Here is a 102,120-nt window from a genome sequence, read left to right on the forward strand (position 1 = left end):
CGCCGCGGGCAGCTACTACGACGCCTCGGCCAGGAATCTCGTCGTCAACGTGGTCGACCAGGGTGCCGCGAAGGCCGTCGAGGCGGCCGGGGCCAAGGTGAGACTCGTCGCCAACTCGCTGGCCGCACTCGACGGCGCGCGGACGACGCTGAAGAAGGACGCGACCATCCCGGGGACGTCGTGGGCGATCGACCCGGTCAGCAACAAGGTCGTCGTCACCGCCGACAGGACGGTCTCCGGCGCGCAGTGGGCCAAGCTGGGCAAGGTGGTCGACGGGCTCGGCGGCAAGGCCGACCTGAAGCGGTCGAAGGGGCGGTTCAAGCCCTTCATCGCCGGTGGTGACGCGATCAACGGGTCGGGCGGGCGGTGCTCGCTCGGCTTCAACGTGGTCAAGGACGGGCAGCCGTACTTCCTGACCGCCGGGCACTGCACCGCGGAGATCTCCAGCTGGTCGGACTCCGGCGGCAAGGAGATCGGGCAGAACGCGGAGTCCCACTTCCCCGGGACCGACTTCGGGCTCGTGAAGTACACGGCGCAGGCGGACCACCCGAGCGAGGTCGACCTGTACGACGGGTCCACCCGGAAGATCACCGGCGCCGCCGAGGCGACGGTCGGGATGAAGGTGACGCGCAGCGGGTCGACGACCCATGTGCACGACGGTACGGTCACCGGCCTGAACGCCACGGTGAACTACCAGGAGGGCAGCGTCAGCGGTCTCATCCAGACCGATGTGTGCGCCGAGCCCGGTGACAGCGGGGGCTCGCTGTTCTCGGGGAGCAACGCGATCGGGCTGACCTCCGGGGGCAGCGGTGACTGCACCTCCGGCGGGGAGACGTTCTTCCAGCCGGTCACCGCTGCGCTGTCCGCCACGGGGGCGAAGATCGGCTGACACGCTCGACTGCGCCGCGTGCCGCGGAGCCCCGTCCCCGGGTGTGCGGGGGGCGGGGCTCCGCGGTCTGTTTGTGCAGGTGAGGGGCAGGCCCCGGGATGTCGTACACACGTTCGAGAATGGGGGTATGGTGGAGGTGGAAGTAGGGAACTGATGTTCGAGAGCTGTTCGGGGCTCGCTAGTGCGGGAGGTGGGTGTGCCGGGCTTCGCGCATCTGCACACCGTCTCCGGGTTCTCCCTGAGATATGGGGCATCCCATCCGGAGCGGCTGGCCGAGCGCGCCTCGGAGCGGGGGATGGACACCCTCGCCCTGACCGACCGGGACACCGTCGCCGGTGCGGTGCGCTTCGCCAAGGCCTGTGCCGGGGTGGGGGTGCGTCCGGTCTTCGGGGTGAACCTGGCCGTGGCCGAGGCGGAGGCCGTACGGCGCGAGCGGCGGAAGGTGCCGGTGCGGGGTGGCGCCTTTGTCGACGAGTCGGCTCCTCGGGTGACCTTTCTGGCCCGGGACGGTGCCCGGGGCTGGGCTGATCTGTGCCGGATCGTCTCCGCGGCGCACACGGGTGCGGGTGCGCCCGAGCTGCCCTGGCCGGACAACCACGGTGACGGCCTGGCCGTGCTGCTCGGGCCAGGCTCGGACGTGGGGCGGGCCCTCGCCGCGGGACGTCCCGATCGGGCCGGGAGGCTTCTCGGGGCGTGGCGTGAGGTCTACGGTGACGCGCTGCGCCTGGAGGCCGTGTGGCAGGGGCGTACGGGTACGGGGCCCGGGTCCCTGCGGCTGGCGGCCCGTACCGTCGGGTTCGCCGCCGAGCAGGGGGTGCGGCCGGTGCTCAGCAATGCCGTCCGGTATGCCGACCCCGGGGCGGGACCGGTCGCCGATGTGCTGGATGCCGCCCGCCGGCTGGTTCCGGTCGACCCGCGCGGGGAGCTGGACTCCGGGGAGGCGTGGCTGAAGGACGCGCGGGCGATGGCGGGGATCGCCGAGCGGGTGGTGGAGGCCGCCGGGTACCGGCGGGAGGCCGCCCTGCGGCTGCTGGAGCAGACCCTGGCCACCGCCGAGGGGTGCCGGGTCGATCCCGAGGGGGACCTCGGTATCGGGACCGTGCACTTTCCCGAGGCGCATCTGGTGGGCGCCGGGCGGCGTACCGCCCAGCGGGCCCTCACGTCGCGGGCGGTGGCGGGGATGCTGCGGCTCGGGTACGGCGAAAGGCGTGCGTACTGGGAGCGGATGCACCACGAGCTGGACATCATCGCCCATCACGGCTTTGCCTCCTACTTCCTGACGGTCGCCCAAGTGGTCGACGACGTACGGAAGATGGGGATCCGGGTGGCCGCTCGCGGTTCCGGCGCGGGCTCCCTCGTCAATCATCTCCTGGGTGTCGCGCACGCCGATCCGGTCGAGCACGGGTTGCTGATGGAGCGCTTCCTGTCCAAGGAGCGTGTGGTGCTGCCCGACATCGACATCGATGTGGAGTCCGCTCGGCGGCTGGAGGTCTACCGGGCGATCATCGGCCGGTTCGGCACCGAGCGGGTCGCGACCGTGTCCATGCCGGAGACCTACCGGGTGCGGCATGCCATCCGGGATGTGGGTGCCGCCCTGTCCATGGACCCGGCTGAGATCGACCGGGTGGCCAAGTCCTTTCCGCACATCCGGGCCCGGGACGCGCGGGCCGCGCTGGAGGAGCTGCCCGAGCTGAGGCAGCTCGCGAGGGAGCTGCAGCGGGAAGGGGAGCGGTACGGCAGGCTGTGGGAGCTGGTCGAGGCGCTCGACGCCCTGCCGCGCGGAGTCGCCATGCATCCGTGCGGGGTGCTGCTGTCCGACGCCTCGCTCCTTGCCCGTACGCCGGTGGTGCCGACCAGCGGTGAGGGGCTGCCGATGTCGCAGTTCGACAAGGAGGACGTGGAGGATCTCGGGCTGCTCAAGCTCGATGTGCTGGGCGTGCGGATGCAGTCGGCCATGGCGCACGCGGTCGCCGAGGTGGAGCGGGTGACCGGGGAGCGGGTCGATCTGGACGCGGTGCCGCAGGGGGATCCGGAGACGTACCGGCTGATCCGGTCCACCGAGACCCTGGGGTGCTTCCAGATCGAGTCGCCGGGGCAGCGGGATCTGGTGGGACGGCTGCAGCCGAGTACCTTTCACGACCTCGTCGTGGACATCTCGCTGTTCCGGCCCGGGCCCGTCGCCGCCGACATGGTGCGGCCGTTCATCGAGGCGCGGCACGGCCGGGCGCCGGTGCGTTACCCGCACCCGGACCTGGAGGAGGCGCTGAAGGGGACGTACGGGGTCGTCGTCTTCCACGAGCAGGTCATCGACATCGTCGCCGTCATGACCGGCTGCGGGCGGGGCGAGGCCGACCGGGTGCGGCGCGGCTTGTCCGACCCGGAGGCGCAGGGGCGGATCAGGGTGTGGTTCGCGCAGGCCGCGGCGGCTCGGGGGTACAGCGCGGAAACGATCCGGCGGACCTGGGAGATCGTGGCGGCGTTCGGGTCCTACGGGTTCTGCAAGGCGCACGCGGTCGCCTTCGCCGTGCCGACGTACCAGTCGGCCTGGCTGAAGGCCCATCACCCGGCCGCCTTCTACGCCGGGCTGCTCACGCACGATCCCGGGATGTACCCGAAGCGGCTGCTGCTGGCCGACGCGCGCCGGCGCGGGGTGCCGATCCTGCCGTTGGACGTGAACGTGTCCGGGGTCGCCCATCGGATCGAACTGGTGTCCGAGTATGGGAAGTGGGGACTGCGGCTCGCCCTCTCCGACGTGCACGGCATCAGCGAGGCCGAGGCCGAACGGATCGCGGACGGGCAGCCGTACTCGTCGCTGGTGGACTTCTGGGAGCGGGCACGGCCCAGCCGTCCGCTGGCCCAGAGGCTCGCCCAGGTGGGGGCGCTGGACGCCTTCGGTGCCAACCGGCGGGATCTGCAGCTGCACCTGACCGAGCTGCACCGGGGTGCCCGGGGCGGTGGCGGCGGGCAGCTCCCCTTGGCGGGCGGACGGAGGACCGCCCCGGCCGGGCTGCCGGACCTGACGTCGGCGGAGCGGCTCAGCGCCGAGCTGGGTGTGCTGTCCATGGACGCCTCGCGCAATCTGATGGACGACCACCGGGAGTTCCTCAAGGAGCTGGGCGTGGTCTCCGCGCGCCGGCTGCGCGAGCTGCGGCACGGTGAGACCGTGCTGGTCGCGGGCGCCAAGGCGGCCACCCAGACCCCGCCGATCCGCTCCGGCAAGCGGGTCATCTTCTCCACGCTGGACGACGGCACGGGCCTGGTCGATCTGGCGTTCTTCGACGACTCGCACGACGCCTGCGCGCACACCGTCTTCCACTCGTGGCTGCTGCTGGTGCGCGGAGTGGTGCAGCGGCGTGGTCCGCGCAGCCTGAGCGTGGTGGGTTCCGCCGCCTGGAACCTCGCCGAGCTGGTGGAACTGCGTGCCGAGGGCGGCCTCGACGAGGTGGCGGCGCGGCTCGCCGTGCCGGTGGCCGAGGGTGCGGGCGCGGATCCGACCGGTGGGCGGCGGATCCAGCTGCCGACCGGATACGAGATGCATCCGTGGGCCGATCTGCGGCCCGCGGGGCAGGAGGCCTCACAAGGGCCCGCTGCCGTACGGAAGTTGTGGCACCAGAGTCCGGGGAGTGCGGGATGACCATTCTCTGCGTACGTTTCCAGCTGCCGCCGATGTACGAGGCGGCCCTGCCGGGGCTGCTCGGGCTGCTGGAGGACTTCACCCCGGTCGTCGAGGCGCTGCCCCCGGACGGGGCACTGGCCGATCTGCGCGGGGCCGAGCGGTACTTCGGACGCGACGCGGTGGAGCTGGCCTCGGTGATCCGGGTGCGGGCCCTCGCGCGGTACGGCGTCGACTGTGCGATCGGCGCCGGTCCGGGCCCGATGCTGGCCCGCGTGGCGCTGTGCGACGCCCGGCCCGGGGTGACGTGTGCCGTACCCGAGGACCCGGCCGGCATCGCCGCCTTCCTCGCCGAGCGGCCGGTGTCCGCGCTGCCCGGCGTCGGCACGGCGACCGCCCGCACCCTGGGCGAGTACGGCCTGGACACCCTGGGCCTGGTCGCCGCCGCGCCGCTGTCCACGCTCCAGCGGCTGATCGGCGCCAAGGCCGGCCGCGAGCTGCGCGAGAAGGCGAGTGGCGTCGACCGGGGCCGGGTCGTGCCGAACGCCGTCTCGCGGTCGCTGACGACGGAACGCGCCTTCGGCATCGACGAGCTGGACCCCGGCCGGCACCGCGGGGCGCTGCTGTCCGCCGCCGGGGAACTCGGCGTCCGGCTGCGCGCGGTGCAGAAGATCTGCCGCACCCTGACCCTCACCGTGCGCTACGCCGACCGCTCCTCCACCACCCGCAGCCGCACCCTGAAGGAGCCGACCGCGCACTCGGCGGCCCTGACGAAGGCGGCCTACGGCATGTACGAGGCGCTCGGCCTGCAGCGCGCCCGGGTCCGCGCGCTCACCCTGCGCGCCGAGGGCCTGGCCCCCGCCGACCAGGCCTCCTACCAGCTCACCTTCGACCCCGTGGACGAGAAGGTCCGCCGTATCGAGGAGGTCGCGGACCGCGTGCGGGCGAAGTTCGGGCCCAGGGCGGTGATGCCCGGGGCGCTGGGAGGTGACAGCGGCTCGACGGCCGTCAGTTGGCCCAGGGTGGCGTGATCCGGGTGCCGTCGGCCAGCTCCGCCTCCAGGCCGATGGAGGTGGTGACCCAGGACAGCGCGGTGTGATCGGTCGGGTTCTCCACGGCGAGGGTCGCACCGGGGTTGACGATCACCGTGTCGCCCGCACCGATGCGGTCGGTGCGGCCGTCGAGGGTGATCAGCAGTTCGCCCACGAGCAGATGGAAGATCTCCTCACGGCTGACGGTGTGGGCGGGCGCCTTGGTGCCCGCCGGGATCTCCCCGCGCCAGGCGCACAGTTCCTTGCTGCCGGCGAGCGGGGTGGCGTACGAGACGAAGCGGGCGCCGTGGATCTCATGGGTCGTGGCCTGCGCTGCACGGACGACGGGCATGGCGGTGATCTCCGTTCGAAGTGGTCAACTGGCTTGACTATATGGTCAAGCCGCTTGACCAACATGTCAAGGGTGTTTCAATGCCCTCGTGCAGAACTCCGAAGCCATGGCCCTGTCCGCCGCCCTGCTCGCCGTCGCGGGCGACCTCACCCAGCGCATCCACGACGGGGTGGTGGCGCGCGGGTTCACCGATCTGCGGCCGGCGCACGGCTTCGCCTTCGCGCGGCTCGCCCCGGACGGGGCCACCGTCACCGAGCTCGCGGCGCACCTCGGGGTGACCAAGCAGGCCGCGAGCCAGCTGGTGGACGAGGTGGTGCGCAAGGGGTACGTCGAGCGGCGGCCGCATCCGCAGGACGCGCGGGCCCGGCTGGTCGTGCTGACCGAGCGCGGGTGGGCTTGCACCCGGGCGGCGGAGGGGGCGGCGGCCGAGGTCGTGGGGGTGTGGGCCGAGCTGCTGGGCGAGGGTGAAGTACGCGCGCTGGGGCAGCGTTTGGCGCGGATCGCTCCCTGTGGTCCGATCAAACCCGCCTGGTGACGGTCCGTCGGCGTTCGGCGGCGCTCTGATTACCACTGCAAGTTTTTACTGACGCGTAACTTCACACCAGTGCTACTCGCCCGTAACTTGACGAGTGAACAGCATCCTCGTGATCCGGATCACACGGTAAGGCCCCCACCTGCCTTGAGCCGCAAGGAGATCACACGATGCTGCCCTGGAAGCGCATGCTCAGACCCCTCGCCGCACTGCTCCTCACCACCGCCGTCGCCGCCGTTCCGGCCGCCACCGCCCACGCCGCCGACGCTCCCAGCAGCGGCTGGAACGACTTCTCCTGCAAGCCCTCCACCGCCCATCCCCGTCCGGTCGTCCTGGTGCACGGCACTCTGGGCAACTCGGTCGACAACTGGCTGTCCCTCGCCCCGTACCTGAAGGACCGCGGATACTGCGTCTTCTCCCTCGACTACGGCCAGCTGACCGGAGTCCCCTTCTTCTACGGCCTCGGCCCCATCGACAAGTCGGCAGCGCAACTGTCCGCCTTCGTCGACAAGGTGCTCGCCGCGACCAGCGCCCCCAGGGCCGACCTCGTCGGCCACTCCCAGGGCGGCATGATGCCGCGCTACTACCTGAAGTTCCTCGGCGGAGCCGCCAAGGTCAACGCCCTCGTCGGCCTGGCCCCGGACAACCACGGCGCCACCCTGAGCGGCCTCACCAACCTGCTGCCGTACTTCCCCGGTGCCGGGGACCTGATCAAGGCCACCACCCCCGGCCTCGCCGACCAGATGCCCGGGTCCGACTTCCTCACCAAGCTCAACGCGGACGGCGACACCGTCCCCGGAGTGCACTACACGGTCATCGCCACCAAGTACGACGAGGTGGCCACGCCCTGGCGGAGCGACTACCTGAGCGGTTCCGACGTCCACAACGTCCTGCTGCAGGACCTGTGCCCGCTCGACCTCTCCGAGCACGTGGCGATCGGCCTGTTCGACCGCATCGCCTTCCACGAGGTGTCCAACGCGCTCGATCCGGCCCACGCCACCCCCACCACCTGCGCGTCGGCCTTCAGCTGACGTGCCGCCGGGGCCTGTCCGACCTGAGCCGCCGGACAGGCCCCGGAACCCTCACCGGCGGTGGGCGCCGCCCGCCGCGCGCCGCCGCACCGACAGGAACAGCGCCGCCGAACCGAGCGCCAGCGCCGCCGCGCCGCCGATCGCGACGTACGAGGTGCCGGCGGAGGTGCCGGTCTCCGCGAGGTTCTTCGGCGCACCGGCCGCCACAGGGGCGTTGGGGGCGCTGGAAGCGGCGGTGGGCCGCTGCGCGGGCCGCCGGGCCGGGACGGCCGTGTCGTCGCCGCCGTGCCCGTGGTGCCGCATCGTCGACTTGTCGGCACCGTCTGCGATCTGCCGGTCGGAGGGCGCCGAAGCCGTCGGAGCGGGACCGGTGCCCGTGCCCTGCGTGCTGCCGCCGAAGTCCACGTCCGAGCAGGAGTAGAACGCCTCCGGACTGTCCGAGCGCTGCCAGATCGCGTACAGCAGCTGCCGGCCGGACCGCTCGGGAAGCGTGCCGGAGAACGTGTAGAAACCACCCGAGGCGACCGGGTCGGTGACCGTGGCCACCGGGCGCCGCAGATCCAGCTCCGACCAGGACAGCGGCTTCGCGGGGTCGTAACCCGGCTTGGTCAGGTACACCGTGAACGTGCCCTTGTGCGGAGCGGTCACCCGGTACTTGAAGGTATACGAGCCGCCGTGCACACCGGTGGCGGGCCAGTCGGCGCGGGCCAGATCCAGCCCCTTGAACTCCGCGTTGTCCGCGCTGCACAGCTTGCCGTCCGGGATCAGCTTCCGGTGCTGCCCCGCGGCGTCGCCGATCCGGATGCCGTTCCAGTCGTACAGCGCCTGCGTGCCGCCGGCCGCCACCGCCGCCCTGCACGCGGCCGACTTCGGGCTCTCCGGTCCCTCCGCGTAGCACTGCGAGACACGGCTGACCGGGTCGCCCATCGAACCGTGTGCGGAAGCCGGGGCGGCGGCGAGCACGGTCAGGGCGATCGGCGGCACACCGAGCACGGCGACGGCGGCGGTCGCGCGGCGGGCACGAGCGGGCATGCGGAACTCCTCGAAAAACGGTCCTGCGGGGGCTGGATCCCGTGGGGGCGATCCGAAGCTAGCCCCAAGAAACCGCGAAATCGCCTGCTGGAGACGGGTCGAGGGGATCCTTATGGTGCCGTTAAGGCCGGACTAACCGGGGGCTGAGGAAGGGGAGGAGGAAAACCGGGCTACCTGTTCGGGGTTGCCGGGGTGCGGGTGGATTTCCCGCGTCCACAGCACTGAGAGTCGCACGCCGCTGTCGCGCGGCGCGCAGGCAGTGGCGGACGACCTCGGCGGCACCGTGCACGTCCTCGCGGTGCGCGGTGCCGCCGCGGGCTTACCGGATCACGGCGTCCCAGCCCGGTCCCAGCAGCCGTGCAGCACGCTCTCCAGATGGTGCCTGCCCGCCGCGTCGATGTCGAAGACCTGGAGGGCCCGCAGTACGCCGAGCGCCTCCGCCGCGTCGACCGGGCCACCGTCCGCGGCGGCTTCCACCGCCGCGAGGAGGTCGCCGGCGCTCATGCCGTCAGCCGTCATGAACTCGGTGACCGCGCGGTAGGCGAACCACTGCGGTGTGCGCGGCATCAGTCCGGCCAGCGCCAGGAACCTCTTCGCCCCCTCGGGATCCTCCAGACCGGCCGCCGCCCGGCGCAGGGCCTCGTCCTCGGGAAGTCTCGCGAACAACCCGGCGGAGAGCCGGTCGATGAGCAGGGGCCAGCCCCCCGTGGTGTCCCGCAACTGCTCCATCTGGGCGTCGGAGGTGAACGCCTCGTTGTCCTGGGCCCAGGCGCGCAGTCCGTCCGGGCTGAACCGCCGCAGGGTGAGCACCTCGATCCCGGCGGCGTCCTCGAGCCCGCCCCCCGTGGCCTTCGACCACAGGGAACTCTGGTCGGGGCCTGCGATGATCACCGCCGAGCGGGTGACACCGGCCCCCTCGGGGATGCGGCCGACCGCGTTCTCCAGCGTTTCCAGACAGGCGTCGTCACGGGGCGACTTCTCCGTCAGATCCGACACCACGACCCGCTTGCGGCCGGGCACGCCCTCCACGAGGTGCCGGTCGAAGTCGAACCGCTTGGCCACGTGCGGCATCTCCCACCCGGTTGCCTCGGCCACGTCCCGCAGGGCCGCGGCGACCCGGTCGACGCCGGTCGCGGGTGTTCCGATGATCAGTCGGGCCTGGTTGCCGTGACCAGGCAGCAGGTCCGCGATCTGGTCGGCGGTGAGCGGTGAGTGCGAATGGCCGTTGCTCGACCGGTGGCGCGCCTCGAACCGGCTGAAGTGTTCGGGCACCTTCCGGTTGGACGCCTGCGCCAGTTCGGCCTCCACCGTTCCCAGATTCCCGATCATGCTGAGGGCGTTGGCGCTGCGCAGATGCCAGCCACGGTGGTCCGGATCGGGAGCGAGCACCCCGAGCCCCTCCATCTCCGACAGGTAGGCCCGGAACCGGTCCGTGTCCAGGTTCTCGAAACCCTCCTGCCACCAGTACGTGCACTCCTCGCGCAACTGCACCTGGCTGAGCCGGGCGTCCAGACCGTAGTGGTGCGCATGGTGGGCGACCACGTTTGCGATCACGTTGTACCGAGGATCGAGCCGCAGCGTGTCGTGGAACGCCTCGGTGATGCTGAACCGGAGGTCCTTGTCCGACTGGACCGTCTCCACGTCGGCCCGGGTGATGGTGTACGGCGGGCCGGACGCGGTACCGGTCCGCTTCCCGTGCATGGTCTGCACCAGACGGTGCCCGAACATCTGCAGCAGGAACGGCTGGTACGAGCAGTGGCCGAGGATGCGGTGCACCAGTGCGGGCTCCTCGAACCGGTACCCCAGCGCCGCGAGCGGCTTGGTGAGGAGGTCGACCGCGTCCTGCGCGGGCAGCGGGCGGATCACCGTGGGGTTCTGGGAGAGATGCCCGAACGGGCTGTTCTCGGCGATCTTCGCGTAGCGCTGCACGGAGTGGAGGCCCGCGAAGACCACTTTCACCCGGTCGTCCGTGTCTCCGCCCAGATCGCGCAGGAGCCTGGTCTCGGTGAACTGCGGGGAGTCGGACTCGAAGAAGCCGTCCGCCTCGTCGAGCATGATCAGCAGTCTCCGCTTCGGGTCGTTGCGCAGCCACACCTGGATGTCCGCCAGGACGTGCTCACGGGTGAGGACGGAGCCTGCCTTGACCTTGCGGGACGGAATGAACTCCTCACGCTCCAGCAGCCGGCGCCCGATCCGGTCCCAGACCACGGACGGCGGAGCGTTGGTGCCGGTGAACGTCGAGTCCAGGGAGATGAGCAGGCTGAGCCGCGCACCCTGCAGCTGTGCCTCGTACTTGCGTCCGGCGGCCTTCAGCAGGGCGGACTTGCCGAGGCCGCGCCCACCGAACACCACCTGTTCCCCCGTGGTGCTGAGCACCTCGCCGAGTTCCTTGTCACGGCCGTAGAACATCTCCTCGGCCACCGGAGCACGCTTGCCCATCACATACGGATTGACCGCCGAGAAGGGCAGCAGCACCCGCATGGCGGAGTCCAGCCGCTGGTTGCCGCAGGCGGCCAGATGCGCCAGGGCGGCGTCGTCGAGCACCACGAGGGCACGCCGTCCGCCCGCGCACTGGGCGGCGAAGACCTCGCGATCACGCACCGGCAGCGTGCCGAAGTACGCGACCAGCAGACCGTCGTCGTTCGGATCCTGCTGGATCCAGGACATCAGCCGCTCCGACGACGGCCGGTCCCACACCAGCATCACACGCAGGCTGCCGCGCAGCCCGGACCCGAAGACCGGCACCAGGGCCGACCCGGTGTACTCGATCGCGGGTACGTCGATGAAGCGGTAACTGAGGGAGCGCGGCGTGTCGATCCGCTGGGGGAGCTTCTTGCTGCCGTAGCCGATCAGCCGGAGCGCGGGCATCAGCAGCTCGCTCTCCCGGGCCCCGTGGGTGCGCTCCCGGCCTTTGCGCGCGGCGAGGTTCGCCCAGCCGGCGAGCGCCTGCGCGGTCTGCTCGGCGATCTCGGGAGACAGCGAGGAGTAGTCGAGGGCCGACAGCCCCAGGTAGCGCTTGCGCTGCCGGACGGCATCGACCAGCTCGCCGCAGACCCCCGTGTCGGCCATCGCCAGCGGGACGTCCGGGAAGAAGGCGGCGAGGCTCCGGTCGGACGCCTGGATGTCGGGAATGCCCTCGCCGTTCACCAGGTGGGAGATCAGCTCGTCCGCGGTGAGGAGATCACCGGCATCGATCAACTGCTCGACCCGCTCCTGGTCTTCGCGGGGCAGGCCGTCGATGTCGCCGAGCCGGGTGCGCAACTTGGCGGCATGGCCCGCCCGGGCCCGGTTCAGCTCCTCGGAGAGAGCCACCAGGGTCCGGCGGACCACGGCGAGATCACCGTCGGGCCGGGGCTCGGCGTCCCGCAGCCGCCGTTCGAACTGGCGCTCCTGATCCTCGTTGAGCGCGCCGTCGACACGTGCGTGCCGCAGTGTCTCCTCCAGACGCTCGCGCCTGTCGCTCAGCTCCTGCGAGACCCGCCGGCCGGCCTCCGCGACGTGGGTGAACAGCTCCTCCGACGGCACGCTCTGCGGCGGCAGGAGCGGAAGCTGCCGATTGCCCCACAGGTCGAGGATCTGGCGCGCGGTCGCGAACATCTCGCCGGACACCTGGGCCCGCACGGCCTCCTCCCAGGAACGGCCCCCCGCCTCCACCAACTCGTGGACGGACACCTCGGCGGGCGGCTGAATGGCGCCGGCTTCGCCGACCACGGTGCCGGGGAGCCTGAGGAGCTCAGCCCGCAGGGCGAGTTCGGTGGACAACTCCGTCTCGTCGAGCTGCGTCTCCCCCGCCAGGAGGGCGAAGGTCGCGGAGAGGGAGGAGACCGTGGCGCCCAGCGCGGCAGCCGTGAGCAGGTCGGCCGCCACCGCCTGCTCCCGGACATCACGCAGGACGTCCTCACGGAGCCCGAGGACCACGGCGCGCATCTCATGCACCTGGTCGGCGCTCCAGTCCGTGTCGCGTGCGCTCAGCTGCTGCATCTGCCGCACCCAACGGTCGACGAGGGTGAGGCTCTTCGCGGAGTGGCGCAGCAGATCCTGGCGGGACGGTCCCTCGAGCCGCATCCGGGCGCCGGGGGACATGAACTCCCGGTCCGCCTTGTCCAGCGTCGACTGCAGGACCGACGGCTCACGCAGCTCCCGCACCCTGAGCGCGAGCGAGTCAAGACCCTGCCTGTCGTTGTCCGCCGCCTGCCGCAGCAGCGAACCGATCAGCCCCTTCTCGGCATCCCACCAGCTGCGGGCGATCTTCTGCCCGCGCGGGAACCGGATGGTGGGCACCTGTTCGAGGTGCTGCCGGCACTCGTCCCGGGCATCCTCCAGGCCCCGTTCGAGTTCCGCCCGGTCGCGGGCCAGGGCCAGGGGCGGGGAGTGCAGGAGCAAGGACTTCAGGGCACGCTGGGCCACCTCGTCGGCCACCCGGGCCAGGCTCGGTGGTACGCCGCCGGCCACCCGGCTCAGCGAGGCCCCGACTTCCGGGTCACCCGTCACCAGGACGGTACGCAGCAGCGACGCGGTGGTCAGCGCCGCGGCGGGGCGATCGTCCGCCAACGCGTCGATGGTGGCGCCCGCCAGCAGGTCGCGCATCTCGGAGAGGCTTTCGCTGCTCGCGGAGTGCACGGCATCCGCGCAGGCGGCGAGCTGCAGCGCGGTGATCCGATGCGGTGGTTCGCCCAGGCGGACGGCGAGTTCGGTGGCAAGGCCGAAGCGCTCGGCCGAGACGAGTCCGGCGAGGGCGTTGCGGGCCTCCGACCGCCCGGCCTGGGGCTTGGAAGCCGTGGACGTGTTCGGCGGCGGGACAGGAGCCGTGTCCCTCTCCGGGGCACCCGTGGTGGCGGAGGAGAGGCGCGCCGGGGCCGATCCGGTGGTCCGGGGCTCGGGCGTCGACGTCCGGGGGACGACCTCGGCGGCGGGCGTCCCCGCGGGGCCGGTCCCGCGTCTTGTGGCTTCCGGCTGTCCGCCGTCGTCCGGGTCCGTGTGCTGCTGCGCCCCGCCGTGCGGCGCCGGCGAAGCCGCCGCGGTGTCCCGTGCGGCCGACGGGGCCGGGCGGGGGGACGGCAGGGGCGCGGACGGTGCGGACGCGGCCGGAGGGGGCGTGTGCGATGCGGTGTCCGACACGGTGGCCCCCAGCCTGAGTTCGCTGTAGCGCCCGGCCGGATACGCCGCGCAACGGCCTTTCGCAGCCGTGGCCAGCAGCGCGAGGACGTCGTGCGGATCGTGGCCCTCCGCATGGCTTTCCACCATCGTCAGCAGCGCGTCGAGGGCCTCGGCGTCCACCCGGTCCGTCGCGTCCCAGTCGTCGGTCCGGGCCAAGGCGTCCGCCCGGTCCCGTGCCGTGGCCAGGTCCTGGGCGAGCGCGGGATCGTGCGCCACGCACTCCAGCTGTGCCGTTCTGACGAGTCGTCGGCGCAGGCGGTGGGTGGACAACCGGTTCAGTGCCGCGTCGGTCGCCTGCTGGATGTGCGGCAGGTCGGCCACGGCGGGTGCCGCCCCGTGCGCCTCCAGGCTCCGGCCGGCGGCGTCGAAGGCCTCGGCCACCTCCCACAGCGCGTTCAGATCGTCGGTGGACGGCCGGGCCCCGGCGGCGACGGCCTGCGCGGTACGGCGGGCCGGTTCCGCCGCGGCGTTCAGCGCGTCGGTGACGTGTGCCAATGCGGATTTCAGCTGGTCCGCGTCGGGCGGTTCGGCAGGCAGCGGATCCGGCGCGTCCTTGTCGGCGGCGGCGGCGTCGTCGGCGGCCGTGCCGGGGCCGGCGCCCGCGTCCTGATCGGGTGCCGCGGACGTCTGCTGAGCCAGCTCCACGATCCGGTGCGCCGCTTCCCGCACGGCCTGGACCGGGACGTCCGCCTCCGCCAGCCACGGCTGCTCCAGGGCCCAGGCCCACAGGGGCGCGTCCTCGGCGCTCGCCCTGAGCTGCGACCAGACCGTCAGCTGCAACAGAGCCGGGCTCCAGCGGTGGGTCAGCGGCCCATGGAGGTCCTCCGACGGCCCGGCGGCGGAGCGCCGGCCGGCCCGGACCAGGTCGTCCAGGACGGACTGGCTCAGATGCCAGGCCGCCTGGCGGGCGCGGGGCGCTTCCGGATCGCGCCGGATGCGGGTCAGGACGTCATGGCACAGGGCACGGTTGACCTTGGTCCCGTCCACGGGAATACGAAGGGCGCGGAACAGACGGCGCCGCCACGGTATGCGCGTCGAGTTCAGCGCGTATTCGACGTCCGACTCGCTCAGACGCAGCAGCGCGAGGGCCATCGGGGACGGGCGTGCGTCCAGGCAGCCGGTGAGCGCGGCGGACAGTTCCTCCAGGGCCGCGAGCAGTTCCGGAGGCACCTCCCGTCCGTCGCGCGAGCCGAGGTCGACAGGGTAAGGCGTGTCGCTCTGCCCGCCGGACACGGCGCGGGACGGGCGAGGATGGCTCATAGGGGCTCCAACCGGTGGTGCGGGTCGTGCGGGTGTGTCGGGGGTCGCCGAGTCAGCGGCTCCGTCTGTGCGGGCGTACATAGGTGAATCCGTCCGGCAACTCGGCGGGGCCGCTCAGCCGGAACCTTCGGTGGTCCTCGCGGTACAGGGCGCGTTGCTCCCCGGTGGCCTCTCGACCGAGGTGGCCGATGCGCCGCAGGAATCCGGCCACCCTGTGCTCGCGCACGGAACGGTCCACCGGTGTCGGCGGGACGGGGAACGCCCCGGGGGCCCCACCGCCCGGCGCATCGGCGCGGTGCGGCCGGTAGCGGACGAGTTCCACGACCGGCTCGCCCGGCCGGGGCGGATGGTGCGTGCCGCCCTCGGCATCCCGGCTGCCCCAGGAGACGGTGAGCCGTTCGGTGCCGAGCAGCTCGGTGAGGGCTCTCTCGATCCCCTCGGCCTCGACGCCGTCCTCGCCGGTGACGGCGCCGACGGCCGCAGGCACCTCCGACCTGGCCAGCAGGGCGCAGCCGAACCGGTCCAGCAGCCCCAGCCTGCGGATCGCGGTCAGGACCTGCACGGTGGTCAGGGACCGGTGCTCCGCGACGACGGCACCGGCCGGGTCCGTCTCGGCGTGCAGGCCGTTGGACCCGTCACGGGTGAGCACTCTCGGGTCGTAACGGTGCTCGATCAGTTCGCCGTCGACGGTCACCGGCTGCGGCAGGAGGGTGGTCCGTGTGTGCATCACCCTGCTCCCGCGCTGCCAGGCGAACGTCAGCCAGATACCGGGGAACAGGTCCAGCGGCCACGCCAGGCCCTCCAGCCGTGTGCCCCCTCCGCCCACCGTGACGCGCGTGTCATGGCACGACTGCTCGGCCGGCAACTCCCGCCCGTCGTGGTGGAGGAGGACCCTCACCGGACCCTGCGGAGCACCCGGCGCGAGGAGCTCGCCCGTGACATGGGCGGGCAGGGGCAGGCATTCCTCCAGGACGTGGAACAGCCGCAGCGGTTGGGCCCACTCGACCTGGCTGTCGTTCGCCACGAGGTCGATGGGGGAGCCGAGTCCGTTGTCGTCGGCCCACAGCGGGGGGCGTGCCGCTTCCGCCGTGTCGACCAGCGGCTCCCCCGCGCCCGGGGGCAGCCCGGGGCCCGGGTCCGGAGGAGCTTCGGCACCGGGGTCCGGGAAGGGCCCGGTGCCGGTGCCGCGGTCCCGCTCGCCGGCCGGGGTCCCGGGGTACGGCGGTGCCGTGGGCGTGAGGGACGGCCGCGCCCGATGCCCGGGCCCGGCCGGGAGGCTCTCCGCCCAGCCCCGCCCGGCGGGCTGGTCCACAGCGCCGTGCGGGGGTTCGGCGCCCGCGCCGCGCTCCACGAACTCGGCCCGCCATATGCCCCCTCCCTGCCAGCGGTCGTCCAGGCTCACGCGGACTCCGGACGCAAGCAGCCCCGTCGTCTCGTCCTGCTCACGACGCGCGCAGTCGGACACCACGGAGTTGGCGTGGCAGACAGCCAGCGGATACGCCGTGCCGTGAAGCTGGTCCTGCCACTCGCGATGGGACAGCAGCGCGGCGCCCAGCGCGGTATAGGCGGGTCTGGGGCGCGGGGCACCGGTACGGCGCCCTGCCCGCGGCAGCGCGGCGCGCGCCGTGGAATCGGCCAGCCGGGCCAGGTCGTCGCGGCCCAGGGGGCCGGGGTCCGCCAGCCGCCGGGCCAGCGAGGCCCGGGTGAAGGTGTAGTCCCCCCACATCCTCGCCCCGTGCAGCTCCGCCAGAGCCTGACGTACGGTGCCCATCAGCCCTTGGACGGCCGCCAGCAGCTCCGCGTCCCCGGCTCCCGGCGCGAGCAGCAACGGCAACGGTGTGGGCACCAGAGCGCTGGTGAGCTGGTCCCGGCCGCGTGTGACCAGGTAGCGGGCATAGTGGTCGGCATCGCTCAGGTCCGCGTCCGCCCACGCGTAGCGCGCCTCCACGACGAGGTGCCCCAGGTCGTCGGTCTGTCGCCGGCGGCGCAGCCGCTGGAGGCGTTCCCTCGTGGGTGCCAGGTCCTGCCCGAAGGCAGAGGTGTCGAAGACCAGCCGCTCACGCAGGACGGGCGTCTCGTCGGGGGCCAGCAGACCGGGGCCCTGGGCACCGGCCGGCGCTCCGGACAGCCAACCCGGCGCCTCACCGTAGGGGCCGAGGGCGGCGTGGGCGCCCTCCTTGTAGACGACCTCCGCCGGGAGCAGGTCACCGCCCGTCCGGATGTTGATCATCGCGCCGACCGGCAGCGCCTCCACGCTGTCACCGAGGGCCACCGACGGGAAGTCCTCGAAGTCCAGGGGGCCGCCCACATAGCCGCCGGCCTCCATGTCGTACCCGAAGTAGACGGCGTTGAAGGCCACGGCCGTGTGCACCGGGACCGTACGGTGAGCGACGAGCGCGGCCAGATGGGCCAGCAGCCCGTCACGCGCCGCCGGTTCGCAGGCGTCCAGACCGGCGAGCATGTCCCGAGTGATCAGCGGATCGTCGTCGTACGGCCGCCACACGGCATCGGTGACCCGCGGCAACGCACTTGTCATGCGGTTCCCTCCTTCCCCGCCGAGAAAGCCCCCGTACCGACCGGCGGGACCACGCGCCACCATCCCCGCGAGGACGTCACACGCCCGGCCCGCGCCAGCCGCTCCACGCTCTCCTCCACCGCACGCAGCGGAACGTCCGCGTGTGCTCCGAAGTACCGGCTGCCCACGAGCGCCTGGGGCAGCCGCACCCGCCGGCCCATCCTGGGCGAGTACGAGCTGTCCTCGCCGCGCAGCGCCCGCCAGACGCTTCGCGCGTGCACTCCGCGCGGTACCGCCCAGATCAGCCGGTGGACCTGTTCGTCCAGGCGCCGCAGCCGCGCCTCCGGCCGGGCGTCGCTGTCGATCGGCCGGGGCCTCGGCGTGAGCAGGGCCCTCGCCGGCGCCGGCATGACCTCGCCCGCCGGCCAGTCCGGCCGGCCCCAGCAGGCACCGCAGCGGTTCGCCTCGGTCGTGCAGCAGCCCTCGGGCAGCTCGGTCACGCCGAAGTAGTCGGCGAACTTCCGGTGCGCGCAGGTCGCCGAGTCCTCGAAGAAGTCGCGCAGCCGGGCGATCTCCGCCGCCGCGCGCCTGGCCCTCCCGGACACGGCGGCCAGGAAGCCCTCCGGCAGACCGGTCTCGTGGACGTGGATCCCGGTGACCCAGTGACGGCTGGGCGCCGCCGACACGTCCAGCAGCCCGCGGTCGTGCAGGTCACTGAGCAACTGCCAGGTGCTCGCGGGACCTTCCGCCAGCTCCCGGTAGCCGGGGACCCGACCGGGCAGCAGACCGTCCAGTGACGCCACATCGAGCCGCGCCCTGCCCAGGCCGTGCCCGGCCGACGGCGACTCCGGGAGGCCGTTCACCACCTCCAGGACCGCCAGGACGACCGCGTCCTCGTCGTGCCCGGGGAGCAGCTCACCCCGTCGTACCCGGCACACGGGGGGAAAATCGCCGTCGTCGGTCACCGCGCCCAGCCGGGAGAGCTGACCGAACGCCCGCATCACCCCCGCCACATAGGTGTCCGTCACGCGGGCCGACCGCGCGTCCCGCTCGCTGATCCGTCCCGCTCGCACGTCCTCGCCGATCAGCCGGTCGACGACGGCGCGGGCGTCCAGCACCCCGTCACAGGCCAGCACCGCGCGCCCCATGCGCCGCAGGAGCCCGGGGTGCAGATCCTGCCCGGTCATGAAGGCGGCCGTGCGCAGTCCCCTGGAGGTCAGCAACGCGAGAGCGGTGTTGGCGGGAGCCGCGGGCCCGGCAGCGGTACCGCTCCCCGCGACATCACGGCCTGCCCGCCCCACCTGCTGGTAGAGCGACGCCAGGTCGGTAGGGACCGACACACAGAACACGGTGCGCACGTCGTCGCGGTCGATGCCCAGGCCGAAGGCGGAGGTCGCCACCACCACCAAGGGGGCGAAACCCTCCTCGCCCAGCCGCGGGGCCTCCCGGAACTCCGTCATGACCGCCGACTTCTCGGCCTGCGTCAGCCTGCCGTGGAAGCGGCGTACCCGCACCCCCAGGTCACCGACGTACTCCTGGAGATGGGCATGGAGGGCGACCACCTCCTTGACCGTGAGGCAGTAGAACACCGCATGCCCCGTCAACGCCTCCAGGACCTGCCGGGCGAGTCCGGCCACCACGGCGGGACCCGACCGGTCGAGGGAACGGCGGAACACCGCGAGTTCCGGGCGGACGGGGTTCTCCCGCACGGTCACCAGGCCGCCGTCGTCCACCGGCCGCGTGGCCTCCCGGCGAGCGGCCTCGCTCCCCGGTGGCGGGGGCTCCTCGGGCACGTCGAACACCCCGCTGCGCAGACCGGTGTGCACGGCGTGGTTGGCGGTGGCGGTCAGAGCGGTCACCGGAACCGCGTACCCGTGCCGCAGCTGCCGGAGGAACTGTTCGACCCGCTGCATGCTGGGCCGGAAGTCGTCCCACTGGACCATCGTGTGTGCTTCGTCCAGTACGACGCGGCTGAGCGTGCCTGTCGTTGCGGCGGCGCGTATCAGTTCTCGGAAACGGCGCTGGCAGAGCCGTTCCGGACTGACGTAAATGATCTTGATGTGGTGATCGGCCCGCCCCAGCAGGTGGTCCGCGACCTCCGTCTTGCCCGCTCTGCTGCTCGACTCCCGCAGCGGTGCGATCAGTGCCCGGACGGCACCGCCGATCGACCGGTTGAGCTCCAGCGCCTGGTCCTGCATCAACGCCACGAGCGGGCTGACGACGAGGGTGACACCGGGCAGCACCAGGGCGGGGAGCTGGAAGGTGAAACTCTTGCCGTATCCGGTCGGGAGCAGGCCGAGGACGTTGAGCCGCCGGGCGACCGCCGTGATGACGTCGCTCTGGGCGGGCTTGAGCCGGAACCGGCTCGGATCGTCCATGAGGCGGAGCAACCCGGCCACTTCCGAGGCGCGTCGGAGCACCTCCTCCTCGAGCCGACCATCGGCCGCGAGCTTGTGGGCGTCGTCAGCCGACAGCTCCAGCTGCCTGATCCGAAGGGTCTGCGGCAGCAGAGTGTGCCGCAGAAGGGCGTCGGGCTCGGACAGCTCCCGCACCCGCTGAGGCGACAGCAGTCCGTGCCGGGCGTAGAACGCCCAGATGCGCGCCCAGCCCTCGGCCATGGTGACGACGTTGCCGGCGCCCTGCTCCCCGGTGAGCGGGTCGGTGCGCAACAGCCCCTCGTCGAGGCTGCCCAGGAACGCCCGGCGATAGGCACGACGCAAGGCCGTGTGCCCGGCCAGCTTCCGGTCGCTGATGACGACCACACCCCGGTGGCGCTCCGACCGGATCAGACGGCCCACGGCCTGGCGCAGCTGAAGGGCCGCGAGCGGAATGTAGTAGTGCTCGGTCGCGTGGGCGTCCGGGTCTTCCCGGCCCATGGCTTCCGCCCGCGCGCGAACGGCGGCGCGCCGGGCCTCCACCAGCGGTGCCGCGAAGGGCGCGAAAGGCAGCTTGTTGATCCAGACGAGCCGTAGCCGGTGCTCGTCCGACACGTCCACGCCTTGCCACAGTCCCTTGGTGCCCACCAGGATCCCGCCCCCGTCGGCGGGTTCGGTGAACCCTTCGACCGCGCGGGAGTTGCCCAGCGCCAGCGCATCGACCACGTGTGCCGGGTCATCTCGCCGGCGCAGCTCGGCCGTCAGGAACTCCACGATTCCCGCCGCCGTCGACCGTGCCGTGGTCAGAACCAGCGCACCGCCGTCCGTCCCCCCGCCGCCCGGGGCGGGCCGCACCAGTTCCGCGGCATAACCGCCCAGTTGGTGAGCCACCGTCCGCATGGCGCCCTCCTGCTGCTCCGCCCAGGAGGGGAAGTCCGAGAAGCAGACCAGTTCGGCCTGGCGGCGCAGGTCGAAAGGGGTGTCCACGCACAGGGTCGCGAGGCCGGTCAGACCCAGCCGGCTCATGACGAAGTCCCAGCTGCCGGCGACGCGCAGGGTCGCGGACACGTAGTAGGTGCGGGGGAACGAGCCCAGGAACCGTCTCCACCGGGCGTCCGCCGGCAGTTCCACGGGGCTGGTGGACACCCGGAACCGGTAGTGGCGCAGCCCGGCCAGGGGGATGGCCAGCTCTTCGGCGTGCACGATCCGAGGGGGCAGCGGTGGAGGAAGCAGGGCGGCCTGGACGGCGGGAACGTCGTCGGACAAAGGCACGTCGTCGGCCGCGTCACCCATGTCGGCGTCGCCGTCCGGTTCCTCCTCTTCGGCACCGGCGACCACGGCCTCGACTTCCACGGCCTCGACTTCGGCCCCGGCGACCGCGGCCCCCGCGGACACCTGGGGGCGGGCCGCGGCGGAGTCCTCCGGGGGGAGCGCGCCGAGCACGTCCTGTGCGTCCGCCAGCAGCACGTCGGCCGTGTCACGCACCTCCGCCACCCGGATCTCAAGAGCCGACAGCGCCTCCGCCGAGAAGAAGTCGGATGTGGCTGCGTGCGCTTGACCGTAGGCGGCCAGTGCCCGCTGCAGCCGTGCGGCCAACGAGGCCAGCCGGCGGATCAGCGCCAGCAGGACCCGGACCTGTCCAAGTCCGGTTCCCCCGCCGTAGGGGCTGGCCAGGGTCACCGCCCGCGAGCCGACGACGGACGCGTCCAGCCCGCCCAGTGCGTCGAACGCACGGGCTGCTGCCTGCGGGAGCAACTCATGGTCGAGCAGCGTTTCCAGCTCCGCCGCGGCGTACGCCACCCGGTCCCGGGCCGGCCCGGAAGCCGCGTCCTTCAGCCAGGTCCGGCAGGACGCGGCGAGCTGCTCCACGGCACCGTAGTCCAGGGAGACGGTCAGGGCCGAGGTGGCGGCGTCCTCCAGCAGGTGCGCTTCGTCGACGATCAGCATCGTCTCGCCGGGCAGGGACCGCAGCTCCTCCAGATGGGCCAGGAGTACCGCGTGATTGGCCAGGATCAGCCGATGCGAGGCGATGGCCTCGCGCACGCTGCTGGTATGAGCCGCCAGCGGTGTGGCCGCGGTGGCCGCGTAGTCCCCGCCGGTCTGGGAGAGCGACTGAAGCCAGAGGGACAGCTGTGCCCCGCAGTACGTGTCGAGAAAGGCGGGGACGTCAACGGGGTCCACCGAACGCGCTGTCCAGGCTTCGGGCGGACACGGTGTCGCGATCAGCCGCAGCAGAAGGAGTACCGCCAGTTCCCGGAACCTTTGGCGTACCACGAACCCCGCGTGGCCGCGAGCGCCCGTGCCGGCACCGAGGGCGGTCGCGTCGGACAGGGCGGTGGTCAGCGCGCGCAGGGAGAGCCGGTTCGCCTTGCCCTTCACCAGGTCGGCGGCCTGTAGCAGGCCTGGCACGGCACGGCTGAGGACGTCGACGTCCCGAGCGATCTGGCGCTGGAGCTGCTTGGTGTACGTGGCGATGACGACGCTGCGGCTCTCGTCACCGCCGAGCCAGTCCATCGCGGCGGCCAGCACGGCGAAGCTCTTGCCCGTCCCGGTCGGCGCCTCCACGAGAGCGGGGATGCCGGCGTCGGCCCAGGCGTGCAGGCCCGCGGTCATCCGCTGCTGCGCGGGTCGCGGTCGAGCCGCCGCACCATGGACGATTCCGGCCAGGCGTCCGGGGTCGACCCTCCCGTCGGAGCACAGCCGCTCGGGGACGGCGAGGGGCTGGCGTCCGGGGGCGTCGGCGGGCGGGCCGCCGCGACGTGGCGCGTGGTCACCGAGCCAGCCGGTGAGTGCGGCGGATACGGCGGGACGGTCCCACGCGCGAGGGACCCCGACGGCCTGTGCGGGGACTTCGCGGCCCGCGGTCTCGCGGGCCAGGGCACCGAGCAGGTTCCACGCGGGGGAGTCGGGGCACACGGCCGTGACGAGAGCGCGCAGATCCGCGGGTAACGAGGCGAGCTCTCCCGCGCAACGGGACAGAAGCCGAACCAGCAACTCCGCGTCGTCGGCCGCGTCGTGCCACCGGAGGTCCGCACGGTCGACGCCGTGGGCATCGCAGAGCGGGGCGAGCCGATGGCTCCGGGCGAGAGGCCACAGACAGTGCGCCAGGTACAGCGAGTCGACACGATCGCCCGGGAGCGGGGGCAGCTCCTCGCGTGCGCAGGCCTCGTCGAGGAGGGGGAAGTCCGCGGCGATGCCGTTGTGAGCGACCAGTACGTCCGCATGAGCGCAGAAATCCCGTACCTCTTCCAGTGCCACGCCCGGATCCGAGGCCAGGAGCCGCTGTCGTTCCCTGAGCCTCGGGTCGCGGACCACCCAGTCCTCACCGGGCAGGGACACGAACACCTGCAACCGCGGCTGCTCGGCGGTCCAGGCCGCATCCGTGCCCGTCCGTACGGCACCGATCTGAAAGATGCGGCGGTCCAGGTACGGGGCCGCGGCCGTGGTGCGCACCACGCTCTCGACATCGATGGCGACGGCACGGACGGGGCGGCGGACGAAGGTGTCCGCTGCGCCCGGGAGTTCCGGCCGCGGGAGGTCTTGGCGCTCTGCGGCGAACAGGAGACCGTCTCGCTCGTGCAACTGCCCCGCGGACAGTGCCTGGTCGAGAAGCATCGCCAGGCGCTGGTGCGGCACCCGCTTGAAGCGGTCGCGGGCCGCGGCCATGAGGGCGTCGGCGGTGATGCCCTCAGGGGATGCGGCAACGAGTCGGATCAGGGGCGCGGCAGCGGTCGACACCGGTGTGCTGCTGGACTCGCCCATGAATCACCCTCAGTACTGCCGGCATGCCGACAGGAGGTCCGCGACCCCCTCGGCATAGGCCTTCGGAACGTGACCCATTGTGCTGCCGTAACCACGTGTTGTGGGCGTGTTACGTGAAAATATGGGTAGGCGGACCGTTCCTTCTGGGCGACCGGCTGTCCGCGCTCGACACCTGAGGCCGGACGCCTGCCGACGACCTCGGTCGATCGCATAACGTGCGCCCATGATCGAGAAGAACCCGGAGCGCGTCCGGCCGGCCGTCGCCGGGGATGTGCCGGCCGTCAAGGCGGTGACGGACGCGGCCTACCGCCCCTACATCGAGCGCATCGGGGTCGTGCCGCAGCCCATGGAGGCGGACCACGCGGCGAACGTGGCCGACGGCAAGGTGTTCGTCACCGGGGAGCCCGTGGGCGGGCTGGTCGTGATCGAGGCGTGCGCCGGGCATCTCTTCCTGGACAGCATCGCCGTCCGCCCCGACCGCCACGGCACGGGCGTCGGACGGCGCCTGCTGCACTTCGTCGACGCACGCGCGCGTGAGCTGGGGCTCGGTGAGATCAGGCTCTACACGAACGCGTTGATGTGGGAGAACCAGAAGATCTATCCGAAGTACGGATACGAGATCGTGGAACGCCGCGTGGACGGGCCCTACGACCGGATTCACTACCGCAAGCGGCTGGACTGACGGCCCCGGCGGGTTCAGCCGTCGGGCCACCAGGTGCGTGCGATGTCCTTGCGCACCTCGGGACGCCCGGCGGGGCGCTCCTCCGCCTCTTCGCGGATCCGGCGGCTGTCCGTCTTCTTCAGGGGCTTGTGCACGGTTGCGCGGCGCATGGCTGCCTCCTTCAGTGCCTACCGTGTTTCGCGCTGTCGCGGAGGTAGACGCCTTTGGGGAGAGTTCCTCATCGGAGCCGGGTTGTCAGTGGCGGGTGTCACTCTTGGCGCATGACGAAGGAGACGGGGCACATGGTTGCGGCGGGTGCCCGTGAGGGGGGCCGCGATGTGGACTGGGACACCGAGGCGGCCGGGTTCGACGACGAGCCGGACCACGGTCTGCGCGACCCCCGGGTGCGTGCGGCCTGGGCGGACCGGCTCCGCTCCTGGCTGCCCGAGCACCCCGCCGACGTCCTCGACCTCGGCTGCGGCACCGGCAGTCTGTCGCTCCTCGCCGCCGAACAGGGACACCGGGTGACGGGTGTCGACTCCTCCCCGGCTATGGCCGAGCGGGCCCGCGCCAAGCTCGCCGGACGCGACGCGGTGGTCCTGCGCGGGGAGGCGGCGGCTCCGCCGGTGGGGGAGCAGCGCTTCGACGTCGTCCTCGTACGGCATGTGCTCTGGACGCTGCCGGACCCCGGCCGGGTGCTGCGGCACTGGCGGGACCTGCTGCGCCCCGCAGGCCGCTTCGTGCTGGTCGAGGGCGTCTGGGGCACCCTCCACCCGGTCGGGATCCCCGCAGAGCGGCTCATCGCACTCCTGGCACCGCTGAGCCCCGACGTGCGCGTGGAGCGGCTGTCCGACGACCCTCTGCTGTGGGGGAGGGCCGTGGACGACGAGCGGTACGCGGTGGTGGCCGGCATGGGACAGCGGGCGGGCGGCGGTTGAGGGGTCAGGCCAGCAACTCCCCGAAGCCGCCGGTGCGGGCCAGCCTCTCCAGTTCCCCGAGGGCGGCCACGGCGGCGGACGCGGCCCCGGGGTCCGTCTCCGTGAGCCCGCTCTCGGCGAACTCGTCCTCGTCCAGGCGCCGTACGTCCCTCCCGTCGCCGGAGCGCCACAGGTCCAGGTCGAGGTCCTCCACGACCAGTTCACCGTCGTCGCGGACCGCCGGACGGGTGATGTCGCAGTACCAGCCCTTCACCGTGCCGTCGGCGGCGCGGACCTCCTTCACCGAGTACCAGCGGTCGCGCCAGTAGTACTCGGTGAAGACGTCCCCGGGTTCGAAGCGGACGAAGCCGAAGTCGCGGACACCGGAGCCCGCCCAGGGCGCGCGGACGGCGATGCGGGTGCCGTCGTCCTGGAGCAGCTCGGCCGGATAGCGGATCTTCGTCCGGCCGGCCTTGACCAGGACGACCTCCAACCGGTTCGTCGGCTCAGACCACTTCACGGGCATGGCGCACCTCCGTCGCGCAGATCTCGTACCCGAGCCACTTGTTGATCGCGAGCATCGGGGAGTTCCCGGTGTCGTTGCCCGTGAACGCCTCGGTGACACCGGTCGCCCGGGCCCGGTACAAGGAGTGGATCTTGGCGAGCTTGGCCAGGCCGCGTCCACGATGGGACCGCGCCGTGCCGGTCATCGCGGTGGTGTACCTGGTGCCGCCGTCGGTGTAGGCCACGCTGAAGGCGACAGGACGGCCCTCGGCACACGCGACCACCGTCAGGTCGCGGTCCAGCAGCGGATGCCTCCAGTGCTGTGCGATCCAGGCCTCGTAGTCGGATAACGCGGAGTCGACGTCACCCGGTTCGTCCAGCACCGTCTCCGCGTCCAGCTCGAACAGCGGGCGGGGGTCGTCCGCGAAGTCCGCGGCCGTACGCAGGTCGACGCCCGGCGGGGTGTCCGGGAGGGGCGGGAGGGCGGAGCCCGCCAGGTCGAGGCGCAGGAAGTGCGCGGACCGGCTGCCGCGGTAGCCGTGTCGTTCGGCGAAGGCACGGCTGGCCGGTTCGTCGAGGACCCAGCTGAGCAGCCGGGTGGCTCCCTGGGCGGTGAGGTGCTCCTCGGCCGCCCGCAGCAGGAGCCGGCCGGCACCGCGACCGGTGCGGTCCGGCCGGACGTAGACGTTCACCAGGCCCTGGCCCGGCTCGGTGCTGTCGTGGGCCAGGTGCACCTGAGCCGTGCCGATCACCTCTCCGTCCTCTTCCGCGACCAGCGGACGGTAGCGGGCCTCGGGCGGCATGTGGAGGGCGTCGTGGCGGATCGAGTCCGGGGTGAACAGGATGTACGGAAGGGCCAGCCGGCGGACCCGGGCGAAGCCCTCGGTGTCGGCCCGCACGTCGGGGCGCAGGTCGCGGACGATCACGGTCATGGGCAGGCACGGTAGACGGAGGCGGACCGGGGATGCCTCTGATTTTCCGGCGGGTACGGGACAATCACCGTGTGAGCCTGAAGATCCGCATCGACGACAGCGCGCCCCCGTACGAGCAGGTGCGGGCGCAGATTTCCGAGCAGGCAAGATCCGGGGCGCTGCCGGTGGGGTACCGGCTGCCGACCGTACGGGGGCTGGCCGAGTCCCTGGGCCTCGCCGTGAACACCGTGGCCAAGGCGTACCGGGCGCTGGAGAACGACGGGGTGATCGAGACGCGCGGGCGCAACGGCACGTTCGTGGCCGCCGCCGGCTCGGCCGCGGAACGTGAGGCTTCGCTGGCCGCTCAGGCGTACGTGGAGCGGGTGCGCAGGCTGGGGTTGGGGGAGCCGGAGGCGTTGGCCGCCGTGCGGGACGCCCTGCGGGCGGCTTACGGGGAGGGCTGAGCAGGGTCCGGCACCGCCACGCCGCCCCGTCGTGGCCGGGACTGTCGTGGCCGGGCGCCGTTGCGGAGGAAGGGAAGACCGGCCGAGGGGTCACCGGTGCTTCGCGGGCTCCGGAAGCCGTGTCACCGTCAGCCCCGCCCGCCCCGCGGCCCTCCCGAACGTCACCGCATCGCGCACCGCCGCCCCGCCCGGATCGTTGTTGAAGTACGCGTACACGTCCTCCCCGTCCGACCACGTCGTCGCGACGCGGTCCACCCAGGTCTCCAGGGAGCGGCGGCCGTAGCGGGGCCAGGGCTGGGCCCGGCCCTGGTGGAAGCGGACGTAGCCCCAGCCGGCGGTGCGCCACAGCGGGGTGACCGGGCGGGCCAGGACGTCCGCCCAGCACAGGGCCGCGCCCCGCGCCGACAGCACCTCGCGCACCTCGGGCGTCCACCAGGAGTCGTGGCGGGGTTCGACCGCGACCCTCGTACCGGGTGGGAAGCAGGCCAGGCAGGTGTCCAGGAGGGAGGGGTCCACGCGCAGGGTCGGCGGGAGCTGGAGGAGGACCGGGCCCAGCCGGTCGCCGAGGCCCGCCGCGTGGCTCATCAGACGGTGGACCGGTTCCTCGGGGTCCTTCAGGCGTTTGATGTGGGTGAGGTAGCGGCTGGCCTTGACCGCCACCACGAAGTCGTCGGGGACACGGTCACGCCAGGTGGTGAAGGTGTCGTACGACGGCAGTCGGTAGAACGCGTTGTTGATCTCCACCGTGGCGAACAGCCGTGTGTACTCCTCCAGCCACAGCCGCGCCGGGACCCCGGCCGGATAGACGAGGTCCCGCCAGTCCTTGTACTGCCACCCGGAGGTGCCGACGAACAAGGTCACAGCACCATCAAAGCACTACAGGTACAGGCCCGCGTCCGCGCCGTCCCGCGCCCCCGGCACCGAGGTCGGGGCCGTTCCCCGGCGCAGTGCGTACAGCTCGGCCAGGGTCGCCCCCTCCCGGCCGACGCCCTCCTCGGTCCCCAGCCAGTCCACCGCCTCCTTGCGGGTCAGCGGGCCGACCTCGATGCGGGCCAGGCAGCGGCCGGGGCGGACCACGGCCGGGTGCAGGCGCTCCAGGTCCTCGTTGGTGGTGACGCCGACCAGGACGTTGCGGCCCTGGCCGAGCAGGCCGTCGGTGAGGTTCAGCAGCCGGGACAGGGCCTGGCCGGCCGTGTGCTTGGCCTCGCCGCGGATCAGTTCGTCGCAGTCCTCCAGGAGGAGCAGGCGCCAGCGGCCCTTGCCCGCCGAGTCCTCCTCGCCGATCGCGATGTCCATCAGATAGCCGACGTCGGAGAACAGCCGCTCCGGGTCGAGCACGCAGTCCACCTGGCACCAGTCCCGCCAGGAGCGGGCCAGGGTGCGCAGGGCGGAGGTCTTGCCGGTGCCGGGCGGGCCGTGCAGCAGGAGCAGCCGGCCGGCGATGTCCTGCGGGGTCGTCCTCATCAGGCGGTCCATCGCGTCCGCCACCGGTGCCGTGTAGTTGGGCCGCACCTCGTCCCAGGTGCCCGCCGAGATCTGGCGGGTGGTGCGGTGCGGGCCGCGCCTGGGGGAGACGTACCAGAAGCCCATCGTCACGTTCTCGGGCTGGGGTTCCGGCTCGTCGGCGGCGCCGTCCGTGGCCTGGTCGAGGACCCGCTCGGCCAGTTCGGCGCTGGTCGCGGTCACCGTGACGTCCGCGCCGCGGTTCCAGCGGGAGACCAGCAGGGTCCAGCCGTCGCCCTCGGCGAGGGTGGCGCTGCGGTCGTCGTCGCGGGCGACCCGCAGCACCCGGGCGCCGTCGGGCAGCAGGGTCGCACCGGAGCGGACCCGGTCGATGTTCGCCGCGTGCGAGTACGGCTGCTCGCCCGTCGCGAAGCGGCCGAGGAACAGCGCGTCGACGACGTCGGACGGCGAGTCGGAGTCGTCGACGTGGAGCCGGATCGGCAGAGCGTCGTGTGGGTTAGCAGACATGCGGCCATGATCCGGCACGGATGTGCTGTGCGCACGGCATTTCGCAGGGGTGGCCCTGCCGGTTCGGAATCTGCCGGCCGTCGGTGGCCGGCCGCGCCCACGCGGCGGAGCCGCACTCCGGCACCGTCTCGCGCCCCGGGGGGCGCGTGTTCCCAAGGCCCGCCCGAGGCGCGCGTTCCGCCGTTACTGTTGTCCTTGATGGCACGTCATGGGTGGGATTCGGATGCTCGGCGGTGGCGGCTCACCGCTCTCCTCGGTGTCGGCGCGGCCGTGCTGGCCCTGGCGGTGACCCTGTTCGGCACGCTGTCCGGCGGGGCCAGTACGGCGGGCACCACACGCGACGGCGACAAGGTGCACGGCACCCCCGCCCTGCCCGGCGCGAAACCCGAACCGTATGTCGGCTGGGGTTTCACCCACACCCAGTACAGCGCCGACGAAGGTGCCACGGCCGCCACCTCGCGCGTGCGGCAACTGCTCCGGCACAACGTCGGACTGGCGCAGAACCAGCACATCATGGGCTGGGGCGCCGACAACCCCGAACCGGTTGAAGGGCACTACGACTTCGGCGCGCTGGACCGCCGTGTCGACTTCATGCGGGCCTCCGGCGGCACCCCGGTGATCACCCTGTGCTGCTCCCCGGACTGGATGAAGGGCGGCAAGGCCGGGGCCGACCGCACGAACTGGAGCCGGGCCGCCCTGGAGACCGCCCCCACCCCCGGCCACTACCAGGACTTCGCCGACCTCGCCGCCACCGTCGCCCGGCGCTACCCGGACGTGAAGCACTTCATCGTCTGGAACGAGTTCAAGGGCTTCTGGAACGACGCCAAGTCCCGCTGGGACTACGAGGGATACACCAGGCTGTACAACCTCGTGTACAAGGCTTTGAAGAAGGTCGACCAGGACATCATGGTCGGCGGCCCCTACCTGGTCATGGACAGCGTCGATCCCCGGGACCAGAACGCCTCCACCGCGCTGAAGGGGCCCTGGGGGGCCCTGGACCGGCGGGTGCTCGACGCCTTCGCCTACTGGAACGTCCACAGGGCCGGCGCAGACTTCACCGTGGTCGACGGCTCCAGCTACACCCGCGACGACGAGCTGCTGCCGGACGAGTTCGCGGCCACCGGCAAACTGACGGCCGTCAGCGTATGGGTACGGCAGCGCACGCACGGCCTGCCGCTGTGGTGGGCCGAGTACTACGTGGAACCCGGTGACGGCAACGACGACCGCGAGGGCTGGTCCGAGCCGCACCGCGTCGCCGTCCAGGCCACCGGGATGATCGCCATGGTCGAGGGCGGCGCCGAGTCCGGCTTCTACTGGAACCCTGAGGACAGGACGGGCACCGGCTGCGCGGGCTGCCTGTGGACCCCCACGGACAGCGCCGGCGGGGGCAGGGCCCTGCCCGTGTACGACCTGGTGTCCCGGTTCGCCCGGGCGTTCCCGCCGGGCACACGGTACGAGAACGTGTCCGTCGCCCAGGACGACGTGCCCCATGTCCGTGTCCTCGCGAGCGGCAGGACGGCTCTGGTGGTCAACACGCTGAATCGGACGATCAGCGCCCAGGTCGACGGCAAGCGGTTCGACATGGGGCCGTACGAGGTGAAGTGGCTCGACCGCTGAACGGCCGAGCCACCCCTCACTTCATGGTCAGGAACCGCTGCACCAGCGAGGCCAGCACCACCGCCAGCAGCGGCAGCGAGAACCAGAACGTGCCCTGCAACAGCCGTAGTCGGCGTACGCCCGGCCGGACCGCGACCCGTACGACCTCGCGCGCGGCCAGCAGCAGGACGAGAACGACCGCGGTCAGCGCACCGACCACCGACCACGGGGTCCAGGTCACCCGCGGCCCGATCGGGCCCGGGTGCGGCTGCGGCACCGCCCCCGCCGGCTGCCTGCGCAGCGCGAACACGGTGACGTCGTCGTTGACCAGGACCTTCGTCAGCTCCTGGCGGTCGTCCAGGTTCTCGACCAGCCGGGGTTCCCAGGTCGCCGAGTAGCCCGCGTCCAGCTGCAGATAGGTCACCTGACTGCGGTTGATCACCAGATACGAGTTCGGGCCGGCGTCCTTGAGTGCCTTGACCAGGCCCGACACCAGTACCGGGTCGGTCGGTGCGAGCGTCGGTACATAGTTCACCCGCTCCATGTCCCGCGCGCCCCACGGCATCGCCGGGGTCACGTCGTTGACCGTGTCCTGGGTCAGCCACAGCAGCCGTACCGTCGGCTTGTCATGGGCGTACACCCAGTTCATGGCCGCGACCTCGCCGGGCCGGACCCGCTCGAACGGCTCGTTGCCCCAGCGGGCCACCAGGAAGCCGCCCATCAGCAGCAGCCCGGCCAGCAGCGCGGCCAGCGGGGCGAGGCTGACGTGGTCCATCTCGCGCTCCTTCGCGGTGACGCCGGTGCGCGGGAAGAGGGCGAGGGCCCCGAGCAGGGCCGCGCCCGGTACCGCGAACATGAAGACCCGCAGCGCCATCTCACCGCCGTACGACTGCATGCCGAAGCCCAGGAACGGCACGAACGTCAGCACCAGCAGGGAGCGTTCGCGGTAGCGGTGGAAGCGGCGGCGCCACCAGCCCCAGCAGGCGAACGCCAGCACCGAGCCCGCCAGCAGCACCCGGGTGTACAGCACCAGCTTGTGGGTCGAACTGCCGCCCTGGATCCGGCCGGAGACGGAGGTCGAGACATTGCCGCCGACCCCGCCGATCCCGCCGAACAGGTCGTTGAAGTGCCCCGACCAGTACGGCTCGGCCATGAAACCGACCCAGACCGCGACCAGCACCGCGCACAGCAGCGGCAGGCCGCGCAGTTCGCAGCGGCCGAGGAGGACGAGGGCCGCGAGCACACCGAGCATGACGAACGGGGTGAGCTGGTGCGCGGGGACACTCGCCGCGTACAGGCCGATCAGCACCAGGAGCAGGACCGCCCGCCCGCGCCGGTCCACCGGCTCCACCTCCGCCTCGCCCGGACGGAACCTCGTCCAGATCACGTGTGGCGGGCGGAACCAGACCAGCAGGACCGCCACGAACATCAGGTACAGCAGATAGGTGAAGCCCTGCGGCGAGAAGTAGTCCTGGCCGACCCAGCCGCACAGCACGAACAGCCAGACGCCGGTCCACTTCGCCCGCCAGCTCGCCCGCAGCGACCGGGTGAGCAGGAACAACGGTGCCAGGTAGGCGAGTTGGACGGCGGTCGGCCACCAGCGGATGACCTCGGTGAAGTCGGTGACCCCGCAGGTCCTCCCGACGAACGCGGCCACCGCGAAGAAGCCCGGCCAGCTCCAGCGGGCGTCCAGGTCCGGTACGGCGGACCCGGTGCGGTCGATGTAGTCGATGAATCCGAGGTGCTGCCAGGCCGTCGGGAACCGCGGCTCGGTCTCGATCACGGCGGGCAGCGCGTGCAGTGACACCACCGTCGCCACCAGCGTGACCAGCAGCAGCGCCCGGTGCTCGCGGCGCAGCCAGAGCAGCGCGGCGAAGACGGTGATCAGCAGGGCCGCTCCGACGAGGGTCGGCAGCGGCAGCACCGAGACCAGGCCGAGGCCGCCCATCCGGTCCAGATCGGCGTCGCCGAGGCGCAGCGCGGGCACCCAGTACAGCAGCAGCGCGGCGACCAGCAGACAGCCGAGGACGACACCGGAGCGGGTGGGCAGCAGCCGCCGCGGCGAGACCGCTGCCGGAGGCTCTTCGGGTACGGGTTCGTCCGGCACGACGGTACGCATGGCGGTCCGGGCGGGCCTGTCGAAGGACGCCTCCCTCTCCTCCCGCGTGAACGGCGCGTCCACCTCCGCGGCCTCCGCGTCCCGCAGCAGCCCGGCCTCGGCCGGCCCCAGTGACGCCTCGCTGCCGGGCTCCCTCTCCTCCACCGGAAGCCCGACCCCGGCCGGAGGCACCGGAGTACCGGCGGGCGGTGTGCCGGGCCCCGGGCGGACGTCCGGCCGGCGTTCCACATGGTCGAAGTCGACGTGGATGCCGAGGGCCAGGGTGTCGGAGTCCAGCGCCCAGCCCGGGCTGTGCCGGCGCACCGGCGAGGAGGCCGGGACCTCGGGCGTGCCCAGGTCGGCGAGGTCCCCGTCGGGTGCCGTCGTGTCGGGCAGGGCGGCGGACGCGGTCCGGATCGTCTTCCAGAGCCTGGGTGCGGCGACCGCCGCGATCACCGCGAGGCTGGCGGCTTCGGCGACGCCCGCACCGGTCAGCCCCATACGGGGCAGGAGCAGCAGGGTCAGGCCCAGCACCAGCACGCACAACAGGCCCTGCAGCCAGACGAGTCCGGCGGTACGGCTGCGGGCGCGCAGCACCGCGAAGTACGTCTCGATCACGACCCGCAGCACCGAGCCGACCGCGAGCCAGCGCAGCAGCGGCGTCGCCGCACCCGCGTAGCCCTCGCCGAACACACCGAGGATCCACGGCGCCCCGACGATCCACAGACCCGCGATCGGCAGCATGATCCGGGCCATCCGCTTCAACGCGGCCCGGGTGTGGGCGGCCAGCCGCCCCGGGTCGTGCGACCCCTCGACCGTGAGGGACGCGCCCATGTTGATGGCGAGCAGGTCGGTCGTACCGCCGATGGTGGTGGCGATGTAGAAGTAGGCGTTCTCCGCCGAGCTGACCCGCGCGGCGACGATCACCGGGACGAGGTAGATCACGGCGAGCGAGAACAGCGAACCGGTGTAGTCCCCGGCCAGGAACCGTCCGACCTGCTTGAGCGTCGGCGGCTCGGTGCGGCCCTCGGTCGTCCTGATGTGCCGGGGCACCAGCCGCCGGAACACCAGCCAGCCCAGCGGCACCACCGAGGTGGCGATCGCCGCCACCCAGGAGACGAAGACACCCGTGGTCGTGAGGGCGACGGCGAACGCGACGAGCAGGGCCAGCTTCACCGCAGAGAACACGGTGTTCCCCACCGGCACCCAGGTCGCGCTGCGCAGTCCGGTCAGCACGCCGTCCTGCAGGGTGAGCACGTTCCAGGCGACGACGGCCAGGATGAACCCGAGTCCGTTGACCGTCCCGTGCAGGAACCGGTACGACGGCCCCCAGGTGTCCAGGGTCAGCAGGAAGACGCCCCCGGCGAGCGCCACCAGCAGGGAACTGGCCGCGTACGTGCGGAAGATGACCTTTCCGGTGTGCTTCCCGGCGACCGGGATGAAGCGGGCCAGGGCACCGGTGAGGGTGACCGCGGTCAGTCCGGCGAGGAACTTCATCGCGGCGATGGCGGCCGAGCCCTGCCCGACCGCGTCCTCGGAGTAGTAGCGGGCCGCGGCCAGCCAGAAGCCGAGGCCGAGGACGGCGGAGATGCCGGTGTTGAGCATCAGCGCGTAGGCGTTGCGGAACAGCGGGCTGCCGCCGGCGGACCGGCCCGTCCCGGGCAGCCGAAGGCGGCGCCCGGACTTCCCGGGCGCCTCGGCGTCGGTCGTCGCGGCCTCGGTCGTGGTGGTCGTGTCAGACACGGGAACGGATGGCCTTCCGGCGGACCTGGCGGGCTCTGCGGACGAGGGCGTACCCCTTGGTGAGGGCGCGGTCCCTGGCGAAGGTGCGGGCGACGGCACGGCCGTGGAGCAGCCGCTCGAACTCCTCCACACCGGTACCGCGCCGCACGGTGACCCGCTGCAGCGCGTACGGCCCCTGGCGGCGGCGGGCGAGGGCGTTGCCGACGGCGAGTGCCTGGGCGTACCCGTCCGCGCGCACGGCCTCGCGGACCCGGCGGCTGGAGTAGCCGTACGGGTAGGCGAACGACACGGGCCGGGTGCCGAGTTCACCGGTGACGAGCTCCGTGCAGAGGCCCAGCTCGGTGCGCAGCCCGGTGTCGTCGAGCTGGTCGAGCTGCGGGTGGGTGTGGCTGTGCCCGCCGATCTCGACGCCGGCGTCCGCGAGCTCCCGCACCTGCGGCCAGTCCAGCATGGTGTCCAGGCCGCGCCCGGTGTCGTACGCGCCCCTGATCCAGCCGGTGGACACGAACAGGGTGGCCGGGAAGCCGTGCTTGGCGAGGACGGGCAGCGCGTGCCGGTGCACGCCCTCGTAGCCGTCGTCGAAGGTGATCAGCACCGGCCGCGCGGGCAGCGGGCCGCCTGTGCGCCAGCGGGCCGCGAGGCCGGCAGTGGTGAGCGGGGTCAGGCCCAGGTCACCGATGAGCGCCATCTGCTCGGCGAACGCCTCGGGCGCGACCGAGAGGGCGCGGGTGGCGTCGTTGGGCGCGGTGGCGACGGAGTGGTACATGAGGATCGGTACGGGAGTCTCACCCATCTGTGCCCCCTTCGATCGGTGCCACCGAGAACCTCGTACCGCCGCGCCGCGCCCGCACGCTGCCCACCACATAGCCGCCCGCCGCGGCGAACACGCCCGCGACGATCGCGCCCGCGCGGCCGGCGCCGCCGGGCCGGGCCAGCAGGGCGTCCCGCAGGCCGCGGGCGACCCCGGCGGGCAGGACCCGGGTGGTGTACCGGCGTTCGGACTCCAGGCCCTTGTCCGCGCCGACGCTCTTCGCCACCAGGGCCTTGGACAGGCCCTCGGCGTAGGTGCGGGTGCGGAAGTAGGCGAAGTGCTCGCGGGGTGCGGGCACCCGGTGGTGGATCACCGCGCGGTCGTCGATGAGCAGGACGGCGTCGGGGCGGGCCCGGGTGAGGCGGATGCACAGCTCCGTCTCCTCGCAGCCCAGCGGGCGGCGGTCGCCGTCGCGGCCGATGCCGGTGGCGAAGCCGCCCGCCGCCTCGAACGCCGTACGCCGGAAGGAAGCGTTTCCTCCGAGGACGTTACGGACCCGGACCCGGCCCGGTGGCAGCCCCTTGTAGGTGCAGCCGACCACCCAGTCGAACTCCCGCGGGAACCAGGCCGGCCGCCGGCCCGACGCCCAGACCGGCTCGGTACGGCCGCCGACCGCCATCACACGCGGGTCGGCGTACCCCTCGGCGAAGCGGCGCAGCCAGTCCCGTTCGGCCACGGCGTCGTCGTCCAGGAAGGCGATGACCTCGCCGTGGGAGGCGGCGATGCCGGTGTTGCGGCCGGCGGACAGACCGCGCGGGCCCGCGTTGGGCAGGACCCGGACGGCGTCGGCCTCCTTGTACTCGCGCTCCAGCCGGTCCTCCAGGGCCGGGTTGTGGTCGACGACCAGGAGCGTCTCCAGCGCCGGGTACGACTGTGCGCGCACCGAGGAGACCGCCGCGAGGATGTCCTCCCAGCGGTCCTCGGTGTACACGCAGATCACGACGGAGATGCCGGGATCTCTCAAGACGCCTCTCCCCGTACCGTGTCGAGCATCGGCGAGTGGCGTTCCTGGCGGCGCAGCTCACGCCGGTTGGAGCGCTCCTTGAGGATGACCTTCAGCACCCGGATGCCGTCGCGCACGGCCCGCAGATTGCTGGTGCCGTGGATGCGGAGGTATTCGTGGCTCGGGATCTCCTGCACCTTCAGGCCGGCCTTGACCACTCTGATGTTCATCAGTGTCTCGACCTCGAAGCCGGTGCAGTCGAGGTCGATCTTGTCGAGGCAGTGCCGCCAGAACGCGTTGTAGCCGTAGCACAGGTCGGTGTAGCGGGCGCCGAACTTGCGGTTGACGACCGTGCACAGCGCCCAGTTGCCGAGTTTGCGGATGAGGGTCATGTCGTCGGTGCCGCCGCCGTTGGCGAACCGCGAGCCCTTGGCGAAGTCGGCGCCGGAGACCAGCGCGGAGACGTAACTGACGATCTCGCCGCCGTCGGCCGAGCCGTCCGCGTCGACCATCACGACGATGTCGCCGCTGCACGCCTCGAACCCGGTGATCAGGGCATCCCCCTTGCCCTTGCCGCGCTGTCCGACGACCTTGACGTCCGGCCACAGGGACCGGGCCACCTCGACGGTGTCGTCCGTGGAATTGCCGTCCACGAGAACGACTTCGTGTATCCATTCGGGGAGCGTCTTGAAGACGTAGGGGAGATTCTCCGCCTCGTTCATGGCGGGGATCACCACGCTCACCGGCGGGGTTATCGCCAGGTGAGAGGAGATGGGCCGGTAGTGGGCCGCAATCGAGGGATCTTGGCCCGAACCAGGCGGGCGCAGCACGGAACTCACGAGTCTTTTCCCTCTCGTCCGGTGGACCGCCCGCCCCTGGGCGGTCCGGTTCTGTGTCCGGTTCGAAAGGGGGGTTCTCGTCTTCGGCACGGCGAAATGATCTCCGTACCGCAAGGCGAGCTGGCAAAGCTGGCCGGTCTGCCCGGGAATGACGGCAGCCGGTCGCGCGGCACGGCCCGGTCACCGTTGCGGTCACCGAGCACGGCACCCCCCTACCGCGCCCCGCTCCGGTGACGCCGCGGCCCTGAGCCCTCCCCTGGAGCCGTATGCCGACGTGCCGGTGCGGGTGAGATGTACGACGGTATTGACGATTGAACCCGAAAGGCAACCCCTGCGGGGATCCCTCACGTTTTTGTTGGTTTGGCCGTTACACAACTTTGGCCGGTGTTGGTCGGCCTTGTGTACGTTTTCCGGAAATTCGTCCCCGAAGCAGGACCGTGAGCAGCAGCAGCGCGCTCAGCGCGGTCACGGCGAGCACCCCGCCGCGGGCCGACCAGCGGTGAACCGCGAGCATGCCCTGGGCGACCAGCATGGTGACGACGACGGAGCCGGCGAGCGCGCAGAGCGCCCGGCCGAACGGATCCAGCCCGCGCAGTGCCACGGCGAGCGCCGTGGCCGGCGCGGCCAGCAGGAAGAACAGCGCGCACGGGCCGCGCAGTACGGATGTGGCGTCGACGAGCGCGAGCAGCGCGCCGACACCGCCGATGGCGGTCGCCGCCCCCGCGAGCAGCGGTGACAGGGCCCTCCCCGGCCCGGTCCGCGCTGCGCCGGGGTCCTCGGCGCCGCCGTCTGATGAAGGTGACTTGATACCTAAGGTCTGCATGGGCGACTTTGCCCCCCGACGCGCCGGATGCCGGACTTCACTGTGGCGCGGACCGAGGGGGGTCGTCAAGAAGGCGATTGTCGAACCGTCAACAGACATGACATGGACACGCAATAGCTGAGCCGTGAATGTTTCGGGTTGTTCCTGTTGAGACCCGAATAGTCTTGGCATGAACACTTCCCGTCAACACGCGTAGTTGCTACGACAGTTGTGGCAGAGATCCTGCTAAAGGGAGGTTCCATGAGACGTTCCCGACTTACCGGATTCGTTACCTCGCTCCTCCTCGCCGCCGGCCTCGGTCTCACCGGGGCCGCCTCGGCGCAGGCGTCCTCGACGGCCGCGACCGGCGGCTATGTGGCCCTCGGCGACTCCTACTCCTCCGGAGTCGGCGCCGGCAGCTACATCAGCTCCAGCGGCAACTGCGACCGCAGCACCAAGGCGTACCCCTACCTGTGGAACGCCGCCCACAGCCCGTCCTCGTTCGCCTTCAACGCCTGCTCGGGCGCCACGACGGACGACGTCCTCGCGAACCAGCTCGGCTCGCTGAACTCCTCCACCTCGCTGGTGTCCCTCACCATCGGCGGCAACGACGCCGGGTTCTCCGACGTCATGACGACCTGTGTGATCCAGTCCGACAGCGCCTGCCTCGACCGGATCAACACCGCCAAGGCGTACGTCGACTCCACCCTCCCCGGCAAGCTGGACACCGTCTACAACGCGATCAGCGCCAAGGCCCCGAACGCCCGGGTGGTCGTGCTCAGTTACCCCCGCTTCTACCTGCTCGGCCAGACCTGCCTGGGGCTCTCCGACACCAAACGGTCCGCGATCAACGGCGCGGCCGACTACATCGACGCCGCCATCCAGAAGCGCGCCCAGGCCCACGCCTTCGTCTTCGGTGACATCCGTACCGCGTTCTCCAGCCACGAGATCTGCTCCGGTGACTCCTGGCTGCACAGCGTCAACTGGCTCGACATCGGCGAGTCGTACCACCCCACCGCGGCCGGCCACTCCGGCGGCTATCTGCCGGTGCTCACGAACAACGCGTGATCCGAACGGGCTCGCCCCTCAGGGTGAACTCCCCGGTGAGCCCGACGGCGAAGCGGAGGCCCCGCCCGACGGGGTCTCCGTCGCCGTGGCCGTCGTACAGCCCACCGCGAACGGGACGGTGTTCGACGCGGTCTGCACGGGACCGCGCACCTTCACCAAGACCTGGTCCCCGGTCCCCCCGGCACCGGAGTACACCGTCAGCGTCACCCGCACCTGCCGACTCTTGCCGCCACCGCCCGGGAAGGACAGGGTCCGCCACCCGGGATCCGAGACCGACCCGCGCGTCGTCACCCACCGGTACTCCACCTGCGCGGGCACCCGCCCCACCGTGAACGTCGCCGTGAAGACGGGCGTCTGCGCGGCCGGCGGCGGACAGCTCCCGGAGTACGTCGTCCGTGCGCCTGCCACGGTGACGCGCACGGACTGCGCCGGCCGGGCGCTCGACGACGTGCTGCCGCTCGTGGCCGGCGGCGTCCGGGTGTCCGAGCCGGTGCTGCCGCGGGCGGTCGGCACGTGCGCGCTCCCGCTCGCCCGGCCGCCGTCCTCCTTCGCCTGACGGCCGCCGTGGTCGTGGTCCAGCAGCGCGTACGCCAGTCCCGCCAGCGCGAGCACGACCGCGAGGACCCCCGCCACCAGCACCGCACCGGTCCGCCGGGAGCGCTCCGGTTCCTCGGACGCCGTGCCGCCGGGCCGGGGCGTCGGCGGAGCGGGAGAGGGCCGCGGGGAGGGGTCCTGGTACCGCCCCGCGGCCGGCGGCGCGGTGTACGGCGGCACCGGCAAGGGGGCCGTCCGGGGCGTTCCTCCCCCAGCGGGGGCACCCCCGGCCGCGACGATCCGCAGCTCGTGTTCCGCACGCTCGGCGGACGTCCGCTCGACGGGATCCTTGCGCAGCAGCCCCTCGATGACGCCGGCGAGCGGCCCGGCCCGGCGCGGCGGCGGCAACTGGTCCTCCACCACGGCACGCAGGGTGCTGAGCGGGGTGTCGTACCGGAACGGCGAGGCGCCCTCCACGGCCGCGTACAGCAGCACCCCCAGTGACCACAGATCCGACTCCGGTCCCGGCGTCCGCCCCAACGCCCGCTCGGGAGCCAGGAATTCGGGCGAGCCGATCACCTCGCCGGTCATGGTCAGTGCGGAGCTGCCCTCGAGCGAGGCGATCCCGAAGTCGGTCAGCACCACCCGCCCGTCGTTCGCGAGCAGCACGTTGGCGGGCTTGACGTCCCGGTGCAGGACCCCGGCGGCGTGCGCGGCGCGCAGCGCGGCCAGCACCTCGGCGCCGATGTGCGCGGCCCGCTGCGGCGACAGCGGACCCTCCGCCTCCAACTGGTCGGCGAGCGACAGCCCGCGCACCAGCTCCATCACGATCCACGGCCGGCCGGCCTCCAGCACCACGTCGTACACCGTGACCACGTTGCGGTGGGCGACCCGCGCCGCCGCCCACGCCTCGCGCTCCAGGCGTGCGTACATCCGCTCCACGTCGGAGCCCGGCAGCCCGGCCGGGGACCGCACCTCCTTGACGGCCACCTCGCGGTGCAGCACCTCGTCACGGGCGCGCCACACCGTGCCCATGCCGCCCTCGCCCAGCGGGGACAGCAGGCGGTAGCGGCCCGCGATCACACGTTCGCGGCCCGGCTCTTCGGACACGGCTCCCCCAGGCAAGTCGCGTGATGTCTCACCAAAGTAGCTCAGCCGAGCGCGGATGCGGCCCCCCTGAGGACCAGTCCCGCGCCCAGGGCCAGGACGACCAGCGCGGACGCGAGCGGCACGGACCGGCGCACCAGGGTGGCCACCGGGTGGGCGGTCCAGCGCGGGCGCCGTTCCAGCACCCGGGTCATCCCCGAGCCCAGCCGGACCACGGCGAACCCGGCGGCCGTGAGCGTCAGCGCGAGCCCGGCACCGTAGGCCACGACGAGCAGCAGCCCGAACCAGGCCTTTCCGAGCGCGGCGGCGCCGACGAGGACGACCACGGCCGACGGGCTGGGCACCAGGCCACCGGCGAAGCCGAGCAGGATCGTGCCGCGGAGGGTGGGGGCGGCGGGGTGGGAGTGGGTGTGGCCGCCGTGCGTGTGCGTGTGGGTGTCCCCCTCATGGGCGTGTCCCTCATGGACGTGCTCGCCATGTGTGTGCTCGCCATGGTGAGGGTGGTGATGGTGGTGGTCGGAGCCATGGTGGGTGTGCGCATGTCCCAGGGTCCGGTTGCGCCACGCCCGCCGCACGAGGTTGGCACCGGCCGCCAGCACCAGGGCGCCGCTCGCCAGACCCAGCCAGGCGATCACCGAGGGCGTGGCCGCCGAGCCGGCCGTGACGAGCAGGCCCAGGGCGACCACACCGAGTGTGTGGGTCACCGTGACCGAGGCGGCCAGCGGCAGCACGTCCCGCGGACGGGCCCGGCCACCGCGCGCCGCCGCCGTCGCGGCCATCAGGGTCTTGCCGTGACCCGGCGCGAGCGCGTGCATCGCGCCGAGGACCACCGCGACGAGCAGCGCCAGCGCGGCGAACCCGACGGTGAGGTCGTGCCGGGCCACGAGGTCGTCCAGCGCGCGGGTCCAGCGGTCGGCGCCCCGCGGCAGGATGGCGGCGCCCGGCGCCTCCTGCCGCTCCTCGGCGAGCGCCGGGCCGCCGGGACGCACCCGCACGGACGCGGTGGTGGTGTCGGCCGGCGAGGACAGCAAGTCCTTCGGGTATGTGGTCAGTTCGTGCGAGACCGATCTCCTCGGGACGTCCGTCGCGGTCAGCGTCATACGGTCGCCGCGCGCGGTGATCTCCCGCCAGCCGGGCCCGGACCAGTTCGTCGCGCTGTGGAAGCCGAGGGCGACCGAGCCGGCCCGGGGGAGCGGCGCGGTCCAACGGCACTCCACGCGCAGGGTGTGGAGGCCGGCCTGCCCGGGGCGCAGGGCGACCCTGCTGTCGCGCACCGTGAACGGGACCCGGTGCCCGCTCACCGTCACCTCGCTGCCCCGCGCGGACTGCGCGCAGCGCTGCCGGGCCCACCGCGTCGTGCCCAGCCGCTCGATGTCCGGCCCGGCCTGGGTGGCCGGGATCTCGGCGAGGTCCTCGACATGGTCGACGCGGAGCTGCCCGGGGGCGGCGACCAGGCCGTCGTAGCGGTTGACGGTGAAGTTCCCGAGCGGGTGCGCGGCCGCGGTGCCGGCCGGCAGCAGCGCGAGCGCGCTCACGGCGAGGAGCACGAAGGGGAGGCGGAGCTTCACTTCGCGGCCTCCAGCGCCGAGCGGGCCCCGGCCGCGCCGAGCGGGGAGAAACCGGGGTTGAGTTTCAGCGCGGAGGTCAGGGAGGCGCGGCCGGCCGTGCGGTGGCCCGTGGCCAGCTCGATCACGCCGCGGTGGTACAGGAACGCGGCGTTGCGGTACCCGGTGGCGGTGGCCCGGCGGGTGTACGGCAGGGCCTCGGCATCGCGGCCGTTGACGTGCAGCGCCCAGGCCAGGGCGTCCGCGGTGTGCACGGTGTGCCGGCGGGCCCATTCGGCGCGGGCCGCGCGCAGGGCGGCCGCCTTGTCGCCGTGGTCGGCGGCGGCCAGCGCGGTGTCGAGGTCGGCGTTGACGCCGTTGGCGCGGGCCAGCGCGATCCAGGTGTCCACCAGGGCGTACTCCCGCCGCGCCCGGGCCCGGTCGCCCGCGGCGCCCCGCGCCTCGTACAGCTCGCCCAGTTCGACGAGCGGACCCGGCAGGGGGTAGCGGGACACCACCGTCTCCATCCCCTTGATCGCCGCCGCACGGTCACCGCTCGCCGCCTGCGCCCGCGCCCGGCCCTCCAGCGCGGGGAGATAGGTGTCGTCGGCGGCGAGGGCGCGGGCGTAGTAGGTGAGGGCGCTCTTGTAGTCGCCCTGGTTCCAGGCGAGCTGGCCGAGCTGGGCGGCCACGTAGGCGACGTCGCCCGCCGACGTCGCGCCGGCCAGCGCCTGCCCGAGGACCCGGTGTGCCGTCGCCACGTCGCCGCTCAGCTCGTGCACGTACGCGTACCGCGTGAAGACGGGCACGCCCGGCTTGCGGGCGTCGGCGGTCCCGGCCGCCTTCGACGCGTCGGCGTACCGGCCGAGTTCGACCAGGGCGTCGATACGGGAGGACAGCGCGCGCTCGCTGTACGGGTTCTGCCGCAGCGCCTCGTCCGCGTAGGTCAGGGCGTCCTTGAAGTCGTGCCGGGCGGCGGCGAGGGCCGCGCGGCCGGCCAGCGCCTGGTCGTTGTCCGGGGCGAGTGCGAGGGACTGCTTCAGCGCCTGCTCCGCCTGCGGGTAGCGGGCGGGGTCGCCCTTGGTCCGCGCCTGCTCGACGTAGGCCAGACCCAGGGTGGCCCAGCTGCCGGAGTCCTTGGGCTGGGTGCGCAGATGGCTCTGCAGCGCGGCGATGCTCGCGTCCAGGTCGCCGCCGCCCAGGACGCCGGGGTCCACGGCGGTGGAGGCGGCCGGCGCGGTGGCGGGTGCCCGGTCCGCACCCACGGCGATCGCCCCGCCGGTCAACGCGACCGCCAACAGGGCCGCGCAGCCGATGAGTTGGACGCCCCGCCAGCGCCGCCCGGCGGCGACGAACCGCCGGAGGGCGACCACGCGCTCGCCGGTGCCGGGGGCCGAGGGCCCATCGACACCGGGCGTCCCGTGCCCGGTGTCTTCGGCGGGGGGCTCTGTGCGGAGGGAGCCCCCGGGCTCCCCGGAACCGGGCGGCGCATCCTCGCTGCCGTCGGCGGAGGACTTCTCGGAGCCGGGCGTCACGCGCTCGCGACCGGCGGCCGAGGACTCCTCGAGGCCGGGCCCGCCTCCTTCGGCGCCCGTGACGGACGCGGTGCCGGCTGCGGCGGGCCGCGGCGCCCTCTCGGCCTCCTCCGTGTTCACCTGCCGCTCGCCGGCCTCGTCGTCGTTCGTACGCGGGGACATGCCCTCTCCTCGGTCGCCTGGTGCTGGTCGGAAGGGAAGGCGCGGCCCGCCGTGGGGGAGGGGGTACGGGCCGCGCCGGTCCGGGTGGGTGCGGGGGTCAGTACGGGCGCCGGATGCGCCGGCGCCACCAGCCGACGGCGGTGCCGACGAGCAGGATCCCGGCCGCACCCGAGGCCGCCGACGCGGCGATCAGCACCGTGTTGCCGGAACCGGAGCCGCCGGAGGACCCGGCGGGCTGGAGGGCGTCGCCCAGCTGGCTGCGCACGTCCGTGCCCGCGGTCGTGCCCTTGGCGAGCGGGCCGCGCGAACCGGAGGTGGGCTCGGCGACGTACGGGAAGTACTTCTCGAAGCCCTTGTCGTTCTTGTCCACCGCGTCGCCCAGGTCGTTCTTCGAGCCGACCAGTTCACCCTCGACGACCTGCAACGCCTCGTCGATCACGTCGTCGGTGAGCCGGCGCCCGTTCGGGAAGCCCGCGTTGTCGCCGTCCAGGACGCCCAGCCGCTTGGGATGCATGCTCGGCTTGATGGACGTGTTCAGACGCAGCTCCTCCGAGGGACGCACTCCCGGCGGCTGGTTGAGGCCCTTCACCCCCTTCAGGAACACGTCGACCAGGTCGTTGCGCGGCTCGGCCGGTGCCTTGATCTTGTAGATCGACTCGATCAGCTTGGGCAGTTCCGGGTTGGTGACGTTCTTCAGGAACTGCGCGTCGTACGCGGGCTGGGAGGCGTTGAACTTGTCCTTGTCCTTCTGCGGGTTGACCACCTCGTTGACCAGCGGGTTGCCCAGGCGCGAGACCTGGGTGTAGTAGCCCTGCGCGTTGCGGCGCTGGGTGGTGGACCAGATCCCGACGACCGGCTGCCCCGCCGACTGACGGATCAGGTCGTTGGGCACCTGCAGGGCGATGGTGTTGACGTTGTAGCCCTTCAGGGTGTCCCGGCCGACCTCGCTGAGGTTGCCGCCGTACAGCAGGTCGAAGACGCGCAGGTCCGCGAAGAACGGGTCGTCCGCCTGCCCGGCGAAGGTCTTGGCGCCGCCCGCCGCCTTGTAGACGGCCTGGTCGCGCAGCTTGCCGTAGTACGGCATGGACGCCTTGCCGACGTTCGACGGCGCCACCGGCACGTCGTCGGCGACCTTCGTCTTCGACACCGCGTGCCCGTGCTTGAGCTTGAGCAGGTCGAGGTCGTACGTCTGCGTGATGTTGAGGTCGGGATCCGCCAGGTTGGTGACCGGCCCCGTGTTGTACAGGAACGTGTTGCCGTTCTTCGTGTGGGTCGTGAACGTGTAGCGGAACACCATGTCGTCCTGCGCGTCACCGTTGCTGTCGATGTGCAGGTCGTACTGGGCGTCGTCGGCGAACGTGTAGAAGTTCGGCCCGCCCGCCGGCTCCTCGAACGGGATCCAGTTCGCCACGATCGTCGTGGTGTCGGGCCTGTCCGGGCTGACGAACGCGTACAGGTCGGTGTTGTCGTACTGCGGGGTGCCCGAGATCAGCGGGGCCTCCCGGTGGGAGGAGGCGGAGGCCGCCCCGGGTGCCAGCGCGGCGGCGCCGGCGGCGGTGAGCCCTCCGGCGGCCAGCGCACCGCAGATGAGCGTGACCACGCCGGTCCGTCCCGTGCCGCTCCTGGAGAAGAGAGGTGTCATGCCGTCCGTCCTCAGTGCCGACTTGCCTTTGACGGAGGGGTATACGGAGCCGGACCGCCGATCGGATGGGTCGGCCGGCGAAAAACTTTTGGGTCTTCCCCCACCCGCGTTTTCGGCCCGCTGATCCGTATCACCCGCCGGAGGTGTGCGTTCGTGCGGATGCGTGGAGTGCGCGGAAGGGCCGGCTGCGGCCACGGAGAGGGGGCCCGCATGCAGGCCGACGAGTTGCTGGTGCTCGTCGCGGGTGGGGACCAGCGGGCGTTCGAGGACCTGTACGCACTGGTGTCCGGGCCGGTGTACGGACTGGTACGACGGGTGGTGCGCGACCCCGCCCAGTCCGAGGAGGTCGCCCAGGAGGTGCTGCTCGAGATGTGGCGCTCGGCCGCCCGGTACGACCCGGGCCGGGGCAGCGCGCTGTCCTGGATCCTCACCCTCGCCCACCGCCGCGCCGTCGACCGGGTGCGCAGCGCCCGCGCGGCCGGCGAACGCGAGCAGCGGGAGGCCCTGCGCGCCGGTGAGCCCGCCTTCGACCAGGTCGCCGAGGAGGTCGAGGCCGGCATGGAGCGCGAGTGGGTGCGCCGCTGCCTGCGCCGTCTCACGGACCTGCAACGCCAGTCCGTGACCCTCGCCTATTACGACGGCTACACCTACCGCGAGGTGGCCGAGCGGCTCTCCCTGCCGCTCGGCACGGTCAAGACACGGATGCGCGACGGGCTCACCCGGCTCCGCCAGTGCCTGGGAGGCGCCGTATGAGCATCCTCGGCAAGCTGCTGCGCCGCGAGGACCTGCACTCCCTCGCCGCGCCCTACGCGCTCGACGCCCTCGAGGCGGGCGAGCGGCGCAGATTCGCGAAGCACCTGCACAGCTGCGACCGTTGTGCCGCCGAGGTGCGGGACCTCGCCGAGGACGCCGTACGACTCGCCTGGTCCACGGCGGCCCCCGCGCCCGCCGGACTGCGCGAGCGGGTGCTCGCCGCGGTGCGCACCACCCCGCAGGAGCAGGCCCCGGTACCGGCGCCGGGCCGGGAGCGCACGACCCAGCTGCCGCCGCACGTCTGGGGCACCCAGCCCCCGCCGGGACGCACCCGTACGCCCCGCGCGCGCCCTCTGTTCGTGCCGCTGGCCACGGCCACCGCGGCGGCGGCCCTCGTCGTCGCCTCCCTCTTCGCCGTCCAGGCGCACCGCAGCCAGGGCCGGCTGGACGCGGAGCGGGCCCGGGGACGTGAGATCGCCCACGTTCTGGCCGCACCCGACGTCCGGACCACCACCAGCAAGGACGCTCAGGGCCGCGGGATCGGAGTGATCGCTTCCGCATCGGAGCGGGAAGCTGTCGTCACCCTCAGCGGATACGGCGCCCCGCCCGGCGGCCGCGTCCATCAGCTCTGGCTCGTGCGCCCCGGCGCGGGGCCGCGCTCCCTCGGGCTCTTCGCGGGCGGCACGCCCTTGGTCGCGAAGGGTCTCGACACGGCCTCGACGTCACTCGCTGTAACCGTCGAACCTGACGGTGGCTCAGCTCAGCCCACCAGCCAGCCCCTTGTCCAACTCACCCTGAAATCGGTCGGATTCGGAGAGTAGTCAGCGAGGGATGGTCAACCGCCTTGCAGGGAAGGTGAATCCTGTGGTCGGGATACACGCGTGCCCCACCGGGGCGATAGGGTTACCCTGCCCGGGCCGGGTGGACTCGTACGGGTGGGGAGTGACATGGAACAGATAACAGTGCGCAACAGGGCCAGGGTCCCTGCGATCACCTGCGGGAGCAGCGCGACCAGTTCGCGCCTCGACCGCCATCTGTCGGTGCTGGCGGGTCCCGCCATACCGCAGCGGGAGACGGTCGAGGCGACCTCGCTGATGCGCGAGCTGACGGCGCGTGACAGGCCGCACCAGCGCAGCGACCGGGGCAAGCGGGTCAGCCGCGTCTCCCTCTTCGCGCCGCTGCGCCGGCTGCGTCGTTCGCTGTTCGGCGGACACTGAGCGGCCCCGAGCCGCCCCCGGAGTCCGCTCGCGGAGTGTCGGCGCTCAGACCGCCACACCGTCCCGGCGCATCGCTGCGATCTCGTCGTCCGTCATCCCCACGGCATGCAGCAGCGCCTCGGTGTGCTGTCCGAGCGCGGGCACCTCACCCATCCGCGCCTCGTCCCCGCCCGGCAGTGTGATGGGAGGCAGCAGCGCCTTCAGCGGTCCGACCGGCGAGTCCACCTCTCGCCACCGCTCCCGGGCCGCCAGCTGCGGATGCCCGGCCAGTTCGTGCAGGTCCCGCAGCCGGGCGCAGGCGATACCCGCCTTCTCCAGCCGGGCCAGCGCCTCGTCGGCGTCCATGGCGCCGAGCGCCCGCGCCACCAGCTCGTCCGTCTTCTCCCGGTTCGCGACCCGTGACGCGTTCGTCGCATACGCCGGCTCCGTCCCCCACTCCGGGCAGCCCATGACCTGTTCGGCCAGTCGCCGCCACTCACGGTCGTTCTGCACGGACAGCAGTACCCGCCCGCCGTCCGCCGTCGCATAGGCGTCGTACGGCGCGATGACGGCGTGCGCGAGGCCGGTGCGCGCCGGGGGCTCACCCCCGTGCATCGCATGGTGCAGCGGATGCCCCAGCCACTCGGCGAGCGCCTCCAGCATCGACACCTCCACCGGCCCGCCCCGCCCGGTCGTCCCCCGCCGTACGAGAGCCGCCAGGACGCCCGAGAACGCGTACATGGCCGCCGCGATGTCCGCCGCCGGGATGCCCGCCTTCACCGGCTGCTCCGGCGTCCCGGTCACCGACACGAGCCCCGCCTCGCACTGCACGAGCATGTCGTACGCCCGCTTGTCCGCGTACGGCCCGGAGGAGCCGTAGCCGGAGATGTCCACGGCGATCAGCCGCGGGTGCGCCGCGCACAGGGTGGCCGCGTCCAGGCCGAGCCGGGCCGCCGCCCCGTGGGCGAGGTTCTGCACGAACACGTCCGCGTCCGCGATCAGCCGCCGTACGGCGGTCAGGCCGCGCGGGTCCTTCAGGTCCAGTGCCAGGGACTCCTTGCCGCGGTTGCACCACACGAAGTGCGAGGCGAGACCGCGGGCCGCCGTGTCGTAGCCGCGCGCGAAGTCGCCGCCGTCGACCCGCTCCACCTTGATGACCCGGGCGCCCAGGTCGGCGAGCTGCCGGGTCGCGAAGGGCGCGGACACGGCTTGTTCGACGGCGACGACGGTGATGCCCGCGAGGGGGAGGGGCTGCCGGTCCGCGGGCTGGTCCGGGACGTGATCCGTGGGCTGTTCCATGGCCGGATCATGGCCCGTGACCGGCGGGTTTGTCAGTAGTCCGGCAGCATCCCCTCAGGGTTGCTCAGCGTTCCCCCCGTGCGTACCGGCGCACGGCGAGCGGCAGGAACACCGCGGTCAGGGCGAGGCTCCAGGTGAGCGACCCGGCGACCGGGTGGGCCACCGGCCAGGCGGAGCCCGGGGGGACGGGTGCGTTGCCGAAGAGGTCCCGCAGCGCGGTCGTCACCGCGCTGATCGGGTTCCACTCGGCGAGCGTGCGCAGCCAGCCCGGCAGGTTGCCGGTCGGGATGTAGGCGTTGGAGAGCAGGGGCAGCACGAAGGAGGAGGCGCCGAGCTGCCCGGCGGCGTCCTCGCTGCGGGTGAGCAGCCCGAGGAAGATCCCGGCGCAGGTACAGGCGAACCGGAAGAGGAGCAGCAGCCCCACCGCGCCGGCCGCCTCGATCGCCGACCCCTCGATCCGCCACCCCACCGCGAGCCCGACCAGCAGCAGCGGTACGGCACCGAGGGCCGTGACGACGAGGTCGGCGACCGCCTGCCCGAGCGGTACGGCGGCCCGGTTCACCGGCATCGTGCGGAACCGGTCCATCACCCCCCGGTGGGTGTCCGCGGCGGCCTGGAACATGCCGGTCATCAGTCCGCCGGCCGCGGTCGCGACCAGCAGCCCCGGCACCAGGAAGGACCGGTACTCACGGCCGGGCATCGCCAGCGCGCTGCCGAACACGTAGCCGAAGAACAGCAGCATGTTGACGGGCATCATCTGGGTCAGGATCGCCAGGCCCGGACTGTTGCGGACCCGGCGCAGCTGCCGTCCCGTCATCGCCAGGCCGTCGTACGCCAACGCGCTCATGCGGCAAGCTCCTCGCTGTCGGCGGACTCGTCGCCGGACTCTCCGGTGAGCCGCAGGAACACGTCGTCGAGGGTGGGCGGGCGCAGACTCGCGTCCAGCAGCGGCACGCCCGCCGCGTCGAGTTCGCGCACGAGGCGCGGCAGGGTGAGTGTCGCGTCGGTGGTCATGGCGCCGACGGCGTTGCGCTCGCGGTCGAACACCGGGGCCCTGCCGGTCAGTCGGTCGAGCACACCCGCGGCCAGTGCCAACGCACTGCCGTCGGCCACCACGGCCTCCGCGTACGACCCGATGAGCGCCTTGAGCTCGGCGGGCGAGCCGGTGTGCGCGACCCGTCCCCGGTCCACCAGGGCGATGTCGTCGGCGAGCTGGTCCGCCTCCTCCAGGTACTGGGTGGTCAGCAGCACGGTCGTGCCGTCCGCCTTCAGTTCGCGCACCGCCTGCCAGATGCGGGTGCGGCTGGCCGGGTCGAGTCCGGTGGTCGGCTCGTCCAGGAAGAGCACACCGGGGCGGCGGATGAGACTGGCCGCGAGGTCCAGCCGGCGCTGCATCCCGCCGGAGTAGGTCGAGGCCTTGCGGCCGGCGGCCCCGGTCAGGCCGAAGCGCTCCAGCAGCTCGTCGGCCCGGGCGGCCGGCCCGCGCACCCGGTGCAGCCGGGCGAACAGCCGCAGGTTCTCCCGGCCGGTGAGGTCGCCGTCGACCGAGGCGTACTGCCCCGTGACGGCGATCCGGCGACGCACGGCCGCCGCCTCCCGGACGAGATCGTGCCCGGCGACCCGCGCCGAACCGGCGTCCGGACGCAGCAGGGTGGTCAGCAGCCGCACGGCCGTCGTCTTGCCGGCGCCGTTGGGCCCGAGCAGCCCGCACACCGCCCCCTCGGCCACCGCCAGATCCAGCCCCCGCAGCGCGTGTACCGCGCCGAAGCGCTTCTCCAGCCCCTCACTAAGTACAGCGTACGTAGAAGTCATATGGCGACCGTACCGCACTACGTACGCTGTACGTAACTAGGATGGTTGCCGAGGTGATGTCCGATGGCAGTCCGAGGGGCCGTCCCCGAAGTGATCTGGGCGCGCCCCGAGCGCACCGGCCGGGGTCCGAAGCCGGCGTACACCCGCGACGACATCGCGGCCGCCGCCGTCCGGATCGCCGACGCCCGGGGGCTCGACGCGGTGTCGATGCGGCACGTGGCGGCCGAGTTGGGCTGCGGCACCATGTCGCTGTACAACTACGTCCCCCGCAAGGAGGACCTGTACGAGCTGATGGTGGACGCGGTCAGCGCCGAGCACGTCCGCTGGGAGCCGGGCGGGGACTGGCGCGCGGATATGATCCGGATGGCCCGCGAGACACGTTCGCTGATGCACCGGCATCCCTGGCTGCCGCGGCTGATGTCCCCGGTGTACGGCTTCAGCCCCCATGCTCTTCGCTATCTGGAGCACTGCCTGGCCTGCCTGGATCCGCTGGAGGCGTCGTACGGCACGAAGCTGGAGTTGATCGCGATGCTGAACGGGGTGGTGACCACCTACGTCCGCAACGAGCTCGACACCGCCGAGCGTGTACGTGCCCTGCCGTGGTCCGAGGAGCAGGAGAACGCGGTGCGGATCGCGTACCTCGGCTCGCAGATCGCGTCCGGCGCGTATCCCAGGATGGCGGCGGCCTTCGCGGAGGATCCGGGGCCGATCGACCTGGAGGCGGTGTTCGAGCGGGCGTTGGGGCGGGTGCTGGACGCGTTCGGCTAGGGGGTTTCGTTCGCCCCCTAGATCAGGGCGAACTGGCCCTCCGGGCCCTCCTCGTGGTGGTCCAGGACCGAGGCGGGGCGGCGGGCGCAGGCCGGTGCCGGGAGGACGCCCGCCTCGCGCAGATCGCTCGCCGTGACGGCTGACACCGCCTTCAACTCGGCGCGAAGCGGTAGGAGTTCCGCCAGCAGGGCCAATACAGTGATCAGTTCCAGGAGTTCCGACGTCCAGGGCTGCGGCCAGGTCGCCGGGCGGATCGCGGTGAGGGTGCCGGGGACGGCCGGGGTGGTGCGGGCCGTGAACCAGGACTCCAGGACCCGGACCCCGGCCACCTCGTAGTCCCAGGCCTGCGGCGGGACCGGGGAGATACGGCCCTCGTCCAGGTGGAGGGTTTCCTCGTCCTCGTCGTAGTGCAGGGTGAGGGGCCGGGCCGGCAGCGGGGCGCGGACGTAGGGGCGGCGGCCCCCCGGCAGCCTGGGGCGTGTGCCGTCACGGCGCATCAGCCACAGCATGCGGTGGCCCAGCTCGACGCCGGTACGCCACAGCGCGGTGTCGTCGGTGAGTGGCACGGTGAGGTCGGGACGGACCGTCGCCAGGATCCAGGCCAGCACGTCCGGCGCCGTGGGGCGGTCGGACAGGCGGGTGGAGAGGTGGGCCGGCAGACCCGGGGCCAGGTTCGGTTCGCGTCCGCCGGGGCGGCGCCACAGGGGGCGGACGCGGCCGGGGCGGAGAGCGGGCAGGAGGGAGGTGGCCAGCAGCGGCGTGTCCGCGTCGCCCGTCTCCACCGTGAAGACCTGCCGCGCGTCCGCCACCCGCCACAACTCCGGGCGGGCCGTGTCGATCAGCCGGTGGTCCGGGATCAGCCACTGCTCGTCGAAGGGCGCCGCCAGGACGCGGACCGGCTCCGCGCAAGGGCCCTCGGCGCGGACCAGCCGCTCGGTGCCGGTGGACTGCCCGGGCAGTTGGCCCACCGCCGAGTCGAGGGTGCGGGAGCGGGTGGGCTCGAACAGGGCCTGCCGGTGCGGTCCCTCGGCCTTCAGCAGGGCGTCCCAGCGGGCCTTCAGGGAGCCCGGGTCGGGTGCCGTCGGCCAGGCGCGGCCCGGCCGCAGCGGTGCGACGGACCACGGCATGAGGTCCGCCAGCGGCGGAGCGTCGTCGTGCGTCACGCAGGGCATCGTACGGCAGCGTCCCGAAGGGGCGGGGGGAACCGCGCGACCACCGGCGACGGACCCGCGGCCGCCCGACGGCACACAGCGGTACCCCCTGGTGCGCTCACGCCTCCAGGGTGACCGTGAACGAGAAGCGGTCCCCCCGGTAGTGGATGACCGCCACGTCCAGCACCCGCCCCTCGGCGTCGTACGTCACGCCCGTGTAGTGCAGGATCGGGCTGAGCAGCGGGACCTGGAGCAGCCGGGCGGTCTCCGGGTCGGCGAGGCGGGCCTGCACGGTGTCCGTGATCCGGCTGATGTCCGCCTTCACGACGTCCCGCAGCACCTTGGTCATCGGCCAGCGGATCAGATCGTCCACGTCGACGCGCGCGGCGAGTTCGGGACGGATGTGGTTGACGGCGTGGTTGGTCGGCTCGCCGGTCTTCTCGTCGCAGCGCAGGCGGTGGTACGCCGCCACCTGCGCGAGGTCGGGGAAGTACTCGGCGAGACCGGGCGGCACGGGCACCGGGCCGTGGTCCAGCAGTTCCGTCGTCATCCCGGACTGCTGGGCCACGATCGCGTCCACCGAGCCGAGCAGGCGGACCGGTGCGCCCCGCCGGGCGTCCGGCTCGATGAACGTGCCGCGCCGGCGGTGCCGGCTGATCAGCCCCTCGTCCTCCAGTTCCTTGAGCGCCTGCCGCATGGTCAGCACGCTCACGCCGTAGTGCTCCGCCAGCCGCTCCTCCGTGGGCAGCCGCAGCGGGTCCTCGGGGGAGCGGCCGAGTATCGAGGCGCGCAGCGACTGCGACACCTGGTACCACAGCGGCAGCTTGCGGTTCAGGACGATCGAATCCGGGGCGAAGGAGGTCACGCGGCTATCCGTACCTGTCGATGAACGTGCGGCGCAACAGAGGCGGCGTCACGCGCGGAAATGGCGCTCCAGTCCCTGCCACACGTCGTCGTAGCGCTGCTGGAGGTGGTCGGCGCCGGCCGCGTGCGGGGTGAGGGTCACCGGCCAGCGGGTCTCGAACATGAAGGCCAGCCCGTCGTCGATCTTCTGCGGCTTCAGCTCGGCCGCGCTCGCCCTGTCGAACGTCTCCCGGTCCGGTCCGTGCGCCGACATCATGTTGTGCAGCGAGCCGCCGCCCGGTACGAAGCCCTCCGCCTTGGCGTCGTACGCCCCCTCGATCAGGCCCATGTACTCGCTCATCACGTTCCGGTGGAAGTACGGCGGCCGGAAGGTGTCCTCGCCCACCAGCCAGCGCGGCGCGAAGACGACGAAGTCGACGCCGGCCAGGCCGGGGGTGTCCGAAGGGGAGGTCAGGACCGTGAAGACGGAGGGGTCGGGGTGGTCGTAGGAGATGCTGCCGATCACATTGAAACGGCGAAGGTCATAGACGTACGGCACATGGTTGCCGTGCCAGGCCACCACGTCGAGCGGGGAGTGGCCGTAGGTGGCCGTCCAGAGGTTGCCGCAGTACTTGTTCACGACCTCCACCGGACCGGTCACGTCCTCGTACACGGCCACCGGCGCCCGGAAGTCCCGGGCGTTGGCGAGGCCGTTGGCACCGATGGGGCCGAGGTCGGGGAGTTGGAAGGGCGCCCCATAGTTCTCGCACACATAACCCCGGGCTGACTCATCCAACAACTCCACACGGAAGCGCACCCCACGCGGGATCAGCGCCACATATGCGGGCTCCACATGCAGTCGGCCGAACTCCGTGTGCAGCAGCAGCCCGCCGCGCTCCGGCACGATCAGCAGCTCGCCGTCGGCGTCGGAGAAGACGCGCTCCATCGACGCGTTGGCGTGGTACAGGTGCACGGCCATCCCGGTGCGCTGGGCCGCGTCGCCGTTGCCGCCGAGCGTCCACAGGCCGGCCAGGAAGTCGGTGCCCGCGGGCGGCTCGGGCAGGGGGTTCCAGCGCAGCCGGTTGGGGTCGGGCACGGTCTCGGTGAAGGGGGCCGTGCGGAGCGAGCCGTTGGCGGTGCGGGTGAACGCCGGGTGCGCGGCCGACGGGCGGATGCGGTACAGCCAGGAGCGGCGGTTGTGCGCCCGCGGCTCGGTGAACGCCGTGCCGCTCAGCTGCTCCGCGTACAGCCCGAGCGGTGCCCGCTGCGGCGAGTTGCGGCCCTCGGGCAGGGCGCCCGGCACCGCCTCCGAGGCGTGTTCATTGCCGAACCCGGTCAGATACGACAGCCCCTCGGCGGTCTTCCGTGCGTCCCCGCTCATGATCGCTCCCTTGCGCTCCCTGATTCCTATGGAACACCGTAGGAATGCGTGGAGGCGGGCGCAAGAGGGTGCGGGTACTACGTCCGAGGGACTGCGTGAGGTGGCCGGAACCCGACTTGAGGCGGATCCGGCGGACCGGAGCCTTGTTCTACTCTCCTTGGCATGCCCAGGACGTCGTGGACCCGAAGGACGCTCGCCGCGCTCGCGGCGTGCGTCCTGCTGCCGCTCGGCGCGGCGGGCTGCGCGAGCAGTCCCGCCCGGGCCGGCACCGTCTCGGCCTCGCCCGTGGGCAAGGTCCTGGACGTCACCGACGGCACCGGCCGGCATCTGCGCGAGGTCGACCCGAAGAACGCGCCGCAGGTCGGTGTCGAGGTGACCCCGCACGCGGGCGGCGGCTGGGACGTCCGGCTGACCTTCCACCGCTTCCGCTGCTCCGGGCCCGGCACCCGGTCGACGGCGGTCACCGGGCGCGGGCTCGCCCACCTCTTCGTCGACGGCCGCCGGGTCACCCGGCTGAGCTCCCCCCGTTACCACCTGCCCGACCGCCTCGTCCCGCACGGCACCCACCACGTCACCGCGCGCCTGTACGCCGACGACGGCACCGTGTGGGCCGTCCACGGCAAACCGGTGCAGAGCACCGCCGACATAACGGTCTCGGAGGCGCGGCCGGTGACGTCCGGGCCGGCGGCCGGGGCCGCGACCCCGGCCGCCGGCAAATGAGTGCACCGGCCACCCTTGTCCGTACGGGGAGGGTGAGGTTCACCGGACCGCTGCGGAGAGGCATCATGAAGCCCGTGCCCCATGCGACATCGCTCCGCCGCGCGCCGGTCCAGCGGCGCAGCGCCGAACGGCTGACCAGGATCCTCGACGCCTGCGCCGAACTCCTCGACGAGGTCGGCTACGACGCCCTGAGCACCCGCGCGGTCGCCCTGCGCGCCGGTGTGCCCATCGGCTCCGTCTACCGGTTCTTCGGCAACAAGCGGCAGATGGCAGACGCCCTCGCCCAGCGCAACCTGGAGCGGTACACCGAGCGCGTCACCGAGCGGCTGAAGAAGGCGCACAGGGGCGACTGGCGGGCCGCGATGGACGCGGTCCTCGACGAGTACCTGGAGATGAAGCGCACCGCGCCCGGCTTCTCGCTGGTCGACTTCGGCAACCAGATACCCGTCGGCGTCCGCCAGGCCGAGCCCAACACCCGCGTCGCCGACCGGCTCACCACGCTGCTCTCCGGCTATCTGGACCGCACCCCCGACGACGACCTGCGCCGGGTCTTCCTGGTCGCCGTGGAGAGCGCGGACACCCTCGTCCAGCTGGCCTTCCGGACCGACCCGGACGGGGACGAGGCGATCATCACGGAGACACGGGAGCTGCTGCGGGCGTACCTGGCGCGGGTGCTCGACTGACCTTCCGGCCGAATCCCCGTACGAGAAGGTCTCCCCTCCGTGCATACCGGTCGGTATGCTCGCCCGGAGCCGCCGCGTCCCCGAGCCCGTCCGTGCTCGCCCGGCACCGCCGCCGACCCTCCGGGAGGACCCGTGTCCCGCACCGCCCTGCGCATATGCCCCCTGTGCGAGGCCACCTGCGGCCTGACCCTCAGCATCGAGGGCACCCGCGTCACCGGCGCCCGCGGGGACCGCGAGGACGTCTTCAGCAAGGGGTTCATCTGCCCCAAGGGCGCCTCCTTCGCGGCCGTCGACTCCGACCCCGACCGGCTGCGCACCCCGCTCGTCCGCCGCGACGGTGAGCTGCGCGAGGCCACCTGGGAGGAGGCCTTCGACGCGGTCGCCGCGGGGCTGCGCCCGGTCGTGGAGGGGTACGGCCCGGACTCCGTCGGCGTGGTCCTCGGCAACCCGAACGTGCACACCGTGGCCGGCGCCCTCTACCCGCCGGTCCTCCTCGCCGGCCTGCGCACCCGCAGCCTGTTCACCGCCTCCACGGTCGACCAGATGCCCAAGCACGTCTCCAGCGGACTGCTCTTCGGCGACGCCAACGCCATCCCCGTGCCGGACCTGGACCACACCGACCACCTGCTCCTCATCGGCGCCAACCCCCTGGAGTCCAACGGCAGCCTGTGCACCGCTCCCGACTTCCCCGGCAAGCTCAAGGCGCTCAAGGCCCGCGGCGGACACCTGACCGTGGTGGACCCGCGCCGCACCCGCACCGCGAAGCTCGCCGACCGGCACCTGCCGATCCGCCCCGGCACCGACGCCCTGCTGCTCGCGGCGATGGCGCACACCCTCTTCGCGGAGGACCTGGCCGACCTCGCGCACCTGGCCCCGCACGTCCAGGGCCTGGGTGAACTCCAGGAAGCCCTGGGGGAGTTCACCCCGGAAGCCGTGGCCGGCGCCTGTGACGTCGAGGCCGGGGTCATCCGCACCCTCGCCCGCGAACTGGCCGCCGCCCCCACCGCCGCCGTCTACGCCCGCATCGGCAGCTGCACCGTCCCGCACGGCACCCTGGCCAGCTGGCTGGTGGACGTCCTCAACATCCTCACCGGCAATCTGGACCGCCCCGGCGGCGCCCTCTTCCCGCAGGCCGCCACCGACAGGACACCCCGCCCGGCGGGTCCCGGCCGCGGCTTCGCGCTGGGCCGCTGGCACTCGCGGGTCCGGCGACTTCCCGAGGCCAAGGGCGAGTTGCCGCTCTCCGCGCTCGCCGAGGAGATCGACACCGTCACCGACGAGGGCGAGCCGGTCCGCGCGCTGGTCGTCGTGGCCGCCAACCCGGTGCTCTCCGCGCCCGACGGCGACCGCCTCGACAAGGCCCTGGAATCCCTGGACTTCATGGTCAGCGTCGACCCGTACCTGAACGAGACCTCGCGCCACGCCCACGTCGTGCTGCCCCCGCCCCCGCCCTCCCAGAGCCCGCACCACGACTTCGCCTTCAACACCCTCGCCGTGCGCAACCAGGTCCGCTACACCCGCCCCGCCGTCCCGCTGGAGCCCGGCCGCATGGCCGAGAGCGAGATCCTCGCCCGGCTGATCCTCGCGGCCACCGGCATGCACGGCGCCGACCCGGCCGCCGTCGACGCCATGGTCGTCGACCAGACCCTCGGCAAGGCCGTGAGGGATGAGCACTCACCGGTGTACGGCCGCGACCCGGGCGAACTCGCCGGGCAGCTCACCGGCGAGACCGGTCCCGAGCGGCGGCTGGACCTGATGCTGCGCCTCGGCCCGTACGGCGACGGCTTCGGCGCCCGACCGGACGGGCTGAGCCTGGCGGAGCTGCTCGCCCACCCGCACGGCATCGACCTCGGCCCGCTGCGCCCCCGCCTGCCCCAGCCGCTGAAGACCCGCAGCGGCAGGGTGGAGCTGCTGCCCGAGCCGGTCGCCGCCGACCTGCCCCGGCTGCGTGCGGCCCTCCGGGAGCGCCCCGAGGGTCTGGTCCTCGTCGGCCGCCGCCACCTTCGCTCCAACAACAGCTGGATGCACAACGTGCCCGCCCTGACCGGCGGTTCCAACCGCTGCACCCTGCACATCCACCCCGAGGACGCGGCCCGGCTCGGTGTCCGGGACGGGGCGGACGTACGCGTCAAGGGCGCCGGGGGAGAGGTGGTGGCCCCCGCCGAGGTCACCGACGCCGTACGACCCGGGGTCGTCAGCCTGCCGCACGGCTGGGGCCACAACCGCCCCGGCACCCGCCTCGGTCACGCCGCCACCGCCCCCGGAGTCAACGTCAACCAGCTCCTCGACGGCAGCCTGCTCGACCCGCTGTCGGGCAACGCGGTCCTCAACGGCGTCCCCGTCCAGCTCGCTCCAAGCCTGTGACCGACACGGCAAGAAGCCGAGCCGCTTGCGCTCGCGGCGGCCGGTGTGCGCCGGGGTGGCTCCTCCGGTGCCGGTGTGGGCCCTGGGCGCGATGCTCACGGTCCTCGGTTTCTGCCTGGGCGTGGGCCAGTCGCTGTCGATGACGACGGTGGTGCGGGCGGCACCCGAGGAGGCCCGCCCCACGGCGCTCGCGCTCCGGCCGACCGGCAACCGGCTCGGCCAGGTGGCCGCCCCGGCCGCCGCGGGCCTGGTCGCGTCTGGCCGGGGTGGCGGCGCCGTTCGTGCTGCTGGGCGGGTTGCTGTTGCTGTCCTCGGGCGTGGCACCGCGGTCGCCGGGGCGGCCCGAAGAGCCCGGGGAGCGGCGCGGGAGCGGCCGAAACGCTCGGTGTTGCGCCGCACGAGCGATATCTGACGGCGCGCCGGGCGTCGCTGCCCGGGAGGGCGGTGCGTATGACGGAGAGTTCAGACGAAAGAGCGATTTGTATGAAAATCGTCTGAACTCGCGGAGGATTGCGCATGCCCAGCCTGACACTCCCACGTGCCGTCGGCTCCCGCGCGGGCGCCACAATCGTCCTCACCGCCCTCGCCGTGGCGGGCGCGTCCTGGGTAGCGGCGCCGAACGCGGTGGCCCAGGGGGCGAACGGCGACATCAGGGTGCACCGCGAGGGCGTGCCCTACGGGGTCTCGAAGGACGACCCGGTGGTCTGCCGGTTCTACCTCGACGCCGTCAACTTCGACATCCTGCCCAACATCGCCTACATCATCCAGGCGCAGCCCCCGCTGCCCTCGGCGTCCACCGTCACCGGCATCATCCAGCTCGCCGAGGGCGCCGGGCACACCGACCCGATCGGCCTGACCGACGGGCAGTACCGGCTCACCTGGGTCGCGGCGGGCGCCGTCAAGGAGAAGCTCTTCCGTGTCAACTGCCACGACGAGCACAACGACCCGGCGCACGGTCCGAACGGGCAGATCGAGGACCACCAGGACCACCAGGACCACCAGGACCACCAGCAGGACGGTCCCGGCTGGGGCCAGGGCGGCGACCACGACCCGCCCAAGGGCGGTGTGCACGCGGGCGGCGGCGGTCTCATCGACACGGCCGCGGGATACTCGCCGCTGGCCGCCGCGGCGGCCGTGGGCCTGGTCGCGGTCAGTGGTGTCGCGTATGTCCGGCTGGTCCGCCGGCGGCCCGATGGTGCCGCGTAGGCGCAGACGCAGGCCCTGGTACCGGACCCGGGCCTACCGCCTCGCCAGGACGGCCCTGCTGGTGACCGTCCTGGTGACGGCGTGGAACCGCTGGTGGGGCGGGCACGCCGGGCCTGGCCGGGCGGACGACCCGGACGCGGTGGCGGCCGCCGGCCCAGGAGGCGCGAGCGGGGAGGAATCCTGCAGGCCCCCTTCCGGGCCCCCGCCCCGGCCGCTGCCCCGGTCCCGGCCGACGTCCTTCCGCATCCCCTCCCTGGGCGTCGACGCCCCGGTCACCGGCCTCCGGCTCGACAGCGAACGGCAGTTGGAGACTCCGCCGGTGGACAGGCCCAAGCTGGTCGGCTGGTACGAGGGCGGCCCCACACCGGGCGAGCCCGGCACCGCGATCGCCGTCGGCCACCGGGACACCATGACCGGCCCGGCCGTCTTCGCCGCGCTCGCCCAGGTCAAACCCTGCAAGCTCATCGAGGTCAAGCGCGCCGACGGCCGTACCGCCGTCTACACCGTGGACCGGATGAAGGTCTTCGACAAGGCGGGCTTCCCGGACAAGGAGGTCTACGGCCCGGCCGGGCGACCGGAACTGCGCGTGCTGACCTGCGGCGGCCTCTACAGCCGGCGGACCGGCTACACCAGCAACGTGGTGGTCTTCGCCCACCTGAGCGCGGCCAAGTGACGCGCCCGGCCGTCGAGTGACCGACGGGCCGCGACCGGGTGACCGACGGGCCGCCCGGCCCGGTGTGTGAGCGCCGGCCGCCCCGGCGATGATGTCCTGGTACGTCTGGCGCCGAAAAACTAACGCCGCTAGTTTGAGTCCCGGACGACGCGGACCCGCCGGGAGGAAGCAGCATGAAGGCACACGACGGCCTGTACATCGACGGCGCCTGGCGCCCCGCCGAGGCCACGGACGTCATCGAGGTCGTGAATCCGGCCGACGAGCAGGTCGTCGCCCGGGTCCCGGCGGGCGGTCCCCTGGACGTCGACACCGCCGTCCGCGCGGCCCGCGCCGCCCTTCCCGCCTGGGCGGCCACGCCCCCGGCCGAGCGCGCCGCACGCCTGACCGCCCTCCGGGACGTCCTCGTGGCCCGCAAGGACGAGATCGCCGAGACCGTCACCGAAGAGCTGGGCTCCCCGCCGCAGTTCTCCCGGGCCGTGCACGCGGCCGTGCCGATCGCGGTCGCCGGCTCCTACGCCGAACTGGCCGCCGGCCACTCCTTCGAGGAGAAGGTCGGCAACTCCACCGTCCTGCACGAGCCGATCGGTGTGGTCGGCGCGATCACCCCCTGGAACTACCCCCTCCACCAGATCGTCGCCAAGGTCGCCCCGGCACTCGCCGCGGGCTGCACGGTCGTCCTCAAGCCCGCCGAGGACACCCCGCTCACCGCCCAGCTGTTCGCCGAGGCGGTGCACGAGGCGGGCGTGCCGGCCGGAGTGTTCAACCTGGTCACCGGCCTCGGCCCGGTGGCGGGCCAGGCCCTCGCCGAGCACCCGGGCGTGGACCTGGTCTCCTTCACCGGCTCCACGGCGGTCGGCAGGCGGATCGGCGCGGTGGCGGGCGCGGCCGTCAAGAAGGTGGCCCTCGAGCTCGGCGGCAAGTCCGCCAGCGTCATCCTGCCGAGCGCCGACCTCGCCAAGGCGGTGAACGTCGGGGTCGCCAACGTGATGTCCAACTCCGGCCAGACGTGCAGCGCCTGGACCCGCATGCTGGTCCACCGCGACCAGTACGACGAGGCCGTCGAGCTGGCCGCGACGGCCGCCGCCAAGTACGGCGAGCGCATCGGACCCGTGGTGAGCGCCAAGCAGCAGGAGAGGGTGCGCGGCTACATCGACAAGGGCATCGCCGAGGGTGCCCGCCTGGTCACCGGCGGCCCCGAATCCCCGCGCGAGGTGGGCTACTTCATCACTCCGACCGTCTTCGCCGACGTGACGCCCGAGATGACGATCGCCCAGGAGGAGATCTTCGGCCCGGTCCTGTCCATCCTCCGCTACGAGGACGAGGAGGACGCCCTGCGCATCGCCAACGGCACGGTGTACGGCCTCGCGGGCGCCGTCTGGGCCGGTGACGAGGCCGAGGCGGTGGCCTTCGCCCGCCGTATGGACACCGGCCAGGTCGACATCAACGGTGGCCGGTTCAACCCCCTCGCCCCCTTCGGCGGCTACAAGCAGTCCGGGGTCGGCCGGGAACTCGGCGTGCACGGGCTCGCCGAGTACCTCCAGACCAAGTCCCTCCAGTTCTAAGGAAGTACGCGAGTCATGGCCGTACGAGCCGCCGTCCTGCCCGCCGTCGGAGCCCCGCTGGAGATCACCGGTATCGACCTGCCCGACCCGGGCCCCGGGCAGGTCCGGGTCCGCCTCGCCGCCGCTGGTGTCTGCCACTCCGATCTGTCCCTGTCCGACGGCACCATGCGCGTACCGGTCCCGGCCGTCCTCGGCCACGAGGGCGCCGGCACGGTCGTGGCCGTCGGCAAAGGCGTCACGCACGTCGCCGAAGGCGACCCGGTCGTCCTCAACTGGGCTCCGTCCTGCGGGAGTTGCCACGCATGCTCGCTCGGCGAGGTCTGGCTGTGCGCGAACGCCCTCAACGGCGCCGCCGAGGTCTACGCCCGCACCACCGACGGCACCGACCTGCACCCCGGCCTCAACGTGGCCGCGTTCGCCGAGGAGACGGTCGTCTCCGCGTCCTGCGCGCTGCCCCTGCCGCAGGGGGTGCCGCTGGTGGACGCCGCCCTCCTCGGCTGCGCCGTCCTCACCGGCTACGGCGCCGTCCACCACTCGGCGAAGGTCCGCCCGGGTGAGACGGTGGCCGTCTTCGGCGCGGGCGGAGTCGGCCTCGCCACCCTCCAGTCGGCCCGCGTCGCGGGTGCGTCCAGGATCGTCGCGGTCGACGTCTCCCCGGCGAAGGAGGAGCTGGCCCGCGCGGCCGGTGCCACCGACTTCGTCCTCGCCTCCGAGAACACCCCCCGTGAGATCCGCGCCCTCACCGGCAAGCAGGGCGTCGACGTCTCGGTCGAGTGCGTGGGCCGCGCGGTGTCGATCCGCGCGGCCTGGGACTCCACCCGCCGGGGTGGCCGTACGACGGTCGTCGGCATCGGCGGCAAGGACCAGGAGGTCACGTTCAACGCGCTGGAGATCTTCCACTGGGGCCGCACCCTGTCCGGCTGCGTCTACGGCAACACCGACCCCGCCCGCGACATCCCGGTGCTCGCCGAGCACGTGCGGGAGGGCCGCCTGGACCTCTCCGCGCTGGTGACGGAGCGGATCGCCCTGGAGGGCATCCCGGCGGCCTTCGAGAACATGCTCGCGGGCAAGGGCGGCCGGGCGCTGGTGGTGTTCTGACGCCGGCCGTCCGAAGCCGGGGGGCTTCCGGCGCCTCAGGTGACCTTCTCGGGTCGCGGCTTCTCACCGGCCGCGACCCGGACCGTCCGGCCGCCGCGTGCCCGGGACCGGGACACCGCCACGCCCGCGAGACACAGCACACCGCCGGCCAGCGTGAGCACCCCCGGTACCTCGCCGAGCAGCACCCACGACATCAGCACCACCAGCGCGGGCACGGCGTAGGTCGTCGCGCCCATCCGGCTCGCGGTGGTGCGGGCGAGGGCGTAGGCCCAGGTCGTGAAGGCGAGCGCGGTCGGAAAGACGCCCAGGTAGACCATGTTCAGGGTGGCCGGCACGGAGGCGTGGGCGACCTCGTGCGCCAACTGCCCGGCGAACGGCACACAGCCCACTGTGCCGACCAGGCACCCGAAGGTCGTCACCTGCAGGGCACTCGCGTGCCCCACGGCCGGCTTCTGCGCGACGACGCCGGCGGCGTACGCCACCGCGGCGAGCAGACACAGCACCACACCGAGCACGGAGGACCCGCCCCCGCCCGACATCGACAGGCCCACGGTCACCGCGCCCGCGAACGACACGGCCATCCCGGCCAGCAGCCGCGGTGGCATCGGGTCACCGAGCAGGCGGGCGCCGAGCAGGGCGATCAGCAGCGGGCCGACGTTCACGACGAGGGCCGCGGTGCCGGCGTCCACCTGCTGTTCGCCCCAGTTCAGGACGACCATGTAGAACCCGAACCACAGCACCCCGGACAGCAGGATCCCGCGCCAGGCGGCCCTGGGCGGCAGTCCTTCCCGGCGTATGGCCCAGATGACTCCCAGGGCGAGGGTGCCCGACGCGAGCCGGCCCAGGGCCAGCGCGCCGGGGGAGTACTCCTGCCCCGCACTGCGGATCGCCACGAAGGCCGACGCCCACAGGACGACGCTGACGACGGCTGCGCCGGCGGGCAACAGGTGGTGGCGAGGGGTGGCGTTCATCATGCTCCCGAGACTAGGTGGAGAGGCCGGTAACGGCTGGCGGACATCGGACGGGGGCCCCGAAGGGGGGGGCGCGGGGACGGCGCGAGCAACCAGAACGGACCCGCGCGCGGCACACGACGGAACCCCCCGTCCCCGTGGCCGGACCTCACCGCAGCGAACCCGGCGCGATACCCAACAGCGCCGCGAGCTCCCGCTCCCCGGACGGAGTCACCTTCACGGCCCGCGCCGAACCGATCCGCACACACCACCCCGCGTCCAGCGCATGCCGGCACAGCGCGGCCCCCGCCGCCCCCGCGAGGTGCGGACGCCGCTCGGTCCAGTCGAGGCACGCACGGGCCAGCGGACGTCTGCTCGGGACATCGAGCGCCATACCCGCCGCGGCGAACCACTCCACCCCCGCGTCCGTGAGCGCGAACCCCGTGTCCTGCCGCAGCAGCCCCCGCCGGGTCAGGGCCTCCGTGACCGCGATCCCGAGCCGCCCGGCGAGATGGTCGTAACAGGTACGGCCCCGTGCCATCGCGGCCCCGGCGCTCGACTCGCGCAGGGAACGTGGCCGCACGGCCGCCGCGGGCACCCGCACCTGTGCGGCGAGATCCTCGACGAGCCCCGCCACGCGCGCGTCGGCCAGCCGGACGTACCGGTGCCGCCCCTGCCGTTCCTGCGCGAGGAGGCCGCCCGCCACCAGCTTGCCCAGATGCTCGCTCAGCGTCGACGCGGCGACCCCGGCATGCCGGGCCAGTTCACCGGCGGTCCAGGCCCGCCCGTCGAGCAGCGCGAGCAGACACGCGGCGCGGGTCTCGTCGGCGACCAGGGCCGCCAGCGAGGCGAGGCCGGCCGCCAGGGGGTCCGTGGTGGTCATGCGGCCAGCATGCGGCACCGACACTTCGGTGCCCACCGAATTGTTCTCACACGCTCTGGCGCACCTGCTCGTACTGCTGCGCCAGCCCGTCCAGCAGCGCCGTCAGCCCCGTCTCGAAGGCCCGCTCGTCGATCTTCTCCTGCTGTTCGGCGAGCAGGTGGGCCTGGCCGAGGTGGGGATAGTCGGCGGGGTCGTACGCGCTCGCGTCGTCCACGAAGCCCCCGGCGAAGGAGCCGAGCGCGGAGCCCATGATGAAGTACCGCATCAGCGCGCCGATGGAGGTCGCCTGGGCCGGCGGCCAGCCCGCGTCGACCATCGCGCCGTACGCGGCGTCGGCCAGTCGCAGTGCGGCCGGCCGCCGTCCCGGCCCCCTGGCCAGCACCGGGACGATGTTCGGGTGGTCGCGCAGGGCGGCCCGGTAGGAGACGGCCCAGTCGTGCAGCGCGGTCCGCCACTCGCGGCCGTCCTCGAACATCGACAGGTCCACCAGGCCGCTCACCGAGTCGGCGACCGCTTCAAGGATCTCGTCCTTGGTGCGGAAGTGGTTGTAGAGCGAGGGGCCGCTCACCCCCAGCTCGGCGGCGAGCCGGCGGGTGGAGACGGCCGCCAGTCCCTCCCGGTCCACGAGTTCCCGGGCCGTCTCGACGATCCGGTCGGTGCTGAGGAGGGGCTTGCGCGGTCGGGCCATGGCGCACATAGTAGGGCTGGAACTGGAAACTAGCAGTGCTAATTTAAATGTACGGTTTTCAAGATCCATCGTCGGATCCGGTCTGTGTGGGGTGATCGCGTGGTGAACCTGGAGCTGAGCGAGGAGCAGGCCGCCGTACGGCAGCTCGCCCGGGACTTCGTGGAGCGCGAGATCACCCCCCGTGTGATCACCTGGGACCGCGCCGAGGAGGTCGACCGGGGCATCGTGAAGAAGCTCGGCGAGGTCGGTTTCCTCGGGCTGACCGTCGACGAGGAGTACGGCGGCTCCGGCGGCGACCACCTCGCGTACTGCCTGGTGACGGAGGAACTCGGGCGCGGGGACTCGTCCGTGCGCGGCGTCGTCTCCGTCTCCCTCGGTCTCGTCGCCAAGACCGTCGCCGCCTGGGGGGACGAGGAGCAGAAGCGGCGCTGGCTGCCGGGACTGACCGCGGGCGAGTACGTGGGCTGCTTCGGCCTCACCGAGCCCGGCACCGGCTCCGACGCGGGCAACCTCACCACCCGGGCCGTACGCGACGGCGGCGACTACGTCATCAACGGCACCAAGATGTTCATCACGAACGGCACATGGGCGGACGTCGTCCTGCTCTTCGCGCGTTCCACCGACGCCCCCGGCCACAAGGGGGTGTCCGCCTTCCTCGTGCCCACCGACACCCCCGGCCTGACCCGCCGCACCGTCCACGGCAAGCTCGGCCTGCGCGGCCAGGCCACCGCCGAACTCGTGCTGGAGGACGTCCGGGTGCCGGCCTCGGCGCTGCTGGGGGAGGAGGGCAGGGGCTTCGCGGTGGCCATGTCCGCGCTGGCCAAGGGGCGGATGTCGGTGGCCGCGGGCTGCGTCGGCATCGCCCAGGCGGCCCTGGACGCGGCCGTGCGGTACGCCGGTGAGCGCGAGCAGTTCGGCAAGCCGATCGCCCGTCACCAGCTGGTGCAGGAGCTGATCAGCGACATCGCCGTCGACGTGGACGCCGCCCGGCTGCTCACCTGGCGGGTCGCCGACCTGATCGACCGCGGGCAGCCGTTCGCCGTCGAGTCCTCCAAGGCCAAGCTGTTCGCCTCCGAGGCGGCCGTCCGTGCCGCCAACAACGCCCTGCAGGTCTTCGGCGGCTACGGCTACATCGATGAGTACCCGGCCGGCAAGCTCCTGCGTGACGCCCGCGTGATGACCCTCTACGAGGGCACCAGCCAGATCCAGAAGCTGCTCATAGGGCGTTCCCTGACCGGGGTTTCGGCGTTCTGAGGACGTGTCCGGCTGAGTACGCGTCTGAGTACGCCGGCGGATGTGGCGCGGGCCACATCCGCCGATGCTCTCTGTCATGAGTGACACACCGGTCAAGCAGCAGAGCACGGCGGCCTTCTACGGCCAGGCCGTCGCCTCGTTCGCGGTCGCCATGGCGGCCACCGCCATCGGCATCTTCCGGCTGAACGCCGACGCCTGGGTGCGGGCCTTCCTGGCCATCGCCGTCCTCTACCTCGTCACCTCCGCCTTCACTCTCGCCAAGGTCGTCCGTGACCGCCAGGAGGCAGGGCAGATCGTCAGCCGTGTCGACCAGGCACGCCTGGAGAAGCTGCTGGCCGAACACGACCCCTTCGACAAGCTCTGAGCGCCCGCACTAAGCGCCCGCTCACCGTCGGCGGTATGGTGGTCCTCCTGTCACCGAGAGGGGCGAGCGAACGATGAGTACGGCGGAGGAGACGACCGGCGGCGAAGTGGAGCCGTGGGAAGAGGTCACCCCTGACGCGGCCCGGCGGCTGCTCGTCGCCGCCGTGGAGGCCTTCGCCGAGCGCGGCTACCACGCGACGACGACCCGCGACATCGCGGGCCGCGCCGGCATGAGCCCGGCCGCGCTGTACATCCACTACAAGACCAAGGAAGAGCTGCTCCACCGGATCAGCCGGATCGGCCACGACAAGGCCCTCGACATCCTGCGCACGGCTTCGCGGCGGGAGGGCACCGCGGCCGAGCGGCTGGCCGACGCGGTCAGCTCCTTCGTCCGCTGGCACGCGGGCCGGCGCACCACCGCGCGGGTCGTGCAGTACGAACTCGACGCGCTCGGCCCCGAGGCCCGCGCCGAGATCGTCGCGCTGCGCCGCCAGGTCGACGCCGAGGTGCGCGGGATCGTCGAGGACGGCGTGGCCTCGGGCGAGTTCGACGTGCTGGACGTCCAGGGCACCACGCTCGCCGTGCTGTCGCTGTGCATCGACGTGGCCCGCTGGTTCACCGTGAACGGCCCGCGCACCCCGGAGGAGGTCGGCGCGCTCTACGCCGACCTGGTCCTGCGGATGGTGGGCGCGAAGTAGCAGCCCGTCCGTCCTGCCTACACGTAGTACCGGGACACCGACTCCGCGACGCACACCGGCTTGTCGCCGCCCTCGCGCTCCACGGTGAAGGCGATGGCCACCTGGACACCACCGGTGACGTCCTCGACGCCGGTGATCTTCGCGGTGGCGCGCAGCCGGGAGCCGACGGGGACGGGGGAGGGGAAGCGGACCTTGTTCGTGCCGTAGTTCACGCCCATCTTCGCGCCCTCGACCCGGATCAGCTGCGGGCCGAAGAGCGGGAGCAGCGAGAGGGTCAGGTAGCCGTGCGCGATGGTGGTCCCGAACGGCCCCGCGGCGGCCTTCTCCGGATCCACGTGGATCCACTGGTGGTCACCGGTGGCCTCGGCGAACAGGTCGATGCGCTTCTGGTCGACCTCCAGCCAGTCGGTGTACCCCAGTTGCTCGCCGACGGCGGCCCGCAGCTCGTCGGGGGAGGTGAAGGTCCTTGGTTCTGTCATGTTCCCGGCCTCTCGCTCGCATCTCTAAGCGACTGCTTAGCATGCTCGGGTGCGGGGCGCCTGTCAACGGACCGCGAGCGGTGCCGGGCCGCTAGGCTCTGAGGAGTGCCGCAGATTCCCGAGAAGATCCATGAACTGACCGTCGGCCAGTTGTCCGCGCGCAGCGGCGCCGCTGTCTCCGCGTTGCACTTCTACGAGTCCAAGGGCCTGATCAGCAGCCGCCGCACATCCGGCAACCAGCGCCGCTACCACCGTGACACCCTGCGCCGGGTCGCCTTCGTCCGCGCGGCGCAACGGGTCGGCATCCCGCTGGCCACGATCCGGGACGCCCTGGCGGAGCTTCCCGAGGAACGGACGCCGACCCGGGAGGACTGGGCGCGGCTGTCGGAGAAGTGGCGCTCGGAGCTCGACGAACGCATCAAGCAGCTGAACCGTCTGCGCGACCACCTGACCGACTGCATCGGCTGCGGATGCCTGTCCCTGGAGAACTGCGTCCTGTCCAACCCGGACGACGTGTTCGGTGAACGCCTCACCGGTTCCCGGCTGCTGGCCGAAGGGCGTTGAGCCCGGCCGGGTGGTGAAGTCGCCCGCCTCGGCGGGTTGCACGGCGGCCGACTCCACCGGCACCGACCTCGGCCAGAGCTCGGCCGCCGGCCGTCGGCCGCCCTTCAGCCGGGCATAGCCGCCCTTCAGCCGGGCGGGCCGCCCTACTCGTACTCGGTGCCGCCCTTGCGCGTCAGGTACGCCGGGCTCACCGCCTTGGCGATCGCCCGGCCCCCCGTCACCGCGCTGTACCGCTCCGTGGAGGGCCGTATCACCACCCCCTCCCGCAGATGCAGCCCCCGCCCGGACACCGTCTCCCGGCCGCTCGCGAACTCCCGTACCCGGTCGATGTCGTACGGCCCCGTGTACAGCTCGGGCACCACCGGCAGCTCGCCCCCCAGCCACTGCGCCGCGTCCAGCCACCGCACGGCACCGTCCACCTCCGCCGAGACGTCGAAGGCCGCGTACCCGAGCGTGTCCCGCCGCCCGTCCGCGCCGTAGGAGAGGTCCTGCACCCCCGCGCCGTACACCTCGCCGAAGATCCCGACGCGTCGCGCGCCCAGCCGCTCGCACAGCCGCGCCGCCACCTCGGCGACCCCGTGCCCGCGCACCGCCCGCCAGTAGAGGTTGCGCGGATCCTCCTTCAGGGCGAGGGACTTGGCGCCGAAGCCCTTGGAGGACACGTACACCCGTCCCTCGTCGGCGGCATACGTCAGCAGGCACGCCGAACCGTGCAGTTTCTCCGTCAGGACGACCGGCTCGCCCGGTGTGAAGATGTCCGGGTAGCGCTGGACGTTCTCGATGTCGACCCAGGGCAGCAGGTCCGGTGCCGACTCCACCTCGCCGTTCATGGTCGGCGGGATCGGCGGCACCCACTTGGTGATGCCCAGCCGCTCCGCGAAGTCCGTTCCCTCGGACGCCGCCCGCTTCAGGTCGATGTCCGCCAGCGCCTTCGGCCGGCACACGATGCCCTGCGACAGTTCGCCGCGCAGCCGCACCGCCTTGACCCGGTTGGCCTCGCCGCCCGCGAGCCGTCCGGTCAGGCCCAGCTCCTCGATCAGCCCGGGCGGGAGTACGGACTGCTCGGGGATGTAGACGGCGGCCTCACCGGTGCGGTACGCACCCTTGGCGACGACGGCCCGGTACAGGCCGACCTGGGCGAGCTCGAGCGCGTCGGCGTTCGGGTGCTCGTGGACGGTCAGCACTTCGGCGGTGACCCGCAGGGTGGACATGGGACTCCCCGTGTCATCGGTTGGGTTTCATCGGCTCCACTGTGCGGACGGGAACACGGTGGAGCGAGCGGATTTGGTGCTGGTAAGGTCACCCCCTTCGGCCGGTGGCGACACCGCGCGCGGAGTACCGAACGGGGCCGAAGTCCCATGCCCACGACCGAACTCGCCGCCGCCCTCGCGGACATCGACACCGTCTTCAACGGCTTCGCCGGCCCCCACGAGACCGGTTGTGCGCACTGCTTCCTCCCGGAGGAGACGGCCTGGCTGCGCACCCCGTACACACGCGTGCCCGCGGATCTGCTGCGCCGGTTCGTCTTCAAGGACCCCCTGCACTTCGAGGACCACGCCGCGGTGATGCGGCGCCTGCTTCCCCAGACGGCCCGGGCCATGGCGGACGGGAGCCTGGAGGACATCGGCTGGGGCTTCCACGGCCTCGGCCGGGTGGACTGGCGGGCCTGGCCGGCCGAACAGGCCTCGGCCGTCGACAGGTTCGTCCACGCCTGGTGGGACGACGTCCGTACGACGCCCGAGCCGCCGTATCCGGTCCACGACGTGTTCGAGACGTGCGCCATGATCGTCGGAACCATCAGCCCGCTGCTCGACCGCTGGACCCCGCACCCCGTGGCCGACGCCCACCTCGTGTCCTGTGCCGGCGAGTGGCTGTACCGCCTGGTCGTCGACGACTGGCCGTTCTCCTGGTGGTACCACGACGACCAGCCGTCCGTCGTCGCCGAACTGCAGTCCTGGCTCGCCCGGCACGCCCCCGGCCGGTTGCGCGCCCGGGGCGAGACGGATCTGGCGGTCCGCGCCCGGCTTGTCGGCCTGCCCTACGACGAGCGCTGGAACGATCCGTACTGGACCAACCCTTCCGCCACCAACTGAGCGGGGGATGCGGCGGGCCGGCCGTCCGGGAGCAGCAGTGTGTCCTCCAGGCCGATACGGGTCGCAAGGCCCAGTCGCCCGGCCAGCCGCAGCACCGGCCAGGTGCCGCCCTCCGCGCCGTGCAGCAGGACCGGACGGCCGTGCGCCGGGCCGAGTTCCGCCAACAGGGCCCGCGCCGATGCCTCGGCCGTGGCCGGGTCCGGGTCGGTCACCTCGGCCAGCACCCGCAGCACCCCCGGCCCGAGCGGCGAGGAGGCGAACCGGGCCGCCCCCTGCGTGCCGGACCAGATGCCCGCCTCGACCCCCACCCCCATGCCGAGCAGCTGCTCGGCGACCGCTTCGGCGCCCGCCTCATGCCAGTTGACCGAGGCGAAGTCCGGCAGCACGGACCAGCTGCGCACCCGGGCGAGCCGTGCCATCGGGTCGGGCTCGGCCCAGGCGCCGGTCGTCACCCCGACCGGTACCGGCACCCGCGCCCGGATCGCCTCCAAGGCCGGCGCGAGGACCCGCGGGGAGAGGCTGTCGTGCCCGCACGGTGTCTTCGGGTGGACGTGGACCGAGGTGGCCCCGGCCGTGACGGCTTCCGCCGCGGAACGGGCCAGGTCTTCGGGGACCATGGGCACGGCGACGCCGTCCGCCGGGGACCGGCGGCCGTTCAGGCATACCTGCATGGCGTTCCCCCGGAAATGCGGCTGCGCCCTCGCGCCACGCCGGGCCGTAGGGCGTCCGCCTCGTCGTGACCGGTCGCTCCCCCCGGGTTCTCGGCTCCGCTCGACCCCGCGGGGACCCCGTCGCGGTGCCCACGCGGCGGCGCCGTACACCGCTGCGGCCCCGCCCCTTCGGGGGCGCCCGCAGGGGGGCGGCATCCCCCTGCGCACCCCCCGGATCGGCCCCCCGTTGCACCATCGCTCAGGCCGACATCAGCAGCCGCCCCCGCCTTGCGCACTCCAGTGCCTGCGGGGTGAGAACCGGTCGCGGCACGAGGATGCCGCAGTCCGTGCAGACCGGGCCGGACGACGGCTCGTGGTCCAGGCCGTACCGCCAGACCAGGCGGTCGGCGCCGCACACCGGGCAGCCCGCGCCCGGTTCCCGCTCCAGGGCGGCGATCAGTCGGCGCAGCACCTCCGCCAGCGGTTCGGCGGGGTGGATCCGCGGGTCGTCGCACCAGGCGACCCCGAAACCGCCCCAGGTCAGCCGGTGCCAGTCGTCCACGCTGCCCGGCCTGCGCAGCCCGTCGTGCTTCTCCTTCCTGCGCCGCTCGGTGAACTCGGTCTCGTAGGCGAGCCAGACACAGCGGGCCTCCTCCAGTTCCTCCAGTGCGGCCACGAGCCGCGCCGGGTCGGGGGAGCGGTCCTCGGGGCCGAAGCCCGCCCGGGAGCACAGATGGTCCCAGGTCGCCCGATGCCCGTAAGGGGCGAACTTCTCAAGGCACTTGCGCAGCGAGTACCGCCGCAGTGCCAGATCGCAGCCCGGATCGCGTACCTGTCTCGCCAGACTCCGGAAACCGGCCATCGCCCTGCACCTCCGTCACACCTGCACCTGTACTTCGGTCACTTCGGCGTCGTCGCACGGACGTCGCCGAATAGACGTATCGACAGGCGATTCGGCTCCATCTCTTCTCGTGATCCTGCTTGCGCACTCCGGAAAGTGACGCATGCTCATCTTTAAACCTGGGGATACCGGCGGTAACCTTCGGCCACCCCTGTCGCTAGGAGCCGCCACATGCCACGGCGAACCCCACGTACCGCCCTTGACAGACTGAGAACGTCCCGCCGCTTCACCGGGTTCCTGAAGTCCGCGTCGATATGCGTGCTCGTCGCCGGACTTCTCTCCCCCCTCACCCAGACGCCGGCCACCGCCGACGCCACCGCCTCGAACGACTACTGCGGCGGCCAGTGCTCGGACATCCTGCCGCCCGGCGAGAACGGCAACGCGACCCTCGCGCAGATCCTGCTCAACCAGGCCTTCGGCACCCAGCCGTCGCACGCGGAGGACCAGCTCGGCCCGTACGCGAACCTCGCGACCGGCTACCCGCGCCTGACCGACGCCACGATCAACAACTTCTTCAACGACTCCTCCTTCGGCGTCCCGTCCGACCAGGTCGCCTCCACCGAGAAGCCGGGCGGGCGCGGCGACGTGACCATCGTCCGGGACAAGAAGGCCGGTGTGCCGCACATCACCGGCACCACCCGGTACGGCACCGAGTACGGCGCCGGTTACGCGGCGGCCGAGGACCGGCTGTGGCTGATGGACGTCTTCCGGCACGTCGGCCGCGGCCAGCTGACCTCCTTCGCCGGCGGTGCCGCCGCCAACCAGGGCCTGGAGCAGGAGTTCTACCGCAACGCGCCCTACAGCGAGGCCGACCTGCAGGCGCAGATCGACAACGCCGTCACGAAGAACGGCGCCCGCGGCCAGCAGGCCCTCGCCGACGTCAAGGCCTATCTCGACGGCATCAACGCCTACATCGACGCCTCCGACAGCGGACGCTACTTCCCCGGCGAGTACGACCTGACCGGCCACAAGGACCCGATCACCAACGCCGGCACCATCGAGCACTTCAAGGTCACCGACCTCGTGGCGCTGGCCTCCGTGATCGGTTCGCTGTTCGGCGCCGGGGGAGGCGGCGAGGTCAACAACGCCCTCTCGCTGATCGCCGCCCAGTCCAAGTACGGCGTCGAGGAGGGCACCAAGGTCTGGGAGTCCTTCCGTGAACGCAACGACCCCGAGGCCGTCCTGACCGTCCACGACGGCGAGAGCTTCCCGTACGCCGCCGAGCCCGCCGACGCCAAGGGCGAGGCCCTGCCCGACGCCGGCTCGGTCACCCAGGAGCCCCTGGTCTACGACCGTACGGGCAGCGCGGCCACCACCACCGCCAAGAGCACCTCGGCCACCGCCGCGAAGACCACGCTCAGCTCGGCCAGGCGGGGTATGTCCAACGCGCTCGTGGTCAGCGGCAAGTACACCGCCAGCGGCCACCCGATCGCCGTCTTCGGACCGCAGACCGGCTACTTCGCCCCGCAGCTGCTCATGCTGCAGGAGATCCAGGGGCCGGGCATCAGCGCGCGCGGCGCCTCCTTCGCCGGCCTGGGCATGTACGTCGAACTCGGCCGCGGCCAGGACTACTCCTGGAGCGCGACCACCTCGGGCCAGGACATCATCGACACCTACGCCGTCGAACTGTGCCAGGACGACTACCACTACCTGTACCACGGCACCTGTACGGCCATGGACCGGATCGAGCAGAAGAACTCCTGGTCACCGACCATGGCCGACAGCACGCCGGCGGGGTCGTACACGATGCGGGTCTGGCGGACGAAGTACGGCCCGGTGGAGTACCGCGCGACCGTCGGCGGCAAGAAGGTCGCCTACACCTCGCTGCGCTCCTCCTACCTGCACGAGGCCGATTCGATCATCGGCTTCCAGATGCTGAACGACCCCGGCTACGTCAAGGGACCGAAGGACTTCCAGAGCGCGGCCCAGCACATCAACTACACCTTCAACTGGTTCTACGCCGACTCCCGGCACACCGCGTACTACAACAGCGGCGACAACCCGGTCCGCGCCGACGGGGTCGCCGCAGACTTCCCGGTCTGGGCGCAGCCCGCGTACGAGTGGCGCACCTGGGACCCGGCGACCAACACGGCCGACTACACCCCGGCCTCCGCCCACCCCGGCTCCGTCGACCAGGACTACTACGTCTCCTGGAACAACAAGCAGGCCAAGGACTACGCGGCGGCCGGCTGGGCCGACGGCTCCGTGCACCGCGGCAACCTGCTCGACGACCGGGTGAAGAAGCTGGTCGCGGCCGGCGGGGTGACCCGCGCCGAACTGGTGCAGGCCATGGCGGACGCGGCCCTCGCCGACCTGCGCGCCGAGGACGTGCTGCCCAAGCTGCTCAAGGTGATCGACTCCTCGCCGGTGACCGACTCCACGGCCGCCGACGCGGTGAGCAAGCTGCAGGCGTGGGTCACCGCGGGCGCCAAGCGCACGGAGACCTCCGCCGGTTCCAGGACCTACGCCAACGCCGACGCGATCCGCATCCTGGACGCCTGGTGGCCGCTGCTGGTCAAGGCGGAGTTCGAACCGGGCCTCGGCAGTGACCTGTACACCGCCTTCACGGGCAACGCGCCCATCGACGAGACCCCTTCCGCCGGACACGGCCCGACCGGCTCGCACGCCGGGAGCTCCTTCCAGTACGGCTGGTGGAGCTATGTCGACAAGGACATCCGGGCGGTGCTCGGCGAGAACGTGCGGGGCGGGCTCGCCGAGAAGTACTGCGGCGGCGGCAGCCTCGGCGCCTGCCGGGACACCCTGATCGGCACCCTCAAGCAGGCGGCCGGGACGACCGCGGCCCAGGTCTACCCGGGCGACGGCCAGTGCTCGGCCGGCGACCAGTGGTGCGCCGACTCCATCGTCCAGCGCACCCTGGGCGGCATCAAGCACGGCAGGATCAGCTGGCAGAACCGGCCGACGTTCCAGCAGGTGGTGGAGTACACCTCACACAGATAGGCCGACGGCCGTTGGCGGCGGGTCAGGTGACACGGCCCGCCGCCAGCACCAGCCGGGCCAGTTCGGGGTGCAGGATGTCGCTGTGCGCCCCGGTCGGAGGACCCCCGCGCCGGACCACGGCCGCAGCGTCGACGTTCACGCACCCCGACGCCGGCAGCGGCCCGGCGAGGGCCGCCGCGAGATCCAGCCGGACGGTCCCCGGCACCGCCTGCACCCCGTCATGGCCCATCGCGCCCCACCGCGGGCCCAGCACGGCCTCGATCGCGCTGCCCGTGTACGAGCGGTCGTCCCCGGACAGCCGGGAGGCCAGCGGATAGAACGTGCCGAGGGCCGTGTCGAAGTGCGAGTGGCAGCACACCAGGGGGCCGTCGATCCGCCGCTGCCGGTCCTTGAGCGCGCCCGCCCGGTGCGGGTCCTGGGGCAGCCCGTCCGCGAACGCGTAGTGCGAGAAGGCCCCCTGGAGGAGGGTCACGGACTTCACCGCGCGTACGTCGTCGGGCAGCCCGCACAGCGCGAACGACACCAGCCGTGCGCCGAAGCTGTGTCCGGCCAGATGCACCCGTACCCCGGGTGCCGCGTGCGCCAACTGCCCGATCACCGGCCCGAGTCCGTGCTCGCCGATCGTCCCGGCACGCCGCTTCATCGTGTAGTACGCCGCCTGCCGCAGCAGCTCCTTGGCACCGTCCCAGGGGTTCGGGATGCGGAACCCGGCCGGTGCGCCGGGCGACCGGACCGCGGCGAGCGCGTCGGCGAACGCGGCGCAGGCCGTCGCCGGGTCCTCGGTGAACACGGCCGGGTCGCCCTCCTCCCCGGTGTCGGACACCCCGGGCGCCTCCGCGTCCACCAGCAGCCGCACCAGCCGCCCGAACTCCGTCAGCCCCGCGGCGCCGCCCGGCCGTTCGTCCAGCATCCGGGCCAGCTGGTCGATCACGGGTGCGCGGCCCGGGAAGGTCTCCAGCAGTCCGCGCCGGGTGACCTTGTCCAGCGCCGGACCCGGGGCCGTCTCCGCCGCCGCGGCCGCCGGCGACTTCGGGAAGTCCGGGATCGGCTCGTCGCTGAACCGCATCGACGGCCAGATCACGCCCACGTAGCCGAGGCGGGCCCGTGGGGCGAGGGCCGGGACCGGCGCGTAGAAACGGCGGTACAGCGCGGTCGCGGCCGAGCGGTCGTCGTTCCAGCCGTGTGCGAAGACGATCAGGTCACGGACGCCGTGCTCCGTGACCTGCGCCGTCAGACGGTCGCGTTCGGGGCCCTCCACGTCCCCGTCCGTGTCGAAGGTCAGCTCCCAGTAGGGAGTCACGCTCATCCCAGGATCCGCCATGTCAGGCTCCCTCGTCCCCCCTGAAACGATGCGTCGCGGACGTATCGTCCTGCTCCGGGGCAGAGTTGGCCATCCACCGCGCCTCACTTGTACAGGAGATATTCCTTTCGGATCCGCCGGAACGCGGCGAGCTCCTCCTGCCAGGCACCGGTCACCTCGTCGGTGTCCGCCCCCGCGTCGATCATCGTGCGCACCCGCGCGGAACCGGTGAGCTTGTCGATCCAGTTGTCAGCGCGCCACGCGAAGCCGCTCCAGACCTTCCTGACGGTCACCAGCAGTGCGACACCGGTGCGTACGGGGTCGTAGGCGGCCCGGTCGTGGACATGGATCTGCACCCCGCCGACCGTCCTGCCCTGGAACTTGGAGAAGGTGGGCGCGAAGTACGCCTCCCTGAACCGCACCCCGGGCAGCCCGAGCCCGTTCGCGGCCGCGGCCCAGCGGCCGTCGACGCCCTCGGCACCGAGCAGCTCGAAGGGCCTGGTCGTGCCCCGGCCCTCGGAGACGTTGGTGCCCTCGAACATACAGGTGCCGGAGTAGACGAGGGCCGTGTCCGGGGTCGGCATGTTCGGGCTCGGCGGGACCCAGGGCAGTCCGGAGACGTCGTGGAACCAGGTCCGTTTCCAGCCCGCCATCAGGACGGTGTCCAGCGCGACCGGCTTGCTCAGGAACTCACCGTTGAACAGCCGTGCCAGCTCCGCGACGGTCATCCCGTGCGCCTGCGCGATGGGCTGCCGGCCGACGAACGTGGCGAACTCCTTGTGCAGGACCGGGCCTTGGGCGTCCCGGCCGGTGACCGGGTTCGGCCGGTCCAGGACGACGAAGTGTTTGCCGGCGAGCTGGGCCGCCTCCATGCAGTCGTAGAGCGTCCAGATGTACGTGTAGAAGCGCGCCCCGACGTCCTGGATGTCGAAGACGACCGTGTCGACACCGGAGGCGGTGAAGATGTCGGCGAGGGGCTTGCCGCTCTTCAGGTACGTGTCGTAGACCGGCAGTCCTGTCGCCGGGTCGTCGTAGCGGCCCTCGGAGCCGCCGGCCTGCGCGGTGCCCCTGAAGCCGTGTTCGGGGCCGAAGACCGCCGTCAGCCTGACGCGGGGGTCCTGGTGCATCACGTCGACGATGTGGCTGGTGTCCGTGGTGATGCCGGTGGGGTTGGTGACGACACCGACGCGCCGGCCCTGCAGCAGGGAGTAGCCGTCGGCCGCGAGTCTTTCGAAGCCGGTGCGCAGTGCCTCGCGGTGTCCGGGGGTGGCCGGAAGGGCGGCCACCGTTGCCGATGTGAGGAGGTTCCGTCGGGACAGGTCCATGGCTGGAGGTTGGTGCCGTGGCCCTTCCTTCACACATACCGACCGGTTAGTCTGGGCCGATCAGAGCCAATGCGCGCCGCGCGAAGTCGTGTCGAAGGAGACCGATGGTGGAAGCCGTGCAGGATGCGGGAGTGGTCGTCACCGGGGCCGGCGGTGGGATCGGGGCCGCGTTGGCCCGGCGGTTCGCCGCCGAGGGCGCCCGGGTGGTCGTGAACGACCTGGATGGCGAGAGGGCCAAGGCGGTGGCCGAGGAGATCGGCGGGATCGCCGTGCCGGGCGACGCCTCCGTGATCGTCGGCGACGCCCGGGACGCGCTCGGCGGCACCGTCGACGTCTACTGCGCCAACGCCGGTGTCGCCTTCGAGGACGGCGGCCCGGACGGGCCGCTCGACGAGAGGTCCTGGGCGGTCTCCTGGGACGTGAACGTCATGGCGCACGTCCGCGCGGCACACGAGCTGCTGCCCGGGTGGCTGGAGCGGGGCGCCGGACGGTTCGTGTCCACCGTGTCGGCCGCCGGGCTCCTCACCATGATCGGCGCCCCCTCCTACAGCGTCACCAAGCACGGCGCCTACGCCTTCGCCGAATGGCTGTCGCTGACGTACCGCCACCGGGGCCTGAAGGTGCACGCCATCTGTCCGCAGGGGGTGCGGACGGACATGCTGGCCGCGACCGGCAGCGCCGGGGACCTGGTGCTCCACCCGACGGCGATCGAGCCGGAGGCCGTCGCCGACGCCCTGTTCCAGGGCATCGAGGAGGACCGCTTCCTGATCCTGCCCCACCCCGAGGTGGCCGAGTACTACCAGGCGCGGGCCGCCGAGCCGGATCGCTGGCTGGGCGGCATGAACCACCTCCAGCGCAAGTGGGAGGAAGCCCGGTGAGCGTCTCCCGGTACGCGGACCGGCCCTGGCTGGCCCTGCTCGACGACGCCCAGCGCGCTCCGGTCACCCCCGCCGACTCCGTCGTGCACGCCCTGCGGGCCGCCGTCGCCGAGGCGCCCGACCGCACCTTCCTCGCCTACTTCGACGCCCGGCTCAGCTACCGCGAGGTGGACGAGCTGACCGACTCCGTCGCCGCCCACCTCGCCGCGCGCGGGCTGGAGCGCGGCGACCGGGTGGCCGTGCTGCTGCAGAACTCCCCGCACTTCGTGCTCGCCGTCCTCGGCGCCTGGAAGGCCGGCGCGACGGTCGTCCCGGTCAACCCCATGTACAAGTCGGGCGAGGTCGGGCACGTCCTGCGGGACGGTGAGGTGGCCGCGCTGGTCTGCTCCGACCGGGCCTGGGAGTCGTATCTGCGCACCACGGCCGCCGACTCGCCCGTGCGGGTCGTCCTCACCGCCTGCGAGCGGGACTTCCAGACACGCGACGACGCGCGCGTGCTCGGGTTCGAGCGGCTGCCCGGGGCGCCGGACGCCGACGACCTCGTGGCCGTCGCCCGGCAGGGCGGAAAGCCCCCCGAGAACCGCGACCCGCGCCCGGACGACACCGCGCTGATCAGCTACACCTCCGGCACCAGTGGCACCCCCAAGGGCGCCACCAACACGCACGGCAACATCATGCACAACGCCGAACGGCAGCGGACCGGCCTCGCGCTGCCCGAGGCACCCGTCTACTACGCCCTCGCGCCGCTGTTCCACATCACGGGCATGGTGTGCCAGTTCGCCGCCTGCCTGAACAGCGCGGGCACCCTGGTGCTCGCCTACCGCTTCGAGCCCGGACTGGTCCTGGAGGCCTTCGCGGAGCACCGCCCGCACTACACGGTCGGCCCGTCCACCGCCTACATGGCGCTCGCCGCCCACCCGGACGCCACCACGGAGCACTTCTCCTCCTTCGTGAACCTGTCCTCCGGCGGCGCGCCCGTGCCGCCCGCGCTGGTGGAGAGGTTCCGCGAGCGCTTCGGGCCGTACATCCGCGTCGGCTACGGCCTCACCGAGTGCTCCGGCCCGTGTGCCGCCGTCCCGCCCGGCCTGGAGGCGCCCGTGGACCCCGTCTCCGGGACCCTGTCGGTGGGTGTGCCCGGCGCCGACACGCTCGTGCGGATCGTGGACGAGCAGGGCGCCGACGTGCCCTTCGGGGAGCAGGGCGAGATCGTCGTACGCGGCCCCCAGGTCATCCCCGGCTACTGGCGGCGCCCGGACGCCACCGCCGAGACCTTCCCGGACGGCGAGCTGCGCACCGGCGACATCGGCTTCATGGACGCACAGGGCTGGCTGTACGTCGTCGACCGCAAGAAGGACATGATCAACGCGTCCGGCTTCAAGGTGTGGCCCCGTGAGGTCGAGGACGTGCTGTACACCCACCCGGCGGTGCGCGAGGCGGCCGTCGTCGGCGTTCCCGACGGCTATCGTGGCGAGACCGTCAAGGCCTATATCAGCCTGCGTCCGGGCGCCGGCGCGACCCCGGACGAACTCGCGGTGTACTGCAAGGAGAGACTGGCCGCGTACAAATACCCGCGCCAGGTGGAGATCCTGCCCGACCTGCCCAAGACGGCGAGTGGGAAGATCCTCCGTCGGGAACTGCGTTCCCGCGCGCACCACAACAGCAACGCCGGTCAGTAGGCGACGAGGAAAGGCAGGTGGCGGCAGTGCCCAGGACGACGGACGGAGACGGGACGCCCGTACCGCAGCGGTTGCTGGCCGCCGCCACCCGGCTCTTCGCCGAGCAGGGGTACGACCGCACCTCCGTGCAGGAGATCGTGGAGGCGGCCGGCGTCACCAAGGGGGCGCTGTACCACTACTTCGGCTCCAAGGACGACCTCCTGCACGAGGTGTACGCGCGCGTGCTGCGCATCCAGCAGGAGCGGCTCGACCACTTCGCCGGCATGGACGCGCCGGTGGAGGAACGGCTCAGAGGTGCCGCGGCGGACGTGGTCGTCACGACGATCGAGAACCTCGACGACGCGATGATCTTCTTCCGGTCCATGCACCACCTGAGCCCGGAGAAGAACAAGCAGGTCCGCGCGGAGCGCCGGCGCTACCACGAACGGTTCCGCGCGCTGATCGAGGAGGGCCAGAAGGCGGGCGTCTTCTCCACGGCGACGCCGGCCGACCTGGTGGTGGACTACCACTTCGGCTCCGTCCACCACCTGTCCACCTGGTACCGCCCCGACGGCCCCCTGACCCCCCAGCAGGTCGCCGACCACCTCGCCGACCTGCTGCTGCGGGCACTGCGGCCCTAGGGCAGCAGAACGAAGGGCACGAGCAAGGGGCGGCCGCACCGGCGGCCGCCCCTTGGCTGTGCTCCCTTACAGGTACTTCTTCAGCTCCCGCCGCGCCAGCGACCGCTGGTGGACCTCGTCCGGGCCGTCGGCGAGCATCAGGGTGCGGGCGCTCGCGTACAGCTCGGCCAGCGGGAAGTCCTGGCTCACCCCGCCCGCGCCGTGCAGCTGGATGGCCCGGTCGAGGATGCCGACCACCGCACGCGGAGTGGCGATCTTGATGGCCTGGATCTCCGTGTGGGCACCCTTGTTGCCGACGGTGTCCATCAGCCAGGCCGTCTTCAGCACCAGCAGCCGTAGCTGCTCGACGGTGACCCGGGCGTCGGCGATCCAGTTCTGGACCACTCCCTGCTGGGCCAGCGGCTTGCCGAACGCGGTGCGCGAGACCGCCCGGCGGCACATCAGCTCGATCGCCCGCTCGGCCATGCCGATCAGCCGCATGCAGTGGTGGATGCGGCCCGGGCCGAGCCGGGCCTGGGCGATGGCGAAGCCGCCGCCCTCCTCGCCGATCAGGTTCGACACCGGCACGCGCGCGTGGTCGAAGACCACCTCGGCGTGGCCGCCGTGGGAGTGGTCCTCGTAGCCGAAGACCTGCATCGCCCGCTTGACGGTGACACCCGGCGTGTCGCGCGGCACCAGGACCATCGACTGCTGACGGCGGATGTCTGCGCCGTCCGGGTCCGTCTTGCCCATCACGATGAAGATCCTGCAGTCCGGGTTCATCGCGCCGGAGATGTACCACTTGCGGCCGGTGATGACGTACTCGTCGCCGTCCCGCTGGATGTGCGTGGTGATGTTGGTGGCGTCCGAGGAGGCCACCTCCGGCTCGGTCATCGCGAACGCCGAGCGGATCTCACCGGCCAGCAGCGGCTCCAGCCACTGCTTCTTCTGCTGCTCGTTGCCGAACTGCGCCAGCACCTCCATGTTCCCGGTGTCGGGCGCGGCGCAGTTCGTCGCGGTGGGCGCGAGATGCGGGGAGCGGCCGGTGATCTCGGCGAGCGGCGCGTACTGGAGGTTCGTCAGCCCGGCGCCGTACTCGGCGTCGGGCAGGAAGAGGTTCCACAGGCCCTGCCGGCGTGCCTCGGCCTTCAGTTCCCCGACCACGGCCGGGGTGTCCCACGGGGAGGCCAGCGCGGCCCGCTGTTCCTCCGCCACCGCCTCCGCCGGGTACACGTACTCGTCCATGAAGGCCAGGAGTGCGGCCCGGAGTTCCTCGGTGCGCGCGTCGAACGCGAAGTCCATGGCGGGTCAGCCTTCCTGAAGAGTGGTCAGTCCGTGGTCGATGAAGACGGGCACGAGATCGCCGATCCGGTCGAAGCCGCGGCCGACCGTCTGGCCCAGCGTGTACCGGTAGTGGATGCCCTCCAGGATCACGGCGAGCTTGAACCAGGCGAACGCCGTGTACCAGGAGACGGCCGACACGTCCCGGCCCGAGCGCTCGGCGTACCGCTCGACCAGCTCCCCCGGGGAGGGGTGCCCCGGGGCGCCGGCGGTCGTCGACACGGGGGAGTCGGGCAGGCCGAGCGGCTGGCTGTACATCACCAGCAGGCCCAGGTCGGTGAGCGGGTCGCCGAGGGTCGACATCTCCCAGTCGAGGATCGCCGTGATCCGGTCGTCCTGTCCGATCAGGACGTTGTCGAGCCGGTAGTCGCCGTGGACGACGGCCGGGGCGGGGGAGACGGGCAGGGACCGGCCGAGGGCCGCGTGCAGTTCGTCGATGCCGGCCAGCTCACGGTTGCGGGAGGCGTCCAGCTGCTTGCCCCAGCGGCGCAGCTGCCGGTCCAGGAAGCCCTCGGGCCGCCCGAAGTCCTCGAGGCCCACCTCGGCGGGGTCCACCGCGTGCAGCTCGACCAGGGTGTCCACCAGGGACAGCACCGCGTTCCGGGTGCGTCCGGCGCCCAGCGGGGCGAGCTGCTCGGCGGTGCGGTAGGGGGTGCCCTCGACGAACTCCATGACGTAGAACGGCGCCCCGAGCACCTCCTCGTCCTCGCACAGCAGCACCGGGCGCGGCACCGGCACGGAGGTCGGGTGCAGGGCGCTGATCACGCGGTGCTCGCGCTTCATGTCGTGCGCGGTGGCCAGGACATGGCCGAGCGGGGGCCGGCGGACGACCCACTTCGAGGTGCCGTCGGAGAGCGCGTAGGTGAGGTTCGACCGTCCGCCCTCGATCAGCCGGCCGGTCAGGGGGCCGGTCACCAGACCGGAGCGCTCGCGGTCGAGGAGGGCGCGCAGCCGGTCCAGGTCGAGTCCGGGCGGGTGGTCGGCGCTCATACATCACTCCTACGAACGGGTGAACATGACCCGACTCATGATGCCGACCGGTCGGTATGTCGTCCAGTGCGTCCGCCCAACAGGAGGTCAAACGTGACCGGTGCCACGATACGGCCGACGGCTCCCCGGCGTGCTGCCCGGGGAGCCGCCGGCCCTGGCGGTACGGCCGGTCAGTGGTCGTCCCAGTGGCCGTCGTGCTCGGCGTGCCGGTGACCGTCGTGCAGATAGTCGACGTGGTCGCCGTGCGGCACCTGGGCGTGCCCGCACTCGTCGTAGTGCACGTGCTCGTGGTCCGCGTGGACGGTGTGCCCGGCCGGCTCGCACTCGTCCCAGTGGCCCTCGTGTTCGCGGTGCAGATGTCCGTCGTGCGCGTAGTCCAGGTGGTCGCCGTGCGGCACGGCGTCGTGCCCGCAGCCCGGACCGTGGCTGTGCGTGCTGTGCTCGGTGTGTTCCTGATGGAGGGTGGTCATGGTGCTCGCCTTCAGGGGTACGGGGGTATGGCGACGGACAGGCTACGCGCGCGAACGGTGCATATCGGTGCATACCGGTTGCGTGGCGTACGAGTACCCCGGAGGGTCTAGGGCATGAAGGGCATCAGTTACAGCCACTACGGCGGACCCGAGGTGCTGGAGTACGGCGAGGTGCGCGACCCGAAGGTCGGCCCCGACCAGGTGCTGGTCAAGGTGCGTGCGGCGGCCGTCAATCCGGTCGACTGGAAGTGCCGCGAGGGCCATCTCGACGCGTTCCTCGACGCCGTGTTCCCGGTCGTCCCGGGCTGGGACGTCAGCGGGGTGGTCGTCCAGCCCGGCGCCGCCGTCACGGAGTTCGCCGTCGGCGACGAGGTCATCGGCTACTGCCGCGAGGACTTCCTCTCCCGCGGCACCTTCGCCGAGTACGTCGCCGCGCCCGTGCGCACACTGGCCCGCAAGCCGCGCAACCTGTCCTTCGCGGAGGCCGCCGGACTCCCGCTCGCCGGGCTCACCGCCTACCAGGTGCTCGTCAAGGCACTGGAGGTCGAACGCGGCGAGACCGTGCTGGTGCACGCGGCGGCCGGCGGGGTCGGCTCCCTCGCCGTCCAGATCGCCGCCCACCTCGGCGCCCGCGTCATCGGCACGGCGAGCGAGCGCAACCACGACTACGTGCGCGGTCTCGGCGGCGAGCCGGTGACGTACGGCGAGGGCCTGGCCGAACGGGTGCGTGGGCTCGCCCCGGACGGCGTGGACGCGGCCTTCGACACCATCGGCGGCGACACCCTGAAGACCTCGGCCGGCCTGCTCGCCCCGGAGGGCCGGCTGGCCTCGATCGCCGACCCGGAGGTGGTCGGCCACGGCGGCCGTTACTGCTTCGTCCGCCCCGACGCCGAGGACCTCGCCGAACTGGCCCGGCTGGCGGAGGCCGGGGCGGTGTCCGTGCACGTCCAGGAGACCTTCCCGCTGGAGCGGGCCGCGGACGCGCACCGGCTGAACCAGGAGGGCCGCACCCGGGGAAAGATCGTGGTCACGGTGGACTGGGAGAGCGAGGAAACCCCCTAGGCCCCGTCGTCGAACGCCCGTCGTCGCCCGGAGGGCGGCCCTGCGGCGTCGGGTGGGCTGTGGCGGCTTTCGCCCGGTGCGGCGAGGGTGCGTGCGTGGCACCCCGGGGCAGGTGGGGGTGTGACGGCGGGGCCTAGGCGACGAGTACGGCGGCGCAGACCGCCAGCGCCACCGCGTAGAGCACCGCCGCCGTCGCATGCCGGGGGGCGAGCGCGGGCGGCCGGGGTCCACGGGCCAGGGCGCGGATGCGGAGGTGGGCCACGCGGAGGAAGCCCAGCCACAGGGCGCAGCAGACCGCGCACGCGACGAACCCGCCGGCCGAGGGGCCGCCGTGCAGCGCGGCCCGCACGGCGAGTACGGCGGCCACGGCGGCGGACAGGGTGGTACGGCGCCAGGCCAGCCGGGTGCGCTCGGGCTGCAGTCCGGGATCCCGGCCCCCGGGGCCCGCCGCGGTGCTCACCCCTCCCATCCGACCAGGACCACCACGACCATCGCCACGGCCACCACCGCGACGACCAGGCTCAGCAGCGCCGGGAACCGGGAGGCGGGCAGGTCCTCGCCGCGCCGTATCGCCCGCTCGCAGCGCACCCAGTGGTTCACCGCGCGCAGCGAGCACAGCACACCGGCCCCGAGCAGCGCGAGCGCGAGACCGACCCGCCACGCCCAGCGCAGGTCCGGCAGGAACTGGTCCACCGCGAATCCGCCGCCGATCAGCGCGAGGGCCGTGCGCAGCCAGGCGAGGAAGGTGCGCTCGTTGGCCAGCGAGAACCGGTAGTCGGGCGTGCCGCCCTCGTCGCGCACCTGCTCGGGCGCGAACCACAGCCGGATGTTCCGTACGAATTCGCTCACACGGCCGACCCTACCGGCGCCTCAGCCGCTGTTCCGGAACACCTTCAGCCGCTCGTACGCCGCCAGCCCGTCCGGCACCCACTCCCACGCGCCGAGCCGCCGCTCGACCTCCTCCTCGGTCAGGAAGCCGTGCCACTGGACCTCTTCCGCCTGGGGGTTCACGGGCAGCTCGCAGCGCACCTCGTACACCGCCGACCACCAGCCGTTCCCGGCCCCGTCCTCGTACAGGAACTTGAACAGGAAGGCCGGCTGCGGCAGCCCCCGCACTCCCAGTTCCTCCTCGGCCTCCCGCAGTGCCGCCTCGTCGTAGGACTCGCCCGACCCGACGACCCCGCCGACGAACATGTCGTACAGGGCCGGGAAGACCAGCTTGGTGGCCGTGCGCCGGTGCACGAAGAGCCGTCCGGCCGCGTCCCGGGCTTGGATGAACACACAGCGGTGGCGCAGCCCCTTCGCATACGCCTCGCCGCGCGGGTACTGGCCGATGACCTGGTCGTTCTCGTCGACGATGTCGAGGATTTCCTCTGCGGGGTTCATGGCTCCATCCAAGCGGGGTGCCCGGTGCCGGCCAAGCGGGGCTCGTGTCCCGTTCCCCGCAGGGCCCGCTCAGCGCCGCTGGAGGTCCCGCGTCGACGGCTCCGCGTCCGCCGTGCCGCACGGCATCGCCGGATGCAGCCCGAGCAGCATGATGCCGGCCACCACGGCCGCCAGCCCGGCCGCCTCCCAGGCCAGCGCCCCCGTGTCGGTGTGCAGCCGGTCGCCGAGGAAGCCGACGCCGCACAGGATCCCGGCGAGCGGCTCGGCGGCGGTGAGGGCGGGCAGCGACATGCGCAGCGGGGCCGTCTCGAACGCGCTCTGCACCAGGACGAGCCCGGTGACCCCGCACGCCAGCACGCCGTACGGCTGCCAGCCGGTGAACAGCTCGGTCAGGCCGCCCTCGGAGAAACGGGTGCCGCTCACCCGGGTCAGCGCGTCCTGCACGCCGTACAGCAGCCCGGCGGCCGTGGCCAGCAGTACCGGGCCCCAGCTCAGCCGGGAACGCCTGCCGTACGTCGTGAGCACCAGGGCCGCGCCCACCATCGCGCCGATGATCAGCCAGTGCCGCAGCGGATCGGAGATGGCGCTGCCGGCCCGCGGCTCGCCCGCCATGATGAACGCGCTCACCCCGCCCGCGAGCAGCAGCAGTCCCGCCCAGCCCTGGCGGCCCAGGGGCTGCTTGGTCTGGTGCCGGGACAGGGCCAGCGCGAACAGCAGGTTGGTCGCGAGCAGCGGTTCGACCAGGGAGATCTCGCCCTCGCCGAGGGCGATCGCGCCGAGCACCATGCCGGCCACCATCAGACCGAGCCCGCCCAGCCAGCGCGGCACCCGCATCAGGTCGAGCAGCAGCCGGAACGACAGGTAGTCGCTGAGCGGCGCCTTCTCCGCGGCGTTCTGCTGGAGCACGAATCCGAAGCCCAGACAGCAGGCGGCACTCACGGCGAGAAGGAGAACCAGAACGGACACGCTGCGTACCTCGATCATCCGGCCGGACCACGGGTGCGTAGTGGCCGACTGTAGCGCTCCCGGGACTCCATGTACCCGGAAGGGCCTGGAACCGGGCGGTTGACTCGCCATGGTCCGGTGCCGGGCGGCCCTGCGCCATGGCGTACGCCACAGCGATCCACCAAGGAGCCCCGGGGTGCCCCGGCCCACCTGCGTGAAGTTCTTCAACTTCCCTGGGCGCCACGGTAGTTGAAGTGAGCAATAGCCTGGTTCCGCTTGACGCGATCCTTGGCTGCGGGTTTGCTGTGCGTGATCGGTCGATGGCAGCCCGAGAAACAGGAAGTCCCGCGGTGCCCCCTCTCCCACCCGTGCTCGGCGCTCGCCGTACCCACTCGGACCAGTCCGGTGACACCGCCCCGGACGGCTCCGCCACCCTCGACGACGCCCTCGACGACACCGAGCTGTGCGCCGCGCGCGCCGCCCTGGCCCAGGGCAGGCGTCAGGCCGCCCGCTCCCTGCTGCTGCACACGGGTGACGACTGGGACCGCCGTGGTCACCGCCTGACCGTGCTCGCCCAGGAGCCCTGCGCCGTGGCCCGGGCCGGTGACTGGCTGCACGCCGAACCGGGCTCCGCCGACGCCGCCGCGCTGTACGCCCTCGCCCAGGTCCGGCGCGCCCTGCGCGGCGAGGAGGATCCCGACCGGGCCCGCGAGGCCTGCGCCGAGGCCGCCGCACTCGCCCCCGCCGATCCCACGCCCTGGCTGGGGTTACTCCAGCTGGCCCGCACCCTCGGCCCGGAGCACGAGGTGCTCGGCGTCTTCGCCGAGCTGCGCCGCCGCCACGCCGAACACCACCACGCCCACCATCTGCTCCTGGCCCGCCTGGCCGAACGGCCCTCCGGCGGCCGGGCGGCCGAGGACCACGAGGTGTACGACTTCGCCGAGCTGGCCGCCGCCGAGGCCCCGGCCGACTCCCCGCTCGCCGTCCTGCCGGTCGTCGCCCTCGCCGAGCGCTACCGGGTGCTCGTCGCCGCCGGCCTGGCCCCCGCCGACCCCGCCGCCTGTGGCCACTGGTCCGGCCCGCGGGCCCGCCGGATCCTGCGCGCCGGTTTCGACTGGTGGCTGGAGTGGGAGCACGACGAACACCCCCGCCGTCACATCGACCTCAACCACCTCGCCTTCGCCCTGTCCTGCGCCGGCCGCCCGGCCGAGGCGGCGGCCCTCTTCCAGCGCATCGGCCGGCATGCCACCCCGGCCCCCTGGTCCCTCGTGCACAGCGACCCCCTGGCGGCCTTCCGGACGGCCCGCGCCCGCGCACTGGGGCACTGAGGGACTGAGTCGTACGGCTTTCTGAGACGTACGTAAGAAGTGATTACGGAAGTCTGACCACTGCCCCCGTTCCCTGGCCCGGCAAGGCCCCGAGTGCTCGAATGAAAACGTGAACCCTGAACAGTCCGAGGAACAGCACGGCACACCCGTCGGCCGCCGCGTCTTCCTCGGCACCCTCGGCCTGGGCGCGCTCGGCGTCGTCGCCGCGCCTACGCTGCAACGCGGCCTGGAGGGCTTCCTCGGCGCCGTCGCCGGCAAGGACCCCACGGGCCTGACCGGTCTGCTGCCCAACGGCGGCGGCTTCCGCTACTACTCCGTCGCCGCCTCCGTGCCCCACAGGGACGCCGCGGACTACCAGCTGAAGGTCGACGGCCTGGTGGACCACCCGCGCACCTACACCCTCGCCGACCTGCGCGCCCTGCCGCAGACCCGGCTGGTCAAGGACGTCCAGTGCGTCACCGGCTGGCGGGTCCCGGGCACGCCCTTCGAGGGCGTACGCCTCTCCCACCTCCTGGACGCGGCCGGAGTCCGCTCCACCGCGAAGGCGATCCGCTTCACCTGCTTCGACGGCACCTACTCCGAGAGCCTCACCCTGGCCCAGGCCCGCCGCCCGGACGTCCTGGTCGCCCTGCGCATGCAGGACAAGGACATCTCCCACGACCACGGCGGCCCCGTCCGCCTCTACGTCGCCCCCATGTACTTCTACAAGTCGGCCAAGTGGCTCTCCGGGATCACGGTCACCGACCGGGTCGAACCCGGATACTGGGAGAACCTCGGCTACGACGTCGACGCCTGGGTCGGCCGGTCGAACGGACGGACCGATGAGCCTACGAGCTGACACCCCGGCCCCGCCCGAAGCCCGCATCCGCCGCTTCGGCCGGGCCCCGCGCTGGGTGCACCGCACGACGGCCGCGCTGATGGGCGTCTGCGTGGGCACGGCGGCCGTCCTCTACATCCCCCAGCTGGCGGTCATGGTCGGCCGTCGCGAACTGGTCGTCCGCATCCACGAGTGCGCCGGGCTCGCCCTGCCCGTGCCGGTGCTGCTCGGCCTCGCCTCCCGCGCCTTCCGCGCCGACCTGCGCTTCCTCAACCGCTTCGGCCCGCACGACCGGGTGTGGCTGTGGGCGGCGCTGAGCCGGGACAAGCGCCGCTCCTCGCGTCCGGCGGGCAAGTTCAACGCCGGCCAGAAGATCTACGCCGCGTGGATCGCCGGCGCCACGCTGGTCATGCTCGGCACCGGCCTGATGATGTGGTTCACCCATCTCACGCCCCTGATGTGGCGCACCTCGGCGACCTTCGTGCACGACTGGCTCGCACTGACCATCGGTGTGGTCCTGGCCGGCCACATCGGCATGGCCCTGGGCGACCCGGAAGCGAGGCGGGGCCTGCGGACGGGCACGGTGAGCAGGCAGTGGGCGGAACGGGAACACCCCTTGTGGCGCGGGTGAGCCCTCAGAACTCCAGCAGCACCTCGCAGGACCGCCCCCGGTCGGCGGCCGGCTCGAACGCGGCCCCGGCCGCCGCCACGGGCACCGGCGCCGCACCAACCGTTGTTCACCAGGATGTCGAGCGGGCCCACCCGCTCCTCGACGTCCGCGGTCCCGGCGGTCACGGCCGGGCCGTCGGTCACGTCGGACACCGCCGTGTGGGTCCGGCCGCCGGGCAGTCCGGACGCCGCCGCGGCCAGCCGATCGGGGTCGCGCCCGTTGCGGACCACCGTGCAGCCGGCCACGGCCAGGCCCCGGGCCGGCGCGTGGCCGACATCCCGGCCGGCGCCGGTGCCCAGGGCCGTACGGCCGTGACGTCGAAGAGCGGGTGAGCCGTCCCCGTGCCCCTAGAGGATCAGTGAGAGGAGCAGGACCAGGCCGCCGGCGACCACCGAGATGATCGTCTCCATGACCGACCAGGTCTTGATCGTCTGCCCCACACTCAGCCCGAAGTACTCTTTCACCAGCCAGAAACCGGCGTCGTTGACATGGCTGAAGAACAGCGAGCCGGCGCCGATCGCGAGGACCAGCAGGGCGGTGTGGGCCGTCGACATGTCGGCCGCGAGCGGTGCGACCAGACCCGCCGCCGAGACCGTCGCCACCGTCGCCGAACCCGTGGCCAGCCGGATCGCGACCGCGATCAGCCAGGCCAGCAGCAGCGCCGGTATCGACCAGTCCTTGGAGACGTCCAGGATCATCTGGCCGACGCCGGAGTCGATCAGCGTCTGCTTGAAGCCGCCGCCCGCGCCGACGATCAGCAGGATCCCCGCGATGGGCATCAGACCCTTCTCGACGGTCTGCTGGAGGCGCTCCTTGCCGAACCCCGCGGGCCGGCCCAGCGTGAAGAAGCCGACGATCACGGCGGTGAGCAGCGCGATCAGCGGGGAGCCGATGACGTCGAAGACCCGCTGGGTCTGGTCCGCCGGGTCGTCGACGACGATGTCCACCAGTGCCTTGGCCAGCATCAGCACCACCGGCAGCAGCACCGTCGCGAGGGTCGCGCCGAAGCCGGGGCGGCGCTCCAGCTCGTCCGAGGCGCGCTGCGGCAGCATCCGGTCGGGGACGGGGACGTCCACCCACCGGGCGGCGACCTTCGAGAACAGCGGACCGGCGACGATCACCGTCGGGACGGCGACCAGGATGCCGAGCGCCAGGGTCACACCCAGGTTGGCCTTGACCGCGTCGATCGCGACCAGCGGACCGGGGTGCGGCGGGATCAGGCCGTGCATCACGGACAGACCGGCCAGGGCCGGGATGCCGATGCGCATCACGGAGTAGTTCCCGCGCTTGGCGACCATCAGCACGACCGGGACCAGCAGCACGATGCCGACCTCGAAGAACAGCGGCAGACCGATCACGGAGGCGATCAGGACCATCGCCCAGGGCATCGCACGGCCCCCCGCCTTGGCGAGGATCGTGTCGACGATCTGGTCGGCGCCACCGGAGTCGGCGAGCAGCTTGCCCAGGATCGCCCCGAGCGCGATCAGGACACCCACGCCGGCGACGGTGGAGCCGAGCCCGGTGGTGAAGCTGGTGATGACCTTGTCGAGCGGCGCTCCGGCGACCGCCCCGAGCACCAGTGAGCCGATGGTCAGGGCCAGGAAGGCGTGGAGCTTGAACTTGGTGATGAGCAGGACGATCACGGCGATGCCCACGAGGACGGCCATGCCCAGCTGGGCGTGTCCGGCGGAGGTGATCGGCGGAGGTGCGTCCGCTGCCAGCATCTCGACGCTGAGTCTGGTCACGGGGGTTCCCTTGCGGTGACGGGGGGACGGGGGTGAGGTGTTACTCGGATGCGAGGGCAAGCGCGTCCAGGGCCCGCACGGCACGCTCGGTGATCTCCTGGGGGCTGCCGCTGACGTCCACGGCGACTCCCGCCTCGTCCGGTTCCAGCGGCTGCAGCGTGGCGAACTGGGAGTCCAGCAGCGCGGTCGGCATGAAGTGCCCCCGGCGCTGCGTCATCCGGTCCTCGATCAGCTTCCGGTCGCCCGTGAGGTGCACGAACACGATTCCGGGAGCGGCGGCCCTGAGCCGGTCGCGGTACGACCGCTTCAGCGCCGAGCTGCTGACCACCCCGCCCAGTCCGGCCCGCCCGTGCGCCCAGTGGCCGATGGCGTCCAGCCAGGGCCACCGGTCGGTGTCGTCGAGCGGGATGCCGGCCGACATCTTGTGGATGTTGGCCTGCGGGTGGAAGTCGTCGCCCTCGGCGTACGGGACGCCCAGCCGCGCGGCGAGCAGGGGACCGATCGTGGTCTTGCCCGTCCCCGCGACGCCCATCACGACGACCACCTGGGGGGTTCGCATGTACTGCCTCGCTGTCTTCCTCGACATCCGACGCCACGGCGGCGTCGCCACACTGAAACCCATTAGGTACGACTAATTCAAGAGACTGTGACATTTAAGTCTGACTTTTTGGGGGAGTGATCCACGCCGTACGCTGAGTGCATGACCACACCGGGCCGGGGCCTGCACGGCCATGTACTGGACACCCTCGGCCCCGCGATCACCGCGGGCGAGTACCCGCCGGGCAGCGTGCTGCGCACCGACGAACTCGCCCAGCACTTCGAGGTGTCACGTTCCGTGATGCGCGAGGCGGTCCGGGTCCTCGAGTCCATGCACCTGGTCGAGTCCCGCCGCAGGGTCGGCGTGACCGTCCGCCCGAAGGCCGAGTGGAACGTCTACGACCCGCAGGTCATCCGCTGGCGCCTCGCCGGCGCCGACCGCCCGCACCAGCTGCGCTCGCTGACCGTGCTGCGCTCGGCCGTCGAACCGGTCGCGGCCGGCCTCGCCGCACGGCACGCCACACCGGAGCAGTGCGCGCGGCTGACCGAGTGCGCGCTCGGCATGGTGGCCAACTCACGCGGCCACAAGCTGGAGGAGTACCTGGTCCACGACATCGCCTTCCACCGGGTCGTCCTCGCCGCCTCGGGCAACGAGATGTTCGCCCGGCTCGGCGACGTCGTCGCGGAGGTCCTCGCCGGCCGCACCCATCACGAGGTCATGTTCGAGGACCCCGACCCGGCGGCCGTCACCCTGCATGTGCAGGTGGCCGAGGCGGTCCGCGCGGGCGACGCGACCCGCGCCGAACAGCTGACCAGGGAGATCACCGTGGGCGCCCTCCAGGAACTGGACATCCTGGCGCCCTAGGCCAGGAAGTCCCCGTCCACGTACACCCACGCCCCGTCGACCCGCTCGAACCGGCTCCGCTCGTGCAGCGAACCGCCCCGGTAGGACGCCCGGAAGGTCACCGTGCCCGTGGTGTGGAAGGCGGACCCGTCGGTGGCGTCCAGGATCTCCAGGCCCGTCCACTTCGTCCGGGTGTCGAGGTCCAGCCGCTCGGGCCGGGTCCGCGGATGCCAGGTACGCAGCAGGTACCCCGCGTCGCCCTTCACGAACGCGCTGTACCGGGAGCGCATGAGCGACTCGGCGGTCGGCGCGGCGGAGGTCCCCGCGTGGAAGCGGCCACAGCAGGCGTCGTAGGGCTGGGGGAGTCCGCAGGGGCAGGTGCGCGAGGTCATGGGCCCTATTCTGCCCGTACCAGGGGAGGCGTCGGCGTGGGGCCGGGTGCACAGTGGAAGGGCAGCGCAGCCCAGGGAGGCGCACGATGACCCGACCGATGAGCAGCCATCCCCCGGCCATCAAGGAATGGCGGCTGAACCTGTACCTCTCCGAGCACGACCCGGACACCACCGCCCGGATCATCCTGGACACCGGCGACAACGTCCTGGAGAGCCATGCGGAGGCCCGCAGGAACCCGTACGACCCGGATGTGCCGGACATCGGCGACGAACTCGCCGCCGGCCGGGCGCTCATCGCCATGGGCCGGATGCTGCTGCGCGCCGCCGACGGGGACATCAAGGCGGTGGGAGCGGCCGACACGGAGGGCCCGTCGCCGCTGTGGATGGACCGGGAATGGGAGTGAGGCCCCTCACCGCCCCTTGCGCAGGAAGCGGCGCAGCCTCGTCAGCGGCCAGGTGTTGATCACGTCGTCCCGGGTGAGCCAGCCGCGCTGCGCGGTGCCCACCCCGTAGCGCAGCTGGTCCAGGTGCGGAATGGAGTGCGCGTCGGTGTTCACGGCGAACTTCACCCCGTGCTCCCTGGCCCGCAGGACGTCCTCGTCGCGCAGGTCGAGACGGTCCGGCTGGGCGTTGACCTCCAGCGCGGTGCCGGTGCGCGCGCACGCCGCGAACACCTCGTCCCAGTCGGCGTCGACGCCCGGCCGCTTGCCGATCAGCCGGGTCGTCGGGTGCCCGATGACGTTGACGTACGGGTTCTCGCAGGCCCGCACCAGCCGCCGGGTCATCGCCTCGCGGCCCAGGTCGAAGTGCGAGTGCAGGGAGGCCACGCACAGGTCGAAGCCGGCCAGGAACTCCGCCGGCCAGTCCACGTCACCGCCGGGATCGATGTTCAGCTCCGTGCCGTGCAGCAGCCGCATCCGGTGGTGGACGCCGTCCAGCTCCCTCAACCGCTGGCGCTGGGCGAGGATCTTCTCGTCGGTCATGCGCTGCATGTACAGGTTGGGCGCGTGGTCGGTGACCGCGTAGTACGCGTAACCGCGCTCGGCCGCCGCCGCCACCATCTCCTCCAGCGGGGCGAGTCCGTCCGTGAGGTCGGTGTGGGTGTGCAGGTCCCCGCGGATGTCCTTCTCGGTCACCACCTCGGGCAGCTCGCCGCGCAGGGCCGCCTCGACCTCCCCGCGGTCCTCCCGCAGCGTCGGCGCGATCCACGGCAGCCCGAGCCGGGCGTACACGTCCTCCTCGGTGCGGGAGGCCAGCGAGTCCCCGCTCTCCGCGTCGAACAGGCCGTACTCGGACAGCTTCAGGCCCCGGTGCACGGCGATGGTGCGGGTGCGGATGTTGTGCCCCTTGGAGCCGGTGAAGTACTGCATCGCGGCCCCCCACGACTCCGGCGGCACCACCCGCAGATCCACCTGGAGCCCCTTGGCGGTGCGCACCGATGTCTTCTTCGAACCCCGTGCGACGACCTCCGCGGTGGCCGGCAGCTCGCACAGCGCCGCCATGAACGGCTCCGACCGCTTAGCCGCGACCAGGACGTCCAGGTCGCCGACGGTCTCCCGCATCCGGCGCAGGGAACCGGCGTGGCCACAGCGCTTGCAGCCGGTCACCCCCGACAGCTCGGCGACGATCTGCTCGGCGGTGTCCAGGGCCAGGGACAGCGGCACCCGGGCGCCCGCCCGCTGCAGCAGCTCGATGCCGTGCCGGATGTTGTCCTGCGTCTTCTCGCCGAAGCCCTTCAGATCGGCGAGCGCGTCCGCCTCGATCGCCGCGGCCAGCTCGCTCACCGACGAGATGTGGAGGTCCTCGTAGAGCCGCAGCGCCTTCTTCGGGCCCAGGGTGGGGATCGTGATCAGCTCCCGGACCCCGGCGGGGATCTTCGCCCGGCGCTCCTCGACCACCGCCATCTTCCCGGTGCGCAGGTACTCGGCCACCTTGTCGGCGATCGACCGGCCCACGTTCGGGATCTCCCTGAGCCCGCTCTCGTCCAGCTTCGCGATGTCGGCCGGATACCCGCCGATGGCACGCGCCGCCTTCTCGTAGGCGCGCGCCTTGAAGGCGTCGCCTCCCGTGATCGCGATGAGGTCCGCGTACTCCTGGAGGAGTGCCTCGACCTCCTCATTGGGCCGGGCCACCCTTCAAGTCTAGGGAACCTCGCGGAGCACCGGCAGCGGCGGCAGCGCCGTCCCGTACACCCACGCCTCGAACAGTCCCTCCACCGGCTCGTCGGCGAACCGGGCCACGTGCGCGGTGAACGCCGCCGTCGTCACCGACCCGTTCCGGTGCAGCCGCACCCAGGCGCGCAGCATACGGAAGAACGCGTCGTCGCCCAGCGCGCAGCGCACCGCGTGCAGGGCCAGCCCGCCCCGCTCGTACAGCCGGTCGTCGAACATCGACGTGCGGCCCGGGTCCGCCAGCCGCAGGTCCTGCGGCAGCGTGGACAGCAACCGGTGGGCCGCGGCGGCCAGTTGCTGTGCGCTCCGGCCGCCCGAGCGCTCGGACCACAGCCATTCCGCGTACTTGGCGAAACCCTCGTTCAGCCAGATGTGCCGCCAGTCGGCGACGGACACGCTGTTGCCGAACCACTGGTGCGCCAGCTCGTGCGCCACCAGCCGTTCCGAACCCCGGGCCCCGTCCACATGGTTGGAGCCGAACAGCGACAACCCCTGCGCCTCGACCGGCACATCGAGTTCCTCCTCGGTCACCGCGACCGCGTAACCGTCGAACGGGTACGGCCCGAACAGCTCCTGGAACAGCTCCATCATCGCGGGCTGCCGCGCGAAGTCCCGGGAGAACTCGGGCAGCAGCCGCGCCGGGATGTGCCCGTGCTGCGGCACACCGCCCGGTCCCGGGTCGCCCAGCAGCACCGTCTGGAACCTGCCGATCGCCAGGCCGACGAGATAGCTGGACGTGGGCGCGGACTGCTCGTACACCCAGGTGGTCGTCGAGGCCTTCGCGGTGCGGGTCAGCAGGCGCCCGCCCGAGACCACCGCGTACGCGGACGGGGTGGTGACCGAGATCAGGTACGACGCCTTGTCGGCGGGCCGGTCGTTGCACGGGTACCAGGACGGCGCCCCGACCGGCTGGCTCGCCACCAGCGCCCCGTCCGCCAGCTCCTCGAAGCCGAGGCCGCCCCAGGGGCTGGACACCGGCCCCGGGTTGCCGGACCAGTGCACCTCCACGGTGAAGGCAGCCCCGGCCCGCACGGGCTTGGCCGGACGGATGCGCAGTCGCCCGCCCCGGTGCGTGTACTGCGGCTGCCGGCCGTCCACCCGCACCCGCCCGATCCTGAAGTCGGCCAGGTTGAGCTGGAATTCGGCGAGTGGCGCCGGACCGGCGATGGCGTTGATCCGAGCCGTGCCGGACAGCCGGTTCGGACCCGGGCGGTAGTCCAGCGCGAGTTCGTAGCGGTGCACCCGGTAACGGGCATCACCGTTGTCCGGGAAGTACGGATCCGGACCGGCCGACTGCTGAACTGCCACTGCTGTGTCCGCTCCCTGCGCTGTGCCACTGCGGGTGCCCCGCCCACCGCACCCCGGCGGCCCGCGTTCAGGGACGCCATGCCTCGATCGGGTTGCCGAGCCAGCGGGTGTCGTCCGGGACGGACTCCGCGGCCATGACGAGCGACGCGGGACCCAGGGTCGTACGGGCCCCGACCGTGCTGCCGGGCAGCACGATCCCGCCAGGGCCCAGCGTGGCGCCCGTGCGGAGGACCACAGTATCCGTCCGCAAGATCCGGTCGTGGAAGAGGTGGGTCTGCAGCACACAGCCCCGGTTCACCGTGGCGGCGTCCTCCAGGGTCACCAGGTCCGCCTCCGGCAGCCAGTAGCTCTCCACCCACACCCCCCGGCCGATGCGCGCGCCGAGCCCGCGCAGCCACGCCGTCATCACCGGCGTCCCCGGCACGGCCCCGGCCAGCCACGGCACCGCCAGCACCTCGACGAACGTGTCCGCCAGCTCGTCCCGCCACACGAACGAACTCCACAGCGGATGCTCCCCGGCCCGGTGCCGCCCCACCAGCAGCCACTTCGCGGCGACGGAGACGACCGCCGCGACGACCCCCGCCCCGAGCAGCACCGCTCCCGACAGGGCCCACGCCCACGGGCCCAGCGCACACAGCGCCGCCACCGTCAGCACGGCCAGCGCCGCACTGCACAGCACCGGCACGATGCGGCACAGCTCCACCAGCCCGCGCGCCCACAGCAGCCGGGCGGGCGGCTCGTACGTACGGCTCTGATCCCCGCCGGCGGCACTGCGCGGCAGCTTCACCGGCGGCAGCCCCAGGTACGAGGTGCCCTTCTTCGCCTTCTTCGGCGTCGCCGACAGCACGCCGACCAGGCCGCCGTCCGGCACGCAGCGTCCCGGCGCGGTCATCCCGGAGTTCCCCAGGAAGGCCCGCCGCCCGATCTGCGCACGCCCGATCCGCACCCAGCCGCCACCCAGCTCGTATGGCGCCGTCAGCGTGTCGTCGGCGAGGAACGCCCCGTCGCCGACCGTGGTCAGGCTCGGCAGCGCGAGCACGGTCGACACCTCGGCGCCCCGCCCGATCCGCATCCCCAGCAGCCGCAGCCACACCGGCGTGACCAGCCCCGCGTACAGCGGGAACAGCGTCTCGCGGGACCGGTCCATCAGCTGCGTCACGGTCCACGCCTGCCAGCCGACCCGGCTGTGCGTCGGATGCGTCCCCTCGCGCAGCCCCGCACTCAGCAGCCGCACCCCGGCCAGGATCAGCAGCGCGTACGCCAGCCCGTACGCGAGCGTGGCCGGGACCAGCGCCTGCGCGGCCCCGCGCAGCGCCTGGACGAGCGAGCTGCCCGGCGTCACGAAGACCCCGGCGACCAGCAGCGCGGCCACGCCCGCGAGCAGCGGCAGGGCGCCGAGCCCGAAGCCCGCCACGCCGTACATCACCCGCCAGAACGTGCCGCGCCGCGGCCGCTCCGCGGGCCAGTTGCGCTTGGCCTTGCCCAGCTTCACCGCGGGCGCGCCCGCCCACCGCTGACCGGTCGGGATCTGCCCGCCGACCGCCGAACCGGGGGCCACCTCGGCCCGCTTGCCGACGCGGGCGCCCGGGAAGAGCACGCTGCGGGTGCCGACGGTGGCGTGCGCGCCGACCTTCACCGGGCCGATCTCCAGCCGGTCGCCGTCCAGCCAGTACCCGGACAGGTCCACCTCGGACTCGACGGCCGCACCGCGGCCCAGCCTGAGCATGCCGGTGACCGGCGGCAGCGAGTGCAGGTCCACCTCGGGCCCGACCTTGGCGCCCAGCACCCGCGCGTACCGCTCCAGCCAGGATCCGGTGAGGGCGGTGGCCCCGCTGACCTCGGCCAGCCGTTCGGCGGTCCACAGCCGCAGATGCACGCTCCCGCCGCGCGGATACCGCCCGGGCGTCAGGCCCCGCAGCAACAGCCGCGCCCCGCCCGCCGCGAGCGCGATCCGGCCGGGCGGGGTGAAGAACAGCAGCGCGCCGGCCGCGAGCAACCACCAGGGGGCGGTCGGCAGCCAGGCGTAGGCGGGCAGCAGGTTTCCGAGAGCGGCCAGGACCAGCGTCCAGCGCAGCCCCAGCAGCGTGACCAGCGGGACGAGCAGCAGCAGCTGGACCGCCTGGGCGCGCACGGGAACCGGCGCGACCGTACGGGTCCTGCCGTCGTCCCGCGACGCGGCCTCCAGCCGCCGGGCCAGCTTGCGCAGGACGGGCTGCTGGTAGATGTCGAGGACGGCCGCGCTCGGGTAGCGGGTGCGCAGCCGGGTGGTGAGCTGCGCGGCGGCCAGACTGCCGCCGCCGATCGCGAAGAAGTCGTCAAAGGCACTGGTCACCGGGATACCGAGGACCTCCGCCCACTGCTCGGCGAGCCACGCCTCGGTGCCGTAGAGCTCGGCCTTCGGGGTCTCCACGCCTTCCAGGGGCCAGGGCAGGGCGTTCCGGTCCACCTTCCCGGAGGTACGGGTCGGCAGCTCGGCGACGGGCGCGAGCAGCGGCACCAGCGCGGCGGGCAGCTCGGCGCGCAGCCTCTCGACGGCGGCCGCCTGATCCCAGCCGTCCTGGGTGACGACATAACCGACGAGGAGCTGATTGCCGCTGCGGGCGGTGCGCACCGCGGCAGCGGCCCCGGCGACGCCCGGCAGGGCCTGCAGCGCGGCGTCCACCTCGCCCAGCTCGATCCGCCGACCGCCCAGCTTGATCTGCTCGTCGGCCCGCCCGAGGAAGACCAGCCCCTCGGGGTCGGCCCTGACCAGGTCACCGCTCCGATAGGCCCGCTCCCAGCCCAGCGAGCGAAGCGGCGCGTACTTCTCCGCGTCCTTCCCGGCGTCGAGATACCGCGCGAGCCCGACCCCGCCGATGACGAGCTGCCCGCTGGCGCCCATCGGCACCGGCTCCCCGGCCTCGTCGACGACGGCCAGTTCCCAGCCGTCGAGCGGCAGGCCGATGCGGACGGGCTCCTCGCCGGTCATCAGTGCCGCACAGGCCACGACGGTCGCCTCGGTCGGCCCGTACGTGTTCCACACCTCGCGCCCCTCGGTGACCAGCCGCTGCGCCAGCTCGGGCGGGCAGGCCTCGCCGCCGAAGATCAGCAGCCGTACGTCGTTCAGGGTCTCGGGCTCCCAGAGCGCGGCCAGCGTGGGCACGGTCGAGACGACGGTGATCTCCTGCTCCACCAGCCAGGGCCCGAGGTCGGCACCGCTCCTGACCTGCGACCGGGGCACGGGCACCAGACAGGCGCCGTACCGCCAGGCCAGCCACATCTCCTCGCAGGACGCGTCGAAGGCGACGGAGAGCCCCGCCATGACCCGGTCGCCGGGCCCGATCGGCTCCTCCGTGAGGAACAGGGCCGCCTCCGCGTCCACGAACGCGGCGGCGCCGCGGTGCGTGACGGCCACGCCCTTGGGCTTCCCGGTCGACCCGGAGGTGAAGATGATCCAGGCGTCGTCCCCCACGCCCGGGCGGGCGGCGGGGGAGCCGGGGACGCCCTGGACGGTGAGGCCGTGCCCGGCCCCGACGACGGCCCGCACCCCCGCCTCCCCGAACACCAGCCCGGCCCGCTCGTCCGGGTCCTCGGCGTCGACGGGAACGTAGGCGGCACCGACGGCGAGTACGGCGAGGATCGCGACGTACAGCTCGTTGGTGCCGGAGGGTACGCGCACCCCGACCCGGTCCCCGAGCCCGACCCCGGCGGCTGCCAGCCGCAACCGCAGCCGCTCCACCTCGCCGGCCAGCGCACGGTAGGTCAGACACGTCCTGCCGTCGTCGAGGGCGGGCTCGTCCGGGTGCGCCCGCACGGTCGCCTCGAAGACGTCGACCAGTGTGCGCGGTGGGGCGGCGGGCCCGGCGGAGAAACGCGCCCTGTCGCCGAACTGCGTGCGGATCTCTTCGTCGAGCAGGCCGAGAGCGCTGCTCTCGTCTATGGCTGCCATCGGGTCCTCACGTCGGGTCCGGCTGAGTGACACTGAGTAACAAGCCGGAAATATTAGTACGACGCTAGGGTCCGACCCTTCGTTCAGCCGCCCGGGACGGCCGTCCGGGTGACCTGGCCGCCCCTACCCCGGGCCGCTGACCTGCGGATCTTCAGGCCTGACGAGAGATGGCCCACACGCACGGTCAGCGACCGGACACCCAGGGGCAGCGGTCAGGGTGCTCTCAGGAGGTCTCCGACGGTGCGGCGCACCTTGGAGACGACGTCGTCGTCTCCAAGGCGCAGTGCCGTGTTCGCCGCGCACAGGGCGGAATCGATCTGGAAGACCGCGAGATCGACGTCGAGTTCCGCGATCTCATGGGCCGCGACGGCGTTCCGCAGCTCCTTCTCGATGGTGTCGAGCCATTCCTGCTGATGGCGGAACAGGGCGTCCCGGATCGCCCCGGGCCTGCTGTCGAACCGAGCGGTGTTGGCGACCCGGAAGCAGCCGCCTTCGAACAGCGGGGTCGTGGCGTACTCGATCCAGTGCTCGACCAGAGAACGCAGCCGTGCGACACCGGGGGCCGCCGCCCATGCCGGGCGGACGACCGCGTCGACGAACATGTCGCGCGCGTAGTCGATGGTCCCGAGCTGGAGCACTTCCTTGGACCCGAAGAGGGTCTGGATCCCCGCCTTGCTCATGCCGGTGTCGGTTGCGAGACGGCCGAAGCTCACGTCGTCCAGCCCGTCGAGGGAGGCGATGTCGACGGCGCGCCGCAGGACGACCTCACGCGCCCGCGCGCCTTTGAGCAGGCGCTTGTCGGTGATCGGCGCCCTGTCCGCACGCGTGACGAAGGCTCGCTCCTCAGTGCCCATACGGTCGATCGTACCTCTTGGGGGATCACCTTTGGCCTGCCCCGGAGGTACGGCAACGCAGTGGGGGGGCGCCCCCCCCCCCCGGGGGGGCCCACCCCCCAAAGCACTAGACGCGGGGGGGGGGAAAAACACCCCCCCCCAAAAACACAAACAAAACAAAAAA

At 72.5% G+C, this 102,120-nt stretch carries 84 protein-coding genes and 2 pseudogenes (1 of these 86 cut by a window edge); 37 read left to right on the plus strand and 49 right to left on the minus strand.

Annotated elements, in window-relative coordinates; translation table 11 throughout:
- The 3 genes from ACWC94_RS23850 to ACWC94_RS23860 form a co-directional block, all read left to right on the plus strand.
- A protein-coding gene (locus tag ACWC94_RS23850; protein ID WP_450798919.1) for a S1 family peptidase crosses the window boundary here: on the plus strand, positions 1-889 show its 3' portion. The gene continues 194 nt to the left of window position 1, outside the view; the window shows 889 of its 1,083 coding nt (coding positions 195-1,083); its start codon lies beyond the left edge, outside the window; its stop codon occupies positions 887-889.
- A 196-nt stretch (positions 890-1,085) separates the two neighbouring features.
- Positions 1,086-4,523, plus strand: a complete 3,438-nt coding sequence (locus ACWC94_RS23855; protein ID WP_450798920.1) for a DNA polymerase III subunit alpha — start codon at positions 1,086-1,088, stop codon at positions 4,521-4,523.
- Entirely contained in the window at positions 4,520-5,533 is a 1,014-nt protein-coding gene (locus ACWC94_RS23860) for a DNA polymerase Y family protein (protein WP_450798921.1), read from the plus strand. The genes ACWC94_RS23855 and ACWC94_RS23860 overlap by 4 nt, the downstream gene beginning before the upstream one ends.
- Here ACWC94_RS23860 and ACWC94_RS23865 read toward each other — a convergent pair.
- Positions 5,511-5,885 carry a cupin domain-containing protein gene (locus tag ACWC94_RS23865; protein WP_450798922.1) on the minus strand — a complete coding sequence of 125 codons (375 nt, stop codon included), beginning with the start codon at positions 5,883-5,885 and terminating at the stop codon, positions 5,511-5,513. The genes ACWC94_RS23860 and ACWC94_RS23865 overlap by 23 nt on opposite strands.
- A gap of 88 nt (positions 5,886-5,973) precedes the next feature.
- On the opposite strand from ACWC94_RS23865, the gene ACWC94_RS23870 reads away from it, so the two are divergent.
- Positions 5,974-6,420, plus strand: coding sequence for a MarR family winged helix-turn-helix transcriptional regulator (locus ACWC94_RS23870; protein WP_450798923.1), 447 nt, complete (start codon positions 5,974-5,976; stop codon positions 6,418-6,420).
- A gap of 167 nt (positions 6,421-6,587) precedes the next feature.
- A complete protein-coding gene (locus ACWC94_RS23875; protein ID WP_450798924.1) occupies positions 6,588-7,448 on the plus strand; it encodes an esterase/lipase family protein in 861 nt (286 codons plus the stop codon).
- Positions 7,449-7,499: 51 nt separating this feature from the next.
- On the opposite strand, the gene ACWC94_RS23880 is transcribed toward ACWC94_RS23875, so the two are convergent.
- From ACWC94_RS23880 to ACWC94_RS23895, 4 genes are all read right to left on the minus strand, one after another.
- Positions 7,500-8,480: a lytic polysaccharide monooxygenase auxiliary activity family 9 protein gene (locus ACWC94_RS23880; RefSeq protein WP_450798925.1), complete on the minus strand. Its 981-nt coding sequence runs from the start codon at positions 8,478-8,480 to the stop codon at positions 7,500-7,502.
- A 327-nt stretch (positions 8,481-8,807) separates the two neighbouring features.
- Positions 8,808-14,897, minus strand: a complete 6,090-nt coding sequence (locus ACWC94_RS23885) for an AAA family ATPase (protein WP_450798926.1) — start codon at positions 14,895-14,897, stop codon at positions 8,808-8,810.
- Between the two features lie 52 nt (positions 14,898-14,949).
- Positions 14,950-17,433 (minus strand): hypothetical protein, encoded by a 2,484-nt coding sequence (locus tag ACWC94_RS23890; RefSeq protein WP_450798927.1) that lies wholly within the window; start codon positions 17,431-17,433, stop codon positions 14,950-14,952.
- Positions 17,430-23,549 (minus strand): DEAD/DEAH box helicase, encoded by a 6,120-nt coding sequence (locus tag ACWC94_RS23895; protein WP_450798928.1) that lies wholly within the window; start codon positions 23,547-23,549, stop codon positions 17,430-17,432. The genes ACWC94_RS23890 and ACWC94_RS23895 overlap by 4 nt, the downstream gene beginning before the upstream one ends.
- Positions 23,550-23,772: 223 nt before the next feature.
- On the opposite strand from ACWC94_RS23895, the gene ACWC94_RS23900 reads away from it, so the two are divergent.
- Positions 23,773-24,231 (plus strand): GNAT family N-acetyltransferase, encoded by a 459-nt coding sequence (locus ACWC94_RS23900; protein WP_450798929.1) that lies wholly within the window; start codon positions 23,773-23,775, stop codon positions 24,229-24,231.
- A gap of 14 nt (positions 24,232-24,245) precedes the next feature.
- Here ACWC94_RS23900 and ACWC94_RS23905 read toward each other — a convergent pair whose 3' ends face one another.
- Positions 24,246-24,380, minus strand: coding sequence for a hypothetical protein (locus ACWC94_RS23905; RefSeq protein ID WP_360091437.1), 135 nt, complete (start codon positions 24,378-24,380; stop codon positions 24,246-24,248).
- A 111-nt stretch (positions 24,381-24,491) separates the two neighbouring features.
- On the opposite strand from ACWC94_RS23905, the gene ACWC94_RS23910 reads away from it, so the two are divergent.
- On the plus strand, positions 24,492-25,148 hold the full coding sequence (locus tag ACWC94_RS23910; protein WP_450798930.1) for a class I SAM-dependent methyltransferase: 657 nt from the start codon (positions 24,492-24,494) through the stop codon (positions 25,146-25,148).
- 4 nt (positions 25,149-25,152) lie between these two features.
- Here the strand turns inward: ACWC94_RS23910 and ACWC94_RS23915 are convergent, their stop codons facing one another.
- Positions 25,153-25,653 carry a DUF402 domain-containing protein gene (locus ACWC94_RS23915; RefSeq protein ID WP_450798931.1) on the minus strand — a complete coding sequence of 167 codons (501 nt, stop codon included), beginning with the start codon at positions 25,651-25,653 and terminating at the stop codon, positions 25,153-25,155.
- Positions 25,634-26,563, minus strand: coding sequence for a GNAT family N-acetyltransferase (locus ACWC94_RS23920; RefSeq protein WP_450798932.1), 930 nt, complete (start codon positions 26,561-26,563; stop codon positions 25,634-25,636). The genes ACWC94_RS23915 and ACWC94_RS23920 overlap by 20 nt, the downstream gene beginning before the upstream one ends.
- A 71-nt stretch (positions 26,564-26,634) precedes the next feature.
- Here ACWC94_RS23920 and ACWC94_RS23925 point away from each other — a divergent pair, with 71 nt between their 5' ends.
- The gene (locus ACWC94_RS23925) at positions 26,635-27,006 is read left to right on the plus strand and encodes a GntR family transcriptional regulator (protein WP_399775676.1); all 372 of its coding nucleotides are present in this window, start codon (positions 26,635-26,637) and stop codon (positions 27,004-27,006) included.
- 90 nt (positions 27,007-27,096) lie between these two features.
- Here ACWC94_RS23925 and ACWC94_RS23930 read toward each other — a convergent pair whose 3' ends face one another.
- Positions 27,097-27,867 (minus strand): DUF72 domain-containing protein, encoded by a 771-nt coding sequence (locus ACWC94_RS23930; RefSeq protein WP_450798933.1) that lies wholly within the window; start codon positions 27,865-27,867, stop codon positions 27,097-27,099.
- 15 nt (positions 27,868-27,882) lie between these two features.
- The gene (locus ACWC94_RS23935) at positions 27,883-28,977 is read right to left on the minus strand and encodes a DUF5925 domain-containing protein (RefSeq protein ID WP_450798934.1); all 1,095 of its coding nucleotides are present in this window, start codon (positions 28,975-28,977) and stop codon (positions 27,883-27,885) included.
- Positions 28,978-29,175: 198 nt separating this feature from the next.
- Here ACWC94_RS23935 and ACWC94_RS23940 point away from each other — a divergent pair, with 198 nt between their 5' ends.
- Entirely contained in the window at positions 29,176-30,594 is a 1,419-nt protein-coding gene (locus tag ACWC94_RS23940) for a GH39 family glycosyl hydrolase (protein WP_450798935.1), read from the plus strand.
- 16 nt (positions 30,595-30,610) lie between these two features.
- On the opposite strand, the gene ACWC94_RS23945 is transcribed toward ACWC94_RS23940, so the two are convergent.
- The 5 genes from ACWC94_RS23945 to ACWC94_RS23965 form a co-directional block, all read right to left on the minus strand.
- On the minus strand, positions 30,611-34,414 hold the full coding sequence (locus ACWC94_RS23945; RefSeq protein WP_450798936.1) for a lipopolysaccharide biosynthesis protein: 3,804 nt from the start codon (positions 34,412-34,414) through the stop codon (positions 30,611-30,613).
- The gene (locus ACWC94_RS23950) at positions 34,407-35,207 is read right to left on the minus strand and encodes a polysaccharide deacetylase family protein (protein ID WP_450798937.1); all 801 of its coding nucleotides are present in this window, start codon (positions 35,205-35,207) and stop codon (positions 34,407-34,409) included. Before ACWC94_RS23950 ends, ACWC94_RS23945 begins: the two co-directional genes overlap by 8 nt.
- A complete protein-coding gene (locus tag ACWC94_RS23955; RefSeq protein ID WP_450798938.1) occupies positions 35,200-36,189 on the minus strand; it encodes a glycosyltransferase in 990 nt (329 codons plus the stop codon). The genes ACWC94_RS23950 and ACWC94_RS23955 overlap by 8 nt, the downstream gene beginning before the upstream one ends.
- A complete protein-coding gene (locus tag ACWC94_RS23960) occupies positions 36,186-37,007 on the minus strand; it encodes a glycosyltransferase family 2 protein (RefSeq protein WP_450798939.1) in 822 nt (273 codons plus the stop codon). Before ACWC94_RS23960 ends, ACWC94_RS23955 begins: the two co-directional genes overlap by 4 nt.
- 367 nt (positions 37,008-37,374) lie before the next feature.
- Positions 37,375-37,830, minus strand: coding sequence for a hypothetical protein (locus ACWC94_RS23965; RefSeq protein ID WP_450798940.1), 456 nt, complete (start codon positions 37,828-37,830; stop codon positions 37,375-37,377).
- A 240-nt stretch (positions 37,831-38,070) separates the two neighbouring features.
- Between ACWC94_RS23965 and ACWC94_RS23970 the strand changes: the two genes are divergently transcribed.
- Positions 38,071-38,877: an SGNH/GDSL hydrolase family protein gene (locus tag ACWC94_RS23970; RefSeq protein ID WP_450798941.1), complete on the plus strand. Its 807-nt coding sequence runs from the start codon at positions 38,071-38,073 to the stop codon at positions 38,875-38,877.
- Between the two features lie 18 nt (positions 38,878-38,895).
- Here ACWC94_RS23970 and ACWC94_RS23975 read toward each other — a convergent pair whose 3' ends face one another.
- From ACWC94_RS23975 to ACWC94_RS23990, 4 genes are all read right to left on the minus strand, one after another.
- Entirely contained in the window at positions 38,896-40,521 is a 1,626-nt protein-coding gene (locus ACWC94_RS23975; protein ID WP_450798942.1) for a serine/threonine-protein kinase, read from the minus strand.
- A 41-nt stretch (positions 40,522-40,562) separates the two neighbouring features.
- Positions 40,563-42,086, minus strand: a complete 1,524-nt coding sequence (locus ACWC94_RS23980; protein ID WP_450798943.1) for a HoxN/HupN/NixA family nickel/cobalt transporter — start codon at positions 42,084-42,086, stop codon at positions 40,563-40,565.
- The gene (locus ACWC94_RS23985; protein WP_450798944.1) at positions 42,083-43,759 is read right to left on the minus strand and encodes a tetratricopeptide repeat protein; all 1,677 of its coding nucleotides are present in this window, start codon (positions 43,757-43,759) and stop codon (positions 42,083-42,085) included. Before ACWC94_RS23985 ends, ACWC94_RS23980 begins: the two co-directional genes overlap by 4 nt.
- A gap of 97 nt (positions 43,760-43,856) precedes the next feature.
- Positions 43,857-45,401 (minus strand): DUF4331 domain-containing protein, encoded by a 1,545-nt coding sequence (locus ACWC94_RS23990; RefSeq protein ID WP_450798945.1) that lies wholly within the window; start codon positions 45,399-45,401, stop codon positions 43,857-43,859.
- 210 nt (positions 45,402-45,611) lie between these two features.
- Here ACWC94_RS23990 and ACWC94_RS23995 point away from each other — a divergent pair, with 210 nt between their 5' ends.
- From ACWC94_RS23995 to ACWC94_RS24005, 3 genes are all read left to right on the plus strand, one after another.
- The gene (locus tag ACWC94_RS23995; protein ID WP_450798946.1) at positions 45,612-46,154 is read left to right on the plus strand and encodes a sigma-70 family RNA polymerase sigma factor; all 543 of its coding nucleotides are present in this window, start codon (positions 45,612-45,614) and stop codon (positions 46,152-46,154) included.
- On the plus strand, positions 46,151-46,975 hold the full coding sequence (locus ACWC94_RS24000) for an anti-sigma factor (RefSeq protein WP_450798947.1): 825 nt from the start codon (positions 46,151-46,153) through the stop codon (positions 46,973-46,975). The genes ACWC94_RS23995 and ACWC94_RS24000 overlap by 4 nt, the downstream gene beginning before the upstream one ends.
- 126 nt (positions 46,976-47,101) lie before the next feature.
- Positions 47,102-47,371 carry a hypothetical protein gene (locus tag ACWC94_RS24005; RefSeq protein ID WP_450798948.1) on the plus strand — a complete coding sequence of 90 codons (270 nt, stop codon included), beginning with the start codon at positions 47,102-47,104 and terminating at the stop codon, positions 47,369-47,371.
- A 45-nt stretch (positions 47,372-47,416) separates the two neighbouring features.
- Here ACWC94_RS24005 and ACWC94_RS24010 read toward each other — a convergent pair whose 3' ends face one another.
- The 3 genes from ACWC94_RS24010 to ACWC94_RS24020 all read right to left on the minus strand — a co-directional run bounded on the left by ACWC94_RS24010 (position 47,417) and on the right by ACWC94_RS24020 (position 50,461).
- Positions 47,417-48,649: a CaiB/BaiF CoA transferase family protein gene (locus tag ACWC94_RS24010; RefSeq protein WP_450798949.1), complete on the minus strand. Its 1,233-nt coding sequence runs from the start codon at positions 48,647-48,649 to the stop codon at positions 47,417-47,419.
- Between the two features lie 64 nt (positions 48,650-48,713).
- Positions 48,714-49,496, minus strand: a complete 783-nt coding sequence (locus ACWC94_RS24015) for an ABC transporter permease (protein WP_450798950.1) — start codon at positions 49,494-49,496, stop codon at positions 48,714-48,716.
- Complete coding sequence (locus tag ACWC94_RS24020; protein WP_450798951.1) at positions 49,493-50,461, minus strand: ATP-binding cassette domain-containing protein; 969 nt, start codon at positions 50,459-50,461, stop codon at positions 49,493-49,495. The genes ACWC94_RS24015 and ACWC94_RS24020 overlap by 4 nt, the downstream gene beginning before the upstream one ends.
- Positions 50,462-50,524: 63 nt before the next feature.
- Here ACWC94_RS24020 and ACWC94_RS24025 point away from each other — a divergent pair, with 63 nt between their 5' ends.
- Positions 50,525-51,229: a TetR/AcrR family transcriptional regulator C-terminal domain-containing protein gene (locus ACWC94_RS24025; protein WP_450798952.1), complete on the plus strand. Its 705-nt coding sequence runs from the start codon at positions 50,525-50,527 to the stop codon at positions 51,227-51,229.
- Between the two features lie 17 nt (positions 51,230-51,246).
- Here ACWC94_RS24025 and ACWC94_RS24030 read toward each other — a convergent pair whose 3' ends face one another.
- The 3 genes from ACWC94_RS24030 to hmgA form a co-directional block, all read right to left on the minus strand.
- Entirely contained in the window at positions 51,247-52,401 is a 1,155-nt protein-coding gene (locus tag ACWC94_RS24030) for a type ISP restriction/modification enzyme (protein ID WP_450798953.1), read from the minus strand.
- A 97-nt stretch (positions 52,402-52,498) separates the two neighbouring features.
- Positions 52,499-53,245 carry a GntR family transcriptional regulator gene (locus ACWC94_RS24035; protein WP_450798954.1) on the minus strand — a complete coding sequence of 249 codons (747 nt, stop codon included), beginning with the start codon at positions 53,243-53,245 and terminating at the stop codon, positions 52,499-52,501.
- Between the two features lie 48 nt (positions 53,246-53,293).
- Complete coding sequence (hmgA, locus tag ACWC94_RS24040; RefSeq protein WP_450798956.1) at positions 53,294-54,604, minus strand: homogentisate 1,2-dioxygenase; 1,311 nt, start codon at positions 54,602-54,604, stop codon at positions 53,294-53,296.
- Between the two features lie 162 nt (positions 54,605-54,766).
- Here hmgA and ACWC94_RS24045 point away from each other — a divergent pair, with 162 nt between their 5' ends.
- The 8 genes and pseudogenes from ACWC94_RS24045 (at position 54,767) to ACWC94_RS24080 (ending at position 62,910) form a co-directional block, all read left to right on the plus strand.
- Positions 54,767-55,324: a hypothetical protein gene (locus tag ACWC94_RS24045; RefSeq protein ID WP_450798958.1), complete on the plus strand. Its 558-nt coding sequence runs from the start codon at positions 54,767-54,769 to the stop codon at positions 55,322-55,324.
- A 65-nt stretch (positions 55,325-55,389) separates the two neighbouring features.
- The gene (locus ACWC94_RS24050) at positions 55,390-56,007 is read left to right on the plus strand and encodes a TetR family transcriptional regulator (protein ID WP_450798959.1); all 618 of its coding nucleotides are present in this window, start codon (positions 55,390-55,392) and stop codon (positions 56,005-56,007) included.
- 132 nt (positions 56,008-56,139) lie between these two features.
- The gene (locus ACWC94_RS24055) at positions 56,140-58,371 is read left to right on the plus strand and encodes a molybdopterin oxidoreductase family protein (RefSeq protein WP_450798961.1); all 2,232 of its coding nucleotides are present in this window, start codon (positions 56,140-56,142) and stop codon (positions 58,369-58,371) included.
- A gap of 43 nt (positions 58,372-58,414) precedes the next feature.
- A pseudogene (locus ACWC94_RS24060) lies at positions 58,415-58,783 on the plus strand (MFS transporter); the annotation flags it as partial.
- Between the two features lie 104 nt (positions 58,784-58,887).
- The gene (locus ACWC94_RS24065) at positions 58,888-59,577 is read left to right on the plus strand and encodes a hypothetical protein (protein ID WP_450798963.1); all 690 of its coding nucleotides are present in this window, start codon (positions 58,888-58,890) and stop codon (positions 59,575-59,577) included.
- Positions 59,564-60,250: a class F sortase gene (locus tag ACWC94_RS24070; protein WP_450799015.1), complete on the plus strand. Its 687-nt coding sequence runs from the start codon at positions 59,564-59,566 to the stop codon at positions 60,248-60,250. Before ACWC94_RS24065 ends, ACWC94_RS24070 begins: the two co-directional genes overlap by 14 nt.
- Positions 60,251-60,423: 173 nt before the next feature.
- A complete protein-coding gene (locus ACWC94_RS24075; RefSeq protein ID WP_450798964.1) occupies positions 60,424-61,812 on the plus strand; it encodes an aldehyde dehydrogenase family protein in 1,389 nt (462 codons plus the stop codon).
- A 15-nt stretch (positions 61,813-61,827) separates the two neighbouring features.
- Complete coding sequence (locus tag ACWC94_RS24080) at positions 61,828-62,910, plus strand: Zn-dependent alcohol dehydrogenase (protein ID WP_450798965.1); 1,083 nt, start codon at positions 61,828-61,830, stop codon at positions 62,908-62,910.
- 35 nt (positions 62,911-62,945) lie between these two features.
- On the opposite strand, the gene ACWC94_RS24085 is transcribed toward ACWC94_RS24080, so the two are convergent.
- From ACWC94_RS24085 to ACWC94_RS24095, 3 genes are all read right to left on the minus strand, one after another.
- Entirely contained in the window at positions 62,946-63,884 is a 939-nt protein-coding gene (locus ACWC94_RS24085) for a DMT family transporter (protein WP_450798966.1), read from the minus strand.
- A gap of 145 nt (positions 63,885-64,029) precedes the next feature.
- Positions 64,030-64,743: an ArsR/SmtB family transcription factor gene (locus tag ACWC94_RS24090; RefSeq protein WP_450798967.1), complete on the minus strand. Its 714-nt coding sequence runs from the start codon at positions 64,741-64,743 to the stop codon at positions 64,030-64,032.
- Between the two features lie 46 nt (positions 64,744-64,789).
- On the minus strand, positions 64,790-65,431 hold the full coding sequence (locus ACWC94_RS24095) for a TetR/AcrR family transcriptional regulator (RefSeq protein WP_450798968.1): 642 nt from the start codon (positions 65,429-65,431) through the stop codon (positions 64,790-64,792).
- Positions 65,432-65,533: 102 nt separating this feature from the next.
- Here ACWC94_RS24095 and ACWC94_RS24100 point away from each other — a divergent pair, with 102 nt between their 5' ends.
- From ACWC94_RS24100 to ACWC94_RS24110, 3 genes are all read left to right on the plus strand, one after another.
- Complete coding sequence (locus ACWC94_RS24100) at positions 65,534-66,685, plus strand: acyl-CoA dehydrogenase family protein (RefSeq protein WP_450799016.1); 1,152 nt, start codon at positions 65,534-65,536, stop codon at positions 66,683-66,685.
- A gap of 76 nt (positions 66,686-66,761) precedes the next feature.
- Positions 66,762-67,049, plus strand: coding sequence for a YiaA/YiaB family inner membrane protein (locus tag ACWC94_RS24105; RefSeq protein ID WP_450798969.1), 288 nt, complete (start codon positions 66,762-66,764; stop codon positions 67,047-67,049).
- Positions 67,050-67,122: 73 nt separating this feature from the next.
- A complete protein-coding gene (locus tag ACWC94_RS24110) occupies positions 67,123-67,746 on the plus strand; it encodes a TetR/AcrR family transcriptional regulator (protein ID WP_450798970.1) in 624 nt (207 codons plus the stop codon).
- A 17-nt stretch (positions 67,747-67,763) separates the two neighbouring features.
- Here the strand turns inward: ACWC94_RS24110 and ACWC94_RS24115 are convergent, their stop codons facing one another.
- Positions 67,764-68,225 (minus strand): MaoC family dehydratase, encoded by a 462-nt coding sequence (locus tag ACWC94_RS24115; protein ID WP_450798971.1) that lies wholly within the window; start codon positions 68,223-68,225, stop codon positions 67,764-67,766.
- 105 nt (positions 68,226-68,330) lie between these two features.
- On the opposite strand from ACWC94_RS24115, the gene soxR reads away from it, so the two are divergent.
- The gene (gene soxR, locus ACWC94_RS24120) at positions 68,331-68,789 is read left to right on the plus strand and encodes a redox-sensitive transcriptional activator SoxR (protein ID WP_450798972.1); all 459 of its coding nucleotides are present in this window, start codon (positions 68,331-68,333) and stop codon (positions 68,787-68,789) included.
- A gap of 143 nt (positions 68,790-68,932) precedes the next feature.
- On the opposite strand, the gene ACWC94_RS24125 is transcribed toward soxR, so the two are convergent.
- A complete protein-coding gene (locus ACWC94_RS24125; RefSeq protein ID WP_450798973.1) occupies positions 68,933-70,000 on the minus strand; it encodes an RNA ligase (ATP) in 1,068 nt (355 codons plus the stop codon).
- 147 nt (positions 70,001-70,147) lie between these two features.
- Here ACWC94_RS24125 and ACWC94_RS24130 point away from each other — a divergent pair, with 147 nt between their 5' ends.
- Complete coding sequence (locus ACWC94_RS24130) at positions 70,148-70,882, plus strand: hypothetical protein (RefSeq protein ID WP_450798974.1); 735 nt, start codon at positions 70,148-70,150, stop codon at positions 70,880-70,882.
- Here ACWC94_RS24130 and ACWC94_RS24135 read toward each other — a convergent pair.
- Positions 70,828-71,553 carry a 3-keto-5-aminohexanoate cleavage protein gene (locus tag ACWC94_RS24135; protein WP_450798975.1) on the minus strand — a complete coding sequence of 242 codons (726 nt, stop codon included), beginning with the start codon at positions 71,551-71,553 and terminating at the stop codon, positions 70,828-70,830. The two genes, ACWC94_RS24130 and ACWC94_RS24135, sit on opposite strands and share 55 nt — an antisense overlap.
- Before the next feature lie 238 nt (positions 71,554-71,791).
- On the minus strand, positions 71,792-72,394 hold the full coding sequence (locus ACWC94_RS24140) for a hypothetical protein (RefSeq protein WP_450798976.1): 603 nt from the start codon (positions 72,392-72,394) through the stop codon (positions 71,792-71,794).
- Positions 72,395-72,604: 210 nt separating this feature from the next.
- On the opposite strand from ACWC94_RS24140, the gene ACWC94_RS24145 reads away from it, so the two are divergent.
- Positions 72,605-75,391, plus strand: a complete 2,787-nt coding sequence (locus tag ACWC94_RS24145; protein ID WP_450798977.1) for a penicillin acylase family protein — start codon at positions 72,605-72,607, stop codon at positions 75,389-75,391.
- Between the two features lie 22 nt (positions 75,392-75,413).
- Here the strand turns inward: ACWC94_RS24145 and ACWC94_RS24150 are convergent, their stop codons facing one another.
- Positions 75,414-76,712, minus strand: coding sequence for a serine-threonine protein kinase (locus ACWC94_RS24150; protein WP_450798978.1), 1,299 nt, complete (start codon positions 76,710-76,712; stop codon positions 75,414-75,416).
- A gap of 83 nt (positions 76,713-76,795) precedes the next feature.
- Positions 76,796-78,016: an exo-beta-N-acetylmuramidase NamZ family protein gene (locus ACWC94_RS24155; protein WP_450798979.1), complete on the minus strand. Its 1,221-nt coding sequence runs from the start codon at positions 78,014-78,016 to the stop codon at positions 76,796-76,798.
- A gap of 104 nt (positions 78,017-78,120) precedes the next feature.
- Here ACWC94_RS24155 and ACWC94_RS24160 point away from each other — a divergent pair, with 104 nt between their 5' ends.
- Genes ACWC94_RS24160 through ACWC94_RS24170 form a run of 3 tightly spaced genes read left to right on the plus strand, consistent with a single transcriptional unit; the run spans position 78,121 to position 81,190 of the window.
- On the plus strand, positions 78,121-78,894 hold the full coding sequence (locus tag ACWC94_RS24160; protein WP_450798980.1) for an SDR family oxidoreductase: 774 nt from the start codon (positions 78,121-78,123) through the stop codon (positions 78,892-78,894).
- A complete protein-coding gene (locus tag ACWC94_RS24165) occupies positions 78,891-80,570 on the plus strand; it encodes a class I adenylate-forming enzyme family protein (protein WP_450798981.1) in 1,680 nt (559 codons plus the stop codon). Before ACWC94_RS24160 ends, ACWC94_RS24165 begins: the two co-directional genes overlap by 4 nt.
- 26 nt (positions 80,571-80,596) lie before the next feature.
- On the plus strand, positions 80,597-81,190 hold the full coding sequence (locus tag ACWC94_RS24170; RefSeq protein ID WP_450798982.1) for a TetR/AcrR family transcriptional regulator: 594 nt from the start codon (positions 80,597-80,599) through the stop codon (positions 81,188-81,190).
- 66 nt (positions 81,191-81,256) lie between these two features.
- Here the strand turns inward: ACWC94_RS24170 and ACWC94_RS24175 are convergent, their stop codons facing one another.
- From ACWC94_RS24175 to ACWC94_RS24185, 3 genes are all read right to left on the minus strand, one after another.
- Entirely contained in the window at positions 81,257-82,471 is a 1,215-nt protein-coding gene (locus ACWC94_RS24175; protein ID WP_450798983.1) for an acyl-CoA dehydrogenase, read from the minus strand.
- Between the two features lie 6 nt (positions 82,472-82,477).
- On the minus strand, positions 82,478-83,500 hold the full coding sequence (locus tag ACWC94_RS24180) for a phosphotransferase family protein (protein ID WP_450798985.1): 1,023 nt from the start codon (positions 83,498-83,500) through the stop codon (positions 82,478-82,480).
- Positions 83,501-83,670: 170 nt separating this feature from the next.
- Positions 83,671-83,970 (minus strand): hypothetical protein, encoded by a 300-nt coding sequence (locus tag ACWC94_RS24185; RefSeq protein WP_450798986.1) that lies wholly within the window; start codon positions 83,968-83,970, stop codon positions 83,671-83,673.
- 114 nt (positions 83,971-84,084) lie between these two features.
- Here ACWC94_RS24185 and ACWC94_RS24190 point away from each other — a divergent pair, with 114 nt between their 5' ends.
- The gene (locus ACWC94_RS24190; protein ID WP_450798987.1) at positions 84,085-85,032 is read left to right on the plus strand and encodes an NADP-dependent oxidoreductase; all 948 of its coding nucleotides are present in this window, start codon (positions 84,085-84,087) and stop codon (positions 85,030-85,032) included.
- Between the two features lie 133 nt (positions 85,033-85,165).
- On the opposite strand, the gene ACWC94_RS24195 is transcribed toward ACWC94_RS24190, so the two are convergent.
- The 4 genes from ACWC94_RS24195 to ACWC94_RS24210 all read right to left on the minus strand — a co-directional run bounded on the left by ACWC94_RS24195 (position 85,166) and on the right by ACWC94_RS24210 (position 87,384).
- Entirely contained in the window at positions 85,166-85,501 is a 336-nt protein-coding gene (locus ACWC94_RS24195) for a DUF202 domain-containing protein (RefSeq protein ID WP_450798989.1), read from the minus strand.
- Entirely contained in the window at positions 85,489-85,881 is a 393-nt protein-coding gene (locus tag ACWC94_RS24200; protein WP_450798991.1) for a YidH family protein, read from the minus strand. Before ACWC94_RS24200 ends, ACWC94_RS24195 begins: the two co-directional genes overlap by 13 nt.
- Before the next feature lie 21 nt (positions 85,882-85,902).
- A complete protein-coding gene (locus tag ACWC94_RS24205; protein WP_450798992.1) occupies positions 85,903-86,418 on the minus strand; it encodes an NUDIX hydrolase in 516 nt (171 codons plus the stop codon).
- Between the two features lie 69 nt (positions 86,419-86,487).
- Complete coding sequence (locus tag ACWC94_RS24210) at positions 86,488-87,384, minus strand: DMT family transporter (protein WP_450798993.1); 897 nt, start codon at positions 87,382-87,384, stop codon at positions 86,488-86,490.
- Between the two features lie 329 nt (positions 87,385-87,713).
- Here ACWC94_RS24210 and ACWC94_RS24215 point away from each other — a divergent pair, with 329 nt between their 5' ends.
- The 3 genes from ACWC94_RS24215 (at position 87,714) to ACWC94_RS24225 (ending at position 90,139) form a co-directional block, all read left to right on the plus strand.
- Positions 87,714-88,691, plus strand: a complete 978-nt coding sequence (locus tag ACWC94_RS24215) for a hypothetical protein (RefSeq protein ID WP_450798994.1) — start codon at positions 87,714-87,716, stop codon at positions 88,689-88,691.
- A gap of 109 nt (positions 88,692-88,800) precedes the next feature.
- Positions 88,801-89,529 carry a molybdopterin-dependent oxidoreductase gene (locus ACWC94_RS24220; RefSeq protein ID WP_450798995.1) on the plus strand — a complete coding sequence of 243 codons (729 nt, stop codon included), beginning with the start codon at positions 88,801-88,803 and terminating at the stop codon, positions 89,527-89,529.
- On the plus strand, positions 89,513-90,139 hold the full coding sequence (locus ACWC94_RS24225) for a cytochrome b/b6 domain-containing protein (protein WP_450798996.1): 627 nt from the start codon (positions 89,513-89,515) through the stop codon (positions 90,137-90,139). Before ACWC94_RS24220 ends, ACWC94_RS24225 begins: the two co-directional genes overlap by 17 nt.
- 101 nt (positions 90,140-90,240) lie before the next feature.
- Here the strand turns inward: ACWC94_RS24225 and ACWC94_RS24230 are convergent.
- The 3 genes and pseudogenes from ACWC94_RS24230 to ACWC94_RS24240 all read right to left on the minus strand — a co-directional run.
- A pseudogene (locus tag ACWC94_RS24230) lies at positions 90,241-90,515 on the minus strand (SDR family NAD(P)-dependent oxidoreductase); the annotation flags it as partial.
- A 10-nt stretch (positions 90,516-90,525) separates the two neighbouring features.
- Complete coding sequence (locus ACWC94_RS24235; RefSeq protein ID WP_450798997.1) at positions 90,526-91,923, minus strand: GntP family permease; 1,398 nt, start codon at positions 91,921-91,923, stop codon at positions 90,526-90,528.
- A 40-nt stretch (positions 91,924-91,963) separates the two neighbouring features.
- Positions 91,964-92,482, minus strand: coding sequence for a gluconokinase (locus tag ACWC94_RS24240; protein ID WP_450798998.1), 519 nt, complete (start codon positions 92,480-92,482; stop codon positions 91,964-91,966).
- Positions 92,483-92,623: 141 nt separating this feature from the next.
- Here ACWC94_RS24240 and ACWC94_RS24245 point away from each other — a divergent pair, with 141 nt between their 5' ends.
- On the plus strand, positions 92,624-93,325 hold the full coding sequence (locus ACWC94_RS24245; protein ID WP_450798999.1) for a FadR/GntR family transcriptional regulator: 702 nt from the start codon (positions 92,624-92,626) through the stop codon (positions 93,323-93,325).
- Here the strand turns inward: ACWC94_RS24245 and ACWC94_RS24250 are convergent.
- Positions 93,322-93,696 (minus strand): YchJ family protein, encoded by a 375-nt coding sequence (locus ACWC94_RS24250; protein ID WP_450799001.1) that lies wholly within the window; start codon positions 93,694-93,696, stop codon positions 93,322-93,324. The two genes, ACWC94_RS24245 and ACWC94_RS24250, sit on opposite strands and share 4 nt — an antisense overlap.
- A gap of 86 nt (positions 93,697-93,782) precedes the next feature.
- Between ACWC94_RS24250 and ACWC94_RS24255 the strand changes: the two genes are divergently transcribed.
- Complete coding sequence (locus ACWC94_RS24255; RefSeq protein ID WP_450799002.1) at positions 93,783-94,100, plus strand: dsRBD fold-containing protein; 318 nt, start codon at positions 93,783-93,785, stop codon at positions 94,098-94,100.
- Between the two features lie 6 nt (positions 94,101-94,106).
- Here the strand turns inward: ACWC94_RS24255 and polX are convergent, their stop codons facing one another.
- The 4 genes from polX to ACWC94_RS24275 form a co-directional block, all read right to left on the minus strand.
- Complete coding sequence (polX, locus tag ACWC94_RS24260) at positions 94,107-95,828, minus strand: DNA polymerase/3'-5' exonuclease PolX (protein WP_450799003.1); 1,722 nt, start codon at positions 95,826-95,828, stop codon at positions 94,107-94,109.
- A 9-nt stretch (positions 95,829-95,837) separates the two neighbouring features.
- The gene (locus tag ACWC94_RS24265) at positions 95,838-97,175 is read right to left on the minus strand and encodes a M1 family metallopeptidase (protein ID WP_450799004.1); all 1,338 of its coding nucleotides are present in this window, start codon (positions 97,173-97,175) and stop codon (positions 95,838-95,840) included.
- A 67-nt stretch (positions 97,176-97,242) separates the two neighbouring features.
- Positions 97,243-101,103, minus strand: coding sequence for a Pls/PosA family non-ribosomal peptide synthetase (locus tag ACWC94_RS24270; protein ID WP_450799005.1), 3,861 nt, complete (start codon positions 101,101-101,103; stop codon positions 97,243-97,245).
- A 212-nt stretch (positions 101,104-101,315) separates the two neighbouring features.
- Positions 101,316-101,957, minus strand: coding sequence for a TetR/AcrR family transcriptional regulator (locus ACWC94_RS24275; RefSeq protein WP_450799006.1), 642 nt, complete (start codon positions 101,955-101,957; stop codon positions 101,316-101,318).
- Positions 101,958-102,120 lie beyond the last annotated feature (163 nt).

The organism is Streptomyces sp. NPDC001135, assembly GCF_053598395.1.

Coding starts and splice junctions, on each gene's coding strand:
- ACWC94_RS24275 (WP_450799006.1), bottom strand. CDS start 101,957: ATGGGCACTGAGGAGCGAGCCTTCGTCACGCGTGCGGACAGGGCGCCG.
- ACWC94_RS23895 (WP_450798928.1), bottom strand. CDS start 23,549: ATGGGCGAGTCCAGCAGCACACCGGTGTCGACCGCTGCCGCGCCCCTG.
- ACWC94_RS23995 (WP_450798946.1), top strand. CDS start 45,612: ATGCAGGCCGACGAGTTGCTGGTGCTCGTCGCGGGTGGGGACCAGCGG.
- ACWC94_RS23905 (WP_360091437.1), bottom strand. CDS start 24,380: ATGCGCCGCGCAACCGTGCACAAGCCCCTGAAGAAGACGGACAGCCGC.
- ACWC94_RS23865 (WP_450798922.1), bottom strand. CDS start 5,885: ATGCCCGTCGTCCGTGCAGCGCAGGCCACGACCCATGAGATCCACGGC.
- ACWC94_RS24175 (WP_450798983.1), bottom strand. CDS start 82,471: ATGGACTTCGCGTTCGACGCGCGCACCGAGGAACTCCGGGCCGCACTC.
- hmgA (WP_450798956.1), bottom strand. CDS start 54,604: ATGAGCGGGGACGCACGGAAGACCGCCGAGGGGCTGTCGTATCTGACC.
- ACWC94_RS24045 (WP_450798958.1), top strand. CDS start 54,767: ATGCCCAGGACGTCGTGGACCCGAAGGACGCTCGCCGCGCTCGCGGCG.
- ACWC94_RS23875 (WP_450798924.1), top strand. CDS start 6,588: ATGCTGCCCTGGAAGCGCATGCTCAGACCCCTCGCCGCACTGCTCCTC.
- ACWC94_RS24030 (WP_450798953.1), bottom strand. CDS start 52,401: ATGCCCTGCGTGACGCACGACGACGCTCCGCCGCTGGCGGACCTCATG.
- ACWC94_RS24190 (WP_450798987.1), top strand. CDS start 84,085: ATGAAGGGCATCAGTTACAGCCACTACGGCGGACCCGAGGTGCTGGAG.
- ACWC94_RS24020 (WP_450798951.1), bottom strand. CDS start 50,461: ATGACTTCTACGTACGCTGTACTTAGTGAGGGGCTGGAGAAGCGCTTC.
- ACWC94_RS24005 (WP_450798948.1), top strand. CDS start 47,102: ATGGAACAGATAACAGTGCGCAACAGGGCCAGGGTCCCTGCGATCACC.
- ACWC94_RS24095 (WP_450798968.1), bottom strand. CDS start 65,431: ATGGCCCGACCGCGCAAGCCCCTCCTCAGCACCGACCGGATCGTCGAG.
- ACWC94_RS24255 (WP_450799002.1), top strand. CDS start 93,783: ATGACCCGACCGATGAGCAGCCATCCCCCGGCCATCAAGGAATGGCGG.
- ACWC94_RS24205 (WP_450798992.1), bottom strand. CDS start 86,418: ATGAACCCCGCAGAGGAAATCCTCGACATCGTCGACGAGAACGACCAG.
- ACWC94_RS23860 (WP_450798921.1), top strand. CDS start 4,520: ATGACCATTCTCTGCGTACGTTTCCAGCTGCCGCCGATGTACGAGGCG.
- ACWC94_RS24050 (WP_450798959.1), top strand. CDS start 55,390: ATGAAGCCCGTGCCCCATGCGACATCGCTCCGCCGCGCGCCGGTCCAG.
- ACWC94_RS23990 (WP_450798945.1), bottom strand. CDS start 45,401: ATGACACCTCTCTTCTCCAGGAGCGGCACGGGACGGACCGGCGTGGTC.
- ACWC94_RS24075 (WP_450798964.1), top strand. CDS start 60,424: ATGAAGGCACACGACGGCCTGTACATCGACGGCGCCTGGCGCCCCGCC.
- ACWC94_RS23890 (WP_450798927.1), bottom strand. CDS start 17,433: ATGACAAGTGCGTTGCCGCGGGTCACCGATGCCGTGTGGCGGCCGTAC.
- ACWC94_RS23900 (WP_450798929.1), top strand. CDS start 23,773: ATGATCGAGAAGAACCCGGAGCGCGTCCGGCCGGCCGTCGCCGGGGAT.
- ACWC94_RS24185 (WP_450798986.1), bottom strand. CDS start 83,970: ATGACCACCCTCCATCAGGAACACACCGAGCACAGCACGCACAGCCAC.
- ACWC94_RS23910 (WP_450798930.1), top strand. CDS start 24,492: ATGACGAAGGAGACGGGGCACATGGTTGCGGCGGGTGCCCGTGAGGGG.
- ACWC94_RS24270 (WP_450799005.1), bottom strand. CDS start 101,103: ATGGCAGCCATAGACGAGAGCAGCGCTCTCGGCCTGCTCGACGAAGAG.
- ACWC94_RS24125 (WP_450798973.1), bottom strand. CDS start 70,000: ATGTCCACCCTGCGGGTCACCGCCGAAGTGCTGACCGTCCACGAGCAC.
- ACWC94_RS24000 (WP_450798947.1), top strand. CDS start 46,151: ATGAGCATCCTCGGCAAGCTGCTGCGCCGCGAGGACCTGCACTCCCTC.
- ACWC94_RS24115 (WP_450798971.1), bottom strand. CDS start 68,225: ATGACAGAACCAAGGACCTTCACCTCCCCCGACGAGCTGCGGGCCGCC.
- ACWC94_RS23880 (WP_450798925.1), bottom strand. CDS start 8,480: ATGCCCGCTCGTGCCCGCCGCGCGACCGCCGCCGTCGCCGTGCTCGGT.
- ACWC94_RS24130 (WP_450798974.1), top strand. CDS start 70,148: ATGCCCACGACCGAACTCGCCGCCGCCCTCGCGGACATCGACACCGTC.
- ACWC94_RS23885 (WP_450798926.1), bottom strand. CDS start 14,897: ATGAGCCATCCTCGCCCGTCCCGCGCCGTGTCCGGCGGGCAGAGCGAC.
- ACWC94_RS24145 (WP_450798977.1), top strand. CDS start 72,605: ATGCCACGGCGAACCCCACGTACCGCCCTTGACAGACTGAGAACGTCC.
- ACWC94_RS24090 (WP_450798967.1), bottom strand. CDS start 64,743: ATGACCACCACGGACCCCCTGGCGGCCGGCCTCGCCTCGCTGGCGGCC.
- ACWC94_RS23940 (WP_450798935.1), top strand. CDS start 29,176: ATGGCACGTCATGGGTGGGATTCGGATGCTCGGCGGTGGCGGCTCACC.
- ACWC94_RS24225 (WP_450798996.1), top strand. CDS start 89,513: ATGAGCCTACGAGCTGACACCCCGGCCCCGCCCGAAGCCCGCATCCGC.
- ACWC94_RS24015 (WP_450798950.1), bottom strand. CDS start 49,496: ATGAGCGCGTTGGCGTACGACGGCCTGGCGATGACGGGACGGCAGCTG.
- ACWC94_RS24025 (WP_450798952.1), top strand. CDS start 50,525: ATGGCAGTCCGAGGGGCCGTCCCCGAAGTGATCTGGGCGCGCCCCGAG.
- ACWC94_RS24180 (WP_450798985.1), bottom strand. CDS start 83,500: ATGAGCGCCGACCACCCGCCCGGACTCGACCTGGACCGGCTGCGCGCC.
- ACWC94_RS24240 (WP_450798998.1), bottom strand. CDS start 92,482: ATGCGAACCCCCCAGGTGGTCGTCGTGATGGGCGTCGCGGGGACGGGC.
- ACWC94_RS23950 (WP_450798937.1), bottom strand. CDS start 35,207: ATGGGTGAGACTCCCGTACCGATCCTCATGTACCACTCCGTCGCCACC.
- ACWC94_RS24135 (WP_450798975.1), bottom strand. CDS start 71,553: ATGCAGGTATGCCTGAACGGCCGCCGGTCCCCGGCGGACGGCGTCGCC.
- ACWC94_RS24010 (WP_450798949.1), bottom strand. CDS start 48,649: ATGGAACAGCCCACGGATCACGTCCCGGACCAGCCCGCGGACCGGCAG.
- ACWC94_RS24150 (WP_450798978.1), bottom strand. CDS start 76,712: ATGGCGGATCCTGGGATGAGCGTGACTCCCTACTGGGAGCTGACCTTC.
- ACWC94_RS24245 (WP_450798999.1), top strand. CDS start 92,624: ATGACCACACCGGGCCGGGGCCTGCACGGCCATGTACTGGACACCCTC.
- ACWC94_RS24085 (WP_450798966.1), bottom strand. CDS start 63,884: ATGATGAACGCCACCCCTCGCCACCACCTGTTGCCCGCCGGCGCAGCC.
- ACWC94_RS23920 (WP_450798932.1), bottom strand. CDS start 26,563: ATGACCGTGATCGTCCGCGACCTGCGCCCCGACGTGCGGGCCGACACC.
- ACWC94_RS24080 (WP_450798965.1), top strand. CDS start 61,828: ATGGCCGTACGAGCCGCCGTCCTGCCCGCCGTCGGAGCCCCGCTGGAG.
- ACWC94_RS24140 (WP_450798976.1), bottom strand. CDS start 72,394: ATGGCCGGTTTCCGGAGTCTGGCGAGACAGGTACGCGATCCGGGCTGC.
- ACWC94_RS23915 (WP_450798931.1), bottom strand. CDS start 25,653: ATGCCCGTGAAGTGGTCTGAGCCGACGAACCGGTTGGAGGTCGTCCTG.
- ACWC94_RS23985 (WP_450798944.1), bottom strand. CDS start 43,759: ATGTCCCCGCGTACGAACGACGACGAGGCCGGCGAGCGGCAGGTGAAC.
- ACWC94_RS24195 (WP_450798989.1), bottom strand. CDS start 85,501: ATGGGAGGGGTGAGCACCGCGGCGGGCCCCGGGGGCCGGGATCCCGGA.
- ACWC94_RS23970 (WP_450798941.1), top strand. CDS start 38,071: ATGAGACGTTCCCGACTTACCGGATTCGTTACCTCGCTCCTCCTCGCC.
- ACWC94_RS23965 (WP_450798940.1), bottom strand. CDS start 37,830: ATGCAGACCTTAGGTATCAAGTCACCTTCATCAGACGGCGGCGCCGAG.
- ACWC94_RS24110 (WP_450798970.1), top strand. CDS start 67,123: ATGAGTACGGCGGAGGAGACGACCGGCGGCGAAGTGGAGCCGTGGGAA.
- ACWC94_RS24065 (WP_450798963.1), top strand. CDS start 58,888: ATGCCCAGCCTGACACTCCCACGTGCCGTCGGCTCCCGCGCGGGCGCC.
- ACWC94_RS24250 (WP_450799001.1), bottom strand. CDS start 93,696: ATGACCTCGCGCACCTGCCCCTGCGGACTCCCCCAGCCCTACGACGCC.
- ACWC94_RS23935 (WP_450798934.1), bottom strand. CDS start 28,977: ATGTCTGCTAACCCACACGACGCTCTGCCGATCCGGCTCCACGTCGAC.
- ACWC94_RS24070 (WP_450799015.1), top strand. CDS start 59,564: ATGGTGCCGCGTAGGCGCAGACGCAGGCCCTGGTACCGGACCCGGGCC.
- ACWC94_RS24105 (WP_450798969.1), top strand. CDS start 66,762: ATGAGTGACACACCGGTCAAGCAGCAGAGCACGGCGGCCTTCTACGGC.
- ACWC94_RS24160 (WP_450798980.1), top strand. CDS start 78,121: ATGGTGGAAGCCGTGCAGGATGCGGGAGTGGTCGTCACCGGGGCCGGC.
- ACWC94_RS24155 (WP_450798979.1), bottom strand. CDS start 78,016: ATGGACCTGTCCCGACGGAACCTCCTCACATCGGCAACGGTGGCCGCC.